Below are 112,993 nucleotides of genomic sequence, written 5' to 3'. Positions count from 1 at the left end.
CGTCAGTCCTCCCGCGAGAAAAGCCGTTGCCGGTCATCAGCAGATCAGGGTGAGCTTGCGTATCGGCCAACGGGACCTGAACTGAGCACCGTGCGCGCCGGTCCGTACACCTGCCGTACCGGTGAGCAGTTCGAGGAGGGGACCGAACGGGTGGCCGCGAACCATGCTGAACGCCGTCAAAGCGGCGGAAAGTGCGACCGTTGGACGTCGTACGACTCAAGACAGTTACACGGTTGTTTCAGCCCCATCGAGCGGGAGGCCGCTCATTTGGTTAACCTGAGGTGTACGGACAGCCATTGGGGTCCTACCCACACCCACGGTCCGTCCCGGGGCAGGCCGGTCACCACGGCCTGCTCCCGCACGAGTTGCCGGCGCCACCGCGTCCGACCTTTCTGACTCATACCCGACCGGACGTCGAGGGCACAGCGGCACACTGGACCGGAACGTCCTGAGGGTTACCCGACACATAAGGAGTGCGCGGTGACACCGGAGAAGACGCATCACGAACAGCGCCCCAAGGAACGCATGGAGCGCGGAGGTCGTCGTACCGAGAAGAAGCTCGGCAGCTTGGACGTGTGGGCCCGTTCCGCCCCCATCCGGCTGGCCGGCTACGAGGACGACCTCGCCGAGCCGCACATCCTGCCGAGTGTGGACTGACCCGTCGGACCCGTCGTGAACGCTGACGGCATGGGCGTGCCAGACTCACGCCCATGCTGATCAGAGCAGCCGCGGCCGGCGACTGGCCGCGCATCTGGCCGTTCTGGCACCGGATCGTCGCCGCCGGGGAGACCTACACCTGGGACCCGGACACCTCCGAGGAGACGGCCCGCGCCCTGTGGATGGCGCCGGCCAAACGCGTGTACGTCGCCGAGGACGACACCGGAGCGGTCGTCGGCTCGGCCTACGTGACGGCCAACTACGGCGGCCCCGCGGCCGGCATCGCCAACGCCGGTTTCATGGTGGATCCCGACCACGCGGGGCAGGGCATCGGCCGCGCTCTCGCCGAGTACATCCTGGCCGCGGCCAAGGCCCAGGGCTACCGGGGCATGGTCTTCAACGCGGTCGTCGAGACCAACCCCGCGGTGGCGCTGTGGACGTCACTCGGTTTCGCCGTCGTGGGCACCATTCCGGACGCCTACGACCACCCCCGGTTCGGGAGGGTGGGGCTGCACGTCATGTACCGGGCGCTGTAGGAACCCTCTGAATCGAACAGGCATCCGCGCATCATGTGTTCGACGTGTCTGGTTAGATGCGTCCGCGCATGTGTCGATCCCGCCCGGTGGGGGGACTCGGCGCACCGTGAACGACAACGCACCTCAGCACCCCGGACAGCAGCATCCCCAGCCGGAGTTCCCCCAGCAGGACCAGCCGCACCCGGGCTGGACCGGCCCGATGGACCCGCCGCCCGACCACGGGGAGGAGTCGTACCGCGGCAGCGGCCTCCTCACGGACCGGAAGGCCGTCATCACCGGCGGCGACTCCGGGATCGGACGCGCCGTCGCACTCGCCTACGCGCGAGAGGGCGCGGACGTCCTGTTCACCCATCTGGAGCAGGAGAGCGGCGAGGCCCGGGAGACGGCGCGCCTGGTCGAGGACGCGGGCCGCAAGGCGGTCCCGGTGCCCTGCGACATCCGTGACGAGGAGCAGTGCGACCGGCTGATCGAACGGGCGCTCTCCGAGTTCGGGCGCATCGACATCCTGGTCAACAACGCCGCGTACCAGATGGCCCAGTCCGACGGCATCCAGGCCATCACCACCGAGCAGTTCGACCGGGTGATGCGGACGAACCTGTACGGGATGTTCTGGCTCTGCAAGAAGGCGCTGCCGCACATCCCGCCCGGCGGATCGATCATCAACACCACGTCCGTCCAGGCGTACAAGCCCAGTCCGCACCTGCTCGACTACGCCACGACCAAGGGCGCCATCGTCACCTTCACGCAGGGCCTCGCGCAGATGGTCGCCTCCGACGGCATCCGGGTGAACGCGGTGGCCCCGGGGCCCGTGTGGACCCCGCTGATCCCGGCCACGCTCCCGGACACCACCAACTTCGGCAAGCAGGCACCGTTGGGCAGGCCCGCCCAGCCGGCCGAGATCGCTCCGGCGTACGTCTTCCTCGCCTCGCAGCACGCGAGCTACATCACCGCCGAGATCGTCAACGCCACGGGCGGCACGCCGCTGCCCTGACCGGCCGCGCTTCGACGGCCCGCCCCGGGGAACTCGGTGCGCCATGAGTGACCACACCGGCACGCAGACGTCGTACTGGATCGAAACGGCACCCGGAGTTCCCCGGCCGGCCCTCACCGAGGACATCACCGTCGACGTGGCCGTCGTCGGGGGCGGGGTGGCGGGCCTGAGCACCGCCTGGGAGGTGGCGCGCGGCGGCCGCAGCGTCGCCGTGCTGGAGGCCGGACGCCTCGCCGAGGGCGTCACCGGGTACACGACCGCCAAGCTCTCCGCGCTGCACTCCCTCGTCTACCAGCGACTGCGCCGAACCCGGGGCGCCGACGGCGCGCGGCTGTACGGCCGTTCCCAGCTGGAGGCGATCGGCCGCGCCGCCGAGCTGGTGGACGAACTCGGCATCGACTGCGACTGGGAGACCGCACCGGCGTTCACCTACGCGACGGACCACGACCGTGTGTCCGAGCTGCGCGCCGAGGCGGAGGCCGCGCGGGAGGCGGGGCTGCCCGCCGAGTTCGTCACCGAAACGGACCTGCCCTTTCCCGTGGCGGGCGCGGTCAGGGTGGCCGACCAGGCGCAGTTCCACCCGCGCAAGTACCTCCTCGCGCTCGCCGAGGCGCTGGAGGGCGGTGGCGGGCAGCTGTACGAGCGCACCCGCGTGGTCGGGCTGCACGAAGGCGAGCCCTGCCGTCTGACGACCGAGGCCGGGCAGACGGTCACCGCACGGGACGTCGTGGTGGCCACCCATTACCCGATCTTCGACCGCGCGCTGCTCTTCGCCCGGCTCTCGCCGCGCCGCGAGGTCGTGCTGACGGCTCCGATCGACGCCGGACGCGCGCCGCGGGGCATGTACATCACCCCCGAGGAGAACACGCGGTCGCTCCGCACCACCCCCTACCAGGACGGCACGCGTCTGCTGATCGTCACCGGCGAGCACTTCACGCCGGGCACCTCCGACACCGGGGAACACCTCACCCGGCTGGCCGACTGGGCCACCGAGCACTTCGGGCCCCTGGAGTTCAGGCACCGCTGGGCCACCCAGGACAACGACTCCTCGGACACCGTGCCGCTCGTCGGGCCCCTGCACCCGGCGAGCCGCCACACCTACGTCGCCACGGGCTTCGGCGGCTGGGGGCTCAGCGGCGGTGTCATGGCGGGGCTCCTGCTGTCCGCGCTGATCGACGGGCGCGAGCCGCCGTGGGCACAGTTGTACGACCCGCGCCGGGTCGGCACGGTCCTGAGGGAGGCGCCCGCCTTCCTCAAGTACCAGGCGAAGGTCGCCCAGCACTTCGTGGGCGACCGTCTGGCGCCGTTCATCGGCGGCGGCTCGGTCGACGACATCGCCCCGGGAGACGGCGCGGTGCTGCGCGTCGGCGGCCATGCGTGCGCCGTGTCCCGGGACGAGGCGGGGCAGCTGCACGCCGTGTCGGCGCGCTGCACCCACCTGGGGTGCCTCGTCGCCTTCAACCGCGCCGAGCAGGCGTGGGAGTGCCCCTGCCACGGTTCCCGCTTCGACGTCGACGGACGCGTCCTGCAGGGCCCGGCCGTACGGCCGCTGGAGAAGCGGGACGTCTGACGGACGCCCACGCGAATCGGGTGGGCGCCGCCTTCGGTTCGGGTGGGCGCCGCCTTCGGTTCGGGTGGACGCCGGCTTCGGGTGGACGCCGGCTTCGGGTGGACGCCGGCTTCACATTCCGGCGTCCGTCCCCGTCCGGGCGCAGGCGATGCAGAGGTCCGTGTGCGGTACCGCCAGCAGACGGTCGCGGCCGATCTCGCCACCGCAGGCCGTGCACCGGCCGAAGCCGGGCGCCCCCACCCGGGACAGGGTGGTGAGGATCCGGTCCAGCAGCATCCGGGCGCGCTCGGTGTCCGTGCGCAGGCTTTCGAGGGCGGTCGTCTTCGCGCTCGCGTCGCCCGCGTCCAGGTCGCTGTCCGCGGACAGGGCGGACATCTGCGCCTCGGCCGCCGCGAGTTCCACGCGCAGCGCGTCCGCTTCGGCGGTCAGCCGCTCGGCGATGTCACGCAGGTCGTCGGTCGACAGTTCCGTCGTCGGCATGGGTACGTCACCTCGGGTTCGGTCCTCGGGGCGGTCACGGCTTGAGCAGGGTCTTGATCATGCCGTCTTCCTTGGCCTGGAACATCGCGTACGCCTTGGGGCCGTCCTCGAGCGGCATCGCGTGCGTCTTGAAGCCGTCCACGCCGAGGGGGTCCTCGTCCGTGAGCAGGGGCAGGATGTCCTCCACCCAGTTCCAGACGTTCGCCTGGCCCATGCGCACCTGGACCTGCTTGTCGAACATGGTCAGCAGGGGCATGGGACTCGCGGCGCCGCCGTACACCCCGGAGATCGACAGGGTGCCGCCGCGGCGTACCAGGTCGATGGCCGTGTGCAGGGCCCCCAGCCGGTCCACTCCGGCGTGCTCCATCAGCGGTTGCGCCACCGCGTCGGGCAGATGACCGGTCAGCCACTGCGCGGCCTTGGCGAACGGCGCGCCGTGCGCCTCCATGCCGACGGCGTCGATCACGGAGTCCGGTCCCCGCCCGTCGGTCAGCTCCCGCACGGCCTCGGTCAGGGCCTTGCCGCTGTGCCGGCGGAGGTCGAAGCAGGTGACTCCGTGCGCCGCGGCGCGCTCCAGCCGCTCGTCCACCAGGTCCACGCCGATGACCAGAGCGGCGCCCCGGTGCCGGGCGATCCGGGTGCACATGTCGCCGATGGGTCCGAGGCCCAGGACGGCCACGCTGCCGCCCTCCGGCACCGCCGCGTACTCCACCGCCTGCCAGGCGGTCGGCAGCACGTCGGACAGGTACACGAACCGGTCGTCCGGCGGCCCCTCGGGCACCTTGATGGGCAGCCTGTCGCCGAACGGCACCCGCATCAGCTCCGCCTGCCCGCCCGGCACCTGTCCGTACAGCTTGGTGTACCCGAACAGGGCGGCGCCGGTGCCGCGCTCGCGGACCTGGGTCGTCTCGCACTGCGAGTGCAGGCCCTGGTCGCACATGAAACAGTCACGGCATGAGACGTTGAACGGGATGACCACCCGGTCGCCCGGCTTGAGTGTGCGAACCTGCGGCCCGACCTCCTCGACGATGCCCATGGGTTCGTGGCCCAGGACGTCGCCCGGGTCGATGTAGGGACCGAAGAGTTCGTACAGGTGGAGGTCGGAACCGCAGATCCCGCTGGACGTGACCCTGACGATGATGTCGTCGGGCTTCTCGATCCGGGGGTCGGGGACGCTCTCCACGCGGACGTCGCGTCGGCCCTGCCAGGTCAGTGCTCGCATGTTGTGCTCCTCCGGTCCTACCGCATGCCGGGACCGCACCGGTCTTCCGAGTACCGGGCTCCCGGTCCGAGTCCCCGGGGCGCCCGGTTCGACACACCGACGTGGGGGCCGGCGGTGGTCACACGCGGGCGGCGAACCGCTCCCAGACGCGGTGCTTCGTCAGCAGCCCGGTGATCTGCTGCAGCGCGCCGGAACCGGTCGGGGCGGTCACCACTCCGGGAGCGTCCGTCGGCACACCGGCCGCCTGGAGCACGGCCTCGGCGCCGGCCCAGCCGCCGATCGCCTTGCCGTGCCGGAAGGCCTCCGCCAGCATCAGCAGCACCCGGGGATCGACGCTGTTGTCGGCTCCGGGCTCCCCGGCCTTCGCGTCGCGCGCGCCGTACGCGTCGGGGGCGGGTGCCGGAGCGCCGGCCACCAGCACGGCGTCGTACTCGACCGACCGGGCGGTGGCGAAGCTGCGCTGGACGGTGATGGGCTCGCCGTCCGGGTCGAGCTTCCCGCCGGTGGGAGCGATGACCAGCGGCACCATGCCCGCGGTGAACACCGCGTCCCGCACCGTGCGCAGACCGTCGAGGTCGGTGCTGCCGTCGGTGACGACACCGATGACGCGCCCGTCCAGCGGCCAGGTCTCGCCCACCTGTGACAGGGCGGGACTGGGGTCGACCGCGACGATCGGCACGGTGGCCTCGGGCGCGGGCAGGCCGAGGCCGGCGGCGACCTGTTCGCACAGCTCGGGGTCGATGTTGGCGAGTACCCGCAGCCCTCGTTCCTTGACGGCCTGTTCGTAGCACTTGCCGAGTTCGAAGGTGTAGGCGGCGACCAGGTGCTCCCGTTCCACGGGGCTCAGGCTCAGCCAGAACATCCTCGGCTGGGTGAAGTGGTCCGCGAAGGACGCGGGCGCCGTGCGGGACTTCGTCGCCTCGGGGATGCGCACCGGAGCCTCGACGTACGCGTGGTCGCCCGCGCCCGCCGAAGCGCCGGTGCCGGCCACGAACGGGCAGCCGCCGTCCAGGGAGTTGGGCCGGTAGGGGGCCACCCCGGTGTGCACGGCGGTCTGGTGCATGCCGTCGCGCAGCATGTCGTTCACCGGGGCGTGCGGGCGGTTCACCGGGATCTGCGCGAAGTTGGGTCCGCCCAGGCGGGTGATCTGGGTGTCCAGGTAGGAGAAGAGGCGGCCGGCCAGCAGCGGGTCGTCGGTGATGTCGATGCCGGGCACGAGATGGCCGGGGTGGAAGGCGACCTGCTCGGTCTCGGCGAAGAAGTTCGACGGGTTGGCGTTCAGCGTGAGCAGACCGACCGGCTGCACCGGTGCCAGTTCCTCGGGGACGATGTTGGTCGGGTCCAGCAGGTCAATGCCCTCGAAGGTTTGTTCGGGAGTGTCCGGGAAGGTCTGGATGCCCAGCTCCCACTGCGGATACGCGCCCGCCTCGATCGCGTCGGCCAGGTCGCGCCGGTGGAAGTCCGGGTCCGTACCGCTGATGAGCTGGGCCTCCTCCCACACCAGGGAGTGCACGCCGAGCTTCGGCTTCCAGTGGAACTTCACCAGTGTGGTGGCGCCCTCGGCGCCGACCAGCCGGAAGGTGTGGACTCCGAAGCCCTCCATCATCCGGAACGAGCGCGGAATGCCCCGGTCGGACATGTTCCACATCGTGTGGAACGTGGCCTCGGTGTGCAGGGTGACGAAGTCCCAGAACGTGTCGTGCGCGCTCTGCGCCTGCGGGATCTCCCGGTCGGGGTGCGGCTTCGCGGCGTGGACGACGTCCGGGAACTTGATCGCGTCCTGGATGAAGAACACCGGGATGTTGTTGCCGACCAGGTCGAAGACGCCTTCGCCGGTGTAGAACTTGGTCGCGAAGCCCCGGGTGTCACGCACGGTGTCGGCCGACCCCCGGGAACCGAGCACCGTGGAGAACCGTACGAACACCGGTGTCTCGACGTCCCGCTGGAGAAAGGCCGCGCTGGTGACGTTCGCGGCGGTGCCGTAGCTCTGGAACACCCCGTGGGCCGCGGCGCCGCGGGCGTGGACGACCCGCTCGGGGATGCGCTCGTGGTCGAAGTGGGTGATCTTCTCGCGCAGATGGTGATCCTGGAGCAGGACGGGCCCGCGCTCACCGGCCTTCAGGGAGTGGTCCGTGTCGTGGAGGCGGTTGCCCTGCGCGGTGGTGAGGTAGGGCCCGCCCTGGGCCCGCGCCGTCGGGTCCGCCTCCGTGGGGCGGCCGGTCGGGCCGACCGCGGCCGGGGTCGTCTGGTCGGGCTTGGGCGGCAGCGGCGGCCTGGGCTCGGTCGGCTCCGCCACCTCGGGCGGCTCCGCGCCGGGCCTGCCGGGGACGCCGCCGTCCGCATGCCCGTCGCCCCGCAGCGCGTCGACCACCTTGTCCTTCATGCCTTTGACCGGGTTCTCGCTCATGTGGTTGCCGCCTTCCGGGCGTGTCGTCCACGCGGCGAAACGGGGCCGCGGAGGGGGACGCCCTCCTGTGCCCATGGAGGAAGCGCCGCGCGCTCGCGTTCGCTTGCCCCGCCTGGGTACCCACGCCCGCTTCGGTGAAGCGTGTACGCGGCAGCCAAATGGCCCGGTTGTTCTTCGGCCCTCAGTCCTCGCCCCGGACGATGTTTCCCTCGGGGTCGCGGCGCGGCCAGGGCCTCTTCCCGTCGTCGACAGCCGGCACACAGGTGCGCAAGCGGTTGTCGCGCAGGCGGCGGGCCTGCGCCCAACCGGTCTCGGGCGGGCGGACGACGGGCTTCTCACTTGGCTGTGCGGTCACGACAGTTCATCTTCCTTCTGCATCCTCGAGCGCCGGGCCTCATCTCACCGGGGCCTCACGGCGCTTGCTGACCGAGTCCCCAGGGACGGCGTGGGGAAACAGGCCGCGGTGACGTGTGCCACCTTTCTGCGGCACGCCCCGTGCGCCGCGGCCGAAACGACCGGGTGAGGCGTCGGGTTCGCCGGGTACCCGGCGGCCGAGCGCGGTGACCGGCACCGCAGCAATGCGCGAAGGGAGACATGATGGCCCAGCACGTACGCGACATCATGACCGCCGCACCCGTGACGGTCGAGCCGCAGACCCCGGTTGCGACCGTGGCCCAGGTGATGCGCGACCAGAACATCGGCGCGGTCCTCGTGACGGAGGGCGACCGGCTGCGTGGGCTGGTCAGCGACCGCGACCTCGTGGTGCGCACGGTCGCGGAGGGAGCGGACCCGCGGGAGACCACGGTGGATCGCGCGTGCAGCGGCGACCTGGTCACCGTGAGCCCCGAGGACGAACTGGACCGCGCGGTACGGCTGATGCGCGAGCACTCCGTGCGCCGTGTCCCGGTCGTCGAGAACGGGGAGCCCGTGGGCATCGTGTCCCTCGGCGACCTGGCCATCGAGCGGGACCCTGAGTCGGCGCTCGGTGACATCAGCGTCGCGAAGTCCAACCAGTAGAACGGGCGTCAACCGGCCGGTTCGGAGCGTGTGGCGCCGCCCCGGTCCAGCGGGGCGGTGCGCCGCCAGGGCCGCAGGGACTCCAACCGGCCCGCCACCGCCAGCAGTTCGCGCTCCGAGCCCGGCCGTCCCACCAGCTGTACCGCGCAGGGCGCGCCGTTCGGGAGGGTGCCGAACGGAACCGACATCGCCGGCCAGCCCGTGAGGTTCCACGGCGGGGTCATGGGGGAGTAGGCGGTGTTCGTCAGCACGTTGCGCAGCCAGCCGCGCTCGTGCCAGGAATCGGCGACCGGGCCGCGACGGGCGAGCGCCGGAGTGAGCAGCACGTCGTGCGCGGCGAAGAACGGTTCGAGGAGCCGGCGCAGTTGCTCGCGGCGGTCACCGGACCGCACGCTCCCGGTGAAGCGCCGCCCCACCGCCGCGTGCACCCGGGTGCGCCGGGCCAGCCGCCGCGGATCGAGGCCCTCCGCGTCCACCGCCGTACCCGCCGTCCAGTGTGCCAGCGACGTCGTGCCCAGCCACCAGGGGTACGGCGGCTCGTCCGGACGCACGTCGTGACCCGCCCTCGACAGCAGTGCGGCCGCCGCGCGGGCCGCGTCCGCGTACGGGCGGCTCACCGTGACGCCGAGCAGAGGGCTGCGCAGGGAGAGCGCGACCCTGCGCGGCTCGGTTCCCGGCCCCTGATCCTCCCCTGTCCCCGCCAGGACGTCGAACATCAGCCGTGCGTCCTCCACCGTCGTGGCCAGCGGCCCGTTCTCGGACATGCCGAACCAGTCGCCGTTGCCGATGCCCGCGGGGATCACGCCGTGACCGGGCTTGATGGTGACGAGGCCGCAGTTCGCGGCCGGGATGCGCAGCGATCCCATCCCGTCGTTGCCGAGCGCGACCGGCACCATCCCGGCGGCCACCGCCGCCGCGCTGCCGCCGGAGGAGCCGCCCGCGGTGCGCGTCGGGTCCCACGGGTTCCGGGCGGTCCCGTGCACCCCTTCCGTGGTGCCGAAGACGCACAGCTCCGGCACGTTGGTCAGACCGACCACCACCGCGCCAGCCGCGCGCAGCCGGGCCACCGTGACATGGTCCCGCTCGGCGGGCGTGTCGGCGGTCGCGGCCGAGCCGTTGCGCGTCGACTCGCCGCGCACCGCCAGATTGTCCTTGACCGCCACGGGAACGCCGGCCAGCGGCAGACCGGCCAGATCCGCGCGCGCCGCGACCTCGTCCGCCTCAGTGAGCGCCGCCTCCGTGCGAACCCGGCGGAAGGCGCCGACGCGGCCGTCCAGCTCCTCGATCCGCGCGAGGTGCTCCGCCACCACCTCCCGCGGGGTGACCCGCTTGTCCCTGACGGCGGCGGCGATCTCGGCGGCGGTCCGGCCGACCCAGCTGGTCACGGGCGCTCCCTGTCGGTGCTCGGCGTGGTTGGCGCATGAGCGTACTGGCGAGTACGAGCAGCACTGTGCCGTGCGGGCGCCGCCACGTCGAGAGCCCGAGGGAGACCTGTCACCAGGGTCACCCTCGGACGACAGGCTCTGGAAGGCTCATGAGATCTTGGTGAGGGGCCATCCGGCCCCGGCCGGATGGCCCCTCACCAAGATCTCATGAGCCTTCTAGCCGTCGTTCCGCCGCACCTCCAGCAGCAACGCCTGGTCCGGGTTGAGGTTGGGCATGGGCAGTCCGGCCACCGTGAGCACCGCACCGGGCAGCGTCAGCCAGTCGTCGAGCGCGGCGGCGAGCCACGCCGGCCCCGAGGTCTGGTGGAAGGAAGGCAGCCCCAGCTCGGTACGGACCCGTACCCGGTAGGTGGCCTCGGCGGCGAGTCCGGGCAGCTGCACCCGCCCGGACTGCCCCTCGGGCGAGGTGGCCACCCGGGCCCAGCAGTACAGCGCGGCCGCACCGTCGTGCGCCACGACCCCGTGCAGCAGGGTCGCGTCGCCGGCGAGGTCGGCGCGGACCGTGCGGCCGCCGTGCAGCAGGGGGCGCAGTTCGCGGTAGAGCGCGGCCCAGGCGGTGAGCCGGGCGAGTTCCTCCGGGGTGCACCGGGTGATGTCCTGCTCGATGCCGGCATGCCCGAACAGGGCCGTGGTCAGCCGGAAGGCGTCGGAGCTGACCCGGGCGGTGGTGTGGCTGGTACCGGAGCCGACGTGGGCGCCGACCAGCTCGGGCGGCAGCAGTTGCGCCGTCCACCGCTGGATCGTCTGACGCTCCACCGGATCGTTGCAGTCCGAGGCCCACACCCGGTCGGTGCGGGCCAGGATGCCGAGGTCGATCCGGCCGCCGCCGCTGGCGCAGCTCTCGATCTCCAGCCCGGGGTGGCGCTCCTTGAGGGCGTCGATCAGCCGGTACAGCGCGAGGACCTGGGCGTGCGCGACCGGGCGGTCGGCGCCGCCGTGCACGGCCTCGTGGAGCTCCCGGTTGTGGTCCCACTTCAGATAGGCGATGCCGTACTTCCCCACCAGGGCGTCCAGCGCGCCCAGCAGGTAGTCCCAGACCTGCGGGTTGGCCAGGTCCAGGACGTGCTGGTGCCGGGAGGAGGGTCCGACACCGCGCGCCGGGCCGAGGACCCAGTCGGGGTGTTCCCTGGCCAGGTCGGAATCCAGGTTGACCATCTCGGGCTCGACCCACAGCCCGAACTCCATGCCGAGCGAGCGCACATGGTCCACCAGCGGGGTCAGCCCCTCGGGCCACACCACCGGGTCCACGGTCCAGTCCCCGAGCCCGGCGTTGTCCGAGCGGCGCCCGCGGAACCAGCCGTCGTCGAGCACGAAACGCTCGACACCGACCTCGGCGGCCTTGTCGGCGAGCCGCAGCAGCCGGTCCAGATCGTGGTCGAAGTACACCGCCTCCCAGCTGTTGAGGATCAGCGGGCGGGGGGTGCGCGGGTGGGCGGGCCGGGCCCGCAATAGGGTGTGGAAACGGTCCGCGAGCCCGTCGAGGCCCTGATCGGACCAGGTGAAGTGGCACACCGGCGTGGTGTACGACTCACCGGGGGCGAGCCGGATCTCCCCGGGCCGCAGCAGCTCTCCCCCGCCGAGCACCGCGGCATGGGTGCCCGCGCCCTCCGGCAGCTGCTCGACCAGATACCGTTGGTCGCCGCTCCAGGCGAGGTGCACGCCCCACACCTCGCCGTGGCGGAAACCGAACCCCGGCACGCCGACCGTCACCAGGTACGGCGAGTCCAGGCCGGGTTTGCCGCGCCGCACCTCCCGGGCGTACGTGCCGAAGCCCAGCGGGCGGCGCTGCGGGGAGCGCTCCCTGCTCCACTTCCCGGTGAAGTCCAGGATCTCCGCGGCCCGGCGGGGCAGCGGCAGCATGGTCGTGACCTGCGCGAGGTCGTACGGTTCCGGGGCGGCGTCCGGCCGGCGGCCGATCCGCGTCTGCACCCCCAGGACGCCGGAAGGCTCCAGGCGGTAGGCCACGGTGACGTCGAGTCCGGCTCCGGGGTCGGTGAGGTCCAGGGACAACTCCCCGCCCTCGGCCTGCGGGCGGTACGACGTGCCGGCCAGGCTGAGCCGCGGCGCGGCGGCCGTACCGCCCAGGTGGCCCTGGTGGGCCGGGGTGCCGGACCAGCCGTCCGCCTCGGTGGGCCAGACGGTGAACCGGCGCGGGATGTCGATGGAGTTGTTCAGTACGGCGGGTTCACCGGTCAGGGCGAGCGCCGCCAGGCCGGCCTCCGTCAGCTCGCCCAAGTCGGCTCCCCAGTGCAGGACTCTGGGCACCGGCTCGGCGAGCTCGACGACGAGTGAGGTGCCGGCCGCGCGCAGGGCCAGGATCCGCGCGGTGATGTCGGGCATGCAGAGTCCTTTCATGGCTCCGGCCCGCCGGACGGACCCTGGTCGTGGGCCGCGTCCGGCGCCCGGACAACCGGTTGCCTTCGGTGGTTCAGCTCTTCGCGAGCAGCGTCTTGCTCTTGTCCCGCATGTCCGTGAACACGGAGTCGTCCTTCTGACCGGCGAAGTACGCCTCGAACAACGGCTCCAGCGCGTCCTGCAGGGCGGCGCCGTTGCCGTAGACCGGGGAGGGGTAGAGGACCTTGTTCTTCAGCATGTCGGTGAAGACGGACAGGTCCACACCCTTGGCGGCCAGCGCCTTGGCCGAGGAGTCCATGGCCGCCGGGATCGACGGGAAGAATGTACCCGTCTGCGAGGCCTTGGACTGACACGACTCGGAGCCCATGTAGGAAACCCACTGCCAGGCCAGGTCCGGGTTCTTGGTGCCGGCCCAGACGTTGTTGCCGTTGGAGTTGCTCAGCACGGCGCGGGTCTTGCCGTCGGGGCCGTAGGGGGTGGGTGCGATGCCGACCTTCAGGTTCGGGATCTTCACGAAGGTCGACGCTTCCCACGAGCCGGCGCTCTCCATGGCGACCTTGCCGGAGGCCAGCAGGTCCACATCGCTGACACTGTTGGCGAAGTCACCGATCTTCGGTGCGTAGCCCTTGTTCGTCAACGAGCGGATCCAGTCCATGGTCTTCACGAACCGCGGGTCGGTGTAGTTGAACACCGTCGGCCAGGTGGGCTTGTCGCCCAGGCGCCAGCCCGTGGTGTCGACCAGCGGGCTCCAGGTGGTCTGGCCGATGAAGTCCTTGGCGGCGACCTGTCCGTAGCCGTAGGTCTTGACGTGCGTCTTGTCGAAGCCCGGCTGGTCGCCGCGGCGTCCCTCGGTGTCGATCGTCATGTGGGCGATCATCTTGCCCAGCGTGCCGCCGTCGTCGGGGTTCCAGGTCAGCGAGTCGACGTCCTTCTTGCCGTACCCGGCCTTGGCCAGCGCGTCCGCGCTGTAGTAAATGCCGGTCGCCGCCCAGTCCAGCGGCAGCGCGTACTGCTTGCCGTCGGTGAACTTCCAGGCGTCCACGCCGACCGAGAAGCGGGACAGGTCGAACTTGTCCTTGGCGATGAAGTCGTCCAACGGCATCAGCTGATGCTGGGAGGCGTACGCCTGGAAGAACTGGACGCTGTTCTGGAAGGCGTCGGGCGCGCTGCCGGCCACGAACCCGGCGGTCAGCTTGGTGAAGTAGTCCGCCACGTTGTACTGGCTGATCTTCACCGTGACACCGGGATGGGCCTTCTCGAAGTCCGTGGCGCACACCTGGTACGCGGCGGCCTGCTTGTCGTCCCAGGTCCACCAGTTCACGGTCCTGGAACCGCCGCCGGCGGACGAGCCGGAGGAGCAGGCCGAGACCACTGCGGCGAGGGTGACCGTGGCGCCCAGCGCGACGGCCTTGCGCAGTCGCAGCACTTTTCTCATCGTTCCTTCTTTCCTTCAGGACGCAGGGGCGGGGGACGGCACCCCTGGCGGACGGGACGACGTCTTCAGGAGCGCGCCGAACGCGCTCAGTGCGGTGGCCAGGTCCTCGGGACCGCCGGCGTCATGGCCGTTGAACTCCCACAGCCGCAGCTGCTTGGGCCCGGCATAGGCGTGGTACGCGGCGATCGCAGTGACCGGCGGGCACACCTCGTCGCGCAGCCCGGCGGAGAACCAGGCCGGGGCCGTGGCCCGGCGGGCGAAGGCGAGCCCGTCGAAGTAGCTGAGCGTCCGGAAGGTCTGCTCCACCAGATCCCGGCGCGCGGCCAGATAGCCGACGATCTCGGCATAGGGCTCCGCGTCGGTGAGCCGGGTGGCCTGCCGGATGTCGCACAGGAAGGGCGCCTGGAAGTGCGCGGCCGCGAGGCCGGGTACGAGCCCGGCGACCGCGAGTGCGATTCCGCCGCCCTGGCTGGGGCCGACGACGGCGACCTTGGCCGGGTCCACCAGATCGGCGCGGCCTCGCAGCGCCTCCACGGCGCGGACGGCATCGGTGAAGACGCGCCGGTAGACGTACGTGGTCCGGTCCTCGACGCCGCGGGTGAGGAAGCCGGGATACGCGGGGCCGCTGCCGACCGGGTCGGGTGTGCCGCCGCCGCCCGCCCAGGCGCCGCCCTGACCACGGGCGTCCACCAGCAGATGGGCGTATCCGGCCGACGCCCACAGCAGGTCGTCGACGGGGGCGCCGCGCCCGCTGCCGTAGCCGTGGAACTGCACGACGGCCGGCAGCGGACCGGTCCGCCGCCGGGGCATGCGGAGCCAGCCGCGGACCGGATGCCCGTCGAAGCCGGGGAAGACGGCGTCGAAGACGTCCACGGTCTCCAGGCCGGTCGCCACCGGGGTCAGGTCCAGCGCGGCCTCCCGCCGGGCACGGGCCTCGGCGAGGGTGTCCTTCCAGAAGACGTCGAAGTCGGCGGGCTCCCGGTAGGCGCTGCGGTAGGAGAACAGCTCGGGCAGATCCTGTTCGGTCAGCACGGCACCGGCTCCCCTCGCGGGCACAGGTCCGCGTCGAGGGTGACCTGCGTCCTGGCCGGGACGCGCACGATGACGCCACGGTCCCGGTGGCGCACCCGGACCGGCTCGGCGTCGTCGCCGGCGAGGCGACGCACCGTGACCGAGGTGAGCGCGCCGCCGCTCCAGGTGAAGTCGGCCGCGAGGCCGCCGCGGCAGCGCAGGTCCCTGGCCTCGCCGTCCGGCCACTCGGCGGGCAGGGCGGGCAGCAGGTGGAGGGTGCCGGTGTGGCTCTGCAGCACCATCTCGGTGAGGGCGGCCATGAAGCCGTAGTTGCCGTCGATCTGGAAGGGCGGATGGGTGGAGAAGAGGTTGGGCAGCAGTCCGCCCCAACGGGATCCGTCGACCGGGGCGTCGGCGCCGGGGTCGCCGTCGAGCGGGCGGCTCGCCTGAAGCAGAAGGCCGCGTGCGGTGGCGGCGTCGCGCAGCCGGGCCCGCAGGGCGATCTTCCACGCCCAGGACCAGCCCATGGCGCCCGGGCCACGGCGGTTCAGGGACCTCAGCGCGGCCTCGGCCGGTCCGGGGGTGGTGTCGGGATCGATGAGACCGAGCGGGTACACGGCGGACAGATGGGAGAGGTGACGGTGGTGCGGGTCGGCCTCGGGCAGGTCCTCGGCCCACTCCTGGAGACGGCCGTCGGCCAAGATCCCCGGCGGGCGCAGCCTGGGCAGCGCGGCGCGGATCTCGCCCGCCAACGGGGTGTCCAGGCCGAGGATGCCGGCCGCTTCCAGGACGCGCTCGAAGGTGGCCCGGGTCAGCGCCATGTCCATCGCCGAGGAGCGGGTCAGTGACCTTGGGGTGCCGTCGGCATCCAGGAAGAGGTTCTCGGGGGAGGTCGAGGGGAGGGTGTCGAGGTGTCCGGTGCCGTCGTCGACCAGCCAGTCGAGCAGGAACTCGGCGCAGCCGCTCAGCAGCGGCCAGGCCCGCTCCCGCAGGAAGTCCAGGTCACGGGTGAACTCGTAGTGGTCCCACAGGTGCTGGGACAGCCAGGCGCCGCCCATCATCCAGATCGCCCACGAGGGGTTGCCGTGACCCATGCCGACCGGCAGCGCCCAGCCCCAGGGGTCGCTGTTGTGGTGCGCCACCCAGCCTCGGGCGCCGTACAGCTGCCGTGCCACCTCGCTGCCCTGGGCGGCGAGCCGGTCGAGCAGGTCGAACAGCGGCTCGTGGCAGGCGGCGAGGCCGGCGGCTTCCGCGCCCCAGTAGTTCATCTGGGTGTTGATGTTGAGGGTGTAGTTGGACGACCAGGCGGGGCGCAGGTCGGCGTTCCAGATGCCCTGGAGGTTGGCCGGGGGACCGGCGTGCGGGCGGGAGGCGGTGGCCAGCAGATACCGGCCGAGCTGGAACAGCACCGTGGCGGTGAGGCGTTCGTCGTCCCCGCTGAGGATGTCGCGCGCCACGTCGTGGGTGCCGCCGCGCCGGTCGCCGATGCGCAGGGCGGTGCCGCCGAGGAGGCCGCGCAGATCGGCTTCGTGGGCCTTGAGCAGGTCCTCGGCGCCCTGGACGGCGGCGCCCGCGGCCGTACGGGCCGCGGTCTGAAGGTGGGTGGCGCGGTCCGCGAAGGGCTGTGCGTGCCAGTGGCGGGCGGCGTTGGTGGAACTGGCGAGGGCGACCAGGACGTGCGAGGCGCCCGCGACGAGCAGGCTGCCGTCCGCCACGGTCACCTCGCCGTCGGTGCTCAGGGCGAGGGCGAGCGCGCCGAAAGGGTCGTAGCCGTCGACGGGTCCGCCGGCGTACCGCAGGGGTTCGGCGACATCGGGTTCGTGGGCGGGTGCGCCGTCCACCGGTATCTCCACGCCCAGGGTGAGCCCGCGGACGGTGGCCGACCGGTGCACCTCCCGCAGCGGGGTGGACAGTTCGACGCGCAGGTCCACGGTGCCGCCCGCCGCGTACACCGTCGCGCAGAGGGTGCCCGTCACGGCGTCGGCCCAGACCCGGCGGTGCACCGCCGTGCCGTCGAGGTCGAAGCGTTCCCCGGCCACCGCGGTGTCGAGGTTGAGGGTCCGGCCCCGGTAGGCGGCTCGCTCGCCACCGGACACGGTCAGCCACAGGTCGGCGTAGGGCAGGTACTCCTGGCTGTACGGCCCCTCGAAGGCCATCAGCAGCGCCTCGGCCCGGTCCTGGTCACCGGAGCGGAGCGCGGCGCGGACCTCCTCGAGCCGCCGCGGTCCGGCGCCGGCCGCGCGGACCGCGGCGAGGGCGGCGGCCGGGCCGCCGGGGGTTCCGGACCACACGGTGGAGTCGTTGAGCTGGATCCGGGCCCGGTGGGAGCCGCCGAAGACCATCGCGCCGAGCCGGCCGTTGCCGACAGGCGCGGCCTCGGTCCACTCGGCCGCGGGCGCGGGCCATCGCAGCACCAGGTCGGAGGAGTGCATGGCTGTGCCGTCCAATCGAGGTGGGGAGCCGGTCACTTCAGGCCGGAGAAGCCGATGGAGTTGACGACGCGCTTGCCGAAGGCGACGAAGAGCAGCAGCATCGGCAGCGCCGCGATGAGCGCGGCGGCCATCAGACCCGCCCAGTCCGGCGCGGCCTGCGGCGAGGACTGCTTGAAGACCCCCAGCGCGAGGGTCAGCGGCTGCACGCTCTGCCCGTTGGTGATCAGCAGCGGCCAGAAGTAGTCGTTCCAGGCGTTGACGAACATCAGCAGCGACACGGTGGCGAGCGGTGCGGACGACATCGGCAGGATGATCCGCAAGAAGATCCGCAGCGGTCCGGCGCCGTCGATGATGGCGGCCTCCTCGACCTCGCTGCTCAGCCCCAGCATGAACTGCCGCAGGAAGAACAGCGTGAACGCCTGGAAGAGGCCGCCGGGCAGGATCAGCCCGGCGAAGGTGTTGGTGAGCCCGAGGTCCTTCACGAGGACGAAGTTGGGCAGCAGCGTGAACACGCCGGGCACCATCAGGGCGCTGATCAGGACGTTGAACACCAGGTTGCGGCCACGCCAGTGCAGCCGGGAGAAGGCGTAGGCGGCGCACGCGGAGAACAGCACGATCAGCGCCGTCTGCACGGACGCGTAGATCAGCGAGTTGCGCAGGTACAGCGCGATGTCGAGGGAGGCGCCGGAGCCCCCCTGGGCCTGCGCCTCGGCGGTGGAGGCGATGCCGAGGGCCCGCTCGAACGCGCCCCAGGTGAAGCCGACCGGCAGCGGCGAGGAGGGGTTGGTGGCCAGCTCGTAGTTGTTCGACAGGGCGGTGCGCAGGATCCAGTAGAACGGGAAGAGGGTGGCCACGACGATGACGCCGAGGTAGATCCAGGCCGCGATCCTGCCGGGTGAGAACCTGCGGGTGCCCTGGCGGGGCCGGCGCGGGACGGCCGTCCGGCCGGGTGCGAGGGTGACAGCCATGTCGGCCTCCTTCAGTTCAGGTCGGACTCGCCCGCGCGGGCGAGCCGCAGCTGGGTGAAGGTGACCGTGATGAGCAGGGCGAACAGGGCCAGCGACAGGGTGGCGGCGTAACCGAAGTCGAACTGCCGGAAGGCCTTGTCGTAGATGTACATCTGCAGCACGTTCGAGGCGTTGGCCGGGCCGCCCCTGGTGGTGACCTGGACGATGTCGAACACCTGGAAGGAGTTGATCACGGTCAGGACGACCACCATGACGAGGATCGGCCGCAGCAGGGGAACCGTCAGCCGGCGGAACATCTGCACTTCGCTCGCGCCGTCGACCCGGCCCGCCTCGTAGATCGTCGACGGGATGGTCTGCAGGCCGGCGAAGATCAGCAGGGCGTAGTAGCCCATCCACTTCCAGACGCTGATCGCGGCGAGTGAGGGGATCGCCCATCCTCCGCTGCCGAAGAAGAGGATCGAGTGGCCGGTCAGGTGCCTGAGCACGATGTTGACGACGCCGAGTTGCGGGTCGAGCATCCACTGCCAGACCAGGGCGGCGATGACGTTGGAGATCAGGAAGGGCAGCAGGATCACGCCGCGCAGGACGGACGACCGGGCCATCCGGTGCAGCACCACCGCCGTCACCAGGGAGATCAGGGTGCCGAAGCACACGGACAGGACGACGAAGTAGACGGTGACGAGCAGGGAGTGCCAGAAGACGTCGTCACCGGACATCTCCCGCAAGTTGGCCAGTCCCACCCAGTGCGGCGGGGTGAGGACGTGGAAGTCGGTGAAACTGAGGTAGATGCCGCGCAGGGTCGGATAGGCGAAGAAGACCGCGAAGCCGGCCACGGCGGGGAGGATCAGCAGCAGGGCGGCCGGCAGGTCCCGGCGGCGGGCCGCCGCCGACCTGGTCGGGGTGTGGCGGCCCGGCTTGCGGACCGTGCGGGGCCTGCCCGGTCGGGCGGCCGTGGTGGTCACCGCGGCGGACGGCGGTGGGACCGGCGTCGTGGGGTTGCCCTGTGATGTGACCACCACGGCACTCTCCTTACGTGTTCAGGCGGGTGGATCTCCGACGGACGGCAGACGGGGGATCAGAGGGTGATCCGGTCCACGTCGGACACGTAGTCCGAGGGGTTGCCGAAACTGATCGTGTTCGTGCCCGCCTTCAGCTGCACCGGCACGGTGATCGACTGCGGACGGCCCCAGTTGTTGTCGTTGGTGCCGGGCAGCGGCACCTGGAAGGACGTCCCGCCGGCGGTGACGACGACCGTGCGGCCGGAGGAGCCGTCGGTGTAGTCGAGCCTCATCAGGTACGTGCCGTCCTTGGGCGCGGTCACGTCGGTGATGGCGACCGATCCGCTGTAGCCGAGGTTGCCGACCTTCTTGCCGCCGGAGCACTCGGAACAGCCCCCGATGCTCGCGTTGCCGCTGAGGGTGTTGCCCGGTGCCTCGGCCTCGTACGAGACCGGCCCGCCGACCGCCGGCGTGGTGACGGCCACGGCCTTGCTCGGCGGGGAGACGCGGCCCATGGCGTCGTGGGCGACCACGGTGAAGGAGTAGCCGGTGGCGGCGCTCAGACCGCTCACGGTGGCGGAGTTTCCGGTGACGGTGGCGGCCTTCGTCCCGTTCGCGTAGACGTCGTAACCCGTCGTTGTGGTACCGGAGTTCACCGCGTCCCAGGCGAGCGAGACGCTGGTCGCGGTGGAGGCGGTGCCGTGCACGGCGAGAGGGACGCCGGGGTGGGTGCCGGTGCTGCTCGGGGTCAGGTGCAGCAGGCGCGAACCGTGCGGCGGCAGGTTGTCGGTGAAGGAACCGCCGACCGAGCCCAGGTTCTTGTGGCTCCACAGGTCGCGGACCGCCGCCTTGCCGCTGATGCCCAGGTCGCTCCAGTTCGCGGTCACGTCCGCATAGCCGCTGCCGAGGTTGAACAGCGCCACGGTGTAACTGCCGTCCGGGTTGCGGGCGTACCAGACCTGCTGGGGCGTGTCCTGGCTGACCGGCTTGGCCGGGTGGCCCGCCTGGTCGACCGCGATGACCTCGTCGTTGGTGAGCAGCTTCAGACCGTAGGAGTCGAGCTTGGTGAGGTCGTCACCGATGTACAGCGGCGCGGACTCGATGGCCCACAGCGTCATGTAGCTCTGCCGCTCGACGTCGTTGATGCCGTCCATGGCACCGACGCCCACGTCGAGGGAGTCGAGGTTGTTCCAGTGGCCGGGACCGGCGTCGGGTATCCACTGCACGACGTCGTTCCAGCGCTGCTTGACCGAGTTGTTCCAGGTCACCAGCGTGTCGCAGTAGCACTCGACGTCCGTGTCGACCCGCCACCCGTTGGAGTTGGCCTTCCAGACGTCGGCCTGGTTGTGGCTGAGCGACCAGGACAGGATGAACTGGATGGGGCGGCCGGTGTTCTGCAGCGCGGTGTGCCACGCCTGGATGTCGGGGACGTTGTTGTGCGCGTCGTCGCCCTGGAAGGAACCGGGGCCGACTCCGTCGATCTTGAGGAAGTCCACGCCCCAGCCCGCCAGTTCGTCGGCGATGGACTGGATGTACTTGGTGGTGCAGGGGCTGGCGAAGTTCAGCTGGTAGGAGACGTTGTCCCAGCCGCTGGTCTTGCGCAGGTCCGGGTAGACGATGTCCTTGGTGGTGCAGCCCGGCGCGTTGAAGATCGGGGTCCTGCCGTCGTTGTAGTAGTCCATGTAGAGGCCGACCGCCAGGTAGAGGCCGAACTTCAGCCCCTTGCGGTGCAGGTAGTCCCCGACGTACTTCATGCCGTGCGGGAACTTCTTCAGGTCGGCGGTCGGGCGGGCGTAGTCGTCCGCGACGTTCTTGCCGTTGTCGACGTTCCAGCCGGCGTCCACGTTGACGTACTCGTAGCCGTGGGACTTCAGCTTCGAGGCCAGGACGTCGGCCTGCTGCAGCACATGGGCCTCGGTGAGCCACTTCTCCCCGCCGTAGCCGGGGAAGTTGGTGGATTCGAGGCTCCACGTGCTGTACCCCATGTACGGCTTGGCGGCCACGGCCGAGGCGGCCGTCGCTTCGGAGGCCTGGGTGCCGGAAGCAGCTGACGGGGTGGTGGCCCACGCGGTGGGCGCGGCGAGGGCCACCGCCAGCGCGGTGGCACAGGTGAGTGTTCTGAGGCGTACGGGTCGAGCTGGACGAGCCATGGATGTACTCCATCTCGGCGCGAGCGCAAGCGGTCTTCCGCCTGAGGGATCGAGGGTGGTGGGAGCTCCCTCGGTGGTGGTCGTCCCGGAGCGCCACCGAAGGAGAACAACTGAGGACCAACGGGGAATGTGTGGCCACGCCCCTCCCCGGCACGGATCCGTCCCGTCCGCTCCGACGAGGAGTGCGGCGAATGTAGCCACGGTTTCCTTCCAGCGTCAACATAGTTGACTCATAGAAACCCGCAGTCTCCGACGAGGAAGTCCAAGGCCGCTGCGCCCTGTCGCTCCTCAGGTCGATGCGAAGGGTGGCCAGGTGAGAGGGGCAAGCCGTTGATTTAGTTTCCTTGGGAAAGGTAAGGTCGCTCCATGAGCCTCGCCGACCAGCCCCCCGCCGCCGCCCTGGTCTTCCAGACGCTGCTCCAGCACGGCCCGCTGAGCCGTGCCGAGGTCGGGCGGCGGACCGGGCTGTCACCGGGAGCCGTCACCAAGGTGGCCACTCCGCTGATCGACGACGGGTGGATCGCCGAGGTGGGCCGGCCCACGGTGGAGCGGGCCAACGGCCGTCCGGCGACGCTGATAGCGGTCCGGGCCGAACGCGCCCGGTTCATCGGGGTCAAGGTCACCGGGGACGAACTCATCGGCGTGCTGGCCGACCTGACCGCTCAGCCGCTGGCGTCCCGGCGGGCCGCTCTCGGCTCGCGGGACGTGGGCAGCGTGGTGGTGGCGATCGCCCGCCTGGTGGATCAGCTGCGGGCGACGGCAGGCACGGCGGGGCCCGACGGGATCCACAGCATCGGGGTCGCCATTTCCGGCGACGTGGACGGCCAGACCGGCACCGTGCAGTACTCACCCTTCCTGAACTGGCGCCGGGTACCGCTGGCTCAGCTGGTCGAGTCGGCCACCGGCACTGCGACGGTCATCGAGAACGACGTCCGTGCCCTGACCGTGGCCGAGCAGTGGTTCGGTGCAGGTGCCGGCCTGTCGTCGTTCGCTGTGGTCACCGTCGGTGCCGGCATCGGGGCCGGTCTCTCCATCGGCGGCCGCGTGGTCTCGGGGGCGCACGGCGTGGCGGGCGAGATCGGCCATCTCCCGGTGGGCGGCACCGACCGCACCTGCACCTGCGGCAACACCGGCTGCGTCGAAGCGGTCGCCTCCACCCACGCGATCACCGAGCAGGCCCGCCAGGCCACCGGTGACCCGGAGTTGACCATGGAGAAGGCGGTCCGGCTCGCCCATGCCGGTGACCCCGCCGTCCGGGCCGTCTTCGCCCGCGCCGGGCATGCCATGGGCCTGGCGCTGGCCTCGGTCGCCAACCTCATCGGCCCGGAGCGGATCATCATCTCCGGTGAGGGCGTGGCGTCGTACGACCTGTTCGCCGATCAGATCCGGCAGACCTTCGCCGACCACGCCTTCGGCGCCGCCGCGGACTGTGATCTCGTGGTCCGGCCGCTGCCCTTCGAGGAGTGGGCCCGGGGCGGTGCCGCGGTCGCGGCCCAGCGCGTCTTCGCTCCCCTCAAGTAGGCGACCCCGGCGCCCGCCGTGCGTCAGTAGGTGTCGGAGTCGGGGACCACATGCATGGTGGCCTCCTCGGCCGATGCGCCGGCGCCGTCCAGCCCGACGTCGGAAGCGACCAGGTCGGAGTCGGTGTTCTCGTGACTGCCCTCGTCGGGCGCGAGCAGCCGTCCGGCACGCTCGTCGCCGACCTCGTCGTCGATGAGCTCGCCGTCCGTGTCCCAGGCGTCCCCGATGCCGTCGCCGTCCAGGACACCGATGTCCGGTACCTCCTCGGCAAGGCGCTCGTCCAGACTCTCCCCCCGTTGCCGCTCCGACGCCGTGACGCCCGTGTGCAGCACGCCCCAGGGCCGCTCCGGGGGAGAGTACCCCTCGTCCAGCGCCTGGTCACCGGCCCGGTAGTCCAGGGTGTCGGAGGCGTCCAGCAGCCCGGCGTCGTCCTGCACCTCGGAACCGTCCGGCTGGTAGACCTCGTCACCCATCGCTGCGTCGGCCACGTGCGCTCCTTCCCTGTGCGTGCTGTCTTTCTCGCAGACCTCGGGCAGCGGCAGTGGTCCAGGACTGCACAATCCTGGCCTGAGCGTGCAGAGTTCACCGCTCGCCGTCCGCAGGCCGTTGCCGGAAGCCGTGCGCGCGCCGAGCATGTGGGCCATGAGCCAAGCCGATGCCCCGAGGACCACCACCACGGCGTCCGGCGACTGGTCGCCATGCACCGGCACCGCTCTGGTCACTCGCACCGGCACCACTCTGGTCACCCGCACCGGCGCCGCTCTGGTCGCCCGCGCCGCCCGCGCCGCCGCCGTTCAGGAGGGCAGCTGGCTGCGCAGCCACTCCTCCACCTCGCCGACGTGCGCGGCGGCCGCCGCCCTCGCCGCCTCCGGGTCGTGCGCGGCCAGGGCGCGGTGGATCGCCGCGTGCTCGCGGCGGGTACGTGCGAAGGCGCCCTCTTCCTCATAGCCGCGCCACACACGGGCGCGGAACGTCCGCGAGGACAGGCCCTCCAGGATCGCCGCCATCGTCTCGTTGCCCGCCGCGACAGCGATCTCCCGGTGGAAGGCGAGGTCGTGCGCGAGGATCTCCTCCGGATCGTCCGTCGCGTTCATTGCCGCCAGGTGCTTCTCCACCTCGGCGAGTTGGTCCTCCGTGATACGGGCGGCCGCCAGCGCCGTCGCCGTCGACTCCAGGACCCGCCGCACCTCCAGCAGCTCCACCAGGCGCTGCCCGCGCGAGAGATCGGCCACCACGCCGAAGGTCTCCAGGAGGTCCCCGGCCTCCAGTTGGGTGACGTAGATGCCCGAGCCGTGCCGGGCCTCCAGCACGCCGAGGACCGTGAGCGCGCGGATCGCCTCCCGCACCGAACTGCGCGAGATGCCGAGCTGTGCCGCGAGGTCGCGTTCCGTCGGCAGGCGCTGGCCGGGCTCGAGCCGGCCCTCGGCGATCATCGCCTTGATCTGCTCGATGGCGCGCTGCGTCACGGTGCCCTTGTACGGGGCTGTCTCGTCCACGCCACTCCTCCAGTCACCGGGTGCGTCGCAGTCTAACCACCAAGGTGGTCGGACCACTATGGCCCGATGACGCGAAAATGTGCCGTCGAGGGGTGTTCTGGCGGGGGAGTGGTCTGATAAGTATGCGGGCAACTGCTCGAACACGCTCAACGAGGAGCTGCCAGATGCCCGGCAGAACACTGAGGAAGCGGAACAGGCCCCGGATCATCGGCGCGGCGGCCCTCGCCGTCGGCGCCTCACTCGTGCTCGCCGCGTGCGGCAGCACCAAGGACACCGGCGCCTCCAGTGCCGGCGGCGACGGCACCGGCAAGGTCGGGGTGATCCTGCCCCTGCTGACCTCGCCGTTCTGGCAGTCGTACAACGACTACGTGCCCAAGATGGCGAAGTCCGAGGGTGTCGACGCCCTCAAGACCGTCAACTCCAACAGCGACCCCTCGCAGCAGATCACCGACATCAACAACGAGCTCAACCAGGGCGTCAAGGGCCTGGTCGTCGCCCCGCTGGACAGCGCCGCCATCGAGGCGGGCCTCGACCAGGCGGAACGCAAGGGCGTCCCCGTGGTGGCCGTCGACGTGGCGCCCGACAAGGGCAAGGTCGCGATGGTGGTGCGCGCCGACAACGTCGCGTACGGCGAGAAGGCGTGCGACTACCTCGGGCAGCACATCACCAGCGGCAAGGTCGTGCAGATCATGGGCGACCTCGCGTCCGTCAACGGCCGCGACCGGTCCGAGGCGTTCCGCTCCTGCGTCAAGAAGAAGTACCCCAAGCTGAAGGTCCTGGAGATCCCCGCCAAGTGGGAGTCGGACACCGCGGCCTCCAAGCTGGACACCCTGCTGAACGCGAACCCCGACATCAAGGGCATCTACATGCAGGCGGGCGGGGTCTACCTGGCGCCCACCCTGCAGACCCTGAAGTCCAAGAACATGCTGAAGACGGCGGGCCAGAACGGCCACATCGTCATCGTGTCCAACGACGGCATCCCGCAGGAGTTCGACGCCATCCGCAAGGGTGAGATCGACGCCACCGTCTCGCAGCCGGCGGACGCCTACGCGAAGTACGGCATGTACTACATCAAGGCCGCGATGGCGGGGAAGACGTTCAAGCCCGGCCCCACCGACCACGACTCCACCATCGTCAAGCTGCCGAACGGCATCCTGGAGGACCAGCTGCCCGCCCCGCTGGTCACCAAGGACAACGTCGACGACCCCAAGCTCTGGGGCAACACGGTCAAATGAGCACACCACTGGTCGAGGCGAGGGGCATCGTCAAGCGGTACGGCCCCACGGTCGCCCTACAGGACGGACAGCTCACCGTGCTCCCCGGCGAGTCCCACGCCCTCGTCGGCCGCAACGGCGCCGGCAAGTCCACACTCGTCAACGTCCTCACCGGACTCCAGGCACCCGACGAGGGCACGATCCGCTTCGACGGCGAGCCCGCACCCCCGCTCGCCGACCGCGACGCCTGGCGCCGCAAGGTCGCCTGCGTGTACCAGAAGCCCACGGTCGTCCCGGAGCTGACGGTCGCCGAGAACCTGCTCATCAACCGGCAGCCCACCGGGCGCGGCGGCCTCATCAGCTGGCGGAAGCTGAAGGCCGAGGCCGCCGAGGTCCTGGCCACCTGGGACGTGCACGTCGACCCGGAGGCCCGCACCGCCGACCTCAAGGTCGAGGACCGCCAGATGGTGGAGATCGCCCGGGCGCTCAGCTTCGGCGCCCGGTTCATCATCCTCGACGAACCGACCGCCCAGCTCGACAACCGGGAGATCGAGCGCCTGTTCACGCGGATGCGCGCGCTCCAGGACTCCGGTGTCACCTTCCTGTTCATCTCCCACCACCTCCAGGAGGTCTACGAGGTCTGCCAGACCGTCACGGTCCTGCGCGACGCCCGCTGGATCACGACCGCCCCGGTCGCCGACCTGCCGCGCGCGGCCCTGGTGGAGGCCATGGCCGGGGAGGCCGTCGCCGAACGCGCGGCGGCGGTGCGGGACGCGGTCGCGGACGACGCGCCGGTCGCCCTCGAAGCCCAGGGGCTCACCGGACAGGCGTACCGGGACATCGACCTCACCGTCCGCCACGGAGAGGTCGTCGGACTCGCCGGCTCCAGCGGCAGCGGCAAGATCGAACTCGCCGAGACCCTGGCCGGACTGCACACCCCGGGCGGTGGCACGGCCCGGCTCGACGGCCGGCCGCTGCCGTTCGGCGACGTCCAGGCCGCGCTCAAGGCGGGCGTCGGCTGCGTACCCCGCGACCGCCACGAACAGGGTCTGGTCCCCGGCATGTCCGTGGGTGACAACGCCACCATGAGCGTCCTGGAGCGCCTCGGCCGCCACGGGTTCGTCGGCACCCGGCGCAAACGCGGCTTCGCCGACGACCTCATCCACCGCCTCGACATCCACGCCGAGGGACCCGACCAGCCCGTCTCCGACCTGTCCGGCGGCAACGCGCAGAAGGTCGTCATGGCCCGCGCCCTGGCCTCCGACCCGCGCCTGCTGGTCCTCATCAACCCCACCGCGGGCGTCGACGTCAAGTCCAAGGAGTCCCTGCTGTCCCGGGTCGACAGCGCCCGCGAGGACGGCACCGCCGTGCTCGTCGTCTCCGACGAACTCGACGACCTGCGCCGCTGCGACCGCGTCCTCGTCCTCTTCCACGGCCGGATCGTCGCCGAGCACCCGGCGGGCTGGCACGACCACGAGCTGATCGCCTCCATCGAAGGAGTGGACCATGGCTGACACCAAGGCCCCGCCGCTCACGCCCCTCCCGGTCCCGGACGCCCGCTCGGCCAAGGCCGTCCTGCTCCGCCGGGCCCGTGAACTCGCCCTGCTCCCGGCCCTGGTGCTGCTGATGGTGCTCGGTGCGTTCGTCAACGACTCCTTCCTCACCGAACGCAACATCATCTCCATCCTCGGCGCCTCCGCGGCCCTCGCGATGGTCGTGCTCGCCGAGTCGCTCGTCCTGATCACCGGCAAGTTCGACCTGTCCCTGGAGTCCGTGGTCGGCATCGCCCCGGCCGTGGGCGCCCTGCTCGTCCTGCCCGCCGCCCAGTCCGGCTGGGGCACCCTGTGGCCCGCCGCCCTCGCCCTGGTCGCGATCCTCGTCGTCGGCGCGGCCATCGGTGCCTTCAACGGCGTCCTGGTGGTCAGGTTCAAGCTCAACGCGTTCATCGTCACCCTCGCGATGCTGATCGTCCTGCGCGGTCTGCTGGTCGGCGCGACCAAGGGCAAGACGCTGTTCGGGATGCCCGACGCCTTCTTCACCCTGGCCACCACGACCTTCCTGCGCGTCCCGATGTCCGTGTGGCTGGCCGCGTTCGCCTTCGCGGTCACCGGGCTCGTCCTGCGCTACCACCGTGTGGGACGCGCCCTCTACGCGATCGGCGGCAACGCGGACGCGGCCCGCGCGGCCGGCATCCGCGTCGAGCGGGTGATGCTCGGTGTCTTCGTGGTCGCGGGCCTCCTCGCCTCCGTCGGCGGGATCATGCAGACCGGTTACGTCGGCGCGATCAGCGCCAACCAGGGCCAGAACATGATCTTCACCGTGTTCGCGGCGGCCGTCATCGGCGGCATCAGCCTGGACGGCGGCAAGGGCACCATGCTCGGCGCCGTCACCGGTGTGCTTCTCCTGGGCGTCGTGCAGAACCTGCTCACCCTGGCCCAGGTGCCGTCGTTCTGGATCCAGGCCATCTACGGCGGAATCATCCTCGTCGCCCTGGTGATCGCCCGGGTGACGACGGGCCGTGCCCAGGACTGACCCGCCTCGTTGTCGTACAGCGCCGTACGACGTACGCCCTCGTGTACGACCTTGTGTCCCGGACCGAAAGGCCTCCCGTGTCCCCAACTGCCGCCCGTATCACCGGGATCGACACCTTCGACATCCGTTTCCCCACCTCGCGCGAGCTCGACGGCTCCGACGCGATGAACCCCGACCCCGACTACTCGGCCGCCTACCTGGTGCTGCACACGGACGCCGGCGACGGCCTGGAGGGTCACGGGTTCACGTTCACCATCGGGCGGGGCAACGAGGTGCAGGTCGCCGCGATCGAGGCGCTGCGCGGACACGTGGTCGGACGGAACGTGGACGAGGTGTGCGCCGATCCCGGCTCGGTGTTCCACGCCCTGATCGGCGACAGCCAGCTCCGCTGGCTGGGCCCCGAGAAGGGCGTGATGCACATGGCGATCGGCGCGGTCGTCAACGCCGTCTGGGACCTGGCCGCCCAGCGCGCCGGCAAGCCGCTGTGGCGGCTGCTCGCCGACGCCGACCCCGAGTGGCTGGTCCGCCAGATCGACTTCCGCTACCTCACCGACGCGCTCACCCCCGAGGAGGCGCTGGAGCTGCTGCGGCGCGGCAAGCAGGGCGCCGAGGAGCGCACCGCCCACCTGCTGGACCGGGGCTACCCCGCCTACACCACCTCCGCAGGCTGGCTCGGATACGCCGACGACAAGCTCACCCGTCTCGCCGCGCAGGCCGTCGCCGACGGCTTCCGGCAGATCAAGCTGAAGGTCGGCGCGGACCTGGCCGACGACGTACGCCGCTGCCGGGTGGCCCGCAACGTCGTCGGCCCGGACGTGCGGATCGCCATCGACGCCAACCAGCGCTGGGACGTGGACGAGGCGATCACCTGGACCAAGGCGCTCGCCGAGTTCGACCCGTACTGGATCGAGGAGCCGACCAGCCCCGACGACATCCTGGGCCACGCGGCGATCCGCAGGGCCGTGGCCCCGGTGAGGGTCGCCACCGGCGAACACGTGCAGAACCGCATCATCTTCAAACAGCTCCTCCAGGCCGGGGCGATCGACGTGCTCCAGATCGACGCGGCCCGCGTCGGCGGCGTCAACGAGAACCTCGCGATCCTGCTGCTGGCCGCCAAGTTCGGCGTGCCGGTGTGCCCGCACGCGGGCGGCGTCGGGCTGTGCGAGCTGGTCCAGCACCTGTCGATGTTCGACTTCGTCGCGCTCTCCGGCACGACCGAGGACCGGGTGATCGAGTACGTGGACCATCTGCACGAGCACTTCCGGGACCCGGTGGTGATCCGGGAGGGCCACTACACCGCACCCGCCGCGCCGGGCTTCTCCGCCGCGATGCGGCCCGAGTCCATCGCGGAGTACACGTTCCCCGGCGGCACCTTCTGGGCCGCCGACCTCGAGGGCAGGAAGGGGCAGGCTGCATGAGCGACTTCGAGGGCCTCAGGGCCCTGGTGACCGGCGGGGCCTCCGGCATCGGGCGGGCGACCGCGGAGCTGCTGGCGGAGCGCGGGGCCCAGGTGGCCGTCCTGGACCTCGACCCCTCGCAGGTCGGCAAGCCGCTGCTCGCCCACCGGGCGGACGTCGGCGACGACGCGTCCGTACGGGCCGCCGTGGCCGCCGCCTTCGCCGGCCTCGGCGGTCTGGACGTGCTGGTCAACAACGCCGGCATCGGCGCCCAGGGCACGGTGGAGGACAACGACGACGAGCAGTGGCGGCGGGTGTTCGACGTCAACGTGCTCGGCATCGTCCGGACGACCCGAGCGGCGCTGCCGCACCTGAGGCAGTCCGCCCACGCGGCGATCGTCAACACCTGTTCCATCGCCGCCACGGCGGGCCTGCCGCAGCGGGCCCTGTACAGCGCCAGCAAGGGCGCCGTGTACTCGCTGACCCTCGCCATGGCCGCCGACCACGTCCGCGAGGGCATCCGCGTCAACTGCGTCAACCCCGGCACGGTCGACACGCCGTGGGTCGGCCGCCTCCTCGACGCGGCCCCCGACCCGGCCGCCGAAAGGGCGGCGCTGGAGGCCCGCCAGCCCACCGGCCGCCTGGTCACGGCCACCGAAGTGGCGGGCGCCATCGCCTACTTGGCGAGCCCCCTGTCCGGCGCGACCACGGGCACGGCGCTCGCCGTGGACGGCGGCATGCAGGGCCTCAGGCTGCGGCCGGTGGGCCGGTGAGCGCGCTCGGCGGGAGCGGCGTCGAGGTCAGCCCGCTGGCCTTCGGCGCCGCCGGGATCGGCAACCTCTACAGCGACGTGAGCGAGGAGCAGGCGTACGACGCGGTCCAGGCCGCCTGGCAGAGCGGGATCCGCTACTTCGACACCGCCCCGCACTACGGCCTCGGCCTGTCCGAACGCCGCCTCGGGGCCGCCCTGCGCGAGCACCCCCGCACCGCGTACACGGTCTCCACCAAGGTGGGCCGCCTGCTCCAGCCCACGGATGAGGGCGGCGACGACCGCGCGAACGGCTTCGCGGTCCCCGCCACCCACCGCCGCGTCTGGGACTTCAGCGCGGACGGCGTACGACGCGCTCTCGAGGCGAGCCTCGAACGGCTCGGCCTGGACCGTGTCGACGTGGTCTACCTGCACGACCCGGACGACCACGCCGAGCAGGCGTTCGGCGAGGGTTACCCGGCGCTGGAGAAGCTGCGCTCCGAGGGCCTGGTGGGGGCGATCGGCGCGGGCATGAACCAGGCCGGGATGCTGACCTGGTTCGTGCGCGAGACGGACGTGGACGTGGTGCTGTGCGCGGGCCGGTACACCCTGCTCGACCAGCGCGCCCTGACCGAGCTGCTGCCCGCGGCGGCCGAACGCGGGGTGTCGGTCGTCGTCGGCGGCGCCTTCAACTCCGGCCTGCTGGCGGACCCGCGGCCGGGCGCCACGTTCAACTACGCCACGGCACCCGAGGAACTGCTCGACCGCGCTCTGCGCCTGAAGACGCTGGCGGAACGCCACGGCACCACGCTGCGGGCCGCGGCCCTGGCGTTCTGCTCCGCGCACCCGGCCGTGGCGAGCGTACTGGTGGGCGCCCGCTCGGCGGCCGAGGTGCGCGACTGCGCCGAGCAGTTCGCGGCGACCGTACCGGCCGGATTCTGGCAGGAGCTGAGAGAAGCCGGCCTCCTGCCGCCGCACGCCCCCGTGCCCACCGAGGAGCCGTGATGAGAGTAGCCCTGCACACCAAGGTCCGTGCCGACCGCGTCGGGGAGTACGAGGCCGCCCACCGGGAGGTGCCGAAGGAACTCACGGACGCGATCCGTGCCGCCGGAGCGGCCTCCTGGACGATCTGGCGATGGGGGTACCCCCTGCTCGAGCGAAGCCGAGAGCTTGGGGGAGGGACCGACCTCTTCCACGTGCTGGAGTGCGAGGACTACGGGCGGCTGCTGGCCGAGCTGGAGAAGCTGCCCGTCAACGTCGCCTGGCAGGCACGGATGGCGGAGCTGCTCGACGTGGTGCACGACTACTCGGCCCAGGGCGCGGACGCGGGCCTGCCGGTGGTCTGGGAGCTGCCGTGACCGTGGACGCGCACCACCACGTGTGGGACCTCTCCGTCCGCGACCAGGACTGGATCAGGGGCCCGGAACTCGAGCCGATCCGCCGCAGCTTCACGATCGCGGACCTGGAACGTCAGGCACGCCCGGTCGGCGTGGACCGCACCGTACTGGTGCAGACGGTCACCGTCGCCGAGGAGACGCCGGAGTTCCTGGCCCTGGCGGAGCGGAACGAGATCGTCGCGGGCGTCGTCGGCTGGACGGACCTGACGAGCCCCGGCGTGGCGGACACGCTGGCCCGCCTGCGGGAGCTGCCCGGGGGCTCGTATCTGCGCGGCATCCGCCACCAGGTCCAGGGCGAACCGGACCCCGAGTGGCTGCTGCGCCCCGACGTACGCCGGGGCCTTGCCGCCGTCGCGGACGCGGGCCTGGTCTACGACCTGCTGGTGCTGCCCCGGCAACTCCCGGCATGCGTCAAGGCGGCGGAGTCGCTCCCCGAACTCACCTTCGTACTCGACCACTTGGGCAAACCCCCGATCGCCTCCGGAAACCTGGAGCCCTGGGCATCCGACATCCGTGCCCTCGCCGCCCTGCCGAACACGGTCTGCAAGCTGTCGGGCATGGTGACGGAGGCGGACTGGAAGACCTGGCGGGTGGAGGACCTGCGCCCCTACACCGACACGGTCCTGGACGCCTTCGGCCCGTCCCGGCTGATGTTCGGCTCGGACTGGCCGGTGTGCACGGTGGCGGCGTCGTACGCGGACGTCTCGGACACGGCGGCGGCGCTGACGCAGGGCCTTGGCGACGACGAGCGCCACCAGATCTTCGAGGGCACCGCCACCCGCGTCTACCACCTCTGAGCCACCGGCGCGGCCAGCCGGGTCGGTGGCATGAACTCGCGGACGTAGGTGCGGTGCCAGCAGGCCCCCGTCTCCCGCAGTTCACGCCACGTCGTGTACCGGTAGCGGAAGAGGCGCGCCCGGATGTACCGCGGCGGTTCGTCCGGCGGGAAGGGGGAGCGGCGCAGGAGCTTCAGGGTGTCGCGGTCGTTCTCCAGCAGACGTTCCACCAGGCCGCCGAACCAGGACCCCGCGTACGCGGGGGACAGTGCCGCGAACCACATCAGCCAGTCGAGCCGCAGGTGGTACGGGGCGAACTGGCGCGGCCAGTGCCGTGGATCGCCCGGTTTGCCCTTGAACTCGTACTCCCGCCACTCGGAGTCCTCCCGCGGCAGGTCGTCCGCCGTGCCCTCCACCACCACCTCGTACCGGATCCGGCTGACGCTGCCGAACGCGCCGTAGGTGTTGACCAGGTGCAGCGGGTCGAAGGAGCGGTTCATGATCTGGCCGCGGGAGATCATGTTGCGTACCGGGTGGTAGCCGAGGGCGAGCAGGCCCGCGCCGATCACCAGGACCAGGACCTCGTACCACAGGGGAGCAGCGGGGACCTTCGGGGCAGTGGTGGGGAACAGGACCGCCGACAGGCCCAGCACGATCGTGATCCAGTTCAGCCAGGAGAAGTTGCCCGAGAGGACCAGCCACAGCTGCGTCACGATCATCAGGGACGCGGCGGCCGTCGCGACCGGCTGCGGGGTGAAGAGCAGGACCGGGACGACCAGTTGGGTGACGTGGTTGGCCGCCACCTCCACCCGGTGCAGCGGCTTCGGCAGATGGTGGAAGAACCAGCTCAGCGGGCCCGGCATCGGCTGCGTCTCGTGGTGGTAGTCCAGGCAGGTCAGCTTCCGCCAGCAGGCGTCCCCACGCATCTTGATCAGCCCGGCGCCGAACTCCAGACGGAACAGGATCCAGCGCAGCAGGAACAGCACCACGATCGGCGGCGCGACCTTGTCGTTGCCCAGGAACACCGCCAGGAAGCCGACCTCCAGCAGCAGCGACTCCCAGCCGAAGGAGTACCAGGTCTGGCCGACGTTGACGATCGACAGGTACAGCAGCCACGGGATCAGCCACAGCGCCATCCCCGCCCACAACGGCACCAGCGAGTCGGCCCCGGCGACCAGCGCCGCCGACACCGCGCACCCCGTCCACGACCAGGCGGCGAAGAAGCGGTCCGAGTAGTGGAAGTGGAAGACGCTGGGCGCCAGTTTGAACGGCACCCGGGCGACGTACCGCGGCACCGGCAGCATGCCGCGCTCCCCGATCAGCGCCCGGAACTGCAGCGCGGCGGTCAGGAAGGCGACGAGGTACACCACCGCCAGAGCCCGCTGGAAGACCAGTCGGCTCAGCCAGTACTCCGGTGCGACGAACCAGTCCACGGCAACCGCTCCTCTCCCTCCAGTGTCACCCGGTACCCCCGGCCGAACCGGTCAGCCCGTGACTCCGTGTACACCTCGGCTCGGCTTGCGTAACCCGGTACGACGGCGGCGGCCGGGCCCACGCGGCCGTACCGGACCGCCGGGCCGGGGCCCTGGACGACCGCGCCGGCAGAAGTCGAAGAATCCGGCAATCCCTGGCATGGTGGCCCCATGGTTGATCGGGGAGGGAGCACCCTGTCACTCCCGGAGGACTGGCCCGCCCACCCGGATCCGATCCTGGCGCTCAACCGCATGGGCAGCTTCGACTGGGACCTGGACACCGGGCTGTTCCACATGGACGCCCGGGCCCACGAGATCTTCGACGTGCGCCCCGAGGACTACGACGGCCGCCCCGAGAGCCTGCGCTCGCGCGTTCCGCCGTCCGAGGGCCGCCGTGTCGACGCCCTGGTCGCCCGGGCCTTCAAGGACGGCAGCGAGAACTACGGCACCTACTTCCGCGTCCGCCGCCGCGACGGCACCCTGCGCTGGACCCACACCCAGGGCTACATCCGGCGCGACGAGACGGGCCGCCCGCGCCGGATCATCGGCATCGTGCGCGACGCCACCCAGGAGCTGCGCGACGGCCTGGCCCCCAGGGAACAGCTGGCCCAGGACGAGGCGCTGCGCCGGCAGACGAGCGTCGTCGAGTCCACCACCGCCGCGCTCGCCCACGCCCGCACCGTCCAGGACGTCATCGACGTCCTCAAGGACAGCCACGGCCTCACCCACCTGGGTGCGCGCAGCCTCGTCATGGGCCTGGTGGAGGCGGGCCGCATCCGGATCGTCGCCGAGGGCCCCGAGGGCAGCTCGGTGCCCGGCACCCGGGTCACCCGCGTCGACGAGGCCTACCCGATGAGCGAGGCAGTAAGGACCCTGCGGCCGCGGTTCATCGAGTCGCCGGAGGAGTTCGCCGAGCGCTACCCCGTCCTGTGGCCGCACCTGACGGACCTGCGCATCACCTCTGCCGCCTACCTGCCGCTCGTCGCCCAGGCCCGCCCCATCGGCGCGATGGGCCTGCTCTACGACGACCGGCACGGCTTCACCCCCGACGAGCGCAACGTCCTGGTCGCGCTCGGCAGCAGCATCGCGCAGAGCCTGCAACGCGCCATGCTCTACGAACAGGAGAAGGACCTCGCCCAGGGCCTCCAGCAGGCGATGCTGCCGCGGTCCATCCCCAGCGTGCCCGGCGCCGACGTCGCCGTCCGCTACCGCTCGGCGTCCCTCGGCCGGGACATCGGCGGCGACTGGTACGACCTGATCCCGCTGCCCGGGGACCGGGCCGGCGCCGTCATCGGTGACGTACAGGGCCACGACACCCACGCGGCCGCCGTCATGGGCCAGCTGCGCATCGTCCTGCGCGCCTACGCCGCCGAGGGCCACCCGCCCGCCACCGTGATGGCCCGCGCCTCCGTCTTCCTCAAGGAACTCGACACCGAACGCTTCGCGACCTGCCTGTACGTCGAGGCCGACCTGGCCACCGGGGTGGTGCAGCTGGTCCGCGCCGGCCATATCGACCCGCTGCTCAGACTGTCCGACGGCACCTGCCGGCGGCTGCCCGTCGAAGGCGGCCTGCCGCTCGGGCTGTCCGCCGAGTTCCACCACCTGGAGTACCCCGTCACCACGGTGGAGCTGGACCCCGGCCAGACCCTGGTGCTGTGCACCGACGGCCTGATCGAAGAGCCGGGCGCCGACCTCGACGAGGGCGTGCGCACCCTTCAGGAGCTGGTCTGCACCGGCCCGGACGATGTGCGCGACCTCGCCGACCGGCTCATCGACGCGGCCGAGGAGCGGGGCGGCGACGACGACGTGGCCCTGCTGCTCCTGCGGCGCCGGGGGCTCACCCAGCGGTTCGGCGACCGCCTCCGGCAGCAGGTCCCGCCCGGTGACCCGGAAGCCCTCACCGCCGCCCGGCACATGATCCGCGCCGCCGTCCGCGCATGGGGCGGCGGCGAGCGCTCCGACGAGATCGAACTGGTCGCCGACGAGCTGATCACCAACGTCCTCGTGCACACCGAAGGCACCGCCGTCGTCACCCTGCGGGTCCTCACGGGCCACGCCCGCCGCTTCCGCGTCGAGGTCGAGGACGCCTCCAGCGCCCTGCCCCGCCGCCGCGACGCGGGCGAGTCGGAGGTCTCCGGCCGGGGCCTGCTGCTCGTCGACCGGCTCGCAGACGTGTGGGGCGTGGAGGCCCGCGGCGGCGGCAAGGTCGTATGGGGCGAGTTCACGGTCCGGGAACGCGGCTGACGGACGCGACGGGTGGCGACGCCGGTGGCGGGTGGCACTCTGGACACATGCCGGAACTGCCCGAGGTCGAAGCGCTGAAGGACTTCCTCGCCGACCGACTCGTCGGCCACGAGGTGGTCCGGGTGCTGCCCGTCGCGATCAGCGTCCTGAAGACGTACGACCCACCGGTCACCGCCCTCGAGGGCCGCGAGGTGACCGCCGTCGGCCGGTACGGCAAGTTCCTGGACCTGGACGCCGGTGGACTGCACCTCGTGACGCACCTGGCCCGGGCCGGCTGGCTCCAGTGGAAGGACCGCCTGCCCGACGGCGCACCCCGCCCCGGCAAGGGCCCGCTCGCGCTGCGGGTCGCGCTGGAGACCGGGGAGGGCTTCGACCTGACGGAGGCGGGCACCCAGAAGCGGCTGGCGGTGTACGTCGTCGGTGATCCGCGCCAGGTGCCGGGCATCGCCCGCCTGGGTCCCGACCCGCTGGCCGACGGCTTCGGCGAGCAGCGCCTTGCCGAGCTCCTCGCGGGGGAGCGGCGCCAGATCAAGGGCGCGCTGCGCGACCAGAGCGTGATCGCCGGCATCGGCAACGCCTACAGCGACGAGATCCTGCACGCCGCCCGGATGTCCCCGTTCAAGCTGGCCTCGTCGCTGTCGCCGGAGGATGTGCACCGCCTGTACGACGCGCTGCGCTCGACGCTGACCGAGGCGGTGGAGCGTTCGCGCGGCCTGGCCGCCGGGCGCCTGAAGGCGGAGAAGAAGACGGGCCTCCGGGTCCACGGCCGCACCGGGGAGCCCTGCCCGGTGTGCGGCGACACGATCCGCGAGGTCTCCTTCAGCGACTCCTCGCTGCAGTACTGCCCGACCTGCCAGACGGGCGGCAAGCCGCTGGCGGACCGCAGACTGTCCCGGCTGCTCAAGTAGAGGGTGGAGGGGGCAGCGGCCGGTCAGCGGGCCTTCAGCATGACCAGGCGCTGTCCGTCCTTGGTGCGCACATCGAAGTGGTCGATCTGGTCCGACCGCATCCCCGTGCCGCCCTGGAGCTTGGTCGGCTCACCGTCCTCCGCGGGATCCATCCAGCTCGCCACCGTCTGCTCCGCACCGTCCTTGCCGACCGCGACGAGCCGGCAGGGATGCGGCCCCGACCGGTCCTTGACCGTCACGTCGATCTGGCTGCCCCACACCTCGTCGTGCGCGGTGATCCGCGCCCACACGCCCGTGTCCGGGTCGGTCGCGGTCATGGCCGTCACGGTGGTGGACGTCGAGCCGTGCCCGGCGACGAGCGCCGTCGTCGGCCCTCCGACCGCGAACACCACGGCCGCCGCGACCGCGTACAGCCATCGCCTGCGCCCGCTGCGGTGCTTGGTCGCCACCTCGTCGAGCAGCCGCTCCAGCAGCCGGGGCCCGGGCGCCGCGAAGGGGTGCACGGACCTCGGGGTCGACCTCCGGTAGAGCATCAACTGACGTGCGGCGGGGCGGAACTCCGTCACGTGCGCCGCGCACGTCGGGCACTCCATGAGGTGGTCCTCGAAGCGGAAGGCTTCCGCCTCGTCCAGCACGCCCAGCGCGTAGGCGCCGACGTCGCGGTGGCGTTCCAGGGACCTCATACCAAATCCTCAGGCCGGTGGGCGGGGTGGGGGGTGGTGCTGCTGTTGCCCACCGGTACGGACCAGGCGGCCGAATCACTCAAGGCCGTTACCGAATCGCGGCCAAGAAAGGCATTCGGAGCCGCCGGGCCGGCGGATTGGTCGTCCCGGGAAACTTCTTCAGAAGAGATGGATGGCGAGATGTCCCAGGGGGAGCCCCAGCTGCCAGGCCGGCGTCCACACCTTGGGGCCGTCGTCCTCGCCGACCACCGGGCCGCCGCCGGGCACCGCGTCCAGATCGGGGGCGAGCAGCTCGGTCTCCTCCAGCCAGCGCCAGGCCGCCGTGGCCAGCTCCAGGTCCGGCGCCGGGCCGCCCGACCGGGCCGCTTCCGCGGACAGTTCCGCCATCCGCTCGCACACCCAGTCCTGCCAGGGCTGGTCGTACGCCGTCAGCGAGAGCCAGGTCTCCAGCTGCGAGACGACCCGGATGCGGGAGAGCTCGCCACCGGTGTCGGACAGGAAGATCGTCAGCGCCAGGGCGTCGCGCCCGGCGCGGAACTCGAAGGACGTCGGCGGCATCAGGTCGCCGGTCCGCAGCAGTTCGTCCGCGATGTACTCGGCGTACAGCCATGCCATGGGGACGGTCAGTTCACCGCCGTCGGTGCCGTCCGTGCTCTCGTGGCCTCTGTGCAGCATCCCTTCCTGCCTTCCTCCGGTGCGTGCGCGTCGCCCGAGACTCGGGCCCCAGTCCGCAACACGGATGAGGCAAGCCCATTGCTCAACCATGGTCCGCAGCAAGGCGCTTTGCGAAGGCTTGACTCAGGCTTCGGTTTCACCGCAGGTCCGCCGCGTATCCCGGAAGGACCCGGCGCAGGGCGCGCAGGGCGTAGTACGCACGGGACTTCACAGTACCGGGCGGAATCCCCAGGGTTCGGGCGGCCTCCGCCACACTCGCCCCGTGAAAGTACACCTGCACCAGGACTTCCCTGTGCTCGGGAGTGAGTGTCTTCACAGCCCGCCGTACGTCGAGCGTCGCGGCGGCCCGTTCGGCGTGGTCGGCGATCACGCGGGCGTTCTCCGGGACGGCGTCCCCGACCTCGGCGGGGCGGGCCTGACGCGCCCGCTTGGCGTCGATGGCGAGCCGCCGGCCGACGGTGAGCAGCCAGGGGCGCACGGAGTCGAAATCGGGCGCGCGCAGCGCTTCGGGGTGTTGCCAGGCGCGTACGAACGTCTCCTGCAGCAGGTCCTCGGCGCGCTGACGGTCACCGTCCGAGAGCCGGAGCAGCAGCGCGAAGAGGGGACGGCCGTGCTCGCGCTGCAGCTCGGCCAGCTCGTGCTCGGCGGTCGTCCCGGTGGTGGGGGTGGTGCTTCCGGCCGTCATGGGCGTATGGCAACGCGGCTTCGCCCGCCGGGACAGGGCCGCGACGGCGCGGTGCGGTGGGCGGTCGCTGTTCGTCGGTGAACGGTGCGGTGAGCGGTCGACCGGAGAGGCGTGCGGGGCCTCCCGGGGCCGGCTCAGGGGGTGTGCGGGGCCTTGGCCAGCTCCGAGCGCCGGTAGGAGTAACCGAAGTAGACGATCTGGCCGATCAGGAACCACACGGCGAACCGCACCCATGTCTCCCACCGCAGGAACGTGATCAGCCAGAGCGAGAAGACCACGCCCATCGCGGGGAGGAACGGCATCCACGGCGTGCGGAAGGTGCGCGGCAGCTCCGGCTGCCGGTAGCGCAGCACGATCACCGCCGTGCACACCACGACGAACGCCAACAGGATGCCGATGTTGGTCAGTTCGGCCACCTGGGCGATCGGCAGGAACCCGGCGATGAGGGCCGAGGCGATCCCGACGATCCATGTCACACGGGTCGGGACGTGACGCGTGGGATGCGTCTTGGCGAACCACGAGGGCAGCAGTCCGTCGCGCGACATGGAGAACCACACCCGGGTGACGCCCAGCATGAACGTGAACATGACGGTGAGGATGCCGATGACGGCCCCGACCGCGATCACGTCCGCGAGCCCGCTGAGGCCGACCGCCTTGAACGCGCTGGAGAAGCCGCTCTCCTTGTCGATGTGCGAGTACTTCTGCATGCCCGTCAGCACCAGGCAGGCCGCTACGTACAGCACCATGGAGATCGCCAGCGAGTAGACGATCGCCTTCGGCATGTGGCGCTGCGCGTCCTTGGACTCCTCCGCGGCGGTCGACATGGCGTCGTAGCCGAAGACCGCGAAGAACACGGTCGCCGCACCGGTGAACGCGCCGCCGATCCCGTAGGGGAAGAACGGGTGGTAGTTGCCGCTGTCGATGTGGAAGACGCCGACACCGATCACCAGCAGCACGACGAGGATCTTCAGCGCCACGACGAACGTCTCGAAACGGGCCGCGTTGCGGATGCCGAGGTTCAGCAGGTAGGCGATCAGCAGACACAGCACCAGCGCGAACAGGTCCACCCGGTGTCCGGCCCCCGTCCCCGGCGCCCCCAGCATCCACGCCGGCAGGTGCGCGCCCATCTCGCCGACGAGGAAGCCGAAGTAGCCGGAGATGCCGATGGCGACCACCGCCACGATCGCCGTGTACTCCAGCAGCAGGTCCCAGCCGATGAACCAGCCGGCGTACTCGCCGAGCACCGCGTAGCCGTACGTGTAGGCCGATCCGGCCTTCGGGATGAGCCCGGCGAATTCGGCGTACGACAGGGCGGCGGTCGCGCTCGCCAGGCCCGCGATCAGGAACGACACCAGGACCGCGGGTCCGGCGGTGCCGTTCGCCACCGTGCCGGCGAGGGTGAAGATGCCGGCGCCGATGATCCCGCCGACGCCGATCGCGGTCAGCTGCCACAGGCCGAGCGAGCGCTCGAGCCGGGTGCCCTCGCCGACCTCCGTCTCGTCGATGTGCTCGATGGGTTTGCGGCGGAGAATTCCCTCGCCCTTACGGAGTCCGGCCATGAGCCTCACCTCTTCGCGGACCTCTTCGCGGACGGCAATGCGCTGGCCGGATCATGATGGCGCAGCCCCGCCGGGGAGGGAAGACGGCGACGTCCCTACGGTACGACTGTTACGGGCCATCGGCCCGCCTTCACCAGGCGGATCGCCACCGAGCCGATGATGCGGTGGCCGGCCTGCTCGGAGGCGCCGACCACGACGGCGTCCGCCTTCAGCTCCTCGGCGGCCTTCACCAGGCCGTTGTACGGGTCGCCACGGAAGGTGTGGAACTCCCAGCGCACGTCGAATATGCCCTTCAGCCGCTCGGCCGCCTCACGGATCTGGGCGACCAGTTCCTCGGCGATCTGGTCGGTCGTCTCCGCCACCGGAACCCCGAGGGCCGCCCCGGCCGCCATCACCGGTTGTACGTACACGACCGCGAGCAGCGCGTGCTGCCGCCGGGCGAGACCGCCGGCGTAGGCCGCGGCCCGCAACGACGAGTCGGAGCCGTCCACCCCGACGAGGATGACCTTGGGCCCGTCCGTGCCCCGCTCGAACTGGTGCGAGTGCTGTTCCGTCACATGGGCGAGGCTATCGGAATCCGCAGGTCCGGGCCGTTGCGGCCGGGGATCACGGGCCGGACGTCCGCTCAGGTCCCTACATCCGGGTACGTGGGTCCCATGGGGTGATTTCCGCCGCCGTGGTCGGTGTTGCGCGGCCACGCGCGCTGTGATCCGCGCGACTGATGAATCATGAAAAAGGATCAGCTGCTCTCGCGGCGCCGCCTGCTGCTCGCCGGAGCCGCCGTCCTGGGCGCGGCCGGGGCGGCGGGAGCGGCCGGGCTGCTCCTCGAGGACGATCCGGTACGGCCGGCGCGCGGCGCCCTCGCCGCTCCGGGCCCGGGGGCCCGCGCCCCGCACAGGCCGTCCACCTTCCGGCTGCGGCCCATGACCGGGTCCGGCCCGGCGCGTCGCACACCGGTGCGGACCGCAGTGCGCCGCGAGCCGATCCTGCGCATGCCGGACCGCGGCAGGAGCATGGTGCTGACCTTCGACGACGGCCCGGACCCCCGCTACACCCCGGGCATCCTGCGGACCCTGCGCGAGTACGACGTGCGCGCGATGTTCTTCGTCTGCGGGGGGATGGCCGCGGACCACAAGGACCTGCTGCGCGAGATGGCCGACGACGGTCACATCGTCGGCAACCACACCTGGACCCACCCGCTGCTCACCCGGCTGACCCGTCCCGGTATCCGCTCCGAGATGGAACGCACCTGCGAGATCGTCCAGGACGCGTACGGAGAGGCGCCGCTGTGGTTCCGCGCGCCGTACGGGGCCTGGAACCGGGCCACCTTCGAACTCGGCGCCGAACTGGGCATGGAGCCGCTGGCCTGGACGGTCGACAGCGGCGACTGGACGACCCCGCCGCCGGACGCGAAGGCCATCGTGGGGCAGGTGGAGGGCGGCGCCGCACCGGGCGTCATCGTCCTCTCGCACGACGCCGGCGGCGACCGCACACAGACCGTGGCGGCGCTGCGCGACTATCTGCCTTTCCTGCTGGACGCCGGCTACCACCTCACCGTGCCCAGGAGGCGGTCGACCTGAGCACGCTGCCGGGCACGCGCGCCGGTCCCCGCTCAGCGCACGGCGACCATCCGGGCGAACACCACCACGTTCCCCGCGTAGTTCCCGTCGACGAACTCTCCCCCGCAGGTGATCACCCGCAGCTCCGGCGCCCCCTTGTTCCCGTAGACGCGGTCACCGGGGAAGTGGGCCTTGTCGAAGACCTCGTTGCCGTAGACCTCGAACACGGCGGTCCTGCCGTCCTGGCGCCGGACCTCGATGTGATGGCCCTTGCCCAGAGCTCCGAGCCCGTAGAAGACGGCCGGTCCCTCATGGTTGTCGACATGGCCCACGATCACGGCCGTGCCCTTCTCGCCGGGTGAGACCGCGCCGGTGAACCAGCCCGCCAGGTTCGGATCCTCGGGCGGCGGGGCGGCCACCCACCCGGATGTGTCCAGGCCCACCGGTATGACGGGGGCGTCGATCTGGAGCGCCGGGACGCGGACGCGCTCGACCGCGGAGTACGGCAACGGATCGGGCGCCTCCGAGACGCTGGAGCCCGAGCCGGGGCCCGAACCCGAGCGGGAGTCGGGGGCCGCCGCCTTCGCGGGCTGGGGCGGGCCCACAGGGGACTCGCCGGAACCGTTCCGCACCAGGGCGAGACCGGTCAGCAGCACCAGCGCGATCACTCCCCACGGGGCGCGCTTGCGCTGGTGCCCGCTCTCTCCTCCTTCGGCCGGCCCGGAAGCAGACATTCGCCATCCCCTCCCGGCGCCGCCCTCTCGCCGCGCCGTTCACGCTGTGACGGTCAGGAGGTGCTGCCGCGGCCACGGCGGCGCGTAAGGTGCCAGGCCGTGCCGACCGAGACCAGGACGAGGGCGGCGCCGAGGCCGGTCTTCTTCAGGTCGAAGCCGCCGATGCTGCCGCCCTCACCGGCGTGCACGCCGTGCTGTGGCCGCTCCGCCTCGCCGCGTCCGTTCCCACGGCCTGAGCCCTCGTCCCGCGACTCCTCGTCGCGGTCGTCGCGCCCGGCGGTCATGACGAGCTGCCGGTGACCGGCCTGGTGGCCGCACTGGAACAGCACGTCGAACGTGGTGCCCGGCAGTGCGTCCCTGCCGACCGTGACCGTGGTCGAGTTGCGGCCGCGGGGGATGGTGACGTCGTCGTCGAAAGCGCCCGAGAAGACCTTGGCGTCTTGGTTGCAGCCCCGCACCGGCAGGTTGACCCGCCCGCCGGGGGCGACCGCGGCCGGTTCCAGGTTGTAGGAGAAACCCGAGTGGCCGGCGCCGGCCTCCCCGCCTCGGGCGACGGCCGTCGTACACGCCGTGAGGGCCAGGGCACTGACGCCCAGCATTGCGGCCGAAGCGAGGCGAATCGCGCGCATGGTGAGCCTCCAGGTCTCCGAGGAGCCGTGCCGCGGACCTGTTCCGCTTGCGTCGGAAATGCACCTCGTTGCCCGAAACGCTAAGAAAGGGGGTGGCTGGGCGCGATCCCAGTAGAGCGAACGGGGTACGGGAATGTGCCGCTCAGGGGAAGCGGGGCGGTGAAGGGGGCGGGCGCGGAGGGCGCCCGCCGCTTGTGGGCTCGATGGGTCAGCTCCCGCGAGGGCTCGGTTGGCCCGCCCCTCGAGGGTCAGTGGGTCCGCCCGAGCCCTGAGGGGTCGAAGGCCGCCCGCCCCTCGAGGGGCCGAGCCCCGTCAGCCGTGCAGCTGCGGGAACAGCGCCAGGAACGGCTCCGAGGAGGCCGAGACACCCCGGCTGTAGGGCGCGTCGAAGTCCCAGATCAGGAAAAGCAGGAAGGCGATCAGCGCCGAGAAGAGCCCCGCCAGCAGGAGTTCGCGGGCCGTTCGCCGGATCTGCAGCGCGAACACCATCCCGATGGTGACCACCGCTCCCGCGATCAGCCCGAACCACACCACCGGCGGCATGGTCGAGCCGGTGGCGTCGGCGCGCGCGTTGCGCGCCGCGTCGGCCGCCGTCACCTGGTCCACGAGCGGCTGGTACGCCTGCGCCTCGTAGTCCGTCTTCGGGTGGTAGTCGGTGACGTCCTGACGGATCCGCTGGAACAGCTCCTGGCCGCGGGCGGTCACCTCGCCGTGATCGGCCATGGCCTTCCACTCGGTGGTGACGACATGGCCGACATACGCGTTGACGTCGGCGCGGACGCGGTCGCGGACATCGGCCGGGTAGACGCGGACGCGCTGCGAGATCTCGTGCAGCGCCTGCGCCTCGGCCTGCACATGGTCCTGGGCGGCGCTGCGGGCCTCCCACACCCCGGCGATGGCCAGGCCCAGCACGATGGCGTACACGACGCCGATCCACATCGTCATGTACTCGATCACGTCCGGGGTCTCGGACGGGTCCTCGTCCACGGCGGCCGTGCGGGCCCGGACCAGGGTCACCACGATCACGACGGCGCACGCGGCCGCCATCGCGAGGGTGAGAACAAGCCATTCCGACAACAGGTGCCTCCGGAGATCAGCGCGGACGCAGCGCGGCGATGGCGAACACCGCGGGCGCGACGATGAGCAGGGTGAACGTGAGCGGCGACGGCCCGCTGTGGGGCGGCCGTGGGTGGGACACGGGGTGGTGGGCCGGATAGCGCACCGGGGTCGGTGCGGGGTGCGGGCTCGGCCGGGGCGGGGGCGTCGGGGACGGCGTCGGCGCGGGGGAGGGGATGTGGACGGGGACCGGGGCGGGTCTCGGGGCCGGCGGCAGGGCGCGCGGCGGCGGGGGCGGCGGCACGGGCTTCGGTGTGGGGTGCGGCAGCGGGGGCGGCGGGGGCTCGGGCGGCGGCTTGGGGGTGGGCGTCGGAGTCGGGGTCGGGGTCGGCGTGGGGCTGGGCGGCGGCGTGGGGCTCGGGCTCGGTGCGGAGCACGGCGGCGTGGGCCAGAGGTCGCCGCCCGCGACCGCCACCGCCTCCGTGCCGCCCGGACCGGTCGAGGCGTACGCGCACGCGTCGGCCGACGCCGCCCCGGCGGGAACGCCCACGAGGAACCACGCCAGCGTCACCAGGGCCAACATCCGGGTGACGAGGGCCCTTCGGGGCCGTTGGGGTCGTTGCACGACCGAGATCATCGGCTTGGCCGCGCCCCCGCACGCCCGGGCCCCCGCGAATTGCCTCGAAGGAGGGAGATCCGCCTTCGTGGCGTTTTGGGCAACCACGCCCGGTCCACGTCGAGTTGGGTACATCCGTGCGAGGGATGCCGGAGGAGGGCCGGGGCGGTGGCCGGAAACGCGTCACAGGTTCCGGAAAGAAATTCCCGGCCCGATTGAACACACCGGGCACTCCCGCCCGTACCCATGGCCACACAGCGGCGCACAGAGAACGCTGCAACATCGAAGCTGACAGCGGGAGTTGAGAATGAAGACAACCTGGCGGAGCGCCTCCCTCGTGGCGACCGCTGCCGCCGTGCTGGCACTCACGACGGCGTGCGGTTCGCAGAGCGGCACCCAGTCGACGGGCAGCCAGAACGTGGGGGCCACCGCTTTCCCGGGCGGTCTGGGCTCCAGCCCCTCCCTCCCCGGAAACGGCTACGGCGCCGACTCCACCGCCGCGCCGAGCGCCTCCGCCTCCGCGGGCGGGCAGTCCGCGGGTCAGCTGGCCGTCGCCGACAACGCGAAGCTCGGCAAGATCGTCACGGACGGCGCCGGCTTCACCCTCTACCGCTTCGACCAGGACACGGCCGAGCCGCCGAAGTCCTCCTGCGACGGCGACTGCGCGAAGACGTGGCCGCCGGTCCCCGCCGAAGGGGCCACCGTCGCCTCCGGTATCGATACGTCCCTGCTGGGCGAGGTCACCCGCTCCGACGGCACCAAGCAGCTCACCATCGCCGGCTGGCCGATGTACCGGTACGCCAAGGACACCAAGGCCGGTGACATCAACGGCCAGGGGGTCAAGGGCGCCTGGTTCGCGACCGCGCCCACCGGCAAGAAGGCCGGCGCCGCCCTGCCCGGCCTGTCGGTGCGCAACGACCCCAAGCTCGGCCCGATCGTCGTCGACAAGAACGGCATGACGGTCTACCGCTTCCTGAAGGACAAGGCCTGGCCCGAGCCGGTGTCGAACTGCACCGGCGCCTGCCTGGAGAAGTGGCCCGCCGTCGCCCCCGTCTCGGCCGACGACACCAAGGGCGTCCAGAAGAAGGGCCTCATGGGCTTCACCCGCCCCGACGGCGCCAAGCAGATGACCGTCAACTGCTGGCCGATCTACACCTTCTCCGGCGACAAGGCCCCCGGAGACACCAACGGTCAGGGTGTGGGCGGCACCTGGTACGCCGTCTCGCCCGACGGAAAGCCGGTCGGCGCGCCGAAGTAGAGATCACACCTCCCCAGGGTCGATCGACCGCCTCACCCAGTCAGCGACGGAACGCGGAAGGGAGTGGACACACAAGCCGGACGAACGGGACACAGGCGCGCACGACCGGTCCGCCCCCTCCGCAACCGCACGGAGGGGGTGGGCCCTTTGGCGCGCGCGGCGGCGCACGTCCCCGGCCCTCCACGGAAACACCACGTGGTGACCGGGAACGGACGGTCAATTTCCGTTTTTACTCGCTCCGTTGGCGGACGATCAGTAGCCTCTGCTCGAACACCGGATCGCCTACACCGTCGTCAACGCCTTGGAGAGCTGCATGGAGCGCCCCGCCTGGGCCCCTCGGAGCATCGACATCTCCGTGCCCAGTGTCGCCCGTATGTACGACTTCTACCTGGGCGGCTCCCACAACTTCGAGGTCGACCGCGAAGCGGCGCGCAGGGCCATGGAGCACATGCCGGGGCTTCCCAAGATCATGCAGGCGAACCGGGCGTTCATGCGCCGCGCCGTGCGCTTCGCCGTCGGGGAGGGCGTCACCCAGTTCCTCGACATCGGCTCCGGCATCCCCACCTTCGGCAACGTCCACGAGGTGGCGCAGCAGGCGCACCCGGGGGCGCGCGTGGTGTACGTCGACCACGACCCTGTGGCGGTCGCGCACAGCCGGGCCGTCCTCCGGGGCAACGAGCACGCGGACGTCGTCGCGGCCGACCTCCGCAAGCCCCAGGAGATCCTGGCGAGCCCTCAGGTGGAGCGACTGATCGACCGGAACCGGCCAGTCGCGCTCCTTCTCGTTGCCATACTGCACTTCGTGGAGGACACGGACGACCCGTACGGTGCGGTGGCCGAGCTGCGCGACTCGCTCGCGCCCGGCAGCCTGCTCGTTCTCACGCACGCCTCGTACGAGGGGATCCCGCTGCCGAAGGAGCGGGCCGACGGCGCGGTCGACGTGTACAACACCATCCGCAATCCGCTGATCATGCGCTCGCGCGACGAGATCGCGCGGTTCTTCGAGGGGTACGACATGGTGGAACCCGGGCTGGTGCCGATGCCGAAGTGGCGGCCCGACACGGCACCCGAGGACGAGGACCCCTTTTCGTTCGCGGGGTTCGCCGGCGTGGGGCGCTCGGCGTGACCGCGGGACCGGGTGGACCGGAGGACAGACTGCGCAGGTTCGCGACGATCTGGAGCCGGGCCGTCTATCCGGTGACCTCGACGTCGCTGACCCGGCCGGAGTTCGAGGAGCGACTGCTGCCGCTGGCCCGGCAGTTGAGCGAGGCGTTGCGGGCCAGGGCGTTCGACGCCGCCACGGCCAAGGGGATCGGCGCGGCGCTCATCGACGCGCACTGCACCGACCCGGAGGCCCTCAGCCGCACCCTCGACTGCGTCGACGCCTACCTCGTGCTCTACTGCGGCGACACGGACGCCTCCGCGCAGGCGCAGGAGGCCCAGCGCACCCGCTGCTCACGGTTGCAGCACGCGATGGCCGCCGGGTTCGCGGTGGCGCTCAAGGAGCGCACGCTGGCCGAACAGGAGGCCATCGCGCAGGCCGCCCTCACGGCCCAGGGCGAGGTGGCCGAGGCCCTGCACGCCACGGAGGCCCGCTTCCGCGCGGTCTTCGAGGGCGCCGCCATAGGCATCGGCATCGCCGACCTCGACGGCAACGTGCTCCAGGTCAACGGCGCCCTGCTGCGCATGTTCGGCGGCTCCGAGCAACTGGTGCGCGGCCGCAACGTCGCCGAGTGGACCCACCCCGACGACGCACCGCAGGTCTGGCGCCTGTACGACGAGCTGGTGCGCGGCGAGCGGGACCACTACCACGTGGAGAAGGCCTTCTACCGGCCTGACGGAACGGTCCTGTGGACCAACCTCACGGTGTCCCTGCTGCGGGACGCGGACGGCAATCCGCAGTACCAGCTCGCGCTCATGGAGGACACCACCGAGCGGCGGCTGCTGAACCTGCGGCTGCGGTACGAAGCCACGCACGACGCGCTCACCGGCCTGCCCAACCGGACCCTGTTCTTCGAGCGGCTGGAGAAGGCCCTGGCGGCGGGGGAGGGCCGGCGGTTCGGCCTGTGCTACCTCGACCTGGACGGCTTCAAGACCATCAACGACAGCCTCGGGCACGCGGCCGGGGACCGGCTGCTCGTCGAGGTCGCCGACCGGCTGCAGGCGTGCGCGACCGGCCCCGGCGAGATGGTCGCGCGCCTCGGCGGCGACGAGTTCGTGGCGCTGACCACCGGGCCCGACACCGAGCGCGGGGTCGACGAGCTCGCCGGGCGCATCATGAACGCGCTGGTCACCCCGATCAGCGTCGACGGGCGTGAGCTGACCGTGCGCGGCAGCATCGGCATCGTCGAGGGTCCGGTCGGGGAGCGCGGCCCGGCGGAGGTGCTGCGCAGCGCGGACATCACCATGTACCGGGCGAAGTCGGCGGGCGGCAACCGCTACGAGCTCGCCGACCCCGAGGCCGACGCCCGCACCATCACCCGGCACGGGCTGACCACGGCGCTGCCCACGGCCCTGAACCGGGGCGAGTTCTTCATCGAGTACCAGCCGCTGGTGCACCTCGGCGACGGCAAGGTGCACGGCGCCGAGGCGCTGGTGCGCTGGCTGCACCCGCAGCACGGAGTGCTCGGCCCCGACCGTTTCATCCCGCTCGCCGAGCGCACCGGGCTGATCGTGCCGCTGGGCCGCTGGGTGCTCCAGGAGGCGGTACGGCAGGCCCGCGCCTGGCAGGAGAAGCAGGACCAGCCCGGCCCGCTGCGCATCAACGTCAACCTCTCGCCCTGCCAGCTCACCCATCCGGGGCTGGTCTCCGACACCGTCGAGATCCTGGAGCGGGCCGGCCTCGAGCCGGACGCGCTCTGCCTGGAGGTCACGGAGTCGGCGCTCATCGGCGCGGACGACGATCTGCTCAAGCCGCTGCGCCGGCTGGCCGAGATGGGGGTGGACATCGCCCTCGACGACTTCGGCACCGGCTACTCGAACCTCGCCAACCTGCGCCGGCTGCCGGTGCGGGTCCTCAAGCTGGACCGTTCCTTCACCCAGAGCATGCAGCAGTACCCGGCGGACCCGGTCGACCTGAAGATCGTGGAGGGGATCGTCTCCCTGGCCCACAGCCTCGACCTCGCGGTCACGGTGGAGGGCGTGGAGACCGGCGCCCAGGCCGAACAGCTGCGGATGATGGGCTGCGACACGGCCCAGGGCTGGTACTACGCCCGCCCCGGCCCCCCGGAGCGCCTGCACGAACTGGCCCTGGTGGACGCGACGGGCTGAGTTCCGCTGCCGTACGGACTGCGCCCTTCGGTCCGCTCGTGCCCTCCCGTGTCTCACGCATGCGCAGACAACCAACACGGCCGTAACGCCGTCTTCGCCTGTGACCGACGGCTGGGGGATGCGATGAACTGGTCCAGGCTGGTGGGGGTTGCCGCGGCCGGTCTTGTGCTGTGCGGGTGCGCCCATTCGGCGAGCACCTCCAAAGCAGTGCAGAGCCCGGGAGTATCCGCGCACGGCGAGCACAGGACGGCGGGCGCGCCTTCCGGCACGCCCGACAAGCCGACGTTGACCATCAACGGCAATCTCGACGCCCGCCCCGGGCAACTGGTCGACATACGACTCCACGACGTCGGACGCGTCCAGGGGCACGATGCGGTGACCGCGCAGTCGCCGGCGTTCAGCGGGCCCGTACCGCTGCGATGGCAGGATGGCTCCTACGGGGGTACGCCGGCCCTGGCGATGACGGACAAGCCCGGTTGGTACCCTCTCTCGGTCGCCGTCGCGGGCCGCACCGTCGCCCGCGAAAGGATCCACGTGGTGGCTTCCCGACGCCCGTCCTTCACGGTGACGTCTGGGTCTGACGTGGCCCGGCCCGGGGAGCCGGTGTGGCTGACCTTCGACGACCTGTACCCCGGTGAGCGGGGCACCGACTTCACCGTACGGTCCGCGGCTCTGTCACGGCCGGTGCCTCTCGTCCACAGCGGGCAGTCCGACTTCTACAATCCCCGGGAGTTCACCGCCAGGCCGGAGCTCAAACCCGCCCTGGCGGACGGCAGGTACACCGTCGAGCTGTACGGTCCGCACGGCCACCGCATTGCCGAGAGGCATCTGACGGTCCGCGCGTCGCGTCCCGGCGACCGCGACTACTTCGGCAAGGCGTACGGCCCCGACCTCTACGACCCGCGCATCGGCTACGCCGACAGCCCTCACGGGCGGGACTTCAAGGTCGCCGCCGCAGGACAGGTCGCGGTAATGTGGCACGACGCGGATCCGGACCCGGGCGAGGAATCGAGGCTGACCGCGACCTCCCCGGCGTTCACCCACGTCCTCCACCTCAGGCCCGACGACAGCAAGTCCGCCGACGGCGACGACCCGCGCTGCATCGGCACCGCCACCCTTCGCGGCGACCTCAAGCCTGGCCGCTACCCCGTGACGGTCGTCGCCCACCACGGCCGCGTGAAGAAGACCGGCTACCTGACGGTGACGCCGCGGTAGGTTGCCGGGTCCTTCACGAGCCGTGCGCAGGGCGGCAATCGGAGCGCTGGTGATGCCTCAGTAGATGCGGGGCGGTGGTGCCGGGCGGGTGGCGAGGTGGTCCTGGAGCTCTCGTTGGCGGAACTGATACGCGATGCCTGCCGTGCGCAGCAGGCCCAGTCGGTGGCACTGCGCGAGGAAGGCGGCCGGCCTCCATGGCAGGACTCCGCGCGTGGAGAGGACGAGAGCGACATAGCGCAGCGTAGCTGCTCCCGGGCCGCCCCCAAGGGCGAAGCCGATGGCGATCAAGAGGCCTTCGGATGCCCCGACCCACAGCCCGACAGCCAGGCCGTGTCCGTGCATTCCCCACCCCAGACCGCTGAACAGTCCCTGCCCGAGGCCGTAACCGAACCCTGCCAGAGCGAAACCCACCGCGTCATCCCGTAACGGCATACCGGGCAGTGTGGGCGCTCGGTTGGTCGCGCCCCCGAAAGCAGTGGCGCAAAAGACAAGGAAGAAGGCGGCGTTGAGGACTCCCAGCGTGATGGCCCAAGGGCCGCCCACTGTGTGCCGGGCAGGGTATCCCCCCGCGATTCCCACGGCGAGGGCCAGAACGTAAGCAGGCCAGAGCGCTCTGTGGCGCAGCCGCCGGAAGTCGACTCTTCGAGGCTGCGGCCAGTACAACCACCCGGCTCTGACGACTGCGGCAGTACTGAGCACGGCGACAACGGCACCGGCGGTGCGGGTGTGGTGTGTCAGGGCACCCATCCAGATGGTCGTGAACCAACCTGGCTGCAACAGTACGAAGACCATGACGGCGTTGACCGCCATCACCTGCACGGGCCTGCCCAGGGGCCAGAGTTCGTGCAGGACGATGTCGGTGCCGGACAGCCGCCGTCCTGCCACCTGAACCGGCTCTCGAGACGCGGAGGCGTTGAGGTAACGGGCAAGAGCGGCCAGGTAGCGCCACGTCTTTGCCGGATCCAGCCGCCTGCCGCGCCGGCGGAAGGCTGAATGACCGGAGGAGCCGTCGTCGGACTCGTAGTCATCGTGCTGAGAGGCGTTCACCGCGGCTTTGACGTATCGGTCCAGCAGGTGGCGGTAGAGGTCTCCGCGGCGGGCCAGGCTCACCAGATCGGCCGGGTCGCGCAGGAAGCCTTCTTGTTCAGCCGGCTCCTCGTAGACCACTGCGGCCAGGGTCAGTCTCCAGGGACTGCCGAGTTTGCTCGCCAGTGCCGACCGTGCCTGCGGCTGCCCCGGAGGTGGGGTGATGTCGTCGAGGACAGGTTGCCAGCGGGTCAGGCTCGCAGGCGAGGCCCCCACCCGCAGGCGCAGGTAGTCGAGTATCTGGTCCGGGGTCACCGGTGCGATCTGCACGCGCACGGACATCTGCAGCGGTTTTCCCGCACGCAGCAGTGCGTCGTAGGTGTCGTGGCGGCACGTCACCACCACGTGAGCCTTCTGCCCGGCCCTTTCGTACCGTTCGAGAGCACCAAGGAGCTGGGCGGCCCGGGTTGTGGCGGCACCCATGTCCATCTCGTCCAGTCCGTCGATGACCGGAAGGACCAAGTTGCCGTCGACCAGACGACGGGCCTCGTGGGAGGTGAGGCGGTAGGTGCTGACCAGATGGGCCCGCAACCAGTCGCGCAGAGGTGTTCCCGGCCACGCTCCGGCAGCAAGCCGGACCGGGACCGGATCCTTCTCGCCCCTGTCTCGCGCCAGATCAAGCATCAGCTTGATGGCCAGCACGGTCTTGCCTGCGCCGGCGTCCGATGTCCCGTTGCCTCTCCCGCGTCTTCCGCCGCGGGTGGCCGCTCCCGTGATGACCAGCCGGCGAGGGCGCAGGGACGAGTAGTAGTCCGCGACAGCCTTCAGTGTCCCCTCGTCCGCCGCACCTTCCACGCCATGGGCGTCAACCAGGCTGAAGGCCAGGTTGATGGGACCGTTCAGCGCCTGTCTGTCACCGCCCAGCAACTGCTTGAACTGCGCTGTCTCGGCCTCCAGCACCGCATGGGCCAGCTTGGCTGCCAACTCGCTGTCGGGATGGGCGGGCCGCCACAGGCCCCACAACCCGAACACCGCGCCCAGCACGCCGGGCAACACGGACAGCACCCCAGCGGTGTCCCCGAAGGACAGGTGCCCGCGCCGCAGGGCGTGGGCAGTCCAGACCAGAGCGGCCAGGGACGCCAGAGCGCTGATGACCCCGACGGCGTGACGTCCACCTCGTCCCCTCGTACGCATGCGCCGCATCATCGCCTGCGGACCATCCCCGTGGCGGCTGTGTTACCAAATCACTGCATACGGTGACGCGCACGCCTCACGAGGGCGATGCACGGCAGAGACCGAAGCCGTCCGGCAACGGCAACGCCGGTTCGGACTCGCGCGACAGAAACCGTATGGGGCGACAACCTCACCGCTCCAGCAGCATCCGCTGCAGCTCCCGGGCCGCACGCGGCGGAGCCACATCGCTGCGGTGGGCCAGGGCGATCGTCCGGTACAGTCCGGGCCGGGCCAACGGGGTCACCCGCAGCCCGCGCCCGGAACGGGTCGCGACCATCCGCGGGACCACGGCCACGCCCAGGCCCGCCCGCACGAAGCCCAGCACCGCGTCCATCTCACCGCCCTCGACCGCGAAGACCGGCTCGAAGCCCTCGGCGCGGCACGCCGCCACGGTGAGCTCCCTCAGGTCGTAGCCGTGCCGGAACATCACCAGGCGCTCGCCCTCCAGATCCGCGATCCGGACCGTGCGGCGACCGCCGCCGGGCCGTGGCGCGTCCGGGGAGGAAACCACCACCAGGTCCTCGCGCAGCAGCTCCACCGTGGTCAGGGCGGGGGAGGGGGTGGGCAGCGGCAGCACGACCAGCGCCAGGTCGAGGGCGCCGCGCGCGAGCTCCCGTACGAGGTCGTGGGAGCCGCCCTCCTCGATCAGCAGCCGGATGCCGGGGTAGCGGTCGTGGAAGGCGCGCAGCACATCCGGCAGCAGGCCGGTGCACAGGCTCGGGGTGGCGCCCAGGCGGATCCGGCCGCTGCGCAGCTGCACCAGCTCCTGCACCTCGTGCCGGGCCGTGTCCGCGTCGGCCAGGATCCGGCGGGCCAGCGGCAGCAGCGCCTCCCCGGCGTCGGTGAGCGTGATGTTGCCGCGCGCCCGCAGGAACAGATCCGCCCCCAGCTCCCGCTCCAGCGCCCTGATCTGCTGCGACAGCGAGGGCTGGGCGACATGGACCAACTCCGCGGCCCGGGTGAAGTGCCGGGTCTCGGCGACGGCCACGAAGTACTGGAGCTGCTGGAACTGCACTCCTCCATCATAGGATGCGCCTATCGAAACAAGCCGGACCATGTCTTGGACCGATGAGGACGTTCGGCCCTAGCGTGCTGTGACATGGCACTGGCAACGCGGACGGACCGACGACCGTCCATGGCACGCACCGTGTGGGACTCCACCGTCGGCAAGAAGACCGTGATGGCGGTCAGCGGCCTGATCATGCTGCTGTACCTGGTCGCCCACATGATCGGGAACCTGAAGATCTACTTCGGGGCGGGCGAGTTCAACCACTACGCCCACTGGCTGCGCACCATCGGCGAGCCGTTCATGCACTACGAGTGGACGCTCTGGCTCATCCGGATCGTCCTGATCGTGGCCGTCGTCGCCCACGCCGTCTCCGCCTACCAGCTCAGCCGCCGCGACATCAAGGCCCGCCCCAGCAAGTACGTGCACGCAAGGCCGCGGGCGAGCTACGCCACCCGCACCATGCGCTGGGGCGGGATCATCCTCGGCCTGTTCATCGTCTGGCACGTCCTGGACCTGACCACCGGCACCGTGCACCCGGGCACCTTCCAGCCCGGGCACCCGTACCAGAACGTCGTCGACGACTTCTCCCACTGGTACAGCAACGTCATCTACATCGTCGCGATGCTGGCGCTCGGCCTGCACATCCGGCACGGCTTCTGGAGCGCCGCCCAGACCCTCGGCGTCGGCAGCCGCACCCGCGACCGCGCCCTGAAGACCGTCGCCAACGTTCTCGCGCTGCTGCTCACGGCCGGATTCATCGCCGTACCCGTGGGCGTCATGACCGGAGTGGTGAGCTGACATGACCGACTACGTGAACTACACATCCGGCGACCCGGTCGTCGACGGCAAGGCCCCCTCCGGCCCCATCCAGGAGCGCTGGGACAAGCGCCGCTTCGAGGCCAAGCTGGTCAACCCCGCCAACCGCCGCAAGCACACCGTCATCGTCGTCGGCACCGGCCTCGCCGGCGGCTCCGCGGGCGCCACCCTCGCCGAACAGGGCTACCACGTCGTCCAGTTCTGCTACCAGGACTCCCCGCGCCGCGCCCACTCGATCGCCGCGCAGGGCGGCATCAACGCGGCCAAGAACTACCGCAACGACGGCGACTCGATCCACCGGCTCTTCTACGACACCGTCAAGGGCGGCGACTTCCGCGCCCGCGAGTCGAACGTCCACCGCCTGGCCCAGATCTCGGTGGAGATCATCGACCAGTGCGTGGCGCAGGGCGTCCCCTTCGCCCGCGAGTACGGCGGCCTCCTCGACACCCGCTCCTTCGGCGGCGTCCAGGTCTCCCGCACCTTCTACGCCCGCGGCCAGACGGGCCAGCAGCTCCTCCTCGGCGCCTACCAGGCGCTGTCGCGGCAGATCGCCGCCGGGAACGTGGAGATGCACCCGCGCACCGAGATGCTCGACCTGATCGTCATCGACGGCCGGGCCCGCGGCATCGTCGCCCGCGACCTGATCACCGGAAAGATCGACACGTACTTCGCGGACGCCGTCGTCCTCGCCTCGGGCGGCTACGGCAACGTCTTCTACCTGTCGACCAACGCCATGAACTCCAACGCGACCGCCATCTGGCGGGCGCACCGGCGCGGCGCCTACTTCGCCAACCCCTGCTTCACCCAGATCCACCCCACCTGCATCCCGCGCACCGGCGACCACCAGTCCAAGCTCACCCTGATGAGCGAGTCGCTGCGCAACGACGGCCGGATCTGGGTGCCCAAGGCCAAGGGCGACAACCGCCCGCCGAACGTGATCCCCGAGGACGAGCGCGACTACTACCTGGAGCGCATCTACCCGTCCTTCGGCAACCTCGTGCCGCGCGACATCGCCTCCCGCGCCGCCAAGAACGTCTGCGACGAGGGCCGCGGCGTCGGCCCCGGCGGCCAGGGCGTCTACCTCGACTTCGCGGACGCCATCAAGCGGATGGGCCGCGAGAAGGTCGAGGAGAAGTACGGCAACCTCTTCGAGATGTACGAGCGGATCACCGCGGAGAACCCCTACGAGGTGCCGATGCGGATCTACCCCGCCGTGCACTACACGATGGGCGGCCTGTGGGTCGACTACGACCTGCAGACGACGGTCCCCGGCCTGTTCGCGATCGGCGAGGCCAACTTCTCCGACCACGGCGCCAACCGCCTCGGCGCCTCCGCGCTGATGCAGGGCCTGGCCGACGGCTACTTCGTCCTCCCGGCGACCATCAACGACTACCTGGCCCGCAACCCGCACCAGGAGCCGGTCACCGCCGAACACCCCGCCGTGCAGGAGGTGCTGGCCGAGACCGAGGACCGGCTGAACCTGCTGCTCTCCGTCGACGGCGACCGTACCCCGGACTCCTTCCACCGCGAGCTCGGCGAGCTGATGTGGGAGTTCTGCGGCATGGCCCGCAGCGACTCCGGTCTGCGCAAGGCCCTGGAACGGATCCCGCAGATCCGTGAGGAGTTCTGGCGGCGGATCAAGGTGCCCGGCACGGGCGAGGAGCTCAACCAGTCGCTGGAGAAGGCCAACCGCATCGTCGACTACCTGGAGCTCGCCGAGCTGATGTGCCTCGACGCGCTGCACCGCACCGAGTCCTGCGGCGGCCACTTCCGCGAGGAGTCCCAGACCCCGGACGGCGAGGCCGCCCGCAGGGACGACGAGTTCTCCTACGCGGCCGCCTGGGAGTTCACGGGTACGGGCGAGGCCCCGACCCTCCACAAGGAAGACCTGGTCTTCGAGTACGTCCACCCCACCCAGCGGAGCTACGCATGAAGCTCACCCTGCGCGTCTGGCGGCAGAAGAACGCCGACGCCGACGGCGCCATGTCCACCTACGAGGTGGACGGCATCTCGCCCGACATGTCCTTCCTGGAGATGCTGGACGTCCTCAACGAACAGCTCATCCTCTCCGGCGAGGACCCCGTCGCCTTCGACCACGACTGCCGCGAGGGCATCTGCGGCGCGTGCAGCCTGGTCATCAACGGCGACGCGCACGGCCCCGAGCGCACCACCACCTGCCAGCTGCACATGCGGTCCTTCAAGGACGGCGACACCATCGACATCGAGCCCTGGCGGGCCGCCGCCTTCCCGGTGGTGAAGGACCTGGTCGTGGACCGCTCGGCCTTCGACCGGATCATCCAGGCCGGCGGCTACATCACCGCCCCGACCGGCTCCGCGCCCGAGGCCCACGCCACCCCCGTGCCCAAGGCGGACGCCGACTACGCCTTCGAGCACGCCGAGTGCATCGGCTGCGGCGCCTGCGTGGCCGCCTGCCCCAACGGCGCGGCGATGCTGTTCACCTCGGCCAAGATCAACCACCTCAGCGTCCTGCCGCAGGGCGCGCCCGAGCGCGAGACCCGCGTCCTCGACATGGTGGCCCAGATGGACGAGGAGGGCTTCGGCGGCTGCACGCTCACCGGCGAGTGCGCCACCGCATGCCCCAAGGGCATCCCGCTGGTCTCCATCACGAACATGAACAAGGAGTGGCTGCGGGCCACCCGCAAGGCGGCCAAGCGGTAGAGCCGCCCACGTGGAGACGTTCGCCGGCAGGGTGCGGACGGGCGGGTCCGGGTGTGGTGCTCAAGACCCGGTCCCGCCAGGCACCGTCCGGGCACCCCTGGCATTCAACAACCTCACACCCGCTCTCCCTTCGTGGGTCACGCGCAGGCCAACCGGCATCGGAAGAACAGGAGCGCGCAGACCGAACCGCTCAGGTCTGCGGCCGCACCGCCGAACCGGCCCGTGACCAGGAGAGAGCCATGACCGGCGTTTCCACCCTCGCCAGCCCCCCACCGCCGCTGGCGCCCACCCGCTACACCGTCTCCCTCGCCCGTGACGAGGCCGACGTCCGGGCCGCGCAGCGGCTGCGCCACGACGTCTTCGCCGGGGAGATGGGCGCCCTCCTGTCCACCCCGCAGCCCGGCCTGGACATCGACCCCTTCGACGCGTACTGCGACCACCTGCTCGTGACGGACACCGTGACCGGCCAGGTCGTGGGCACCTACCGGCTGCTGCCGCCCGAGCGGGCCGCGATCGCCGGGCGCCTGTACTCGGAGAGCGAGTTCGACCTCGGCCCGCTCGCGCCGATCCGCTCCGGGCTCGTCGAGGTGGGCCGCTCCTGCGTCCACCCCGACCACCGCGACGGCACGGTCATCGGGCTGATCTGGGCCGGCATAGCCCGCTACATGGTGGACGGCGGCCACGAGTGGCTGGCCGGCTGCTGCTCCCTGCCGCTCGCCGACGGCGGTGCCCTCGCCGCGGCCACCTGGGAACGCGTGCGCGCCAAGTACCTGGCGCCCGAGGAGTACCGGGTACGGCCGCTGCTGCCCTGGCGCCCCGAGACGCCGGCCCCGGAAGGGCACGCCGAGCTGCCCCCGCTGCTGCGCGGTTACCTCCGCCTGGGTGCCTGGGTCTGCGGGGAGCCCGCGCACGACCCCGACTTCGGCGTCGCCGACCTGTACGTGCTGCTGTCGATGCGCCGGATCAACGCGCGCTATCTGCGGCACTTCCTCTCGCTCGTCCCGGCGTGATGAACACCCCCCGGACCGGAGTGACGAACGTGTCCCGTCTCGGCTCTGCCCTGCGACCGCGCCGCGGCACCCCGGTGCTCGCGAGCACGACGGCGCTGCCGGCCCCGGTGGGGGTGCCCAGGCCGCGGCGCGTCGAGGTGCACCTGCCGGCGCCCGCCCCGGCGAGCCCCTGGATGCCCAGCGCCCCCTGCTCGCCGCAGTCCTGCGTGGACGCCGTGGCGTCGGCGGCCGCCGTACCGCGCGCCGTCCTGCGGTTCGCGGCCGTCCTGACGTTGATGGTCGCCGGGCTCGCGCTCTTCCCGGTCGTCCGCCGGATGCCCGTCGCACCGCGCGAACGGGCCGTCCGGACCTGGTGCCGGACGGTCGTGCGCGCCACGGGCGTCCGGGTGCGGATCACCGGGGCCGCCCCGCCGGACGGCGGCCTGCTGATGGTCGCCAACCACATCTCCTGGCTGGACATCCCGCTGCTCGCCGCCGTGCGGCCCGGCCGGATGCTCGCCAAGTCCGACATCCGGCAGTGGCCGGTGGCGGGCGCGCTGACCGCGCTCAGCGGTGCCCTCTTCATCGACCGCAACCGGCTGCGGGCGCTGCCCGACACGGTCGCCCGCATCGCGGACGGCCTGCGCGGCGGTTCGGCGGTCGTGGTGTTCCCCGAGGGGAGCACCTGGTGCGGCAGGGCGCAGGGCCGCTTCCGGCGCGCCGCCTTCCAGGCGGCACTGGACGCGGGCGCGCCCGTCCAGCCGGTACGGCTCCACTACCGCCACGACGGGGGCCCGGCGAGCACCGCGCCCGCGTTCGTGGGCAGCGACTCCCTGCTGACCTCCGTGTGGCGGGTGCTCACGGCACGCGGTCTCGTCGCCGAGGTCCGGGTCATGCCGGTGCTGGCGCCGGGCGGCGCGCGGGACCGCCGCGCCCTCACCCTGGCCGCCCAGCGAGCCGTCGGACTCCCGGAGCGTGCGCAACCGGACCCGCACGCGCACCTCTGAGGCACCCTCGCCGCTCCGGTGCGCCGTCGATCATTGCTACGGTGCACCGGTGTCCGAATCCTCACGCGATACCGCCGAGGGCGCCGGCTGGGGCGCCGTAGAACGCGGCAGTTACCGGGACTTGATGCCGGGTCATGTCGAGAAGCTTTCCTGGCTGAACCCGAGGACTCTCTGGGCGGCGCGCAACGGCGTGCTGGCCTCCTGGTTCGGCGACCCCACCGGTCGTACCCGGAGCCGCTGGGCACAACAGTGCGAGGCGGCGGGCGCGCCCGCGGACAGGGTGATCCGGCGCGACGACCAGGACCGCTTCTCCTTCATGGTCCTCGGGGACACCGGCGAGGGAGACGACTCCCAATACGCCGTGGTGCCGGGCTTCCTGAAGGTGAGTCAGGACACCAGCTTCGCCGTCATAGCCAGCGACGTGATCTACCCGGTCGGTGCGACCGCCGACTACGGGACCAAGTTCTTCCGCCCGTACCAGGACTACCGGGCACCCATCTACGCCATACCCGGCAACCACGACTGGTACGAGGACCTGTACGGGTTCATGAGCGTCTTCTGCGACGCCCCGCCGCTCGCCCCGGACCCGGCCCCCCGCCCGCCGCTCCGCGCCCGGCTGCGCTCCCGGCTGTGGCACCGCCCGGGCGCACAGGACGGACAACGCCTCGCCGAGGCACGCGCGTTGCGCTCCGCACCCGAACAGCGGGCCGTGCAGCCCGGCCCGTACTGGGCCATCGACGCCGGACCCGTCCGTATCGTCGGCATCGACACCGGCCTGCTCGGCACCATCGACGCCGAACAGGGCCGCTGGCTGCGGGAGGTCTCCCGAGGCCCCCGCCCCAAGATCCTCATCACCGGCTCGCCGCTGTACGTGGACGGCGAGCACCACCCCTGCCCCATCGACGGCGGCGGCACGGTCGACGACATCGTCCGCGATCCGGACCACCACTACGTCGCGGCGATCGGCGGAGACATCCACAACTACCAGCGCTACCCGGTGGACGTGGACGGCCGCACCATCCAGTACGTGGTCTCGGGCGGCGGCGGCGCGTTCATGCACGCCACCCACACCATCCCGCGCGTCTCCATCGCGAACGTCACCGAGAAGGACTTCCGCTGCTACCCGCTGCGCGGCGACTCCCTCGCCTTCTACAGCAGGCTCTACGGGCGCCGGCTGCGGCTGCGCCGCTTCTTCACCCTCACCGAGGCCGAGGCGACCGCCGTCATCGCCGAGCGCCTGGGCATCCCCCCGACCCGCACCCGGGCCACACCCGCCCGGGTCACCTGGCGCACCCGCCTCGTCGCCAGTCTGCTGGGCGCCGGCGGCCGCCCCGACCGGACCTCCCGTTTCCGGCTGCCCGTCCGCAAGATCTACACCCAGCTCTTCTCGCCGAGTTCGGCCACCTACAGCCCGCCGTTCTTCAAGAGCTTCCTGCGCCTGGACGTCACCCCGGAGGCGGTCCGGCTGCGCTGCTTCGCCGCGACCGGCAACCGGCGCGAGGAACTGGACCCGCCCGTCGAGGACGAGGTGACCATTCCGCTTGTGTGAAAGAGAAAGGGGGGAGTTGGTGTTGCGCGTGCGTCCGGACTGTCGCGGCTGCGGGGGGACCAGTGGTCTCGTACCGTGGTCGCCCGAGTGGGGAACCACCGTTCTCACCATCGCGGAGGCGATATGACGCACCCACCCCGCCCACCGTTCCCGCCGTTCACCCACGACACCGCCACGGAGAAGGTGCGGCTCGCGGAAGACGCCTGGAACACCCGCGACCCGGAGAAGGTCGCACTCGCCTACACGGTGGACTCCCGCTGGCGCAATCGGGCGGAGTTCGTCACCGGCCGCGACGAGATCGTCGCCTTCCTCACCCGCAAGTGGCGCCGCGAGCTGGACTACCGGCTCATCAAGGAGCTCTGGGCCGTCGACGGCAACCGCATCGCGGTGCGGTTCGCCTACGAGTGCCACGACGACTCGGGCAACTGGTTCCGCTCCTACGGCAACGAGAACTGGGAGTTCGACGACAACGGCCTGATGCGCCGGCGACACGCCTCCATCAACGACCTCCCCATCCAGGAGCAGGACCGCCTGTTCCACTGGCCGCCGGGACGCAGACCCGACGACCACCCGGGGCTGAGCGACCTGGGGCTGTGACCACTTGGCGGCGCGCGTCCCCTACGCCGCGCCCAGCCCCGCGACCCGGGCCAGCCTCCGGTACGAGTCCACGAGCGCCGCACGGTCGTACGTGCTGGTCGTGACCAGCACCTCTCGCGCCCCCGTCTCCTTGAGCAGGTCCTCCAGCTCGTCGGCGACCTGCTCCTCGGTGCCGGCGAGGTGACCGACGAGCCCCTCCTCGTAGAACGCCCGCTCCCTGGCGCTCATCGTCATCGACTCCACCCGTTGGGCGTCAGGCAGCGGCGGAAAGGTGCCGTGGGTGCGCGCGTGCGCCATCGACCAGGCCTCGGGGATCAGGATGCGGCGGGCGTCTTCGGCGGTGGCGGCGACCGCGACGGTGCCGGAGACGACGACGTACGGCTCGGGCGCCCACGCGGAGGGCCGGAACTCCCGCCGGTAGCGCTCGATGCCGCGCAGCATCCGCTCCCGGTTCCGGAAGTCACCGATGACCATGGGCAGCCCGGAGTGGGCGGCGATCAGCGCACCCTCGCCCATGGCCAGCACGAAGGGCGGCACGGACAGGCCCTCGGCGGGCCGGGCGTGCACGCCGGTGGGCGAGGTGCCGCCGAACCACCCCAGCAGCTCGGCGAGTTGGCCCGCGAAGTCGTCGGCGTCGCCCTTGTCCCGGCCGAGCGCCCTGCGCACCCCGTCCGTGAAGCCGACGGAACGGCCGAGCCCCATGTCGATCCGTCCCGGGAACAGCGACTCGAGTACGCCGAACTGCTCGGCCACCACGAGCGGTCGGTGATTGGGCAGCATCACACCGCCCGTCCCCACCCGGATGGTCCGCGTGGCCGCGGCGACGGCCGCCGCCAGCACGGTCGGCGCCGAACCCGCGACACCTGGCACGCCGTGGTGCTCGGAGACCCAGAACCGGTGATATCCCAGCCGCTCGACCTCCTGCGCCAGCCGCACGGTGTCCCGCAGGGCCTCGGAGCCGTCGTGCCCCTCGCGGGTGCGCGAGCGGTCCAGTACGGAGAAACGGGTGTCCGCGATCACTGAGCTCACAAGGGGTTCAACGCTCGCTCGGCCGCGGGATTCCCGGAACCCTTGGCAACGAGGTATGACGCGATATAACGTCAGATCCGGTCTTCGACTGGAACGGGGTGAGGGAATGCCGGGAGAAGTCGCGCACGCCGACGAGCTTCTGGACTCGGGCGCGCCGCCCGCGCTGCTGCGGGCCTCGCACGCGGACCGCGAGCATGTCGTCGACGTGCTGCGCGTCGCCGCAGGGGACGGCCGACTGACCGCGGAGGAACTCGACGAGCGCCTGGAGGCCGCCTTCTCGGCCCGCACCATGGGAGAGCTGGCCGTCCTCACGGCGGACCTGCCGGCCGTGGCGCAGGACACGGGGCGGCCGCTGCCCGAAGCGAAGGACGTCGTCCGGATCGACCAGCATGGCAGTTCGACCCGGCGTGACGGTCCCTGGGTCGTCCCCCGGCGGATGGAGATCCGCTCGTCCTGGGGCGAGGTGACGCTCGACTTCACCCAGGCCGTCCTCGCCCACGACACCCTGCGCATCGAACTGGACCTGCGCGGTGCCGCCCTGAAGCTGAGGACCGGGCCCGGCGTCATGGTGGACACCGACGCGCTCACGGCGAGCTACGCCAAGATCAGGGCGCGCCGGTCGGGCGGCGGCGCGGCGCCGGTGGCCCTGCGCATCGAACTCGTCGGCCACATCAGGTACAGCCGGGTCACGGTGCGCCCCCGGCGGCGCGCCCTCTGGAGGCCCCGGCCCCGGCCCTCCGTCTGACGGCCGCCCGTCCCCGCTCAGTCGACGTGGACCCGCTCAGTCGACGTGGACCCGCTCAGTCGACGTCGACCCGCTCAGCCGACGTCGACCCGCTCAGCCGACCCGCTCAGCGGACGCGCACCCGCTCAGCCGACGTGGACCCGCGGCCGCCGTTTGCGGTCCCGCTCCGCCTCCCGCAGTACCTCACGGGTGACCGGGGCCACCTCGCCCTGGCCGAAGAGGAAGAAGCGCAGGAAGTTGGCGAACGGGCCGCCCTCGGTCCACTCGAAGTAGATGTGCGGGATGCAGCCGGTCCTGTCGCGGACGTGCAGCAGCAGTGCCGCCAGGGCGTTGGGGATCGAGGACGACTCCAGCGTCAGGACGCGGTAGCGGCCGTGCAGCACCTCTCCGCGCACGACCAGCCCCGCCTCGAACTCCGAGGGGTCGCCGACCGTCACCTCCACGAAGACGAAGTCCTCCTGGGCCGTGACGTCGTTGTCCGCCCGGATCTGCTCGATCTTCTCGCGGTACTCCGCGATGTCGCGCCGGTCCGGCTCATTGGCGATGAAGCGGATTCGGCGGCTGGCGATGTCCCTGACGAAACGTTCCGCCATGTCGTCGAGGGTCACGCTGGTCACCCGGAGCTCGAAGGCACGGGCCAGCCGGGACAGCAGCGAGACGAGGATGATCCCAGCGATGAAGCAGGCGCCGATCTTCACACCGTCCGGCCGCTCGATGACGTTGACGACGGTGACGTACAGCAGGACCGCCGAGACGACCGCGAAGCCGATGGTCCAGCCGCGCTGCGCGGCCTTGCGGGCGGCGATGGTCACCGCGATCGCCGCGGACGACATCAGGACCAGGACGCCGGTGGCGTAGGCGCCGCCCTGGGCGTCGACGTTGGCGTCGAAGATCCAGGTGACCAGGAAGGCGATCAGGGTGAAGACGATGACCATGGGGCGCACGGCGCGGGCCCAGTGCGGGGCCATGCCGTAGCGGGGCAGGTAGCGGGGCATCAGGTTGAGCAGCCCGGCCATGGCGGAGGCGCCGGCGAACCACAGGATCGCGATGGTCGAGATGTCGTAGAGGGTGCCGAAGCCGCCGCCCAGGTACTGGTGGGCGAGGTACGCCAGCGCACGGCCGTTGGCCTGGCCGCCCGGCTCGAACTCCTTCGCCGGGATCAGCACGGTGGTGATGAAGCTGGTGGCGATCAGGAAGACGCTCATGATCAGCGCGGCGGCCGTGAGCAGCTTCTTGGTGTCGCGGATGCGGCCCGCGGGCTTGTCCTCGGTGTCGCCGGGGTCGCCCTGGACGTGCGGCATGACGGCGACGCCGGTCTCGAAGCCGGACAGGCCGAGCGCCAGCTTCGGGAAGACCAGCAGGGAGACGCCGATCATGGCGAGGACGTTGCCGTGCTGGGTGGTCAGGGCGTTGCTCCAGTCGGTCACCACATGCCCGGCGGTGACCACGTGCCACAGGCCGACGGCCACCACGACGGCGTTCAGGCTCAGATAGGTCACCACCAGGGCTACCGCGACACCGATCGCCTCCAGGAAGCCCTTGAGGAAGACTGCGCCCAGCAGTGCCACGAGGAAGAGGGTGATCACCATCTCCTTCCCGTGCAGCAGACCCGTCAGATGCGGGTTCTCCACCAGGTGGGTGGAGGCGTCGGCGGCGGAGAGGGTGATGGTGATCAGGAAGTCGGTGGCGGCGAATCCGAGCAGGGTGAGGACGAAGAGCTTGCCCTGCCAGAAGGAGAGCAGGCGCTCCAGCATGGCGATGGAGCCTTCGCCGTGCGGGCTCTCCTCGGCGACGCGGCGGTAGACGGGCAGGGCGCCGGCCAGGGTGACGGCGACGAGGACGACGGTGGCGACGGGGGAGAGCAGCCCGGCGGCGAGGGCGGCGATGCCGGGCTGGTAGCCGAGGGTGGAGAAGTAGTCGACGCCGGTCAGGCACATCACCCGCCACCAGCGCTGGCCCTTGTGCGGGGGCTCGGGCTGGGCATGCGGGCCCTGCACGGTGCCCTTGCCCATGTCGGACAGCCCCTGCAGCATCCACGCCCGCAATCGACTCGCGGGTGGGTGTTCGGTGGTCACGGCCATGGACGTGCTCTCCTGTTGTGCGGCGTGCGCCTGATGTGCGGCTTGGTGCGGGAATCGGCCCTCACGCGGACGGCCGCACCAGCGTAAGCAGAGAGTGATGCGAGGGCCCACGGATGACGGGTCTCGAGGCGTCAAGCTTCCGTTAAGAACGGCTGGCGGACGGCCGACCGCCCGGAAGGCCCCCCTGGTGTCAGATGTCGGCCAGCCGGGCCTCTTCCAGGTCCAGCGAGTGCTGGAGGCGGCGGCGTGTGGTGTCCCTGATGGCGTGTTCGTCGTAGGGGCGCCGGAGTTCCGCCGCTTCGACGGCGATCAGCTCGCGGCGCAACTGCCGGTGGATCAGGTCGGCGAACTCGACGGGGGCGGCGGTCCCGTCCACGTCGGCGAGGCGTTCGCGGGCGTCGTCGAGGCGGGCGGTCAGCCCCCGGCGCAACCGGTCCAGGACGACGTCCGGGGCGGCCCGCAGCTGCGCCAGTTCGTCCAGGCGCCGCTTGCCCGCGCCGGCCAGACGGCAGCGGGCGGCGGCCTCCTCGCGTTCCGTGTGGTCGGGCTCCAGCGCGATGCCCGAGCGGCGAACGAGCGGAGAGAGGGTGAAGCCCTGGACGACGAGGGTGACGACCACGACCGACGTCGACAGCACGAGCAGCAGGGGCCGCTGGGGCCGCTGGGGCCGCTGCGTCAGCGCGGCGCCGTGCCAGGTGGTGACCGGGATGGACAGGGCCGCGGCCAGCGGGACGACGCCCCGGGTGCCCGCCCAGGTCAGAACCAGCGGCACCCGCCAGTTCCTGCGCTGCATCCCGCTCTTGCGCTGCACCACCGCCGACAGGGGCGCCACCCACAGCAGTCGGACCGCGACGAGCGTGGCGGCGACGGCGAGCGCGGAGCCCACGGCGACACTCACCGCCACCCGGAACAGCACCAGCGAGGTCGCGTCGTTGAACAGGCTCTCCGCCTGCACCAGCACCTGAGCCCTCGGCGGCAGCGCCAGCCGCCGCCCGAGCGCGGTGACCGCCACCGGGTCGGTGCTCGCCAGGACCGCGCCGAGCACGAACGCCATCCGCCACGGCAGTGGTGTCACCAGCGACGCCACCACGGCCACCGGCCGCCGACGCCAGCACCACCAGGACCCGGGGGTCGATCTCTTGTGCAACTCGCGTCGTGCCTCGTCGCGGCCCCTCCATACGGCCGACGCTGGACACTCCCGGAGCCGAAAGGACCGGCCTTGATACGACGCTGACGGTCGCTCGGGCTTTTCGCGCCGTCCTCACCCGCCCACCCATGTCAGGGGGCGACCCCGGCCACCCGGGTTCGAAGCCCCGACCTCACGGCCCGGTTACAGAACCCTCAACCTCTGGTGGCGGCGGAGTGAGGAGACGACGATGGGCGCATGACTCTGGCCCAGCGCGCTCTGGAGCGGCTCGACTCCTGGCCCGACCTCACGGTGGGGCCGGCCAGTTGCGGCACGGGGCGGGCGCTCAGCACCCCGCACAGCGAGATCGTCCACTTCCACGGCGACCGCGAGGCGGATCTGCACCTGACCACCGGGGCCATCCGCCGTTTCTCCGGCGACCTCGCGGAGTCGACCGCCATCCGCATCCTTCCCGGCTCACGCTGGGTGACCGTGCGTCTGGACTGCGACACCGACGTCGACCTGCTGCTGAGTCTGGTGAGCGTGGCGCTGCACGCCCACCAGTCCTCTCAGCCACCGGCACCCCACGCGGCCGCCGCCTGCAACCTCCACCGCGTCATGCTGCTGCCCCGCGACCTCGACCCGAGCGGGTTCAGCTGAGAGCTCCGCACGGCTGCGTCAGCCCTCCGAGGCGCGTCGGCGGGAGGCCTCGATCTCCTCGTACGCCTGCTCCCGCCCCTCCCAGTGCGACCCCTCGACCGACTTGCCGGGCTCCAGGTCCTTGTACACCTCGAAGAAGTGGGTGATCTCCAGCCGGTCGAAGGCGGGAACATCACCGATGTCCTGGACCCCCGCGTAGCGGGGATCGTGCGCCGGGACGCACAGGATCTTGTCGTCGGGGCCCTTCTCGTCCTTCATGACGAACATGCCGACGGCGCGGCACTCGATCGCACAGCCGGGGAACGTGGGCTCGCCGACGATGACGAGGGCGTCGAGCGGGTCGCCGTCCCGGCCGAGCGTGTGGTCGATGTAGCCGTAGTCGGCCGGGTACTGGGTGGAGGTGAACAGCATCCGGTCCAGACGGATGCGGTGCTGGGCGTGGTCCATCTCGTACTTGTTGCGCGATCCCTGCGGGATCTCCACGATCACGTCGAATTCCACGACGGCCTCCTTGCCTGGTCGGTCGGCAGGCCGGGGCGCGGGCCGCCTTTCCAGTGTGCCCCGGCCACCCGCACGGCGGCATCCGAGGGCCGACCGTGTGAGAGCGCCGGACGCCGGGTACCCGCCAGCGCCGGAAGGAGTACCCGCCGACGTGCCGGAGCTGTCCCGCGGCGGTGACACGCGACGGTGAGGAGGAGCGGGAGTGCCGCGGATCGAAGAGGGCGAGGCACGGCGACGGTTCACCGACGCCCGGGTGGCGCGGCTGGCGACGGTGGACCCCGAGGGGCGCCCCCACCTCGTACCGGTCGTGTTCGCCGTGCGCGACGACGGCGGGATCGTCATGGCCGTCGACCGCAAACCCAAGAGCTCCCGGAAGCTGAAGCGGCTGCACAACATCGCCGTCCACCCGGCCGTGAGCCTGCTGGTGGACGCGTACGACGAGGACTGGGAGCGGCTGTGGTGGGTACGGGCGGACGGAGGCGCCCGGGCCGTGCCGCCGGAGGTGTCCGAGGACGACGACCGTGGGGAGTACGACGCCGCGCTCGCCCTGCTGGGGCGGAAGTACCCCCAGTACCGGGACAGCCCGCCGGACGGACCGGTGGTCGTGGTCACCGTCCACCGCTGGAGCGGCTGGCGCGCCGCTCCCGAGTCCCGGGCGGCCGGCCGGGAGCCGCACTCCGACACGACGAACCAGGAGGTTTCCCATGACCAGGCAGGTACGTGACGTGATGTCCCGTGGCACGGTCGCCGTCGAGCCGATGACCTCGGTGGCGCGGGCGGCCCGCCTGATGCGCGACGAGAACGTCGGCGATGTGCTGGTGACGTACGACAGCGACCTGTTCGGGGTGCTCACCGACCGCGACATCGTGGTCCGCATGATCGCCGAGAACGGCGACCCGGACACCACGACCGCGGGCTCGGTGTGCAGCCGTCCCCCCGTGGTGACGCTCGCGCCCGACGACACGACCGACCACGCGGTCGCCCTGATGCGCCGCCACGCCGTGCGCAGGCTGCCTGTGGTCGAGAAGGGCGGCTGCCCGGTCGGCATCGTCAGCCTGGGCGACCTCGCCGCGGCCGAGGACCCGCGTTCGGCTCTGGCGGACGTCAGCAACGCCCGGCCCGACCGGTGAGGGCCTCTCGTCAGCGCCGGGTGTCGGGTCCCCCCGGGTCGTCGACCACGGTGGTCCGGCGGGCCCTGCGCGCGCCCCGTGTCCGGTGCGTCGCCGCGCTCGCCGCCGTGGCCAGGCCCAGCGCGAAGATCAGTGCCAGGGCGAGGCCGGCGCAGAAGATGGCGAGGGTGTTCATGGTGGCGATGTTCTGCCCGAGCATCGACACGGTGTAGTGCGGGCCGCCGCCCAGATTGTCGGCGATCACCAGCCCGGTGAAGGCGGCGGTGGCGGCGAGGAGGAGCATTCCGAGGAAGCGCATCCGAGTCATCTCCCCAAAGAGTCGTGACACCCTGCGGGTACCCGCCCCGGCACGGGCCCAGACAGCGGCGAAACCGCCCCCGAGGCACCGCGGCGACGGCACAATGGCCGCCGGCGGCGCGCCACCGCCGAGGCCGAGGGGAGACGGACGTGAGCGAGCACCAGCGCCAGTCGGGCGGGCCGACCCGGGTGGACACCCAGGTGGCCCACAACGCCCGGGTGTGGAACTACTGGATCGGCGGCCGCGACAACTACGAGATCGACCGGAAGGTCGGCGACCAGGTCGCGTCGATGTTCCCGGTGATCCGCGAAGTGGCCCGCGCGGACCGTGCCTTCCTCGGGCGGGCGGTCCGGTTCCTGGCCGACGAGTGCGGGGTGCGGCAGTTCCTGGACGTCGGCACCGGGCTGCCGACGCTGGACAACACCCACGACATCGCCCAGCGCATCGCGCCCGAGTCCCGGATCGTGTACGTCGACAACGATCCCGTCGTGCTGGTCCACGCCCGTGCGCTGCTGACCAGCACCCCCGAGGGAGCCACCGACTACGTCGACGCCGACGTGCACGACCCGGACTCCGTCGTCCGCCGCGCCGCGGCCACCCTCGACCTCACCCGCCCCGTCGCCGTCATGATGCTCGGCATCCTCAACTTCGTCCTCGACACCGACCGGGCACGGGAGATCACCCGCACCCTCATGTCCGCGGTGCCGTCCGGCAGTTGCCTCGTCCTGACCCACCCCACCACGGACGCCGACCTCGGCGGCCAGGGCAACGTCGAGGCGATGCGGTTCTGGAACGACAACGCGACCCCGCCCATCACCGCCCGCACCCGCGCGCAGGTCGCGTCCTTCTTCGACGGCCTGGACATCCTCGCCCCCGGACTCGTCTCGTGCGCCCACTGGCGGCCCGACGCGGCCGCCGACTCGGCGGTCACGGTCCCGCAGTTCGGCGCGGTCGCCGTCAAGCCCTGAACTGCCCCGCTCACAGCGGGGTGTGACTGGTCGTCATGAGGTACGCCCCGTAGGTCACGGAGAGCAGGGTGAGCGCGATGCCGAGCAGGCATGCCTGTTTCGGCCGCACCCGCCAGGTCCGTACGAGCCCCCGCGCGAGCGGGATCAGCAGCGGGAACGCGGGCAGCAGGAAACGCGGCTTCGACGCGTAGGGACCGGAGCCGCCGACCGTGATCAGGAGCAGTATCCCGGCGTAGACGATCAGCGCCAGCGGCGCCCGGTCGACGCACAGCAGGCAGAACAGCAGGATGGCCGCCGCGACGATCACCAGCGCCAGAGGGTAGACGACCCGGCCGCCGTGCACCAGCAGCCCCTTGAGGAAGTGCAGCGAGCCCGCGCCGAAGTCGAAGCGGGAGTCCCAGGCGCGCTGCACGGTGAAGTAGCCGCCGAACAGATCACCCATATGGGCGCCCACCCACAGCACGAAACTCACCCAGCCGAGGGGCGCGATGGCGGCGCCGAACCACAGCCCGAGCGGGACCCGGCCGCGCCGCCTGACGATCTCGTGCACGGCGACGACGACCACCGCGGCGGCCACGGAGAACCCCGTGGGCCGGGACAGGCCCGCCAGGGCCGCCAGCACACCGGCCCACAGCCAGCGGCCCGTCAGCACCGCGTAGAGCGCCCAGACGGCCAGCGCGGTCAGCAGGGACTCGGTGTAGGCGAGGTTGAGGACGACGGAGTGCGGCATCGCGGCCCACACTCCGACGAGGACGGTGGCGACCGCGCGTCCGTACAGGCGGTGGCCGATCACGTAGATGCCGTACGCGGCCACCCCGGCGGCGCTCCAGGCGACCAGCAGGGCGGCGGCGCCCGGACTGATCGGCAGGACGGTGTACACGGCGCGGATGAGTCCCGGGTACAGGGGGAAGAACGCCCAGTCCCGCTGGACGGCACCGTTGTGGAGGACGTGGACGTACGTGCCGTAGCCGTGCTGCGCGATGTGCAGGTACCAGCGGGAGTCCCAGGAGTGGGCCAGACCCTTGAGCATCGGGTGGCCGGCGAGGTGGTTCGCCACGGCGATCGCGACGATACCGGCCATGCGGATGGAGGCGAACAGCGCGAGGGCCGACGTGGCGCCGGGCAGAAGTCGGTTGTCGAAGGGAAGGCGGATGCGACGGGCACCGCCCCCGGTGCGCGTGGGGGCGGGGGCGGGCGAGAGTGCGCTCACCCTCTGACCCTGCGATACCGGCGCACGGTCCGCAACGTGAGGTTTGGCCATGGTTGGGTCATATACCACTGCTGTACGAGAATCTGGCGTGACGGAGTGCTGAAGCAGGTGAGTCGTGCACGTCTGAAAGGACGAAGTTCCGTGGTGGGGAGGTTGCCTGGCCGACGGATGTTCTCACTCTTCCGCGTGACGAGTGGCACCGGCGCGGTTCCTGCCACTTGACTGGGGGAGTGAACGCCCCTGTCCTTGACGGAAGGAGGGCCCGCATGGATTTCCGCCCCCAGCGGATACCCCTGCCGCCCAGCAGATCCCCGGCGCCGGACAGCCGCGCGGCGGTCTTCTGGCGCAACCGCGCGCTGGGCCTGTTCGACCGGCTCCCGCTGCCCACGGCCTACTGCACGACCGACGGCACCATCCTGCGGGTCAACGCGGCCATGGCGGGGGAGTGGGGCACACTCGCCGGTCCCCTGCGCGGGCGCAGCATCCTCGATCTGTTCCACCCGGAGACCAGGGACGAGTTGCGCGCCGTCACCGAGGCGATCCGGCTGCACCGCAGGTCCCGTTACACCGTCGCGGTCGGCTGGACCTCCGCGGCCGGCGTCGAGCGCCGCGGCGAGATGACCGTCGACATGGTCGGCGAGGCCTCCGACGACGCCCCGGACCTGCTGCTGATGCTTCCCGTCCGCGAGGACGTCCCCGCCCCGGCGCAAGACCGCGGCGGCCCGCCCGTCAAGGCGGACGAGATCGAGGCCCGGATCCTCGCGCTGGCGGCGGCCGGTTCCACGACCGGTCAGATCGCCTCCGCCGTGGGACTGACCGTGGACGGCGTCAACTACCACTTCAAGCAGCTCTCCCGCCGCTGGGGTGTGACCGGCAAGGCGGCCCTGGTGGCGCGCGCCTACGTCGAGGGCGTCCTCGCGCCCGGCGTGTGGCCGCCGGCCCCCGCACGGCCGGACGGCTGACGGCAGCCACGAGGCGCTCTCCCTAGAGTGGGGGCGTGACCAACGACAGCAGGCCCGTCGCCGTCTTCGACGTGGACAACACCCTCGCCGACACGGCGCACCGGCAGAGCTTCCTCCGGACGAGACCGCGTGACTGGGACGCCTTCTTCGCGGCCGCGCCGCAGGACCCGCCGCTGGCCGAGGGGATCGCGCTCGCGCTGAGGACCGCCGAGGAGTGCGAGCTGGTCTATCTGACCGGGCGGCCCGCGCGCTGCCGGCGCGACACCCTCGACTGGCTCACCGCTCACGGGCTGCCCGAGGGACGCCTGTACATGCGGTCGAACGGCGACCGCAGGCCCGCCCGCGTCACCAAGCTGGAACTGCTGCGCGAGCTGGCCCGCGGCCGGGAGGTCCGTGTTCTCGTCGACGACGACGAACTGGTCTGCCAGGACGCCGAACGAGCGGGTTTCACCGTCGTCCGTGCCCGCTGGGCGTCCCCGTCCGCCGTCCTGAAGGACGCCCAGGAACGGGAGGGGCGGACCTGACAGGCCCGCCCCGGGCGGACGCGTGAGGCCCGCCCTCGGCGGACTGTGACGCCCGCCCCTCGCCCTCCGCTACTCGCCGTCCTCGAGCCGGAAGCCCACCTTCAGGCCGACCTGGTAGTGCTCGATCCGCCCGTTCTCGATCCGGCCCCTGACCTGCGTGACCTCGAACCAGTCCAGGTTGCGCAGCGTCTGCGAGGCGCGTTCGATCCCGTTGCGGATGGCCTGGTCGATGCCCTCGGGCGAGCTGCCGACGATCTCGGTGACCCGGTAGATGTGATCGGTCATGCGGGTGCTCCTCTCCTTGGCGGGTGTCCGCGGGTGTGTCGCGCGCCGGCTCAGCCGGCCGGGCGCGCCGAGCTCAGAGACAGGGCGAACCTCCCTTCCCGGTCCGTCCACCAGTGCGTCAGGTCCAGTCCCGCGGCGGCCAGTTCCCGGCTCACACCGTCCTTGCGGAACTTCGCCGACACCTCGGTGCGCAGCTCCTCGCCCTCCGCGAAGTCGACCGCCAGGGCCAGCGCGGGGACCTTCACGGTCTGCGCGGTGCGCGCCCGCAGCCGCATCTCGATCCACTCGTTCTCCGCGTCCCACAGCGCCACATGGTCGAAGGCGTCCGGGTCGAAGTCGGCGCCCAGCTCCCGGTTGACGACGGCCAGCACGTTCTTGTTGAACGCGGCCGTCACCCCGGCCGCGTCGTCGTACGCCGCCACCAGCACCGAGGGGTCCTTCACCAGGTCGGTACCGAGCAGCAGGGTGTCCCCGGGCGCCAACAGGGCCCTGACGGCCTTGAGGAACGCCGCCCGTTCGGCGGGCACCAGGTTGCCGATCGTGCCGCCGAGGAAGGCGACGAGCCGCGGCCCGGGTGTCTTCGGCAGTGTGATGGACGCCGTGAAGTCGGCGATGAGCGCGTGGACGTGCAGACCGGGCCGCTCGGCGGCCAGGGCCTGTCCCGCCTGGGTGAGCGCGCTCTCGCTGACGTCGACGGGGACGTAGGTGTGCAGCCCGCCCATCGCGTCCAGCAGGTGCCGTGTCTTCTCGGACGAGCCGGAGCCCAGCTCGACCAGTGTGCGCGCGCCGGCCGCGGCCGCGATCTCCCCGGAGCGGGCGATGAGGATCTCCCGTTCGGCGCGTGTGGGGTAGTACTCCGGCAACTCGGTGATCTTTTCGAACAGGTCGCTGCCGTGGGCGTCGTAGAACCACTTCGGGGGCAGCGTCTTGGGGCTGCTGGTGAGGCCGGTCAGGACGTCCGTGCGCAGCGCGGCGTCCGTGGCGTCCTCGGGCAGGGTGCGGGTGAGATGGAACGGGCTCACGTGCGGGGCTCCTCGGGCGATGGGGGTGCCCCCACTCGAGCGGAGCCGAGAGTGGGGGAGGATGCCATGTCGTCGCGCGGGTCCTTGAGCGGGGTCAGCAGGACGTCGGTGGTGTCGGCCGTGAGCAGCGTGCGGTCGGGCACCTCCTGCCAGCGCGAGTCGTCGTCGTGGGGCTCCGAGGCGACGACGATGCTGCTGCCCGGCTCGGCGAGGTACCACAGGGTGTCGCCCCACGCGGTCGCCGCGATCGTCGAGCCGTTGGTGAGCAGCAGGTTGAGCCGGGAGTCGGGGGCCGCCGCGGCGATATCGAGCACGGTGTCGGCCAGCGCCTGGCCCCCGTCGTCGCCGGCGCGCAACCGGTTCAGCACGAGCGCCCAGACGAGGGCCGAGTCGGTGCGGGCCTCCAGCGACAGCAGTTCGGCCGGCGGCAGGGACCGGGCGAGGGCGGCGACGGAGCGGGGCCATCCGGGCACCGCCCCGTTGTGGCTGAACAGCCACCGGCCCGCAGCGAACGGCGCCGCCGCGGCCTCTCCCGCGGCGCACCCTTCGGTCGCGTCCCGCACGGCCGCCAGCAGTGCACCGGAGCGCACGACCCGCGCCAGGTCGGCGAAGGACGGGTCGCTCCAGATGGGCTCCATCCGGCGGTACCGCGCGGGCACCGGATCACCCTCGGCGTACCAGCCGACGCCGAAGCCGTCGGCGTTGACCGTCCCGTACCGCTGCCGCCGCGGCTCCCACGACTGCCGGTACAGGCTGTGCGCCGGCTCCTTGAGGAGCCTGCCGAGCGGCTCCTCGGGGCCCAGGTAGGCGAGATGACGACACATCACACGTCCCGGGCGGTGCGGAAGCCGGAGAAGATCTGGCGCCGGATCGGATAGTCCCAGTTCCGGAAGGTGCCCCGGCAGGCCACCGGGTCCACGGCGAACGAACCGCCGCGCAGCACCTTGTACTCCGGCCCGAAGAACACCTCCGAGTACTCCTTGTACGGGAACGCCGTGAATCCCGGGTAGGGCAGGAAGTCGCTCGACGTCCACTCCCACACGTCACCGATCAACTGCCGTACGCCGAGCGGGGAGGCGCCCGCCGGATAACTGCCGACCGGCGCGGGACGCAGGTGCCGCTGCCCGAGGTTGGCGTGCTCGGGGGTCGGGTCGGCCTCGCCCCACGGGTAGCGCCGGGACCGTCCTGTGGCAGGGTCGTGGCGGGCGGCCTTCTCCCACTCGGTCTCGGTGGGCAGCCGGCGCCCCGCCCAGCGCGCGTACGCGTCCGCCTCGTACCAGCACACGTGCAGCACCGGCTCGTCGGGCGGTACGACCTCCGTGACGCCGAAGCGCCGCCGCAGCCACTGCCCGCCCTCGCGACGCCAGAACAGCGGGGCCTCGATGCCGTGCTTCCGGATGTGGGCCCAGCCCTCAGCGCTCCACCAGCGCTCGTCGCCGTAGCCGCCGTCCTCGATGAAGGCCGTGTAGGCGCCGTTCGTCACCGGGACGGCGTCGATGTAGAACGGTGGCACCTGACGCTGGTGCGCGGGCCGTTCGTTGTCCAGTGCCCACGGCTCGGTGGACGTGCCCATGATGAACGGGCCGCCTGGCACGAAGACCTCGCCCGGGCCGTCGTACGGCGCCACCGGCTCCGGATCCGGGGCGGTGAGCGCCTGCGGGCCCTTGCGGAGCTGGTGGGTGATCAGCATCGTCTCGTCGTGCTGCTGCTCGTGCTGGGCGATCATGCCGAAGGCGAAGCCCGCCTCGGTCAGGGGCCGGCCCGTGAGCGGCGTGCGCTCCAGCACGTCCAGGGCCCGCCCGCGCACCTCGGCGGCATAGCGCCGGGCCTCGTCGGGCGGCAGCAGCGGCAGCGAGGGCCGTTCGGCGCGCGGGTGTTCGAAGGCGTCGTACAGCCCGTCGATCTCGGGCCGCATCGCCTCACGGCCGGCGACCGCGCGCAGCAGCCACAGCTCTTCCTGGTTGCCTATGTGCGCCAGGTCCCACACCAGCGGTGACATCAGCGGGGAGTGCTGTGCCGTCAGGTCGGACTCGTCGACGCAGGTGGTCAGGAGCGCGGTGCGGTCGCGGGCCGTGGTGAGGGCGTCCAGCGCGCGCTCCCGGAGTATCTCGGGGTCGATCGGGGAGCGTTCGTCGGTCATGTGCGCATGTCCTTCCCGTGGAACCGGGTGTCGTCCCCGCCGGAGGGGGCGTCCTTCCCGTGGAAGCGGAGCAGCAGGTCGTCGGCGGGGCAGCGGCCCCGGGCCACATAGCGGTCGGTGAACTCGGCGACGGCACCCAGCACGTCGGCGGTGGCACCGAGCCTCGGCAGCGCCTCGGCGGCGGCCGTGAAGCAGGCGACGGCGGTCTCGTGCAGCTCGGGGTCGGCCAGACCGTCGCGGGCCGCCGCGATCCACAGCGGATTGCACGGCGGCGGCAGGGGGCCCGCCCGCTCGGCGAGGGGTTTGACCGACCGGTACGCGGTCTCGGCGGCCTCGGGGTCGTCGAAGAGCGCGGCCGTCACGGCGAGCGGCACGATCCAGCCGTCGTCACCCGGCTGCGCGTCGATCATGCGCAGTTCCAGATGGCCGCGCGGTCTGACCGGAGGGAACAGGGTCGTCAGGTGGTAGTCCAGGTCCCCGCGGTCCGGCGGATCGGCGGACCGGGTCCAGGACCGGAAACTCAGGCCCTGCGGCACCCGCCAGGGACCGCTGTCGTCGCGGACGCACATCACCGGCGCGTCCAGCACATGCCGGGCCCAGGCGGCGCGCGGGTCGCCGACGAGCGGCGGCGCGCTGGAGCGGCCCGGGTCCATGGCCGTCCACAGGAACTGCCGCGTCGAGCGCCAGCCCGTGGGCCGGCCCCCGGCGAGCGGGGAGTGCGCGAACGCGGCGACCAGGACCGCGCCCAGCTGGTGCGCCAGCCACCAGCGCCGCCCGAAGCCCAGGGGGCCCGGCTCCTCGTGCCCGGCGTCCAGGCACACCTGCACCGAGGCGGAGGAGCACATCATGGACCGCCCCTCGGGCCCCGCACGGTCCAGGCAGCGCTCCATGGCGTCGTAGCGCGGCTCGCGGAGGTAGCGGCGGGGAGGGCGCCACGGGTCGTGGCCGTGGCCGCTGAGGGCGAGGCCGGCCTCGCGCAGCACGGCGCGCACCGCGTCGAGGTCGGCGGAGACGGACCCGACGCACTCCATGAGGGAGGCGGCCGGAGCGGAGCTGAGCTCCAGCTGACCGCCGGGTTCGACCGTGAGGGCCGAACGCAGGGGCAGGGTCCGCAGTGCGGCATAGGCCGCGTCGAGACGTTCCGGTGCTACGGGGAGCCACGGCGTGCGCGGCTCGTGGACGAGCCATTCCACTTCGACACCGAGCGAGCGGGGCGGTCCGGTCTTGAAGCAGATACCGCGGACCAGCGCCTCCACGTCGGCTTCGGTGACGGCGGAGCGGTGCTCCGGACAGTCACTCACCGAATCGGACATGTCAGGATCCTCCTGAGGTTCCACCATGTCGCCGATCCGGGCCCCGGGAGGCCGGACCGGCATCGCTCGTCCCACCCAAGACGCTCCCCTGGATTCGCACAAGGGTGCACAGTGGGGCTTTCCGGACTGCTTTCCTCTTGTTGTGCGAGTGGCGAGACGTTGTTTCCGGGACCGCGAAACTCTGTTGCGGCGTGAGACCAGCATCGCTCACCATGCGTTCATGAGCACGACGGGGGAGATGTGCGCCATGCCGGGGGAGCGGGCGCGCGGCGGGGGCCCCGGCCCCCCCCGGGGGGGGGCCCGGGCCCCCCCCCCCCCCGGGGCGCCCCCCCCCCCCCCGCCGCCGGGGGGGGCGGGCCCCCGCGCGGGGGGGGGGGGGGGGGGGGGGGGGCGGGGGCGCGGGGGGGGGGGGGGGGGGCCCCCGCGCCTGCGCGGGATCGCGCGGCAGACGGAGGAGATCGTGGCGGCGGGGGCCTACCGCGCGCCCGGCGGACGTACGGTGGCCATCGCTGCGGCGGTCGAGGCCGCCCGCACACGGACGCGGATGTACGGCCCGGACGCGGTGGACATACCGCCGGCCGGCCAGGTCACCGGGGTCTTGGAGGTCACCGGCGAGAGCAGCCTGGAAGCGGCCCGGCGCCTTGTCGGCCGGTCGGGTGATCCGGTGGCCGTCCTGAGCTTCGCCTCCGCCCGGAATCCGGGCGGTGGCTTCCTGAACGGCGCGCAGGCCCAGGAAGAGGCCCTGTGCCGCGCCTCCGCGCTGTACGCGTGCGTCCGCGAGGTCAGGGAGTTCTACGACCACCACCGTGCGCACCGCGACCCGTTCTACACGGACCGTGTCATCCATTCACCGGCGGTGCCCGTCTTCCGCGACGACCACGGGCGCCTGCTGGACGTTCCGTACGCGGTCGGCTTCCTGACCGCAGCCGCGCCGAACGCGGGAGTGGTCCTGCACAGGGCGCCGGAGCGCGCGGCCGAACTGCCGCGCGCCCTCGCGACCCGCGCCGAGCGGGTGCTGGAGACGGCGGCGGCCTGCGGCTACCGGCGCCTGGTGCTGGGCGCCTGGGGCTGCGGGGTGTTCCGGAACGACCCGGCGCAGGTGGCCGGGGCGTTCCAGGGGCTGCTGGCCGGGGGGCGGTTCGCGGGACACTTCGAGGAGGTCGTCTTCGCCGTGCTGGACCGCACGCCGGGGACGACGACGAGGGCGGCGTTCGAGCGTGCCTTCGGCACCCGGGTGGGCGCAGCCTGACCCCTCTGGGGCTCGGGGCTCAGTTCCAGCCGTAGCGTTCCCGGAGCCGGTGCACCACGAGGTTGAACCGCATCCGGTCCAGCGCGCACGCCTCGCGCCGCATGCCGGCCTCGTGCACCCGAAGGACGCGGTCCACGTCCACCCAGGACTCGCGCCCGGACCGGTCCCAGGGCCCGCTCCCGATCGGCACCCACTCACGGTCGCCGTCGTGCCGCTTGCTGGAGAGCTGCACGGCCAGCAGCGTGCCCGCCGCCTCACGGGCGACCACGAGCACCGGGCGGTCCTTGCCGCGCCCGTCGTTCTCCTCGAACGGCACCCACGTCCAGACGATCTCGCCGGGGTCGGGGTCGCCGTCGTGCGCGGGGGAGTACTCGGTCCGCACCCGGCCCACCTGACGCGGGTCGGCCTCCGTGGTGGCGGAGGGGCCGTGGCGGCCGGGGACGTCTTCTTCGGTAAAGGCAGTCACGCGGCTCACGGTAGAGCGTCACGGCGCACGCGCGCCGAGCGGGTCCGCTGTGACGCCGCGTCAACTCGCCCTGGCGCCTGCTACGGCTGGGGCGGGTTGTCCTGCTCGGGCCGGGACCGCATCTGTTCCCTGAGCGCGTCCGGACCCTTGTCGACCTGACCGGGCTGCGCGCCGTGAGGCTGCTCGCCTGCGGGCTGCCCCGCCTTGTCGTGGCCCTCGCCGACGCGTTCGCCATGGCCCTTCAGCATCTGCCTCAGCTTGTCCATCACGGACATGACACCCTCCTTCGCGGGTCTGCCCCCTCCTTCAAGGATCAGGGCCGTTCGCCAGGGGTGCATCCGCTGGGGGATCTGCCGCGTACCCTCCAGGCATGGTTGACCACTGCTCGGTCGACGCCGGAGGCGTCCGGCTGGCCTGCCGGATCTCGGGACCGCCCGATGCCCCGCCACTCGTCCTGTTGCACGCCCTCGGCGAAGACGGCTCCAGCTGGGACGCGGTGGCGCCCCACTTCGCCCGCAGCCGACGCGTGCACGCCCTCGATCTGCGCGGCCACGGCCGAAGCGACTGGCCCGGTGTGTACTCGCTCGAGCTGATGCGAGCCGATGTGCTCGGCTTCCTGGACGCGCTGGGCCTCGGCACGGTGGAGCTGATCGGGCACTCCCTGGGCGGCGTGGTGGCCTACCTGCTCGCCCAGGACCGTCCGGGGCGGGTGAGCCGGCTCGTCCTGGAGGACGTACCGGTGCCGCGCCCCCGACACCCGACCGCCCCGGCCCGGCCGGAGGGCGACCTGACCTTCGACTGGGAGGTGGTGACGGCGGTCAGGCCGCAGCTCGACACGCCGGATCCCCGCTGGCTGGAGCGGCTCGGCCGGATCACCGCCGAGACCCTCGTGCTCGCCGGAGGCCCCGGCAGCCACATCCCCCAGGACGGCATCGCGGAACTGGCGCGCCGGGTCCCGCGCGGGCGGGTGGTGACCATCCCGGTCGGGCACCTCATCCATGAGGCCGCCCCGGACGCCTTCACGGACGCCGTCTCCGCCTTCCTGCTGTGAGCCGTCCCCGGGGTCAGCGCTTGTACGGGTCGCCGTCGGGCAGTCAGGCGTCGGGGACGTGGATGCCGAGGTCGCCGGCCCCCTCGGCCAGGACGTCGGCGACGGCCCGTACCGCCGCGCGCTCCCGTCAGATCCGGGGGCAGCCGGTTGACGTAGCCCACCGGGTACTCCGTGGGCCAGATCCTCGGCCCCCTGGCCGTCGCCCCGCTGCTCCACCACGGCTACCGCCAGGCCCTGCTCCTGGCCGCCGTCGTGGTCCTCGCCGCCGCCCTCGCCGTGGGCGTCCTGCGCATCGGCTTCCCGCACCACCGGGCGGTCGTACGGGGCAGCGCCCCGGGAGACAGGCCCGCCGCGGCGGACGCCGTAGCGGCTTCGACGGACCGCCACTGACGCAGCCGCGCTACTGTCGGGCTGTCGGGACGGCCGCTCAACGACGTACCGCACCGAAGCCACTGACGGGGAGCCGCACATGACCACTGCAAGGGACCTGCTGATCGTCGCCCTGGACGCGGCACCCGGCCGTTCCGCCGAACCGGGCGACCTCTCGCTCGCGCTCGCGGGAGCGGAGTTGCTCGACCTCCGGGACGCCCGGGCCCTCACGCTGGACGGAGACCTCCTCGTACCGGGCGACCCGCCGGTGACCGACGACCGCCTGGTGCGGGAGGCCGCGGCGTCACTCGTCCGGCAGACGCCCTATGAAACGGTCGAGGACTGGCTCTGGCGCCGGGGGCGTGATCTGTCCTCGGCGTATCTGGCCGCCTTCGAGGACGAGGGACTGCTCAAGCGCCAGCACCGCCGCCTGCTGCCGTCCTGGACCGGTGAGGCGGTGCTGGCCGACTCCGCCGCCCGGCAGCGGGCGGCGGGCCGATGGGCCGAGGACGAGCCCGTGCTCGCCGCTCTCGCCACGGCCATCGGGATCCGTGAGACACCCGCCGGAGAGCTGCCGGACGAGACCGACGAGGCGGTGACGACGGTGCTCGCCGCCGTCGACGACGCGGTGACGGAACTGACGGCCGTACGACAGCGACGAGCCATCGAAAAGGCGGCCTTCGACAACATCTGGAGGGGGAACTGACGCGGACGCGGGGCGCCCGCCGAACCGTCACAGGGCCCCGTCGTCGAGCGGCTGGGACAGGGCCGCCTTGACCTGCCTCGTCCGCTCGTCGGCGAGGACCTCGACCCGGTTGTCGGCCAGAGCCCGCATGGTCTGCTCGGCGACGTCCCCGGCGCCGATCTTCGGCGCGTCCGCCCAGGCGGCCAGTTCCGTGTCCACGAAGCCCGCGTGCACTCCGACCACCAGGGTGCCCTGGTCCCGCAGCCCCTCGCGCAGCGCGCTGGTCAGCGACCACTGCGCCGCCTTGGAGGCCGCATAGCCGGGCCAGCCGGGCCGGCCGACCCAGGACGCCACCGACAGCATGTTCACCAGGGCGCCGCCCCCGTTCCGCGCCAGGACGGGCGCGAAGGCACGGGCGACGGCCCAGGTGCCGAAGAAGTTCACCTCCATCGCCTCACGGGCGCCGTCGAGGGAGCCCTCGAAGAGCTTGGTGCCCCAGCCGCCCACACCGGCGTTGTTGATCACAATGCTGACGTCACCCGCCGCGGTGGCGGCCGCGGCGACCTCTTCATGACGGGTGACATCCAGACGCAGCGGCGTGACGTCCGGGTCCGTCACGCTCTCCGGGTCGCGCGCCGCCGCGTAGACCTTGACGGCACCGTGGTCGAGCAACGCGCGGGCGAACGCCCTGCCGATGCCGCGGTTCGCGCCCGTGACCAGGGCCACCGATCCGGCGATGTCCATAGCTCCTCCTCATGCCGTGGGACGGGACTCGTCCGTCAGCCGACGCGCACCACCGCCCCGGGGCCCATCCTTCCCCGGGGAGGGTGTCAACTCGCGGTCAGCGCCGGGTCGTTCGGGTGTTCGCCAAGGGGTGTCGTCTCGACCGTCATCCAGGGTGACTGCGGGAACGCCTCCAGGACGGCCCCCAGCTCGGTCGTGTCCTCGGCCCGCCACAGGCCCAGTGCCCGCCCCTGGCCCGGTAGCCGCCACAGTCGTACGAGACTCCCCTGGGCGGCCAGTTCGCGCGCACGGACCGCCTCCGCTTCCACAGCCGAGTCGATCGTCTGAGCGGGCGTGCCTTCGGCCGCCGAGCGAGTGAAGCGGACCAGGAATTCCCGGGCACCCGCACGTCCGGGCGCCGCCGGGGACGGGTCGTCGGGGTGCGCTGACAGCGGTGTGGCCTCGTCCGTGCGCCACACGCGCAGCGGCATCGAGGCCAGCACTTCCTCCAGCCGGGAGTCGTCCTCGGCCGCGAACAGCCCCAGCGTGCGCCACTCGCCGGGCCGCAGCGGCGGCCGCCACAGGCGGAGCAGGCGCCCCTGTGCGGCCGGCTCACGCGAGTGCGCGGCCTCACGGGCGCGGATGTCCGCGACGGCCTCCTCCGGTGTGCCCTCGGGGACGTGGTTGGTCATCGTGACGAGGTATTCCATTGGCGCGACTCCCGTTGCGGCTCGCTGTGCCCTCCGCATCACCATCACGCGCGGCGCGGTGGCGCGCACCCTTGCCGACCGCGCTCCGGATCCGGGTCCGCACGCAGGCGTCACCCGTCAAGGTGGTGACGTAAGTCTCATCCCGGTCACCAGCGGGGGCCCCGGCCACGGGCCGTCGCGCCGCGCCGCAGAACGCGCTTCGGGCGTACGGGATCCGAGTCCCGTACGCCCGAAGCCTCAGCGCCTCAGCGCCTCATTCCCGAGGGACTCATCCCCCGTCCTTCTCCACCGTGACCTTCTCCGGTCGCGGCGGTACGAACCCGTTCAGCCCGGCCGTCCCCGCCGCGGGCGCCGTGTTCTGGTTCATCGAGGACAGCAACTGGCGGGCGAGCCCCAGGCCGGTGCCGCCCATCGTCAGGGCCTTGGCGAACATGTCGGCCATGCCGTCCGCCCCGTTGAGCAGCACCATGTTGTCGACATTGCCGAACGCCGACGCGCCCGCCTGGACGATCTCAGGCCACTTCTCGGCGAGTTGCTGCGCGACCACGGCCTCCTGGTTGTCCGCGAGGGCCGCGGCGCGCGCCTTGATGGCCTCCGCCTCCGCAAGGCCCTGGGCGCGGGTCGCCTCCGCCTCGGCCAGGCCCTTCGCCTGAGCCGCGGCCGCCTCGGCCTCACCGGTCGCGCGGGTCGCCTCGGCCGCCGCCGCACCGCGCGTCTTGGTCGCCTCGGCCTCCGCAGCCGCGGCCGCCTTGACCCGTGTCGCCTCGGCCGCCGCCGCCAGCTCGGTCTCCTTCGCCTTGGCCTGCGCCGCCGAGATCCGCGCGTCACGCTCGGCCTCGGCCAGCGTGCGCTTCTCGTACGCCTTCGCGTCCGCGGGCTTGCGGACGTCCGCCTGGAGCTGCTGCTCGCGCCGGTGCGCCTCCAGCTCCGCGACCCGCGTCTCCTGCACCACGACCTCCTGGCGGGCCGCGGCATCCGCGAGCGGACCGGCCTGGCGCGCCTTGGCGGCCGCCTTGTCCCGCTCGGCCTGGTACCCGGCCTGCAGGATCTCGCTGTCCCGCGTCGCCTCCGCCATCCGCGCGAACGACTGCTGCTCCGCCTCGGTGGCGAGACGGTTCGACTCCGCCTGCGCGATGCGCGCGTCCCGCTGCACCGCCGCGGCGTGCGGCGCGGCCAGGTTCCGGATGTACCCCGTCGGGTCCTCGATCTCGTGGATCTGCAGCGAGTCCACGATCAGACCGAGCTTCTCCATCTCCGTACCGCAGGCGGCCCGGGTCTGCCCGGTGAGCTTCTCCCGGTCGCGGATCATGTCCTCGACCGTCAACCCGCCGACGATGGACCGCAGATGACCGGCGAACACGTTGTGCACGCGCTCCGACATCAGCTTCTGCTGGTCCAGGAAGCGGCGGGCCGCGTTGGCGATCGACACGAAGTCGTCGCCCACCTTGAAGATGACCACGCCCCGCACCTTCAGCGGAATGCCCTGATGGGTCACGCAGTCCACGTGCAGTTCGGTCTCGTTGAGGTCGAGCGACAGCTTGCGCACCGCCTGCACGCCCGGCAGGACCAGCGTGCCGCGCCCCGTGACGATGCGGAAGCCCATCCCTTCCTCGAGACCCTCCGTCCGATGCTTGGAACCGGAGATGATCAGTGCTTCGTTGGGCTCCGCGACACGCCACATGAGCTTGAAGATCCCAACGATGACAAGCAGCGCGAGGACGACAGCCCCCGCGACGACGCCGATGACCATCGGCATACGCCCCCTTTGCCTGGTGCCGGGTCGGCACCGAACGAAGGCGAGTCTGCGCCTGCCCAAGCCCGGGGTGAAGACACTGACGAAACCTTGTCGCAATCTTGACACCCACGCCTCTCACCTGCGGTGAGAGGGGCTCAACTGGCGTACATGGCCTCGACGTAGACGGTTCGGGGCGGCAGATACTCCACCACCATCACCACCGCGCCCCGCTCGATGCGGCCGGTTCCGTCCGCGGGATACGCGAGGAAGTGCTCGGCCCCGCCGCGCACGCGGACGATCACCTCGCCGACCAGTCCGGGCCCGACGGTACCGGTGACACGTCCCATCAAGCCGACCATCGGCGCATCGTCCATGGTCACAGGGTACGGTCCGCACGCTCCTGCGTCGCCGGCGCGTCCAGGGCGCCCGCGTACCGCGGCCACCGCCCGTCCCAGCGCTGGTCCGCCTCCAACTGGGCCGCCAGCGACACCAGAAGAGGCTCGCTGTTCGCCGGGCCCAGCAACTGCGCGCCCACGGGCAGACCGTCAGCGACGAAACCGGCGGGCACACTGATCCCCGGCCAGCCCAGCACGTTCCACGGCCATGCGTACGGACACGCCGCGATCATCGCCCGGTCCGTGTTCCAGCCGTTCATGTTCGCCAGCGTTCCGATGCGCGGCGGGGGAGCGGCCGTCGTCGGCGCGAGGAGGACGTCGTACGTCGTGAAGAGCGCCCCCACGCGCCGGTGCAGCGTCGCCTCCGCCCGCCGCGCCACGCGCAGCGGAGCCCCGCCGAGCAGCCGGCCCAGGCGTGCGGCGTCACGGGTGCGCCGGTCGAGCAGGTCCGGGTACGGCACGTTGCGCACCCACTCGGCCAGCCCTGCGGTCGCCCGCGGTACGAACGCCAGCCCGATCTGCCCGTACCGCGGCTCCGCCTCCTCGACCACGTGCCCGAGCGCGGCGCACCGCTCCGCGAGCGCGAGCACCCGCTCCCGTACGCGGGGATCGAGCCGCGCCGGCAACGCCGTGAACGGCGGCTTCAGCGAGAGCGCGATCCGCAGCCGGCCCGGGTCGCGTGCCACCGCGGCCGAGACGTCCAGTGCGGGCGGCCGGTGTCGTTCGCCGTCGTGGTTCCCGCTCGCCGCGTCCAGGAGCAGCGCCGCGTCGGCGACCGTACGGGCGAGCGTGCCGTTGACCGTGATGCCGTAGAAGGACTCTGGGCTCGGCCAGGTCGAGATCCGGCCGCGCTGCGGCTTGATGCCGACCAGGTGCGTCCAGGCGGCCGGGATGCGGACCGACCCGGCGCCGTCCGAGCCCAGCGCGGCCGGCACCAGGCCCGCGGCGACCGCCGCCGCGGAGCCGCCGGACGAGCCGCCCGGTGTGTGGCGGAGGTTCCACGGGTTGCGGGTGGCGCCGAAGGCGGGCCCCTCGGTGAACGGCCACTGCCCCAGCTCGCAGGTGTTGGTCTTGCCGACGATCACCGCGCCGGCCGCCCGCAGCCGCCGTACCGCCTCGCCGTCCTCGGCCGCCGGCGGGAACTCGCCCGGGCAGCCGAACGCGGTGGGCTCACCCGCCACGTCCATGTCGTCCTTGACCGCCACCGGCACCCCGAGCAGCGGCCGCCGCACCCCGGCCGCCAGCAGCCTGTCGGCCGCCTCCGCCTCGGCGAGCGCGGCCTCGGCGCGCACCACGCGGAACGCGTTCACCGTGGGTTGCGCCGCCTGGATCCGGGCCAGCGTGCGTTCCACGAGTGCCCGGGAGGTCATCTCGCCGGCGGCGAGCGCGCGGGCGCACTCCGCCGGTCCCGGAATGCGGTCGGACGTCATGGGGACACCTCCGCGGAACCGTCTTCTACCGAACGGTAACCTGTGCGGGCGCCGTGCGACAGTGATTACGCAACTTCCCTTGTGGGAGGGGTGGTTACGGTCACCAGCGCACCCCGGGAACGCGCGGTGTGAGCGTTCTGCGAAGATGCGGTACGTCATGGTGCAGATACCGGAACAGCCCGTCCCTTCGTCGCCCGCACCACCCGCCGTGCCGACGAGTGCCGATGTGGCACGCCTGGCCGGTGTCTCGCGCGCGACCGTCTCCTACGTCCTCAACAACACCAGCGCCGTACGCATCAGCGAACCCACCCGGCGCCGCGTCCACGAGGCCGCCAAGGAACTGGGGTACGTCCCGCACGCGGCCGCCCGCAGCCTGCGCGCCGGACACAGCCGCATGGTGCTCATGCCCTCCCCGAACGTGCCGGCGGGCCCGCTGTACAGCCGGTTCCTGAGCGAACTGCAGTGGGCGCTCAGCCGGCTCGACTACACGGTCGTGCAGTACGGCGGCATCGGCCTCGACCGGGACGAGGCGGCCCGCGCCTGGGCGGAACTGCGGCCGGTCGCGGTCATCGTGCCCGGCGGCGGCCTCGGCGCCGAGGGCGTGCACGTCCTCAAGCGCTCCGGCGCCCGCGCCGTCGTCACCCTCGGCTCCGAACGCGTCCAGGGCGCGCACGCGCTGCTCCTGGACCAGCACGGGGTGGGGCACAGCGCCGGGGTCCATCTGCTGGCCCGCGGCCGCCGCCGCGTCGGTGTGGTCATGCCCGAGGAGCCCGGTCTGGAGTTCTTCTCCAGGCCCCGGCTGGAAGGCGTGCGGCGCGCCCTGGAGGGCACCGACGCGACCGTCACCGAGCTGCAGCTCGCCTACGAGGAGGACGCCGCAGCCCGGCTGGCCGGGCGCTGGCGCTCCCTGGGCCTGGACTCCGTCTTCGCGTACAACGACGAGTACGCCATGCTCCTGATGCGCGCACTGCAGGACGAGGGCGTGGACGTCCCGGAGGAGACGGCCGTGGTCGGCGCCGACGACCTGATGCTCGGCCGGCTGCTGCGGCCGCGGCTGAGCACGGTCCACATCGAACTGCCGTCCGGACGCGACCTCGCCGAGCTGGTCGACCGCGCGGTGCGCGATCCTGGAGGTGTGCCGGAGGTGCACGAGGTGTTCGGGGCACGGATCGTGCACCGCGAATCGAGCTGAGCACGCGGGACGGGGGCCTTTACGCGCACCGTACGCCCCCGCCCGGTGCCGGATCGGAGAGCCCTCATGCTGCTCGACACGCAGACCTGGCAGCCGCAGCCGCTGACGGGCGCCGAGTACACCGTCACCGAGCCCGCCACCGGCGAGTCGCTCGGCACCGTCACGCTCGCCTCCGAACAGGACGTCGAGACCGCCGCCCGGGCCGCCGTCACCGCCCAGGGCGCCTGGGCGAGGACCCCCTACAGTGTGCACGCCGCCGTGCTCCGCAGGGCCGGCGACCTGCTCGCCGAGCACACCGCCGAGCTGCGCGACTGGCTCGTCCGCGAGTCCGGTTCCGTCCCGGACAAGGCCGGCTTCGAGCTGCACGTCGCCGCACAGGAGTGCTACGAGGCGGCGGCTCTCGCGTCCCACCCGATGGGGCAGGTCCTGCCCTCGGAGGCGCCCCGGCTGTCGTACACGCGCCGTGTCCCCGTCGGCGTGGTGGGCGTGATCGCCCCGTTCAACGCCCCGCTGATCCTCGCGGTCCGCTCCGTCGCACCGGCCCTCGCCCTCGGCAACGCCGTCGTGCTCAAACCCGACCCGCGCACCGCCGTCTGCGGCGGCCTCGCCGTGGCCGCCGTGTTCGCCGAGGCGGGACTGCCCGAGGGCCTGCTGCACGTCCTGCCCGGCGAACCCGACGTGGGCCAGGAACTGGTCGCCGACCCGCGCGTCCCGGTCATCTCCTTCACCGGGTCGACCGCCGCCGGCCGCGCGATCGCCGAGGCCGGCGGGCACCACCTGAAACGCATCCACCTGGAGCTCGGCGGCAACTCCGCGCTGATCGTCCTCGAGGACGCCGACCTCGACGCAGTCGTCTCCACCGCGGCCTGGGGGTCCTTCTTCCACCAGGGCCAGATCTGCATGACGACCGGCCGTCACCTCGTCCACGCGTCCCTGTACGAGGAGTACGTCGAGCGGCTCGCCGCCAAGGCCGACACGCTCACCGTCGGCGACCCGTACCGCGAGAAGGTGCACCTCGGCCCCGTCATCGACGCGAGCCAACTCGCCCGGATCCACGGGCTGGTGGCGGCCAGCATCGCCCGAGGCGCGAAACTCGTGGCGGGCGGCACGCACCGCGGCCTGTTCTACCGGCCGACGGTGCTGGCCGGAGCCGACGACACGACACCGGCGTACACGGAGGAGGTCTTCGGGCCGGTCGCACCCGTACGCCCCTTCAGATCAGCGGAAGAGGCCGTCGGCCTCGCCTCCGCGGGGCCGTACGGCCTCTCCCTGGGCATCGTCACGCGGGACGCCGCGCGCGGCCTCGACCTGGCCGAGCGGATCCCGACGGGCATGGCCCACATCAACGACCAGACGGTGGGCGACGAGGCTGTCGCGCCCTTCGGCGGCCTCGCCGCCTCCGGCACCGGCGCGCGCTTCGGCGGCGAGGCCAATCTGGACGCCTTCACCCACCTGCGCTGGACCACGGTGCGCGGGGACGTGGCGACGTACCCCTTCTGAACCGCTCTGCCGGCAGCCGTCACTCGCCGTTCTGCTCGACCGTGGCCTGCTGCTCGGCCACCGCCTTGCGGACCTCGTCCATGTCCAGCCTGCGGGCCTGTCCGATCACGTCGTCCAGAGCGGCCTGCGGCAGCGCGCCCGGCTGCGCGAACACGGCGACCCGGTCCCGGACGATCATCAGCGTCGGGATCGACTGGATGCCGAACGCCGCCGCGAGCTCGGGCTGCGCCTCGGTGTCCACCTTGGCGAACACCAGGTCAGGGTTCTCCTCGGCGGCCTTCTCGTACACCGGCGCGAACTGACGGCACGGCCCGCACCAGGACGCCCAGAAGTCGATCAGCACGAAGTCGTTGTCCTGGACCGTCTGGTCGAAATTCTCCTTGGTGAGCTCCACGGTGTTGCTCATGGCGTATCCCTCTTCCTGATGTCGGGGCCGAGCCGCTGTCGTCAACCGTCACACTTGGTCACGTATTCCGCGCCCTACCCGTGTGGCCACCGGGCACACCACCCACCAGACTGTCCCCATGACGGAAACGGAATCCATCGCGTACGACGTCGTGGTGCTCGGAGCCGGGCCCGTGGGGGAGAACGTCGCCGACCGCACTCGTGCGGCCGGCCTGTCCACCGCGGTCGTGGAGAGCGAGCTGGTCGGCGGCGAGTGCTCCTACTGGGCGTGCGTCCCCAGCAAGGCACTGCTCCGCCCGGTGATCGCCCGCGCCGACGCCCGCCGCGTCCCCGGCCTCGCCCGGCTCGCGCAGGGCCCCCTCGACGCCGCCGCGGTCCTCGCCCACCGCAACTACGAGGTCGGGGACTGGAAGGACGACGGGCAGGTCTCCTGGCTGGACGGCATCGGAGCCGACCTCTACCGGGGCCACGGACGGCTGGACGGGCCGCGCAGGGTCACGGTGACCGGCCCGGACGGCGAGCGGCACGTGCTGACCGCACGGCACGCGGTGGCCGTGTGCACCGGCAGCGACGCCCAGCTGCCCGACCTGCCCGGGATCGCCGAGGTGAACCCGTGGACCAGCCGTGAGGCGACCAGCGCCCAGTCCGTCCCCGGCCGGCTGATCGTCGTGGGCGGCGGTGTGGTGGCCTCCGAGATGGCCACCGCCTGGCAGGCCCTCGGCTCCCAGGTCACCGTCCTGTGCCGCGGCAAGGGCCTGCTGCCGCGCATGGAGCCGTTCGCCGGGGAACTGGTCGCGGAGGCGCTCACCGACGCGGGCGCGGACGTGCGCTTCGGCACCTCGGTGGAATCGGTACGGCGCGAGGGCGACACCGTCGTGGTCGTCACGGACGCCGGCGACCGCCTCGAGGCCGACGAGATCCTCTTCGCCACCGGCCGGACCCCGCGCACCGGCGACATCGGCCTCGACACGGTCGGCCTGGAGCCCGGCTCCTGGCTGCCGGTCGACGACACCCTGCGGGTGGCGGGCAGCGAGTGGCTGTACGCGGTCGGCGACGTCAACCACCGCGCCCTCCTCACCCACCAGGGCAAGTACCAGGCCCGCATCGCGGGTGCGGCGATCGCGGCCCGCGCGGCGCACGTCCCGCTGCTGGAGACGGACCGCTGGGGCGCCCACTCCGCGACCGCCGACCACGCGGCCGTCCCGCAGGTGGTCTTCACCGACCCGGAAGCGGCGGCCGTTGGCCTGTCGCTGGCCGAGGCGGAGCAGGCGGGCCGCCGGGTGCGCGCCGTGGACGTGGAGTTCTCCTCGGTGGCGGGCGCGAACCTGTTCGCCGACGGCTACCACGGCCGCGCCCGCATGGTCGTCGACCTGGACAGCGAGACCCTGCTGGGCGTCACGTTCGTCGGCCCCGGCGTCGGCGAACTCATCCACTCCGCGAGCATCGCCGTCGCCGGCGAAGTGCCCATCGACCGTCTGTGGCACGCGGTGCCGTCGTTCCCGACGATCAGCGAGGTGTGGCTGCGGCTGCTGGAGGCGTACCGGGGCTGACACCGGTAGCCTCAGCCGGGCAGCGTGAACCCCAGTTCTCGCGCTGCCCGTTCCGGCGTCGGCTGGGCCCAACGCGCCGCCACCGCCTCGTTGGTCGACAGCGAGCGCAGCTCGGCGCGGTCCAGGTAGAGCGTGCCGTCCAGGTGGTCCGTCTCGTGCTGGACGATGCGCGCCGGCCAGCCCGTGCACTCCTCGTCCACGGCGGCCCCGTGCTCGTCCAGCGCCCGCAGCCGCACCCGGGCGTGCCGGGCCACCACGGCCTGCCATCCGGGCACGCTCAGACAGCCCTCGAAGAACGCGGCGCGCTCGGTGCCGACCGCCTCATACGACGGGTTGACCAGCACCCGGAACGGCTGCGGCACCCGCCCGCGCGCCACCCGGACCTCCTGCGGGACCGGCGCCGGGTCCTCGATGACCGCGATCCGCAACGCCACCCCGACCTGCGGCGCGGCGAGACCCACGCCCGGCGCCGCGTGCATCGTCACGCGCAGGGCCTCGACGAAGCGGGCCAGCAGCGCGGGCCCCAACTGCCCGTCGAACGGCTCGGCGCCGGAGCGCAGCACCGGATGACCGGCGGCGACGATCGGCAACGGGCCACCGGCGGCGAGCAGTTCCTCGACCTGCTCGGCCAGCGGCTTGTGGTCACGCGGAGATCCCATCGCGCCAGCATGCCACGGCCCTGTCGGCACCCCCGCGTGACGCACGCCACGTGCGCCTGCCGGAACGCGGCCCTTTCCTGCCCCGACCTCTGGACCGCCACCGCTGAGAAGCGAGCCCCCGGAGAGGCCCGCCGATGCCCACCGCTTCCTCTCGGCGACGGGCCTGACCTGGTCCAGGCCGCCCGGTCGTTCTCGGCGTAGTGGATCAGGAGAGACTCCACTGCTGGCTCGTCGCACCGGTGCCCGTCTCCTGGTCCACCGCCGTCCCCTTGGTGGTGACACCGCCCGCGACGCCGATGTTCAGGTCGCTGCCCACACCGGCCAGCATGTACGTGCTGCCGGTGTAGCTGCCCACCAGGTCGAGGAACCACTGCTGGTTCGTGCCGCCGTTGCAGGTCCACTGCTGCAGTTGCACGCCGGTGTCGGTCGACTGGTTCGGCACGTCCAGGCACAGGCCGCTGTTCACGCTCTTCAGCGTGTAGACGTTGTCCCCGACCCGGGTGAAGGTCCACTGCTGGTTGGTGCCGCCGGTGGACGTCCACTGGATGACCTTGGCACCGTTCGATGTGGAGGCGCCCGAAACGTCCAGCAGCAGAGCGCTGTTGACGTCGGTGAGTGTGTGGACCCCTGTCGTGGGAATGCCGCTGTCGGCGGTCCAGGTGCCGGCGCCGGCGTCGAGGGACCACGTGGGGTACTGACCGAGGTTCACCGTGCGTCCCCTGATGGTCAGCGGCAGCCAGATCAGCTGCGACGAGCCGAGGTCGGAGGTGTTCCAGCGGTCGCCGGCGTAGATGTAGGTCGTCCCGGAGGTGCCCTGGACCGTGATGACGTTCGCCGTCTGGCTGCCGTAGGTATGGGTGCCGGGAGCGGCGAAGTTCCGGAACGCCGACCAGGGGCCGCCCAGTGACGTGGCGGTGGCGTAGATGTTGTCGTTCAGGCTCCACCCGGTGAGGTGCGAGCCGAACACGTAGTAGACGCCGTTGACCTTCACCATGGCGGGCGCCTCGACGCTGTTGCTGCCACTGCCGCCCAGCACCGCCACCGCGCTGTCCACGGAGAGGTAGTCGGCGGACAGCTTGTCGATGCGCAGGCCGTTGTTGCGGTCCTCGCTCAGCAGATACGCGGTGCCGTCGGTGTCCTGGAACAGGCCGATGTCACGGCTGAGGTTGCCCAGCGGACGGAAGCTTCCCCGGTAGGTGTACGGACCGCACGGGGTACTGCTGGTCGCCACACCGACCTTGGCCTCGGAGTAGTTGGTGCTGTCGATGTGCATGTACATCACGTACGTGCTCGTCGAGGCGTTGTAGATGACCTTGGGGCGCTCCACGACGCGGCTCGGCCCCAGGTCGCCGCTGCTCTGTCTGGCCAGGGCGATGCCCTGGTAGGTCCAGGTGCCCAGGTCGGTCGAGGTGTAGCAGGGTATGTCCTGGAACGACGTGTCCGACGAGGTCTCGCCGGTCTTGTCCTCGCCGAATCCGTACCAGGTGCCGCCCACCTTGATGATGCCGAGGCCGTGCAGCTGAAGCGCGTTCCCGTTCTGGTCGGTGCGTGCGGCGCCGGTGGTGAACGACACGGTGGCCGCGTGCGCCTCGGTCGCCGGAAGCAGCAGTGCCGCCACGGCTCCGAGAAACGTCAGAAAGGCGGCGGCTCTGCGGCGCCGGCGTTCGGCGGGTCTACGGGGTGTTCCCTCGGACATGCTTCGTCCCTCTCTTCAGGTGCCCGGCGGGGACCCATGAGAGTCGGACCTGTTCAGCTGCGTCAATATACGCGTTCGATTTTGTTGATTCTTGACCGAGTGAGTAGTGCTCGACTGCGTCTCGACGAGGTGGATGTGTCCCCGCTGTCCGAGATTTCGGGCTATCACCGTGCTCGTCTGAAGGGTTGACCTGGCAGGCGGCCACGCACTGGAAACGTTGCGGCAGTCGGACTCTGTCGCCTCCTGATTGGATTTGTTCGCTCCCTCCTTGCAGGGTGGTCAGCCCGGACCGCCGGCGCGGCTCAGAAAGCCGTGTGCGCGAACCAGCGGTCGAGTACCGCGACCTCTCCCGAGACGTCGAAGGCGGAGTCCTGGTACGACCGCCGCCCGTAGAGCAGGAGCAGGAGGTCCCCCGCCTGCCCCCGGACCTCCGCCGTCAACGCCCCCGTCGGCGCCGCATCGCCCGCTGCCGGTGCCAGCAGGCGGAAACCGTCCGGATCCAGTCGTACCCGCCACTCCTCGCCGGTACCGCCGGCCAAGTCCGCGCACCGGAAGGCGATGACCTCGCCGTTGCCGTGCAGCTTGGTCACCCCCGGCGCGAAGAGACCCGCGTAGGGCAGGTTGACGAGGAACTCGTCCACCCCGTCCGCCGCCAGTGCGGGGTCGATCTCCGACTCCCCGCCGACGGCCCGCTCCGCGTCCACCCGGTGCACCAGCGTTTCGCACAGCATCCGGCGGGCCCAGAACCGCGCATGCTGGTCCTCACCCCAGGCCCACATCCCCGCCTGAGGGTCCGTGGCCCGCAGCACCTCGGCCACCGCGGGTACGCCCGCCGCCACCCAGTCGGCATACTCCTGCGCACGTTCCGGCAGCCCCAGTTCCACGTCGCGGCTGCGCGGGGGCTCCTGCACCAGCCGGGTCAGCAGTGTGCTGAACCAGCGCTGCAACGACCCGACGTGCCGGGTGAGTTCGGCCAGGGTCCAGTCGGGGCAGGAGGGCACGGCGGTCCCGGGGTCCGCACCTTTGACCACCTCGGCGAAGCGCAGCGTCTCCCGCTCGATCGCCTGCCGGTAGATGCCGTACGGCAGAGGGTGCCCTGCCCGGCTCGTCGTCCCCATGTGCTGCCGCCCTTTCCCGTCCGCGGTCGGATTCCGCCGTGATCAGTCTGACGGTTGAAGTCCACTCGAAGGCAAATCCGCGCGGTGCCGGGGCGAGCGACTGACGGGTCCGGATGAGGGTACCGGTCACGCCGTCAGAAGTCGGCGGCCGGACGTCAGGAGGCCATCGCCCGCCGATTGAGCCGTGTGGAGGGTGATGAGGTGCGTCTGCGTCCCAGTCGTCCCTGCGATCCGGGCTACACGCGCAGGCGCCGCGGTCGGGGGTTCCAGTATCTCGACGCCTCCGGGAACGTTCTGACGGATGCGTCGGAAATCGAGCGGATCAAGGGGCTGGTCATTCCTCCGGCCTGGAAGGACGTATGGATCTGCCGTCACCCCCACGGCCACCTCCAGGCCGTCGGCACCGATGCGGCAGGACGCCGCCAGTACCTCTACCACCCCCGGTTCCGGGCGCAGCAGGAGGAGAACAAACACGAGCACGTCCTGGAGGTCGCCGACGCGCTGCCGCGCCTGCGGGAAGCCGTGGAAGCCCACCTCGGCCTCCGCGGACTGACCCGGGACCGCGTCCTCGCCACCGGCGCGCGCCTGCTCGACCTCGGCTTCTTCCGCATAGGAAGCGAGCGCTACGCGGACATGAACAACTCCTACGGCCTGACCACGCTGCTGCGCCGGCACGCCAGGGCCTCGCGGGGACACATCGTCTTCGACTACCCGGCCAAACACGGCAAGGAGCTGGTACAGGCGGTGGGGGACGACGCCATACTCCGTGCGCTCACCTCCCTGTTGCGGCGGCGAGGGGGAGGCGACCGGCTGTTGGCCTACTGGCAGCCGCCCAGCTGGCGCGAGGTCTCGGGCGACGACCTCAACGCCTACCTGAGGGAGGTCAGCGGCGTGGCCGTCACCGCGAAGGACTTCCGCACCTGGCACGCCACCGTCCTGGCCTCCGTCGCCCTGGGCGTCTCACAGCCCGCGGCCCGCAGCGAGACCGGGCGGCGCCGGGCCATCGCCCGTGCCGTCAGGGAGGTCGCCGACTACCTGGGCAACACGCCGGCGGTCTGCCGCGCCTCCTACATCAACCCCCGCGTGATCGAACTCTTCGAGGAAGGCGTCACCGTCGCCCCGTGCCTGGACCGGCTGGGGGACGGGGCCGCCTTCGGTGTCCCGGCGACGCAAGGCGCGATCGAGAAGGCCGTCAGTCGCATGATCAGAACGGGACGCCCTCCCGCCGGCAGTGGGGCGGGCCTGATCTAGAGCGATACGCCCCGGTGGCCCGGTCACGCCCCGGCGGCCTGCTCACGTCCCGGGCCCGGTCACGCCCCGGCCCGGTTCGCTTCTCGCCGTCCGGTCATGTGTTTTGCCAGGTGGCGCCCGGGTACTGCGGCCCGTGGGTGCCGAAGGGCGGGGAGCAGTGCGTCCGTCTGCTCCGGCGCACCACCGAACGGGAGGAGTCCCGATGAACCCGCTGTACGTGGCCCGGGCCCAGGGCTTGTTCAATCTCGTCGGCGGCGGCTGGCCCCTGCTTCACCTGCGCAGCTTCGAGTGGGTCTTCGGCCGCAAGACCGAGCACTGGCTGCAACGGACGACGGCGGGTCTCCTCGCCACCAGCGGCTGGGCGCTGCTGCGCACCCCTGCCGTGCCCGGCGGCCCGGCCCAGGCACGCCGTACGGGCGTGGGCACGGCGGTGACGCTGCTGGCCGTCGACCTGGTCTACGTGCCCCGGGGCCGGATCCGCCCGACCTATCTGCTGGACGCGGCGATGCAGGCCGGGTGGCTGACGGCCTGGTGGCGGTGCGGCCGCCTGAGCGGTCACCGCGGTAAGGAACGGTGACGCGTGCCGGGCAGGACTGCACCACGCATCGGCCGGGGGCATGCCGGGCGCGTACGGCTGCGGTTCGACGGGTGGATCGCGGGGATCGGCACGTCGTCGGGGACGCGGGTGGTGGTCGGCCACTGGGCGCGGTCGCCGTTCGGCCCGTTCACCGACGTGATGCTCGAGCGGAAGGACGGACACCGCGTCCTTCTGGCCCCGTCCGCGCGGACGGCGCGTTTCGTCGCCGGCACCTACGTCTTCGACGAGGTTCGGGTCGTACCGGTCGCAGTGGAGGCCGGCCGCGGGGAATGCGCGGTCGTGGCCCCACCGCTCGACCTCCGTTTCGTCACCGGCCGCAGAGGGCCCATGGGCCTGCTGCTCACAGCCGTCCCCGGACCGCTCGCCGCCCGTCCTGCCTGGGCCGTACTGGTGGCCCCGGCCGCCAGGGCGTTGCTGGGGGTGCGGACCCACGGCAGCGCGGGCGCCGGCCGGTACGAGTGGTACGGGGCGAAGGACCTGCGTCCTGTCACCGAGGCTTGGGGCGTCTACGAAGGGGAGGACCTCGGTTCCCTGGCACCGGTCGAACCCGCCGTGCGGTTCGGGTTCGGCTCGACGCCCCGCAGGCCGTGCCTGATGAGGGTCACCACCACGGTGGCCGTGGAGCAGAGCCGGCGGGCGGTTCCCGTACGGTGATCCGGCCGGGAGCCGCCCCACCGGGTCAGGTGTCGGTGGCGTCGCCGCCCGTCCCGCGCTCGTCGGTCCCGGCGTCCGGCTCCCGCCGGGCCCGTTCGTCCTTCTCGACACCTTCGAGGGGCTTGCCCGCGGTGGTGCCGCGCTCGGTCCGGTAGCCCTCCTCGGCGCTCGCCGTACCGGGCACCGTCCGCTCCTGCGCCTGGCTCTCCGCGCCCGAGTGGGCGCCCGGCTCGCCGGCGTCACGGCCCCGCGCGTACCCGCTACCGCGGCGGTCCTTGCGATCACTCATGTCCGTGCCTCCGGTCGGTCTCGGAACCCCCTCGAGTTCCCTCGGGGCACAGGCGGAAACGGCGTCGCGGCCCCTGCCGGGCCCGGACGTCCGCACCGCCTTGGGCAACCGTTCACGGCTGCTCAGCCCCGCCGTCGCGTCGAAGGGCTGGGATCTGGGCCTCACATCCCGGACGTATCGAAGGAGGTCCCATGCCCGGCATACGACGCACCTCCGCCCGAGTCCGCACTCTGCACGCCACGCCGGCCGTGGTGGCCGCCGTCGCACCGTTCGGCGTCGGCTCCGCGGCACGGGCCGACGCTCCCGCTCGAGCCGCCGGGGAATGGACGACACAGGCGGTCGCCCCGGCGTGGAGGTCCGCACCGGAACCCTGCGGAACGCCGCTGCGGCGCCGTCGTGGACCGTGGCCGCCCCTCGGACGCCACCGGTGAGCGGGCGGTCGGGTACACGGTCCAGGTGCTGCCGGCCGGGCACCACTGACACCCGGCGGGCGACACGGCGCCCCGTCAGATCCCTTCGGACGTACGGGTGAGTGAGGACCGCGAGCACCGCGCGGTCGCGGTGCTCGCGGTCCCCAGCCCGGTCACGACAGATGTGGGGGATATCTCGTCACGATGACACATCACCACGTCAGCGCACCGGAATGACTGATTCCGAGCGGCTTCGGCCGGCCCGCCGCACAGCGGAACGTCCTGGTCTCAGCGGTGACGTACTAAAGTTGACCGCTTGTTTGGAGCTGGACCGGAAGATCCCCGGGCATCCCTGAGGGCCCACCAGCGCCCGGAACGCTCCGGGAACGACACGTGAGGACCCGATGGCAGCCCTCCGGCAAGGCCCCGCAGTCGCCCCGACCGACGACGAGATGCACGCCCGGTTCGGCGACCGCGCCCGCTTCTCCGCCGCCCCCGCCGCCGCGCCGCGGACGCTCATGGACATCCTCGACGCCTCCGTACGCGCGTACCCCGGCGAACCGGCCCTCGACGACGGCCGCCGTTGCCTGACCTACCGCTCCCTCGCCGTCGAGGTCGACAACCTCCGGCGTCGTCTCGCGGACGCGGGGGTCGGCCTGGGCGACCGGGTCGGCGTGCGTGTCCCGTCCGGCACCAACGACCTGTACGTGGCGATCCTCGCCGTGCTCGCCGCCGGTGCCGCCTACGTTCCCGTGGACGCGGAGGACCCGGACGAGCGGGCCGAGTTGGTGTTCGGCGAGGCGCAGGTGCGCGCGGTCGTGGGCGCCGGGCACCAGATCACCGTCAACGGCACGTCCGACGTCCCCGCCGCCCGCCCCGGCGTCGAGCAGGACGCGTGGATCATCTTCACCTCTGGCTCGACCGGGAAACCCAAGGGCGTCGCCGTCAGTCACCGCAGTGCCGCCGCGTTCGTGGACGCCGAGGCCGAACTCTTCCTGACGAAGGAACCGATCGGGCCCGGCGACCGGGTCATGGCGGGCCTGTCCGTGGCCTTCGACGCCTCCTGCGAGGAGATGTGGCTGGCCTGGCGCTACGGGGCCTGCCTGGTGCCCGTACCGCGCGCGCAGGTGCGCAGCGGCGCGGACCTCGGCCCCTGGCTGGTCGAGCAGGAGATCACCGTCGTCTCCACGGTGCCGACGCTGGCCGCGCTCTGGGAGCCGGAGGCCCTGAACGACGTCCGCCTGCTGATCTTCGGCGGCGAGGCCTGCCCGCCCGAACTGGCACAGCGGCTGGTCACCGAGGGGCGCGAGGTCTGGAACACCTACGGGCCGACCGAGGCGACCGTGGTGGCCTGTGCCTCGCTGCTCACCGGCGAGGAGCCGATCCGGATCGGACTGCCCCTGAACGGCTGGGAACTGGCCGTCGTGGACGACGCCGGACAGCCGGTGGCGATGGGGGAGAGCGGCCAGTTGGTGATCGGCGGTGTCGGCCTCGCCCGGTACCTCGACGCGGAGAAGGACGCCGAGAAGTACGCGCCTGTCGTCTCCCTCGGCTGGGAACGCGCCTACCGCAGCGGCGACCTGGTCCGGGCCGAGCCGGAGGGCCTGATCTTCCTCGGGCGCGCCGACGAGCAGATCAAGCTCGGCGGGCGGCGGATCGAACTCGGCGAGGTGGACGCGGCGTTGCAGGCCCTGCCCGGGGTGGCCGGCGCCGCCGCGGCCGTACGGACGGCGCGCAGCGGCAACCAGCTCCTCGTCGGCTACGTCGTCACCCAGGAGGGGTGGGACCACACGGCGGCCGTCGAGAGGCTGCGGGCCGAACTGCCCGCCGCGCTCGTCCCGTTGCTCGCACCGGTCGACGACCTGCCGACCCGCACCTCCGGCAAGGTCGACCGGGGCGCGCTGCCCTGGCCGCTGGAGGACCTGGAAGGCCCCGCCAACCAGCTGTACGGCACGGAGGCCTGGCTCGCCGAGCAGTGGACCGAGGTCCTCGGCATCCCGGTGACCGACGCATCCGACGACTTCTTCGCGATCGGCGGGGGCAGCCTGGCCGCCGCCCAGCTCACCACCCGGCTGCGCACCCGCTACCCCAGCGCGGCCGTCCTCGACATCTACCAGCAGCCCAGGCTGCGCGAACTGGCCCGCCACCTGGAGGAGTCGGTACAGGACGACGCGGCGCGGCGCGTGATCGCTCTTGTGCCGGCGCGGGCCGGGGCACTTCAACTCCTCCTGCTGATCCCCCTGTTCACCGTGCTGGGGCTGCGCTGGACCGTGGCGCTGGCCGCCCTCGGCAACGTCCTGCACTGGTTCGGCCCGTATCCGTGGGCGCCGACGACCTCGTGGTGGGCCGTGGCGGCCGGGGCGCTGCTGTTCTTCAGCCCGCCGGGGCGGCTCGCGATCGCCGCGGGCGGGGCCCGGCTGCTGCTGCGGGGTGTCGAGCCCGGCCGGTACCCCCGCGGCGGCGGAGTGCACCTGCGGCTGTGGGCCGCCGAACGGCTCGCCGAGTTCAGCGGGGCCACCTCGCTGACGGGCTCGTGGCTGGAGCGGTACGCCCGGGCCCTGGGAGCCAAGGTCGGCGCGGATGTGGACCTGCACTCGCTGCCGCCGGTGACCGGCATGCTCAAGCTGGGCCGGGGCGCGGCCGTCGAGTCCGAGGTGGATCTGGCGGGCCACTGGCTGGACGGCGACGTGCTGGAGATCGGCCCGGTCAAGGTGGGAGCGCACGCCGTGGTCGGCACGCGCAGCATGCTCTTTCCGGGTGCGCGCGTCGGCAAGCGCGCCGAGGTCGCGCCCGGGTCGGCCGTCGCCGGGCAGATCCCGACCGGCCAGCGCTGGGCGGGCGCGCCCGCCGTGAAGCTCGGACGGGCCAAGCACAACTGGCCCAAGGAGCGGCCGCACCGCGGTACGGGGTGGCGGGCGGTGTACGGCGTCACCGGCTTCGCGTTGACGGCCCTGCCGGTGCCGGCGGGGCTGGCCGCGCTCCTGGTGGCGCATGTCTTCGTCGACCCGGCCGCCGGTCTCGGCGCGGCCCTGCGGGGCGCCGCCGTGGCACTGGTGCCGGCGACGCTCGCCTTCGGTCTGACGTACGCGCTGTCGCTCCTGGCCGCCGTACGGCTGACGAGTCTCGGGCTGCGCGAGGGCACACATCCCACCCACAGCCGGGCCGGCTGGCAGGCCTGGACGGTCACCCAGCTCATGGACCGCTCGCGCGAGATGCTCTTCCCGCTGTACGCCGGGCTGGTCACTCCGGTGTGGCTGCGGCTGCTCGGGATGCGGATCGGGCGGGGCGCCGAGGTGTCGACCGTCCTGGCGCTGCCGAGCCTGACCACGGTCGGTGACGGGGCGTTCCTCGCCGACGACACGCTGACCGCGCCGTACGAGCTGGGCGGCGGCTGGGTGAGGATCGGGCGCGCGGAGATCGGGCGGCGGGCGTTCCTCGGGAACTCCGGGATGACCGCGCCGGGCCGCAGCGTGCCGGACGGCGGGCTGGTCGGCGTGCTGTCGGCGACGCCGAAGAAGGCCAAGAAGGGCAGCTCCTACCTGGGCCTGCCGCCGGTGAAGCTGCCGCGCGCGGTGTCCGACGGCCACCGGAGCCGCACCTACGAACCGCCGGCCCGGCTGCTGTGGGCGCGCGGGCTGGTGGAGCTGTGCCGGATCGTGCCCGTGTTCTGCTCGGCGGGTCTCGCCGTGCTGACGGCCGCGGCGCTCAGCGCGCTGGACGGCTGGGCCTGGCTGCTGGGCGGGGCGGTGCTGCTGTGCGCCGGGCTGGTGGCCGGTGCCGTGTCCGTCGTGGCGAAGTGGCTGCTCGTGGGCCGCCACCGGGCCGGGGAGCACCCGCTGTGGAGCTCCTTCGTCTGGCGCAACGAACTGGCGGACACCTTCGTCGAGGTCGTGACCGTGCCATGGCTCGCCGGATCGGTGCCGGGCACGCCGTTGATGACGCTGTGGCTGCGCGGGCTCGGCGCCCGGATCGGCCGGGGCGTGTGGGTGGAGAGCTACTGGCTGCCCGAGACGGACCTGGTCACGCTGGGGGACGGGGCCACGGTCAACCGAGGCTGCGTCCTGCAGACCCACCTCTTCCACGACCGGATCTTGCGGACGGATACTGTGGTCCTCCGTGAGGGCGCCACGCTGGGTCCTGGCGGAATCGTCCTGCCCGGCAGCACGGTCGGGGCCCGTACCACGCTGGGTCCCGCCTCCCTGGTGATGGCGGCGGAGTCCGTGCCCGACGACACCCGCTGGCTGGGCAACCCGATCGAGGCATGGCGCCCCCGGAAGCGAGCGACGTGACCCGTATCGGGCCGGGGGACGGGGCACCGGCACGACGTACGAGCACAGCGCAGGGAGCAGACGCACCAGTGAGCCCTCAGCAGAAGGCGGAAGCAGACCCGTACTTCCCCGACAACGGCGACCCCCGCTACCGGGTCCACCGCTACGAGCTCACGCTGGACTACCGCCCCGGCCCCAACCGGCTCGCCGGGGCGGCACGTCTGAACGCCATAGCGGGCCCGGCCCCGCTCACCGAGTTCCAGCTGAACCTGGCCGACTTCCGCGTCGGCCGGGTCAAGGTCGACGGCCGGGCGGCGCACTACACGCACCGCGGCGGCCGGCTGCGCGTCCGCCCGTCCAAACCCGTCCGGGGGGGTGCCGCGTTCACCGTCGAGGTGCACTGGTCCGGCAATCCGAAGCCCGTCAACACCCCCTGGGGCGGCGTCGGCTGGGAGGAGCTCCAGGACGGGGCGCTGGTGGCGAGCCAGCCGGTCGGGGCACCCTCCTGGTATCCGTGCAACGACCGCCCGGCGGACAAGGCCTCCTACCAGATCTCGGTCACCACGCCGTCGGCGTACTCCGTGGTCACCGGCGGGCGCCTGCTGACCCGTACGACCAAGGCGTCGACGACGACCTGGGTGTACGACCAGCCCGCGCCGACCTCCAGCTATCTCGTCGGGCTGTCGATCGGCAGGTACCAGACCGTGCTGCTCGGCGATCCGGGCGAGGACGGTGTGCCGCAGCACGCGCACATCCCCGTGCCCCTGCTCGCGCGGTTCTCCCGGGACTTCGCGCGCCAGCCGGCCATGATGGCCCTGTTCCAGGAGCTGTTCGGTCCCTACCCGTTCGGCGAGTACGCCGTGGTGGTGACCGAGGAGGATCTCGACGTCCCCGTCGAGGCACAGGGGTTGTCGCTGTTCGGCGCCAACCACGTGGACGGCGCCCGCGGTTCCGAGCGGCTGGTGGCGCACGAGCTGGCGCACCAGTGGTTCGGCAACAGCGTGACCGTCGCCGACTGGCGGCACATCTGGCTCAACGAGGGGTTCGCGAAGTACGCGGAATGGCTCTGGTCGGAGCGGTCCGGGGGACTCGCGGCCGATCGACTGGCCGCGACGGCGCACCGGAAGCTGTCCTCGCTTCCGCAGGACCTGCGACTCGCCGACCCGGGCCGCAAGCGCATGTTCGACGACCGCCTCTACGAGCGCGGCGGCCTGGTGCTGCACGCGGTGCGCTGCGCGCTGGGCGACGAGGCGTTCTTCCGGATGCTGCGCGGCTGGGCGGGCGTGCACCGGGGCGGGACCGTGACGACCGGCGCCTTCACCGCCCACGCCGCACGGTTCGCGTCCCGGCCCCTGGACGACCTGTTCCAGGCGTGGGTGGAGGAGGCGGCGCTGCCGCCGCTGCCGGTCCCCGAACACCCGCTGCCGATGCGTCCGTTCTACCCGCCCAGCAACGCCGGCTCCGTCTGAGGCAGGGCGGCCGCCGGTCCTTCAGCCGTCGAGGCGGAGCGAGGGTCCTTCAGCCGTCGAGGCGGACGCGGGTCCTTCAGCCGTCGAGACGGACGCCGGTCCGTCAGCGGCCGAGGCGGACGACGTCCGGAACGGCGGAACCGTTGACACCGCGTTCAACTCCTTGCCGCTCGACCGGTGTTCGGAGCCTTTCCTGCTTCATCTCTTGACGCTCCTGGTACAGACCTTTAGATTCACTGACCGCTCACCGTTCCATGAATGCGCTCGACTTTCAGTCTTGTGAACGCAGGGTGGTGCTACGGGGAGGCGGCTCGGTGGCGCGCGAACGCGGCTTCGTGCTCTGCCCCCGTGCCCACCGCCTCCGAAAGGCCGTACTCCGCACGGCCGGACGCCCCCCACCACCAGCCGCGTAGTCGGCACAGGAGGACCCGTGTTCAGCCTCTTGCGCACCAGTCGAACGCACCCCCGCAGAACCGCTCCCGGCGTCCGCGCCTGGGCGGCGGCCGCCCTGGTCGCGGCATCGGCCGCGTCCCTGCTCACCGCCACACCCGCTCAGGGGATCACCGCCACGTCCTCCCGGGCGGCGGCACCGTCCCGAGCCGCTGCCGCGCAGTCCGCGGTCCTGCCGACCGGCTGGGCGACCATCGTGAACGCCGGCAGCGGCAAGTGCCTGGACGCCCGGGGCGCCGGAACCGCCAACGGCACCGCGGTCCAGCAGTACAACTGCAACAACACCGGCGCCCAGCAGTGGAGTTTCGCTGCCACCAGCGACGGTTACGTGCGAACGTCCGCTTCCGGGACATGGTGACCGTCTCCCTCGGCGGCACCGGAACCATCCGCCACATCGTCAACGACCGTGGCGGGCCGTCCAACTCCAGCACCAACGTGGCCGATCTGGTCGCCTATCCGTGAGCCTGTCCTGACCGTACGGCAGCGGTGCCTCCCGTCGTGAGAGTGCGGCGGGAGGCACCGCTGCCGTCTCCGGGCGTACCGGGCGGCTTGCAGGCGGCCGATGCGACGACGCGGCCGGTCGCCGATCACCGTCCCGCGCGTCCCGGACGGCGCCCCCGCGGTTGCGGGGCACCGCTCGACGCCGTGGACTTGAGTGCGTGGGGCGCCCGCAGCCCTGCCGACCCGGTGTGGAGGAGACATGATCGTCGCTGCGGGGGCGCTGGCACCCGGGGGCGGCGCGCCGTGCTGAGCGTGCTGCTCGCCGTCCTGGCGGCGATCGCGAACGCCCTCGCCTCCGTGCTGCAGCGCAAGGCGGCGCGGGACCGCCCGGCGAGCGAGAGCCTGAGCTGGCGGCTCGTACGGCACCTGTTGCACCGGCCGGTGTGGTTCGCCGGCGTCCTCTCGGTCATCGCCGGATTCCTGCTGCAGGCCGCGGCGCTGGGCAACGGCCAGATCTCGCTGGTGCAGCCGGTGCTGGTCCTGGAACTGCCCGCCACCCTGCTGCTGGCATCGCTGGTGTTCAGGAGCCGACTGGGCGTCCGGGAATGGGGCGCCTCGGTGATGATGGCCGCCGGCCTCGCGGGGCTGCTGTTCGCCCTGTCCCCCTCGCAGGGCTCGGCCGCACACGCCACCGCTCTGAGGTGGGCGTTCGCCTCGGGAGTGAACGTGCTCCTGGTCGCCGCCATGGTGGTGTGGGCCCGTCTCGCCGATCCCGGGGCCCGCAAGGCGGCCCTCCTGGGAGTGGCGACCGGGTGCGGTTTCGGGTTCACCGCCGCGCTGATCAAGGGCATGACGGACACGTTCACCCACGGCATCGGCGCGCTGTTCACCAGCTGGCAGCTCTACGCCATGATCGTGGCGGGCACCGGCGCGATGTTCCTGCTGCAGTCCGCGATGCACGCCGGACGGCTGCTCGCCAGCCAGCCCGGGCTGACGATGTCCGACCCGGTCGTCGCGATCCTGTGGGGCGTCTTCGTCTTCGGCGAAGCGGTCCGGGGCGGCGTGTACACCATCTTGTCGGTCGCGGGGGCAGTCGTCGTGGCCGTTGCCGTGACGCTGCTCACCCGCTCCCCGCTGCTCGCCGGTCAGACGGGTATCGGAGAAGGAGGGCAGCCCCGCGGCGAGGCCGGCACGAAGACGGGATAGCGTCCCCGGGCTCTCATCCGAGGCCGGCGAAGGGATCGCTCGGCTGCCAGGCGGCGGGCAGGACGACGTCGACGCCGTCACGGCGCGCGAGGGGCAGCAGTCGGCTCATGGTCGTGTCGAGGTCGTCGAACAGGTAGGGCAGCGGGCGCAACGGGCGCCCCAGACCGGTGAAGAAGTCGTCCCAGTGGACGAGGACGACGCGCCGGGCTCCGGTGGTGGTGACGACCTCGTCCCAGTACGCCTGGAGGAACGCGGCGGGCTGCTTGCCCAGGTTGCCGATGCCCAGATAGACGACGTCGGCCCGGTGACCGCGCAGGGCGCCGGGCCGGTGGTTGGCGCTGGCGTGCAGCAGCAGACGGCCGCGGGGGTGCGCGACCAGCACGGAGTAGACGGTGCCGGTCTTCCAGGCCCGGGCGCGGGCCGGCGGGACCAGGGGCCGGTCGATGCTGCCCGGGTAGTGGTCGCCGGGGCTGTGCAGGGAGGTCAGGAAGGTCAGGTCGAAGCCGCCGTAGGTGAGGGTGTCGCCGTCCTCGACGACCCGCAGCGATCGTGCGGGGACCCCCTGACCGCGCCCGACGTTCGCGGTGGACCGCGACCCGACCAGCTCGGCACCGGTTTCCAGCGCCCACAGCGGGGCGTCGAGGGCGTGGTCGTAGTGGGAATGCGCGCACACCACGGCGGCGAGGCCGTCCACGCCCAGTCGCTCGACGGCCGCGCGGACCAGCCTGCGGTCGGGCGCGATGCGGCCCAAGGCCACGCGCAGCAGGCGGGGCCGGGTGACGAACCCGTCCATGAGGAGACGGGTCTCACCGTCCGACAGCAGGACGGAGCTGGCGCCGAGGAAGTGGGCGGTCAGTCCGTCGTGCGGGAGCGCGGCACGCTGCAGATACGGCAGGTAGGGCCGCAGGCTGGGGCGGCTGATCGGTGTCCTCACCCGGCCATCCTCGGGCGTGTACGGCCCCGGTGCCAGCCCCGGTGCCCCTGCGGTCGGGCAGGCGCGCCCGGGGCGGGATCCGCTCTACATGGCAGGGTCGCCGAACTGTTCCAGGAGGACGTCGACCGGCGTGGGGTCCGTCGCGGCGGACGTGACGTCGTGGACGTCGTGGAGGGTCTGCTCCGCCCAGATCACCTTGCCCCGGGCCGTGTAGCGCGTCCCCCACCGCTGGGCGAACTGCGCCACCAGGAACAGCCCCCGCCCGCCCTCGTCCGTGGTCGCCGCCCGCCGCAGCCGCGGCGAGGTGCTGCTGCCGTCCGCCACCTCGCAGATCAGGCAGCGCCCGTACAGCAGCCGCACGGTCACCGGTGGCGACCCGTGCCGGATCGCGTTCGTGACCAACTCGCTGATGATCAGCTCCGTGGTGAACCCGATGTCCTCCAGCCCCCACTCCCGCAATTTGTCCCTGCACCGTGTCCGGACCGAGGGCACGACCGCCGGCTCCGGCGGCACGCCCCACTCGGCCACGCACGAGCGCGGGAACAGCCGGGTCCGCGCCACCAGCAGGGCGATGTCGTCGGCGGGTCGCGCCGGCCCCACCGCATCGATCACCGCCTGGCACGCCTCCTCCGGACTGCGCCTTCCGGCCGCGCCCAGCGCCCGGCGCAGCCGATCCAGGCCGACGTCGATGTCACGGGCGCGTTCCTCCACCAGACCGTCGGTGTAGAGCACCAGTTGGGAACCCTCGCTCAAACGCAGCTCGGCGGTCTCGAAGGGGTAACCGCCCAGGCCGAGCGGTGCCGACGCCGGTACGCCCGGACAGGTGACGGTTCCGTCCGGACGCACCACCACCGGTTCGGGGTGCCCGGCGCGGGCCATCGTGCACGCCCCCGTCACCGGGTCGTAGATCGCGTACAGACACGTCGCTCCCGTCACCGCCTCGCCCTCGTGGCCGTCGGCGGCCTCGGCGGCGTCCTCCTCGTTGTCCATGCGGGCGACCAGGTCGTCCAGGTTCCCGAGCACCTCGTCCACGGGGAGGTCCAGCGTGGAGAAGTTGTGCACCGCGGTGCGCAGTCGCCCCATCGTCGCCGCCGCGTGCAGTCCGTGACCGACGACGTCGCCCATCGCCAGCGCCACACGTGCGCCCGGCAGCGGGATGACGTCGAACCAGTCCCCGCCCACCCCCGTCGCAGCAGGCAGATACCGCCAGGCCACCTCGAGCGCGTCCTGCTCCGGTTGCCCCCGCGGCAGCAGACTGCGCTGCAACGTCACCGCCATCTCGTGCTCCCGCGTGAACCGCCGGGCGTTGTCGATGGCCACCGCCGCCCGCGCGGCCAGCTCCTCCGCGAAGTACAGATCGTCCGGCTCGAACGCGGGGGAGTCCGTCGTCCGGTAGAAGTTCGCCACACCGAGCGGCACGTTCCGAGCCTGCAACGGCATGGTCACCAGCGAATGCAGCCCGAGTTCCAGCGCCTTGCGTGCACGTTCCGGATCCTGCTCCCGCCAGCCGTGCGCCCTGCGCAGGTCCGGCTCCACCATCCCCCGACCCTCCTGGAGCGCGTGCATCTGCGGGGTTCCCGGCGAGAACGTGATCATCTCGCCCACCGGATACACCGGCATCACCTGCCGGTCCCCGCTGATCGCCGTACGCCGCAGATGCCGCCATCCCTCCGCGGTCGGCTCCCAGCCGCGCAGCACGGCGTCCAGCAGATCGACGGTGACGAGGTCCGCGAACTGCGGCACCGTCACGTCCGCCAGCTCCTGCGCCGTACGCCCCACATCGAGCGTCGTCCCGATCCGCAACCCCGCCTCGTAGAGGAGCTTCAGCCGCTCCCGCGCCACCTCGGCCCGTCCCGAGACCGCCGCCAGCTCCGTGGTGTCCCGCAGCGTCACCACGCTGCCCCCCGGACCACCGTGCGGGAAAGTGGGCCGCTTGTTCACCGCCAGCAGCCGGTCCTCCGCGACGTGCACCTCGTCGGTCACCGCGTCCGGCGAGATCAGCAGCCGCGTGATCTTCTCCGGCAGCCCCAGCTCCCGCACCGGGCGCCCCTGCGCGTCGGCCGGCAGGGCCAGCAGCCGCCGCGCCTCGTCGTTGGCCAGCAGCAGCCGCCCGTCGGGGGTGGTGATGAGCACCCCTTCCCGCACCGCGTGCAGCACCGCCTCGTGGTGCTCGTACAGCCGCGCCAGCTCCACCGGGGCCAGGCCGTGCGTCTGCCGCAGCAGCCGTCGGGACGCCAGCGTGGTCCCGGTCGCGGCCAGTGCCAGCGCCGCCGCGCCGGTACCGACGATGATCGGCAGCTGCGGCATCCACAGGCGCGACACGTTCTTGACCGTGATCCCCGCCGAAACCAGGCCGACGACCGTGCCATGGGAGTCGAACACCGGGACCACCGCCTGCACGGCCGTGCCCTTGCCGGCGGGAACGGGCGGCCCACCGGCCTGCTCGATGACGGTACGGCCTTCCAGCGCCGGCTTGATGTCGCCGACGAACTTCTTCCCGATCTCCTTCGGGTAGGGGTACGTATAACGAATTCCCTTCGTGTCCGTGACGACCACGAAATCCACGCCCGCCTTCTTGCGCGCCGCTTCGGCCCGCGGCTGCAGGACCGCCGACGGGTCCCGGCTGCGCAGCGCCTCGGCCGTTCCGGGCGCGTTCGCGAACGACTGGGCCGCGACGACCGACACGCGGCGCCCCTGCTGCAGCGCGTCCCGCGCCGCCTGGAGCATCACGCTCGCCACCGCGGCCACGACCAGCAGCACCACGATCACGATCTGAAGGAGGAACACCTGCCCGGCCGCGCTGTGAGGGTTCAGCACGGAACCGCGACGCTCACGCGCGCGTCCGGTGGGCGGGGGCCGCGCCTGGGTCCGATCTCGTCCGAAACGTACCCTCATGTTCCCTTCATAGCACCGCTGTGCGCACCAGGACCGGCCGATCCGAAGCCGTCAGCGTTCCCTCTCCCACACCTCGGGGCCACCGCCGTGCCACTCGATCAAGGGCGAGTCGGCCACGTCCACCTCGTCCACGCCCTCCAGCCCGGCGTGCTGCAGGAAGACCGTCAAGTCATGCAGCGAATAGGCGGTGCCGAGGATCTCGCCGTCCGCGCGCACGCGCCGGCCGCCGCTCTCGCTCGGCGGGTACACGATCACTCGACGCTCGGCCATGGCTCCAGCCTCGCCCCCGGGGGCCGGGCCCGCATGCCGGGCTACTCCGCGCACAGCCCCGCGCCCTGCCACCCCGGCGTGTCGGGCGGGCGGCCGGGGGCACTGGGAGACGATGGGTTTTCCTCGGACAGCCAGGCCGGGGCCGGAGAGGCAGGGGCCGCATGGAGCAGGGGGTCACACCGCAGGGAGCCGTTGAGGGGACCGGGGCGGTCGCGTCCGGCGCCGGACACGCGCCCCGGCCGAGCGGTGCCGTCGACACGCGACGGCGCATTCCCCGCACGGACACCCTGCTGAGCGATCCCCGCCTGGTGGAGGCGGTGGGCCGGCTGGGGCCCCGCGTGGTGAAGGCGGCCGTGCGGCAGGCGCAGGAACAGGCACGCGACGGCTGCATCCCGCCGGAGCGGGTGCGGGACGCGGCCCTCGCCCTGCTCCCGGGGACCGCCGGCGGTCTGCGCCCGGTGATCAACGCCACCGGCGTGGTGCTGCACACCAACCTCGGCCGGGCGTCCCTGTCGGCCGCGGCCCGGCAGGCGGTGCTGGAGGCCGCCGGGCCCACGGACGTCGAACTGGACCTGCACACCGGCGTCCGGGCCCGCCGCGGGCGCACGGCTGTGAAGGCGCTGTGCGACCGGGTGCCCTCCGCCGCCGCGGCGCACGTCGTCAACAACGGAGCCGCCGCGCTGGTCCTGGTCGCGACCGCGCTCGCCGCCGGCAAGGAGATCGTCATCAGCCGGGGGGAGATGGTGGAGATCGGTGACGGCTTCCGGCTCCCGGACCTTCTGGTCTCCACCGGGGCCCGGCTCCGCGAGGTCGGCACCACCAACCGCACGACCGCCGCGGACTACGCCGCCGCGATCGGACCTCAGACGGGGTTCGTGCTGAAGGTGCACCCCTCCAACTTCCGCGTCACCGGTTTCACCCGCGCCGCAGATGTCGGCGAACTGGCGCCGCTGGGCGTCCCCGTGGTCTCCGACATCGGCTCCGGGCTGCTCGCCCCCCACCCGCTGCTGCCCGAGGAACCCGACGCCGAGACGCAGTTGCGGTCCGGCGCCTCACTTGTCACCGCGAGCGGCGACAAACTGCTCGGCGGCCCGCAGTGCGGACTGCTCCTCGGCGACGGGGAGTTGGTCCGCACCGTCTCCCGGCACCCCCTGGCCCGCGCCCTGCGCGTGGACAAGCTGACCCTGGCCGCCCTGGAGGCCACGCTCACCGGCCCGCGGACCCCGACCGCCGCCGCCCTGGCCGCCGACCCCGAACAGCTGATGGCCCGCGCCGAGGAGCTCGCCAAGGCGCTGAGCGCCGACGGCATCGACGTACGCGCCGTCGACAGCGCGGCGACCGTGGGAGGCGGCGGCGCGCCCGGGGTGACGCTGCCCAGCGCCGCCCTGTCCCTGCCCGAGTCCTGCGCCGCCGCGCTGCGCACAGGCGCCGTCCCCGTCGTCGGGCGCCTGGAGGCGGGGCGCTGTCTGCTCGACCTGCGGGCCGTGCCCCCGGAGGACGACGAGCGGCTGGCCGGGGCCGTGCGGTCGGCGGCGGGGAGGTAGTCGCCATGCGGGTGCTGGCCACGGCCGGGCACGTCGACCACGGCAAGTCCGCTCTGGTGCGGGCTCTGACCGGGATGGAACCCGACCGCTTGGAGGAGGAGCGGCGCAGGGGGCTCACCCTCGACCTCGGTTTCGTGTGGACCCGGCTGGAGGCGGACGGGGAGCACCTGGCCTTCGTGGACGTGCCGGGACACGAGCGGTTCGTCGCCACCATGCTGGCCGGGGCAGGACCCGTGCCCGCCGTGCTGTTCGTCGTGGCCGCCGACCAGGGCTGGCAACCCCAGTCCGAGGAACACCTGGCGATCCTCGACGCGCTCGGGGTACGGCACGCCGTGCTCGCGGTGACCCGCAGTGACCTGGCGGACCCCGAGCCCGTGCGCGCCGACGCCCTGGAGCGCCTGGCCGCCACCTCCCTCGGCACGGTGCCGTCCGTGGCGGTCAGCGCGGTGACCGGCGCCGGACTGGACGAACTGCGCGCGGAGCTGGCCCGTTCGGCACGATCGCTGCCGGTGCCGCCCGCGGACGCCGACGTGCGGCTCTGGCTGGATCGCGCCTTCACCGTACGCGGCCACGGCACCGTGGTGACCGGCACGCTCGCCGCGGGCACCCTGCGTACCGGTGACCGGCTGGTGACGGGCGACGGCTCGACCCTGCTGAAGGTGCGCGGGCTGCAGTGCCTGCACGAGGAACGGTCCGCCGTCAGCGGTGTGGCACGGGTGGCGGTCAACGTGCACGGCTCCGTGGACGGTGCCCTGCGACGGGGGCAGGTGCTGCTGACACCGGACCGCTGGCTGCTCACCGACCTCGTGGACGTGCGCGTCACCGGTGAACCGGTCGCCGACCTGCCCCGCACGGTCACCCTCCACATCGGTACGGCCGCCGTCCCGGCGACGGTCCGCCCACTGGGGGAGGACACCGCGCGGCTGACCCTGAACCGGGCCCTGCCTCTGCGTGTCGGGGACCGGGCCGTGCTCCGGGAGCCGGGCGGGCAGCGCATGCCGTGCGGGGTGACCGTGCTCGACGTACGCCCGCCGCGACTGGCCCGGCGGGGCGCGGGGCGTTCCAGGGCGGCGGAACTGGCGGCCATGACCGGCCGCCCGGACGGTGCCGCGGAGCTGCGGCGCCGGCGAATCGTCCGCCGCTCGGAGCTGCTGGCGATGGGGG

At 72.1% G+C, this 112,993-nt stretch carries 99 protein-coding genes and 4 pseudogenes (1 of these 103 running past the window's edge); 51 read left to right on the top strand and 52 right to left on the bottom strand.

Features of this window, described 5'->3' with window-relative positions; translation table 11 throughout:
* Positions 1-480: 480 nt before the first annotated feature.
* The 4 genes from ACIRC0_RS20475 to ACIRC0_RS20460 all read left to right on the top strand — a co-directional run bounded on the left by ACIRC0_RS20475 (position 481) and on the right by ACIRC0_RS20460 (position 3,754).
* Positions 481-657 carry a hypothetical protein gene (locus ACIRC0_RS20475; protein WP_366025667.1) on the top strand — a complete coding sequence of 59 codons (177 nt, stop codon included), beginning with the start codon at positions 481-483 and terminating at the stop codon, positions 655-657.
* Between the two features lie 53 nt (positions 658-710).
* Positions 711-1,193 (top strand): GNAT family N-acetyltransferase, encoded by a 483-nt coding sequence (locus tag ACIRC0_RS20470; protein WP_403617550.1) that lies wholly within the window; start codon positions 711-713, stop codon positions 1,191-1,193.
* 106 nt (positions 1,194-1,299) lie between these two features.
* Positions 1,300-2,184 (top strand): SDR family oxidoreductase, encoded by an 885-nt coding sequence (locus ACIRC0_RS20465; RefSeq protein ID WP_403617549.1) that lies wholly within the window; start codon positions 1,300-1,302, stop codon positions 2,182-2,184.
* A gap of 43 nt (positions 2,185-2,227) precedes the next feature.
* Positions 2,228-3,754, top strand: a complete 1,527-nt coding sequence (locus ACIRC0_RS20460; RefSeq protein WP_403617548.1) for an FAD-dependent oxidoreductase — start codon at positions 2,228-2,230, stop codon at positions 3,752-3,754.
* 111 nt (positions 3,755-3,865) lie between these two features.
* On the opposite strand, the gene ACIRC0_RS20455 is transcribed toward ACIRC0_RS20460, so the two are convergent.
* From ACIRC0_RS20455 to ACIRC0_RS20440, 4 genes are all read right to left on the bottom strand, one after another.
* The gene (locus tag ACIRC0_RS20455) at positions 3,866-4,234 is read right to left on the bottom strand and encodes a TraR/DksA family transcriptional regulator (protein ID WP_403617547.1); all 369 of its coding nucleotides are present in this window, start codon (positions 4,232-4,234) and stop codon (positions 3,866-3,868) included.
* A gap of 34 nt (positions 4,235-4,268) precedes the next feature.
* Positions 4,269-5,456 carry an alcohol dehydrogenase catalytic domain-containing protein gene (locus ACIRC0_RS20450; RefSeq protein WP_403617546.1) on the bottom strand — a complete coding sequence of 396 codons (1,188 nt, stop codon included), beginning with the start codon at positions 5,454-5,456 and terminating at the stop codon, positions 4,269-4,271.
* Positions 5,457-5,574: 118 nt separating this feature from the next.
* Entirely contained in the window at positions 5,575-7,863 is a 2,289-nt protein-coding gene (locus ACIRC0_RS20445) for a catalase (protein WP_403617545.1), read from the bottom strand.
* 181 nt (positions 7,864-8,044) lie between these two features.
* Positions 8,045-8,218 carry a hypothetical protein gene (locus tag ACIRC0_RS20440; protein ID WP_181139301.1) on the bottom strand — a complete coding sequence of 58 codons (174 nt, stop codon included), beginning with the start codon at positions 8,216-8,218 and terminating at the stop codon, positions 8,045-8,047.
* Between the two features lie 242 nt (positions 8,219-8,460).
* Here ACIRC0_RS20440 and ACIRC0_RS20435 point away from each other — a divergent pair, with 242 nt between their 5' ends.
* Positions 8,461-8,880: a CBS domain-containing protein gene (locus ACIRC0_RS20435; protein ID WP_366030175.1), complete on the top strand. Its 420-nt coding sequence runs from the start codon at positions 8,461-8,463 to the stop codon at positions 8,878-8,880.
* An 8-nt stretch (positions 8,881-8,888) separates the two neighbouring features.
* Here the strand turns inward: ACIRC0_RS20435 and ACIRC0_RS20430 are convergent, their stop codons facing one another.
* The 8 genes from ACIRC0_RS20430 to ACIRC0_RS20395 form a co-directional block, all read right to left on the bottom strand.
* Positions 8,889-10,265: an amidase gene (locus ACIRC0_RS20430; protein ID WP_403617544.1), complete on the bottom strand. Its 1,377-nt coding sequence runs from the start codon at positions 10,263-10,265 to the stop codon at positions 8,889-8,891.
* Positions 10,266-10,481: 216 nt separating this feature from the next.
* A complete protein-coding gene (locus tag ACIRC0_RS20425) occupies positions 10,482-12,665 on the bottom strand; it encodes an alpha-galactosidase (RefSeq protein WP_403617543.1) in 2,184 nt (727 codons plus the stop codon).
* 88 nt (positions 12,666-12,753) lie between these two features.
* The gene (locus ACIRC0_RS20420; protein WP_403617542.1) at positions 12,754-14,115 is read right to left on the bottom strand and encodes an ABC transporter substrate-binding protein; all 1,362 of its coding nucleotides are present in this window, start codon (positions 14,113-14,115) and stop codon (positions 12,754-12,756) included.
* Positions 14,116-14,130: 15 nt separating this feature from the next.
* The gene (locus ACIRC0_RS20415) at positions 14,131-15,147 is read right to left on the bottom strand and encodes an acetylxylan esterase (protein WP_403617541.1); all 1,017 of its coding nucleotides are present in this window, start codon (positions 15,145-15,147) and stop codon (positions 14,131-14,133) included.
* Positions 15,141-17,558: a glycosyl hydrolase family 95 catalytic domain-containing protein gene (locus tag ACIRC0_RS20410; RefSeq protein ID WP_403617540.1), complete on the bottom strand. Its 2,418-nt coding sequence runs from the start codon at positions 17,556-17,558 to the stop codon at positions 15,141-15,143. Before ACIRC0_RS20410 ends, ACIRC0_RS20415 begins: the two co-directional genes overlap by 7 nt.
* 32 nt (positions 17,559-17,590) lie before the next feature.
* Complete coding sequence (locus tag ACIRC0_RS20405) at positions 17,591-18,526, bottom strand: carbohydrate ABC transporter permease (RefSeq protein WP_403617539.1); 936 nt, start codon at positions 18,524-18,526, stop codon at positions 17,591-17,593.
* Between the two features lie 11 nt (positions 18,527-18,537).
* The gene (locus ACIRC0_RS20400) at positions 18,538-19,545 is read right to left on the bottom strand and encodes a carbohydrate ABC transporter permease (RefSeq protein ID WP_403617538.1); all 1,008 of its coding nucleotides are present in this window, start codon (positions 19,543-19,545) and stop codon (positions 18,538-18,540) included.
* A gap of 56 nt (positions 19,546-19,601) precedes the next feature.
* Positions 19,602-21,674, bottom strand: coding sequence for a fibronectin type III domain-containing protein (locus ACIRC0_RS20395; RefSeq protein ID WP_403617537.1), 2,073 nt, complete (start codon positions 21,672-21,674; stop codon positions 19,602-19,604).
* 366 nt (positions 21,675-22,040) lie between these two features.
* On the opposite strand from ACIRC0_RS20395, the gene ACIRC0_RS20390 reads away from it, so the two are divergent.
* Complete coding sequence (locus ACIRC0_RS20390) at positions 22,041-23,195, top strand: ROK family protein (RefSeq protein ID WP_403617536.1); 1,155 nt, start codon at positions 22,041-22,043, stop codon at positions 23,193-23,195.
* Positions 23,196-23,218: 23 nt separating this feature from the next.
* Here ACIRC0_RS20390 and ACIRC0_RS20385 read toward each other — a convergent pair whose 3' ends face one another.
* A complete protein-coding gene (locus ACIRC0_RS20385) occupies positions 23,219-23,668 on the bottom strand; it encodes a DUF5709 domain-containing protein (RefSeq protein ID WP_403617924.1) in 450 nt (149 codons plus the stop codon).
* Positions 23,669-23,989: 321 nt separating this feature from the next.
* Positions 23,990-24,691 carry a FadR/GntR family transcriptional regulator gene (locus ACIRC0_RS20380; RefSeq protein WP_403617535.1) on the bottom strand — a complete coding sequence of 234 codons (702 nt, stop codon included), beginning with the start codon at positions 24,689-24,691 and terminating at the stop codon, positions 23,990-23,992.
* Between the two features lie 164 nt (positions 24,692-24,855).
* On the opposite strand from ACIRC0_RS20380, the gene ACIRC0_RS20375 reads away from it, so the two are divergent.
* The 8 genes from ACIRC0_RS20375 (at position 24,856) to ACIRC0_RS20340 (ending at position 32,776) form a co-directional block, all read left to right on the top strand.
* Complete coding sequence (locus tag ACIRC0_RS20375; protein ID WP_403617534.1) at positions 24,856-25,926, top strand: sugar ABC transporter substrate-binding protein; 1,071 nt, start codon at positions 24,856-24,858, stop codon at positions 25,924-25,926.
* On the top strand, positions 25,923-27,419 hold the full coding sequence (locus ACIRC0_RS20370; RefSeq protein WP_403617533.1) for a sugar ABC transporter ATP-binding protein: 1,497 nt from the start codon (positions 25,923-25,925) through the stop codon (positions 27,417-27,419). The genes ACIRC0_RS20375 and ACIRC0_RS20370 overlap by 4 nt, the downstream gene beginning before the upstream one ends.
* On the top strand, positions 27,412-28,437 hold the full coding sequence (locus ACIRC0_RS20365; protein WP_403617532.1) for an ABC transporter permease: 1,026 nt from the start codon (positions 27,412-27,414) through the stop codon (positions 28,435-28,437). The genes ACIRC0_RS20370 and ACIRC0_RS20365 overlap by 8 nt, the downstream gene beginning before the upstream one ends.
* A 77-nt stretch (positions 28,438-28,514) precedes the next feature.
* Positions 28,515-29,855, top strand: a complete 1,341-nt coding sequence (locus ACIRC0_RS20360) for an L-fuconate dehydratase (protein ID WP_403617531.1) — start codon at positions 28,515-28,517, stop codon at positions 29,853-29,855.
* Entirely contained in the window at positions 29,852-30,607 is a 756-nt protein-coding gene (locus tag ACIRC0_RS20355; protein WP_403617530.1) for an SDR family NAD(P)-dependent oxidoreductase, read from the top strand. The genes ACIRC0_RS20360 and ACIRC0_RS20355 overlap by 4 nt, the downstream gene beginning before the upstream one ends.
* The gene (locus ACIRC0_RS20350) at positions 30,604-31,587 is read left to right on the top strand and encodes an aldo/keto reductase (protein ID WP_403617529.1); all 984 of its coding nucleotides are present in this window, start codon (positions 30,604-30,606) and stop codon (positions 31,585-31,587) included. Before ACIRC0_RS20355 ends, ACIRC0_RS20350 begins: the two co-directional genes overlap by 4 nt.
* The gene (locus ACIRC0_RS20345; protein ID WP_403617528.1) at positions 31,587-31,940 is read left to right on the top strand and encodes an L-rhamnose mutarotase; all 354 of its coding nucleotides are present in this window, start codon (positions 31,587-31,589) and stop codon (positions 31,938-31,940) included. The genes ACIRC0_RS20350 and ACIRC0_RS20345 overlap by 1 nt, the downstream gene beginning before the upstream one ends.
* Positions 31,937-32,776 carry an amidohydrolase family protein gene (locus ACIRC0_RS20340; protein WP_403617527.1) on the top strand — a complete coding sequence of 280 codons (840 nt, stop codon included), beginning with the start codon at positions 31,937-31,939 and terminating at the stop codon, positions 32,774-32,776. Before ACIRC0_RS20345 ends, ACIRC0_RS20340 begins: the two co-directional genes overlap by 4 nt.
* Here the strand turns inward: ACIRC0_RS20340 and ACIRC0_RS20335 are convergent.
* Positions 32,764-34,188, bottom strand: coding sequence for a lipase maturation factor family protein (locus tag ACIRC0_RS20335; protein WP_403617526.1), 1,425 nt, complete (start codon positions 34,186-34,188; stop codon positions 32,764-32,766). The two genes, ACIRC0_RS20340 and ACIRC0_RS20335, sit on opposite strands and share 13 nt — an antisense overlap.
* Positions 34,189-34,398: 210 nt before the next feature.
* Between ACIRC0_RS20335 and ACIRC0_RS20330 the strand changes: the two genes are divergently transcribed.
* Both ACIRC0_RS20330 and ACIRC0_RS20325 read left to right on the top strand, forming a co-directional pair.
* Positions 34,399-36,471, top strand: coding sequence for a SpoIIE family protein phosphatase (locus tag ACIRC0_RS20330; protein ID WP_403617525.1), 2,073 nt, complete (start codon positions 34,399-34,401; stop codon positions 36,469-36,471).
* Between the two features lie 47 nt (positions 36,472-36,518).
* Complete coding sequence (locus ACIRC0_RS20325; RefSeq protein ID WP_403617524.1) at positions 36,519-37,379, top strand: Fpg/Nei family DNA glycosylase; 861 nt, start codon at positions 36,519-36,521, stop codon at positions 37,377-37,379.
* Positions 37,380-37,402: 23 nt separating this feature from the next.
* On the opposite strand, the gene ACIRC0_RS20320 is transcribed toward ACIRC0_RS20325, so the two are convergent.
* The 5 genes from ACIRC0_RS20320 to ACIRC0_RS20300 all read right to left on the bottom strand — a co-directional run bounded on the left by ACIRC0_RS20320 (position 37,403) and on the right by ACIRC0_RS20300 (position 41,538).
* The gene (locus ACIRC0_RS20320; protein WP_403617523.1) at positions 37,403-38,062 is read right to left on the bottom strand and encodes a zf-HC2 domain-containing protein; all 660 of its coding nucleotides are present in this window, start codon (positions 38,060-38,062) and stop codon (positions 37,403-37,405) included.
* A 159-nt stretch (positions 38,063-38,221) separates the two neighbouring features.
* A complete protein-coding gene (locus ACIRC0_RS20315) occupies positions 38,222-38,737 on the bottom strand; it encodes a hypothetical protein (RefSeq protein WP_200421868.1) in 516 nt (171 codons plus the stop codon).
* Between the two features lie 136 nt (positions 38,738-38,873).
* Entirely contained in the window at positions 38,874-39,422 is a 549-nt protein-coding gene (locus tag ACIRC0_RS20310) for a sigma-70 family RNA polymerase sigma factor (protein WP_263228520.1), read from the bottom strand.
* Positions 39,423-39,556: 134 nt separating this feature from the next.
* A complete protein-coding gene (locus ACIRC0_RS20305; RefSeq protein ID WP_403617522.1) occupies positions 39,557-40,981 on the bottom strand; it encodes an amino acid permease in 1,425 nt (474 codons plus the stop codon).
* A 95-nt stretch (positions 40,982-41,076) separates the two neighbouring features.
* A complete protein-coding gene (locus ACIRC0_RS20300) occupies positions 41,077-41,538 on the bottom strand; it encodes a universal stress protein (RefSeq protein WP_366029809.1) in 462 nt (153 codons plus the stop codon).
* A gap of 171 nt (positions 41,539-41,709) precedes the next feature.
* On the opposite strand from ACIRC0_RS20300, the gene ACIRC0_RS20295 reads away from it, so the two are divergent.
* Complete coding sequence (locus ACIRC0_RS20295) at positions 41,710-42,561, top strand: polysaccharide deacetylase family protein (protein ID WP_403617521.1); 852 nt, start codon at positions 41,710-41,712, stop codon at positions 42,559-42,561.
* Positions 42,562-42,593: 32 nt separating this feature from the next.
* Here ACIRC0_RS20295 and ACIRC0_RS20290 read toward each other — a convergent pair whose 3' ends face one another.
* The 4 genes from ACIRC0_RS20290 to ACIRC0_RS20275 all read right to left on the bottom strand — a co-directional run bounded on the left by ACIRC0_RS20290 (position 42,594) and on the right by ACIRC0_RS20275 (position 45,584).
* Positions 42,594-43,274, bottom strand: coding sequence for a class F sortase (locus ACIRC0_RS20290; RefSeq protein ID WP_403617520.1), 681 nt, complete (start codon positions 43,272-43,274; stop codon positions 42,594-42,596).
* Between the two features lie 53 nt (positions 43,275-43,327).
* Positions 43,328-43,903, bottom strand: coding sequence for a hypothetical protein (locus ACIRC0_RS20285; RefSeq protein ID WP_403617519.1), 576 nt, complete (start codon positions 43,901-43,903; stop codon positions 43,328-43,330).
* A 312-nt stretch (positions 43,904-44,215) separates the two neighbouring features.
* The gene (locus tag ACIRC0_RS20280; RefSeq protein ID WP_366029805.1) at positions 44,216-44,980 is read right to left on the bottom strand and encodes a DUF4239 domain-containing protein; all 765 of its coding nucleotides are present in this window, start codon (positions 44,978-44,980) and stop codon (positions 44,216-44,218) included.
* 16 nt (positions 44,981-44,996) lie between these two features.
* Positions 44,997-45,584: a hypothetical protein gene (locus tag ACIRC0_RS20275; protein WP_403617518.1), complete on the bottom strand. Its 588-nt coding sequence runs from the start codon at positions 45,582-45,584 to the stop codon at positions 44,997-44,999.
* A gap of 298 nt (positions 45,585-45,882) precedes the next feature.
* On the opposite strand from ACIRC0_RS20275, the gene ACIRC0_RS20270 reads away from it, so the two are divergent.
* The 4 genes from ACIRC0_RS20270 (at position 45,883) to ACIRC0_RS20255 (ending at position 51,318) form a co-directional block, all read left to right on the top strand.
* Positions 45,883-46,833, top strand: a complete 951-nt coding sequence (locus ACIRC0_RS20270; RefSeq protein ID WP_403617517.1) for an SCO0930 family lipoprotein — start codon at positions 45,883-45,885, stop codon at positions 46,831-46,833.
* Between the two features lie 313 nt (positions 46,834-47,146).
* On the top strand, positions 47,147-47,959 hold the full coding sequence (locus ACIRC0_RS20265) for an SAM-dependent methyltransferase (protein WP_403617516.1): 813 nt from the start codon (positions 47,147-47,149) through the stop codon (positions 47,957-47,959).
* A complete protein-coding gene (locus ACIRC0_RS20260; RefSeq protein WP_403617515.1) occupies positions 47,956-50,103 on the top strand; it encodes a putative bifunctional diguanylate cyclase/phosphodiesterase in 2,148 nt (715 codons plus the stop codon). The genes ACIRC0_RS20265 and ACIRC0_RS20260 overlap by 4 nt, the downstream gene beginning before the upstream one ends.
* 123 nt (positions 50,104-50,226) lie before the next feature.
* Positions 50,227-51,318: a hypothetical protein gene (locus ACIRC0_RS20255; protein WP_403617514.1), complete on the top strand. Its 1,092-nt coding sequence runs from the start codon at positions 50,227-50,229 to the stop codon at positions 51,316-51,318.
* Between the two features lie 57 nt (positions 51,319-51,375).
* Here ACIRC0_RS20255 and ACIRC0_RS20250 read toward each other — a convergent pair whose 3' ends face one another.
* Both ACIRC0_RS20250 and ACIRC0_RS20245 read right to left on the bottom strand, forming a co-directional pair.
* Positions 51,376-53,409, bottom strand: a complete 2,034-nt coding sequence (locus ACIRC0_RS20250; protein WP_403617513.1) for an NACHT domain-containing protein — start codon at positions 53,407-53,409, stop codon at positions 51,376-51,378.
* Positions 53,410-53,707: 298 nt separating this feature from the next.
* On the bottom strand, positions 53,708-54,592 hold the full coding sequence (locus ACIRC0_RS20245) for a LysR family transcriptional regulator (RefSeq protein WP_403617512.1): 885 nt from the start codon (positions 54,590-54,592) through the stop codon (positions 53,708-53,710).
* Between the two features lie 120 nt (positions 54,593-54,712).
* Between ACIRC0_RS20245 and ACIRC0_RS20240 the strand changes: the two genes are divergently transcribed.
* The 7 genes from ACIRC0_RS20240 (at position 54,713) to ACIRC0_RS20210 (ending at position 62,223) form a co-directional block, all read left to right on the top strand.
* Complete coding sequence (locus ACIRC0_RS20240; RefSeq protein ID WP_403617922.1) at positions 54,713-55,384, top strand: succinate dehydrogenase; 672 nt, start codon at positions 54,713-54,715, stop codon at positions 55,382-55,384.
* A gap of 1 nt (position 55,385) precedes the next feature.
* Positions 55,386-57,335: a fumarate reductase/succinate dehydrogenase flavoprotein subunit gene (locus ACIRC0_RS20235; RefSeq protein ID WP_403617511.1), complete on the top strand. Its 1,950-nt coding sequence runs from the start codon at positions 55,386-55,388 to the stop codon at positions 57,333-57,335.
* Positions 57,332-58,081, top strand: a complete 750-nt coding sequence (locus ACIRC0_RS20230) for a succinate dehydrogenase/fumarate reductase iron-sulfur subunit (protein WP_403617510.1) — start codon at positions 57,332-57,334, stop codon at positions 58,079-58,081. Before ACIRC0_RS20235 ends, ACIRC0_RS20230 begins: the two co-directional genes overlap by 4 nt.
* Before the next feature lie 239 nt (positions 58,082-58,320).
* Complete coding sequence (locus ACIRC0_RS20225; protein ID WP_403617509.1) at positions 58,321-59,091, top strand: GNAT family N-acetyltransferase; 771 nt, start codon at positions 58,321-58,323, stop codon at positions 59,089-59,091.
* Between the two features lie 173 nt (positions 59,092-59,264).
* Positions 59,265-60,077, top strand: coding sequence for a lysophospholipid acyltransferase family protein (locus ACIRC0_RS20220; protein WP_403617920.1), 813 nt, complete (start codon positions 59,265-59,267; stop codon positions 60,075-60,077).
* Between the two features lie 49 nt (positions 60,078-60,126).
* Positions 60,127-61,626 (top strand): metallophosphoesterase family protein, encoded by a 1,500-nt coding sequence (locus tag ACIRC0_RS20215; protein WP_403617508.1) that lies wholly within the window; start codon positions 60,127-60,129, stop codon positions 61,624-61,626.
* A 123-nt stretch (positions 61,627-61,749) separates the two neighbouring features.
* Entirely contained in the window at positions 61,750-62,223 is a 474-nt protein-coding gene (locus tag ACIRC0_RS20210; RefSeq protein ID WP_403617507.1) for a DUF1348 family protein, read from the top strand.
* 21 nt (positions 62,224-62,244) lie between these two features.
* Here the strand turns inward: ACIRC0_RS20210 and ACIRC0_RS20205 are convergent, their stop codons facing one another.
* A complete protein-coding gene (locus ACIRC0_RS20205; protein WP_403617506.1) occupies positions 62,245-63,252 on the bottom strand; it encodes an LLM class flavin-dependent oxidoreductase in 1,008 nt (335 codons plus the stop codon).
* 106 nt (positions 63,253-63,358) lie between these two features.
* Between ACIRC0_RS20205 and ACIRC0_RS20200 the strand changes: the two genes are divergently transcribed.
* Positions 63,359-63,997 (top strand): DUF1707 domain-containing protein, encoded by a 639-nt coding sequence (locus ACIRC0_RS20200; RefSeq protein WP_403617505.1) that lies wholly within the window; start codon positions 63,359-63,361, stop codon positions 63,995-63,997.
* 125 nt (positions 63,998-64,122) lie between these two features.
* On the opposite strand, the gene ACIRC0_RS20195 is transcribed toward ACIRC0_RS20200, so the two are convergent.
* On the bottom strand, positions 64,123-66,078 hold the full coding sequence (locus ACIRC0_RS20195; protein WP_403617504.1) for an amino acid transporter: 1,956 nt from the start codon (positions 66,076-66,078) through the stop codon (positions 64,123-64,125).
* Positions 66,079-66,268: 190 nt separating this feature from the next.
* Positions 66,269-67,196, bottom strand: a pseudogene (locus ACIRC0_RS20190) (cation:proton antiporter); the annotation flags it as partial.
* A 266-nt stretch (positions 67,197-67,462) separates the two neighbouring features.
* Between ACIRC0_RS20190 and ACIRC0_RS20185 the strand changes: the two are divergent.
* Complete coding sequence (locus ACIRC0_RS20185) at positions 67,463-67,864, top strand: luciferase family protein (protein ID WP_403617503.1); 402 nt, start codon at positions 67,463-67,465, stop codon at positions 67,862-67,864.
* Between the two features lie 18 nt (positions 67,865-67,882).
* Here ACIRC0_RS20185 and ACIRC0_RS20180 read toward each other — a convergent pair whose 3' ends face one another.
* Positions 67,883-68,365 carry an inorganic diphosphatase gene (locus tag ACIRC0_RS20180; protein ID WP_403617502.1) on the bottom strand — a complete coding sequence of 161 codons (483 nt, stop codon included), beginning with the start codon at positions 68,363-68,365 and terminating at the stop codon, positions 67,883-67,885.
* A gap of 202 nt (positions 68,366-68,567) precedes the next feature.
* On the opposite strand from ACIRC0_RS20180, the gene ACIRC0_RS20175 reads away from it, so the two are divergent.
* Together ACIRC0_RS20175 and ACIRC0_RS20170 are read left to right on the top strand one after the other, a co-directional pair.
* Entirely contained in the window at positions 68,568-69,089 is a 522-nt protein-coding gene (locus tag ACIRC0_RS20175; RefSeq protein WP_403617501.1) for a TIGR03668 family PPOX class F420-dependent oxidoreductase, read from the top strand.
* Positions 69,070-69,495, top strand: coding sequence for a CBS domain-containing protein (locus ACIRC0_RS20170; RefSeq protein WP_403617500.1), 426 nt, complete (start codon positions 69,070-69,072; stop codon positions 69,493-69,495). Before ACIRC0_RS20175 ends, ACIRC0_RS20170 begins: the two co-directional genes overlap by 20 nt.
* Before the next feature lie 10 nt (positions 69,496-69,505).
* Here ACIRC0_RS20170 and ACIRC0_RS20165 read toward each other — a convergent pair whose 3' ends face one another.
* On the bottom strand, positions 69,506-69,793 hold the full coding sequence (locus tag ACIRC0_RS20165) for a hypothetical protein (RefSeq protein ID WP_403617499.1): 288 nt from the start codon (positions 69,791-69,793) through the stop codon (positions 69,506-69,508).
* 149 nt (positions 69,794-69,942) lie between these two features.
* On the opposite strand from ACIRC0_RS20165, the gene ACIRC0_RS20160 reads away from it, so the two are divergent.
* Positions 69,943-70,761, top strand: a complete 819-nt coding sequence (locus ACIRC0_RS20160; RefSeq protein WP_403617498.1) for an SAM-dependent methyltransferase — start codon at positions 69,943-69,945, stop codon at positions 70,759-70,761.
* A 10-nt stretch (positions 70,762-70,771) separates the two neighbouring features.
* Here ACIRC0_RS20160 and ACIRC0_RS20155 read toward each other — a convergent pair whose 3' ends face one another.
* Positions 70,772-71,971 carry a hypothetical protein gene (locus tag ACIRC0_RS20155; protein WP_403617497.1) on the bottom strand — a complete coding sequence of 400 codons (1,200 nt, stop codon included), beginning with the start codon at positions 71,969-71,971 and terminating at the stop codon, positions 70,772-70,774.
* A gap of 266 nt (positions 71,972-72,237) precedes the next feature.
* On the opposite strand from ACIRC0_RS20155, the gene ACIRC0_RS20150 reads away from it, so the two are divergent.
* Both ACIRC0_RS20150 and ACIRC0_RS20145 read left to right on the top strand, forming a co-directional pair.
* Positions 72,238-72,933 (top strand): helix-turn-helix transcriptional regulator, encoded by a 696-nt coding sequence (locus tag ACIRC0_RS20150; protein WP_403617496.1) that lies wholly within the window; start codon positions 72,238-72,240, stop codon positions 72,931-72,933.
* Positions 72,934-72,968: 35 nt separating this feature from the next.
* On the top strand, positions 72,969-73,457 hold the full coding sequence (locus ACIRC0_RS20145) for a hypothetical protein (RefSeq protein ID WP_403617495.1): 489 nt from the start codon (positions 72,969-72,971) through the stop codon (positions 73,455-73,457).
* A gap of 69 nt (positions 73,458-73,526) precedes the next feature.
* On the opposite strand, the gene ACIRC0_RS20140 is transcribed toward ACIRC0_RS20145, so the two are convergent.
* From ACIRC0_RS20140 to egtA, 5 genes are read right to left on the bottom strand one after another with little or no spacing between them, the layout of a single operon-like run.
* Positions 73,527-73,742: a dodecin gene (locus tag ACIRC0_RS20140; RefSeq protein WP_103839492.1), complete on the bottom strand. Its 216-nt coding sequence runs from the start codon at positions 73,740-73,742 to the stop codon at positions 73,527-73,529.
* 50 nt (positions 73,743-73,792) lie between these two features.
* On the bottom strand, positions 73,793-74,764 hold the full coding sequence (gene egtD / locus ACIRC0_RS20135) for an L-histidine N(alpha)-methyltransferase (protein ID WP_403617494.1): 972 nt from the start codon (positions 74,762-74,764) through the stop codon (positions 73,793-73,795).
* Positions 74,761-75,588, bottom strand: a complete 828-nt coding sequence (gene egtC / locus ACIRC0_RS20130) for an ergothioneine biosynthesis protein EgtC (RefSeq protein WP_403617493.1) — start codon at positions 75,586-75,588, stop codon at positions 74,761-74,763. Before egtC ends, egtD begins: the two co-directional genes overlap by 4 nt.
* Positions 75,588-76,904, bottom strand: a complete 1,317-nt coding sequence (egtB, locus tag ACIRC0_RS20125) for an ergothioneine biosynthesis protein EgtB (RefSeq protein ID WP_403617492.1) — start codon at positions 76,902-76,904, stop codon at positions 75,588-75,590. The genes egtC and egtB overlap by 1 nt, the downstream gene beginning before the upstream one ends.
* Entirely contained in the window at positions 76,901-78,217 is a 1,317-nt protein-coding gene (gene egtA, locus ACIRC0_RS20120; RefSeq protein WP_403617491.1) for an ergothioneine biosynthesis glutamate--cysteine ligase EgtA, read from the bottom strand. The genes egtB and egtA overlap by 4 nt, the downstream gene beginning before the upstream one ends.
* A gap of 427 nt (positions 78,218-78,644) precedes the next feature.
* Between egtA and ACIRC0_RS20115 the strand changes: the two genes are divergently transcribed.
* Entirely contained in the window at positions 78,645-79,466 is an 822-nt protein-coding gene (locus ACIRC0_RS20115; protein ID WP_403617918.1) for a TIGR02452 family protein, read from the top strand.
* 19 nt (positions 79,467-79,485) lie between these two features.
* Here ACIRC0_RS20115 and ACIRC0_RS20110 read toward each other — a convergent pair whose 3' ends face one another.
* Entirely contained in the window at positions 79,486-79,932 is a 447-nt protein-coding gene (locus ACIRC0_RS20110) for a type II toxin-antitoxin system PemK/MazF family toxin (protein WP_403617490.1), read from the bottom strand.
* 80 nt (positions 79,933-80,012) lie between these two features.
* Positions 80,013-80,207, bottom strand: a complete 195-nt coding sequence (locus tag ACIRC0_RS20105; protein WP_403617489.1) for an antitoxin — start codon at positions 80,205-80,207, stop codon at positions 80,013-80,015.
* A 95-nt stretch (positions 80,208-80,302) separates the two neighbouring features.
* Between ACIRC0_RS20105 and ACIRC0_RS20100 the strand changes: the two genes are divergently transcribed.
* The 3 genes and pseudogenes from ACIRC0_RS20100 (at position 80,303) to ACIRC0_RS20090 (ending at position 82,058) form a co-directional block, all read left to right on the top strand.
* On the top strand, positions 80,303-80,983 hold the full coding sequence (locus tag ACIRC0_RS20100; RefSeq protein WP_403617488.1) for an alpha/beta fold hydrolase: 681 nt from the start codon (positions 80,303-80,305) through the stop codon (positions 80,981-80,983).
* 162 nt (positions 80,984-81,145) lie between these two features.
* A pseudogene (locus ACIRC0_RS20095) lies at positions 81,146-81,373 on the top strand (MFS transporter); the annotation flags it as partial.
* A 79-nt stretch (positions 81,374-81,452) separates the two neighbouring features.
* Positions 81,453-82,058, top strand: a complete 606-nt coding sequence (locus tag ACIRC0_RS20090) for a GPP34 family phosphoprotein (RefSeq protein ID WP_403617487.1) — start codon at positions 81,453-81,455, stop codon at positions 82,056-82,058.
* Between the two features lie 27 nt (positions 82,059-82,085).
* Here the strand turns inward: ACIRC0_RS20090 and ACIRC0_RS20085 are convergent, their stop codons facing one another.
* The 5 genes from ACIRC0_RS20085 to ACIRC0_RS20065 all read right to left on the bottom strand — a co-directional run bounded on the left by ACIRC0_RS20085 (position 82,086) and on the right by ACIRC0_RS20065 (position 87,030).
* Positions 82,086-82,781, bottom strand: coding sequence for an SDR family oxidoreductase (locus ACIRC0_RS20085; RefSeq protein WP_403617486.1), 696 nt, complete (start codon positions 82,779-82,781; stop codon positions 82,086-82,088).
* An 86-nt stretch (positions 82,782-82,867) separates the two neighbouring features.
* Positions 82,868-83,470: a muconolactone Delta-isomerase family protein gene (locus ACIRC0_RS20080; RefSeq protein WP_403617485.1), complete on the bottom strand. Its 603-nt coding sequence runs from the start codon at positions 83,468-83,470 to the stop codon at positions 82,868-82,870.
* A gap of 268 nt (positions 83,471-83,738) precedes the next feature.
* The gene (locus ACIRC0_RS20075) at positions 83,739-85,226 is read right to left on the bottom strand and encodes a flotillin family protein (protein WP_403617484.1); all 1,488 of its coding nucleotides are present in this window, start codon (positions 85,224-85,226) and stop codon (positions 83,739-83,741) included.
* Between the two features lie 134 nt (positions 85,227-85,360).
* Positions 85,361-85,579 (bottom strand): hypothetical protein, encoded by a 219-nt coding sequence (locus ACIRC0_RS20070; RefSeq protein ID WP_403617483.1) that lies wholly within the window; start codon positions 85,577-85,579, stop codon positions 85,361-85,363.
* A 2-nt stretch (positions 85,580-85,581) separates the two neighbouring features.
* Entirely contained in the window at positions 85,582-87,030 is a 1,449-nt protein-coding gene (locus ACIRC0_RS20065) for an amidase (protein ID WP_403617482.1), read from the bottom strand.
* 157 nt (positions 87,031-87,187) lie between these two features.
* Between ACIRC0_RS20065 and ACIRC0_RS20060 the strand changes: the two genes are divergently transcribed.
* Both ACIRC0_RS20060 and ACIRC0_RS20055 read left to right on the top strand, forming a co-directional pair.
* Complete coding sequence (locus ACIRC0_RS20060) at positions 87,188-88,222, top strand: LacI family DNA-binding transcriptional regulator (protein WP_403617481.1); 1,035 nt, start codon at positions 87,188-87,190, stop codon at positions 88,220-88,222.
* 66 nt (positions 88,223-88,288) lie between these two features.
* Positions 88,289-89,722, top strand: a complete 1,434-nt coding sequence (locus ACIRC0_RS20055) for a benzaldehyde dehydrogenase (protein ID WP_403617480.1) — start codon at positions 88,289-88,291, stop codon at positions 89,720-89,722.
* A 19-nt stretch (positions 89,723-89,741) separates the two neighbouring features.
* Here the strand turns inward: ACIRC0_RS20055 and trxA are convergent, their stop codons facing one another.
* The gene (trxA, locus tag ACIRC0_RS20050) at positions 89,742-90,173 is read right to left on the bottom strand and encodes a thioredoxin (RefSeq protein ID WP_403617479.1); all 432 of its coding nucleotides are present in this window, start codon (positions 90,171-90,173) and stop codon (positions 89,742-89,744) included.
* 73 nt (positions 90,174-90,246) lie between these two features.
* Between trxA and ACIRC0_RS20045 the strand changes: the two genes are divergently transcribed.
* Entirely contained in the window at positions 90,247-91,677 is a 1,431-nt protein-coding gene (locus ACIRC0_RS20045) for a dihydrolipoyl dehydrogenase family protein (RefSeq protein WP_403617478.1), read from the top strand.
* A gap of 11 nt (positions 91,678-91,688) precedes the next feature.
* Here the strand turns inward: ACIRC0_RS20045 and ACIRC0_RS20040 are convergent, their stop codons facing one another.
* The 3 genes from ACIRC0_RS20040 to ACIRC0_RS20030 all read right to left on the bottom strand — a co-directional run bounded on the left by ACIRC0_RS20040 (position 91,689) and on the right by ACIRC0_RS20030 (position 95,150).
* Positions 91,689-92,336 (bottom strand): peptide deformylase, encoded by a 648-nt coding sequence (locus ACIRC0_RS20040; protein WP_403617477.1) that lies wholly within the window; start codon positions 92,334-92,336, stop codon positions 91,689-91,691.
* A gap of 205 nt (positions 92,337-92,541) precedes the next feature.
* Positions 92,542-94,032, bottom strand: a complete 1,491-nt coding sequence (locus tag ACIRC0_RS20035) for an RICIN domain-containing protein (RefSeq protein WP_403617476.1) — start codon at positions 94,030-94,032, stop codon at positions 92,542-92,544.
* A gap of 302 nt (positions 94,033-94,334) precedes the next feature.
* Complete coding sequence (locus ACIRC0_RS20030) at positions 94,335-95,150, bottom strand: maleylpyruvate isomerase family mycothiol-dependent enzyme (protein WP_403617475.1); 816 nt, start codon at positions 95,148-95,150, stop codon at positions 94,335-94,337.
* A gap of 201 nt (positions 95,151-95,351) precedes the next feature.
* On the opposite strand from ACIRC0_RS20030, the gene ACIRC0_RS20025 reads away from it, so the two are divergent.
* From ACIRC0_RS20025 to ACIRC0_RS20015, 3 genes are all read left to right on the top strand, one after another.
* Positions 95,352-96,401 (top strand): DNA topoisomerase IB, encoded by a 1,050-nt coding sequence (locus tag ACIRC0_RS20025; protein WP_403617474.1) that lies wholly within the window; start codon positions 95,352-95,354, stop codon positions 96,399-96,401.
* Between the two features lie 202 nt (positions 96,402-96,603).
* Positions 96,604-96,978 carry a hypothetical protein gene (locus tag ACIRC0_RS20020; protein WP_403617473.1) on the top strand — a complete coding sequence of 125 codons (375 nt, stop codon included), beginning with the start codon at positions 96,604-96,606 and terminating at the stop codon, positions 96,976-96,978.
* 3 nt (positions 96,979-96,981) lie between these two features.
* Complete coding sequence (locus tag ACIRC0_RS20015) at positions 96,982-97,653, top strand: hypothetical protein (protein ID WP_403617472.1); 672 nt, start codon at positions 96,982-96,984, stop codon at positions 97,651-97,653.
* 25 nt (positions 97,654-97,678) lie between these two features.
* On the opposite strand, the gene ACIRC0_RS20010 is transcribed toward ACIRC0_RS20015, so the two are convergent.
* On the bottom strand, positions 97,679-97,942 hold the full coding sequence (locus ACIRC0_RS20010) for a hypothetical protein (protein WP_403617471.1): 264 nt from the start codon (positions 97,940-97,942) through the stop codon (positions 97,679-97,681).
* 814 nt (positions 97,943-98,756) lie between these two features.
* On the opposite strand from ACIRC0_RS20010, the gene ACIRC0_RS20005 reads away from it, so the two are divergent.
* The 4 genes and pseudogenes from ACIRC0_RS20005 (at position 98,757) to ACIRC0_RS19990 (ending at position 106,186) form a co-directional block, all read left to right on the top strand.
* Positions 98,757-102,641 carry a Pls/PosA family non-ribosomal peptide synthetase gene (locus ACIRC0_RS20005; protein ID WP_403617470.1) on the top strand — a complete coding sequence of 1,295 codons (3,885 nt, stop codon included), beginning with the start codon at positions 98,757-98,759 and terminating at the stop codon, positions 102,639-102,641.
* Positions 102,642-102,709: 68 nt separating this feature from the next.
* On the top strand, positions 102,710-104,089 hold the full coding sequence (locus ACIRC0_RS20000) for a M1 family metallopeptidase (RefSeq protein WP_403617469.1): 1,380 nt from the start codon (positions 102,710-102,712) through the stop codon (positions 104,087-104,089).
* A gap of 559 nt (positions 104,090-104,648) precedes the next feature.
* Positions 104,649-104,873, top strand: a pseudogene (locus ACIRC0_RS19995) (RICIN domain-containing protein); the annotation flags it as partial.
* 410 nt (positions 104,874-105,283) lie between these two features.
* Positions 105,284-106,186 (top strand): DMT family transporter, encoded by a 903-nt coding sequence (locus ACIRC0_RS19990; RefSeq protein WP_403617468.1) that lies wholly within the window; start codon positions 105,284-105,286, stop codon positions 106,184-106,186.
* A gap of 13 nt (positions 106,187-106,199) precedes the next feature.
* Here ACIRC0_RS19990 and ACIRC0_RS19985 read toward each other — a convergent pair whose 3' ends face one another.
* From ACIRC0_RS19985 to ACIRC0_RS19975, 3 genes are all read right to left on the bottom strand, one after another.
* Positions 106,200-107,120: an MBL fold metallo-hydrolase gene (locus ACIRC0_RS19985; RefSeq protein ID WP_403617467.1), complete on the bottom strand. Its 921-nt coding sequence runs from the start codon at positions 107,118-107,120 to the stop codon at positions 106,200-106,202.
* Between the two features lie 84 nt (positions 107,121-107,204).
* Positions 107,205-110,015 carry a SpoIIE family protein phosphatase gene (locus ACIRC0_RS19980; protein WP_403617466.1) on the bottom strand — a complete coding sequence of 937 codons (2,811 nt, stop codon included), beginning with the start codon at positions 110,013-110,015 and terminating at the stop codon, positions 107,205-107,207.
* Between the two features lie 51 nt (positions 110,016-110,066).
* Positions 110,067-110,285: a hypothetical protein gene (locus tag ACIRC0_RS19975; RefSeq protein ID WP_403617465.1), complete on the bottom strand. Its 219-nt coding sequence runs from the start codon at positions 110,283-110,285 to the stop codon at positions 110,067-110,069.
* A gap of 161 nt (positions 110,286-110,446) precedes the next feature.
* On the opposite strand from ACIRC0_RS19975, the gene selA reads away from it, so the two are divergent.
* A complete protein-coding gene (selA, locus tag ACIRC0_RS19970; RefSeq protein ID WP_403617464.1) occupies positions 110,447-111,829 on the top strand; it encodes an L-seryl-tRNA(Sec) selenium transferase in 1,383 nt (460 codons plus the stop codon).
* Between the two features lie 5 nt (positions 111,830-111,834).
* Positions 111,835-112,993: pseudogene (locus tag ACIRC0_RS19965) on the top strand (SelB C-terminal domain-containing protein) (its annotated part continues 590 nt past the right edge of the window); the annotation flags it as partial.

Origin of the sequence: Streptomyces sp. NPDC093984, assembly GCF_044764595.1 — a bacterium.
GTDB lineage: Bacteria > Actinomycetota > Actinomycetes > Streptomycetales > Streptomycetaceae > Streptomyces > Streptomyces cynarae.
Note: the sequence above shows the minus strand (reverse complement) of the source record. Positions and strands in the feature narration are given on the sequence as shown.

What these genes read in the sequence shown, in the direction of transcription:
- ACIRC0_RS20070 (WP_403617483.1), bottom strand. Translation starts at nt 85,579, where the DNA reads ATGGACGATGCGCCGATGGTCGGCTTGATGGGACGTGTCACCGGTACC.
- egtC (WP_403617493.1), bottom strand. Translation starts at nt 75,588, where the DNA reads ATGTGTCGTCATCTCGCCTACCTGGGCCCCGAGGAGCCGCTCGGCAGG.
- ACIRC0_RS20435 (WP_366030175.1), top strand. Translation starts at nt 8,461, where the DNA reads ATGGCCCAGCACGTACGCGACATCATGACCGCCGCACCCGTGACGGTC.
- ACIRC0_RS20425 (WP_403617543.1), bottom strand. Translation starts at nt 12,665, where the DNA reads ATGCCCGACATCACCGCGCGGATCCTGGCCCTGCGCGCGGCCGGCACC.
- ACIRC0_RS20305 (WP_403617522.1), bottom strand. Translation starts at nt 40,981, where the DNA reads ATGGCCGGACTCCGTAAGGGCGAGGGAATTCTCCGCCGCAAACCCATC.
- ACIRC0_RS20210 (WP_403617507.1), top strand. Translation starts at nt 61,750, where the DNA reads ATGACGCACCCACCCCGCCCACCGTTCCCGCCGTTCACCCACGACACC.
- ACIRC0_RS20395 (WP_403617537.1), bottom strand. Translation starts at nt 21,674, where the DNA reads ATGGCTCGTCCAGCTCGACCCGTACGCCTCAGAACACTCACCTGTGCC.
- egtB (WP_403617492.1), bottom strand. Translation starts at nt 76,904, where the DNA reads ATGACCGACGAACGCTCCCCGATCGACCCCGAGATACTCCGGGAGCGC.
- ACIRC0_RS20220 (WP_403617920.1), top strand. Translation starts at nt 59,265, where the DNA reads ATGCCCAGCGCCCCCTGCTCGCCGCAGTCCTGCGTGGACGCCGTGGCG.
- ACIRC0_RS20225 (WP_403617509.1), top strand. Translation starts at nt 58,321, where the DNA reads ATGACCGGCGTTTCCACCCTCGCCAGCCCCCCACCGCCGCTGGCGCCC.
- ACIRC0_RS20010 (WP_403617471.1), bottom strand. Translation starts at nt 97,942, where the DNA reads ATGAGTGATCGCAAGGACCGCCGCGGTAGCGGGTACGCGCGGGGCCGT.
- ACIRC0_RS20270 (WP_403617517.1), top strand. Translation starts at nt 45,883, where the DNA reads ATGAAGACAACCTGGCGGAGCGCCTCCCTCGTGGCGACCGCTGCCGCC.
- ACIRC0_RS20320 (WP_403617523.1), bottom strand. Translation starts at nt 38,062, where the DNA reads ATGAGGTCCCTGGAACGCCACCGCGACGTCGGCGCCTACGCGCTGGGC.
- ACIRC0_RS20420 (WP_403617542.1), bottom strand. Translation starts at nt 14,115, where the DNA reads ATGAGAAAAGTGCTGCGACTGCGCAAGGCCGTCGCGCTGGGCGCCACG.
- ACIRC0_RS20040 (WP_403617477.1), bottom strand. Translation starts at nt 92,336, where the DNA reads ATGGGATCTCCGCGTGACCACAAGCCGCTGGCCGAGCAGGTCGAGGAA.
- ACIRC0_RS20080 (WP_403617485.1), bottom strand. Translation starts at nt 83,470, where the DNA reads ATGGAATACCTCGTCACGATGACCAACCACGTCCCCGAGGGCACACCG.
- ACIRC0_RS20005 (WP_403617470.1), top strand. Translation starts at nt 98,757, where the DNA reads ATGGCAGCCCTCCGGCAAGGCCCCGCAGTCGCCCCGACCGACGACGAG.
- ACIRC0_RS20235 (WP_403617511.1), top strand. Translation starts at nt 55,386, where the DNA reads ATGACCGACTACGTGAACTACACATCCGGCGACCCGGTCGTCGACGGC.
- ACIRC0_RS20470 (WP_403617550.1), top strand. Translation starts at nt 711, where the DNA reads ATGCTGATCAGAGCAGCCGCGGCCGGCGACTGGCCGCGCATCTGGCCG.
- ACIRC0_RS20105 (WP_403617489.1), bottom strand. Translation starts at nt 80,207, where the DNA reads ATGTCCGTGATGGACAAGCTGAGGCAGATGCTGAAGGGCCATGGCGAA.
- ACIRC0_RS20085 (WP_403617486.1), bottom strand. Translation starts at nt 82,781, where the DNA reads ATGGACATCGCCGGATCGGTGGCCCTGGTCACGGGCGCGAACCGCGGC.
- ACIRC0_RS20315 (WP_200421868.1), bottom strand. Translation starts at nt 38,737, where the DNA reads ATGCTGCACAGAGGCCACGAGAGCACGGACGGCACCGACGGCGGTGAA.
- ACIRC0_RS20170 (WP_403617500.1), top strand. Translation starts at nt 69,070, where the DNA reads ATGACCAGGCAGGTACGTGACGTGATGTCCCGTGGCACGGTCGCCGTC.
- ACIRC0_RS20230 (WP_403617510.1), top strand. Translation starts at nt 57,332, where the DNA reads ATGAAGCTCACCCTGCGCGTCTGGCGGCAGAAGAACGCCGACGCCGAC.
- ACIRC0_RS20045 (WP_403617478.1), top strand. Translation starts at nt 90,247, where the DNA reads ATGACGGAAACGGAATCCATCGCGTACGACGTCGTGGTGCTCGGAGCC.
- ACIRC0_RS19975 (WP_403617465.1), bottom strand. Translation starts at nt 110,285, where the DNA reads ATGGCCGAGCGTCGAGTGATCGTGTACCCGCCGAGCGAGAGCGGCGGC.
- egtA (WP_403617491.1), bottom strand. Translation starts at nt 78,217, where the DNA reads ATGTCCGATTCGGTGAGTGACTGTCCGGAGCACCGCTCCGCCGTCACC.
- ACIRC0_RS20020 (WP_403617473.1), top strand. Translation starts at nt 96,604, where the DNA reads ATGAACCCGCTGTACGTGGCCCGGGCCCAGGGCTTGTTCAATCTCGTC.
- ACIRC0_RS20090 (WP_403617487.1), top strand. Translation starts at nt 81,453, where the DNA reads ATGACCACTGCAAGGGACCTGCTGATCGTCGCCCTGGACGCGGCACCC.
- ACIRC0_RS20355 (WP_403617530.1), top strand. Translation starts at nt 29,852, where the DNA reads ATGAGCGACTTCGAGGGCCTCAGGGCCCTGGTGACCGGCGGGGCCTCC.
- ACIRC0_RS20035 (WP_403617476.1), bottom strand. Translation starts at nt 94,032, where the DNA reads ATGTCCGAGGGAACACCCCGTAGACCCGCCGAACGCCGGCGCCGCAGA.
- ACIRC0_RS20385 (WP_403617924.1), bottom strand. Translation starts at nt 23,668, where the DNA reads ATGGGTGACGAGGTCTACCAGCCGGACGGTTCCGAGGTGCAGGACGAC.
- ACIRC0_RS20075 (WP_403617484.1), bottom strand. Translation starts at nt 85,226, where the DNA reads ATGCCGATGGTCATCGGCGTCGTCGCGGGGGCTGTCGTCCTCGCGCTG.
- ACIRC0_RS20060 (WP_403617481.1), top strand. Translation starts at nt 87,188, where the DNA reads ATGGTGCAGATACCGGAACAGCCCGTCCCTTCGTCGCCCGCACCACCC.
- ACIRC0_RS20290 (WP_403617520.1), bottom strand. Translation starts at nt 43,274, where the DNA reads ATGTCTGCTTCCGGGCCGGCCGAAGGAGGAGAGAGCGGGCACCAGCGC.
- ACIRC0_RS20295 (WP_403617521.1), top strand. Translation starts at nt 41,710, where the DNA reads ATGAAAAAGGATCAGCTGCTCTCGCGGCGCCGCCTGCTGCTCGCCGGA.
- ACIRC0_RS19980 (WP_403617466.1), bottom strand. Translation starts at nt 110,015, where the DNA reads ATGAGGGTACGTTTCGGACGAGATCGGACCCAGGCGCGGCCCCCGCCC.
- ACIRC0_RS20265 (WP_403617516.1), top strand. Translation starts at nt 47,147, where the DNA reads ATGGAGCGCCCCGCCTGGGCCCCTCGGAGCATCGACATCTCCGTGCCC.
- ACIRC0_RS20370 (WP_403617533.1), top strand. Translation starts at nt 25,923, where the DNA reads ATGAGCACACCACTGGTCGAGGCGAGGGGCATCGTCAAGCGGTACGGC.
- ACIRC0_RS20450 (WP_403617546.1), bottom strand. Translation starts at nt 5,456, where the DNA reads ATGCGAGCACTGACCTGGCAGGGCCGACGCGACGTCCGCGTGGAGAGC.
- ACIRC0_RS20165 (WP_403617499.1), bottom strand. Translation starts at nt 69,793, where the DNA reads ATGCGCTTCCTCGGAATGCTCCTCCTCGCCGCCACCGCCGCCTTCACC.
- ACIRC0_RS20185 (WP_403617503.1), top strand. Translation starts at nt 67,463, where the DNA reads ATGACTCTGGCCCAGCGCGCTCTGGAGCGGCTCGACTCCTGGCCCGAC.
- ACIRC0_RS20200 (WP_403617505.1), top strand. Translation starts at nt 63,359, where the DNA reads ATGCCGGGAGAAGTCGCGCACGCCGACGAGCTTCTGGACTCGGGCGCG.
- ACIRC0_RS20330 (WP_403617525.1), top strand. Translation starts at nt 34,399, where the DNA reads ATGGTTGATCGGGGAGGGAGCACCCTGTCACTCCCGGAGGACTGGCCC.
- ACIRC0_RS20055 (WP_403617480.1), top strand. Translation starts at nt 88,289, where the DNA reads ATGCTGCTCGACACGCAGACCTGGCAGCCGCAGCCGCTGACGGGCGCC.
- ACIRC0_RS20345 (WP_403617528.1), top strand. Translation starts at nt 31,587, where the DNA reads ATGAGAGTAGCCCTGCACACCAAGGTCCGTGCCGACCGCGTCGGGGAG.
- ACIRC0_RS20405 (WP_403617539.1), bottom strand. Translation starts at nt 18,526, where the DNA reads ATGGCTGTCACCCTCGCACCCGGCCGGACGGCCGTCCCGCGCCGGCCC.
- selA (WP_403617464.1), top strand. Translation starts at nt 110,447, where the DNA reads ATGGAGCAGGGGGTCACACCGCAGGGAGCCGTTGAGGGGACCGGGGCG.
- ACIRC0_RS20460 (WP_403617548.1), top strand. Translation starts at nt 2,228, where the DNA reads ATGAGTGACCACACCGGCACGCAGACGTCGTACTGGATCGAAACGGCA.
- ACIRC0_RS20375 (WP_403617534.1), top strand. Translation starts at nt 24,856, where the DNA reads ATGCCCGGCAGAACACTGAGGAAGCGGAACAGGCCCCGGATCATCGGC.
- ACIRC0_RS20285 (WP_403617519.1), bottom strand. Translation starts at nt 43,903, where the DNA reads ATGCGCGCGATTCGCCTCGCTTCGGCCGCAATGCTGGGCGTCAGTGCC.
- ACIRC0_RS20255 (WP_403617514.1), top strand. Translation starts at nt 50,227, where the DNA reads ATGAACTGGTCCAGGCTGGTGGGGGTTGCCGCGGCCGGTCTTGTGCTG.
- ACIRC0_RS20030 (WP_403617475.1), bottom strand. Translation starts at nt 95,150, where the DNA reads ATGGGGACGACGAGCCGGGCAGGGCACCCTCTGCCGTACGGCATCTAC.
- ACIRC0_RS20140 (WP_103839492.1), bottom strand. Translation starts at nt 73,742, where the DNA reads ATGACCGATCACATCTACCGGGTCACCGAGATCGTCGGCAGCTCGCCC.
- ACIRC0_RS20195 (WP_403617504.1), bottom strand. Translation starts at nt 66,078, where the DNA reads ATGGCCGTGACCACCGAACACCCACCCGCGAGTCGATTGCGGGCGTGG.
- ACIRC0_RS20150 (WP_403617496.1), top strand. Translation starts at nt 72,238, where the DNA reads ATGGATTTCCGCCCCCAGCGGATACCCCTGCCGCCCAGCAGATCCCCG.
- ACIRC0_RS20325 (WP_403617524.1), top strand. Translation starts at nt 36,519, where the DNA reads ATGCCGGAACTGCCCGAGGTCGAAGCGCTGAAGGACTTCCTCGCCGAC.
- ACIRC0_RS20365 (WP_403617532.1), top strand. Translation starts at nt 27,412, where the DNA reads ATGGCTGACACCAAGGCCCCGCCGCTCACGCCCCTCCCGGTCCCGGAC.
- ACIRC0_RS20065 (WP_403617482.1), bottom strand. Translation starts at nt 87,030, where the DNA reads ATGACGTCCGACCGCATTCCGGGACCGGCGGAGTGCGCCCGCGCGCTC.
- ACIRC0_RS20100 (WP_403617488.1), top strand. Translation starts at nt 80,303, where the DNA reads ATGGTTGACCACTGCTCGGTCGACGCCGGAGGCGTCCGGCTGGCCTGC.
- ACIRC0_RS20390 (WP_403617536.1), top strand. Translation starts at nt 22,041, where the DNA reads ATGAGCCTCGCCGACCAGCCCCCCGCCGCCGCCCTGGTCTTCCAGACG.
- ACIRC0_RS20240 (WP_403617922.1), top strand. Translation starts at nt 54,713, where the DNA reads ATGGCACGCACCGTGTGGGACTCCACCGTCGGCAAGAAGACCGTGATG.
- ACIRC0_RS20310 (WP_263228520.1), bottom strand. Translation starts at nt 39,422, where the DNA reads ATGACGGCCGGAAGCACCACCCCCACCACCGGGACGACCGCCGAGCAC.
- ACIRC0_RS20445 (WP_403617545.1), bottom strand. Translation starts at nt 7,863, where the DNA reads ATGAGCGAGAACCCGGTCAAAGGCATGAAGGACAAGGTGGTCGACGCG.
- ACIRC0_RS20455 (WP_403617547.1), bottom strand. Translation starts at nt 4,234, where the DNA reads ATGCCGACGACGGAACTGTCGACCGACGACCTGCGTGACATCGCCGAG.
- ACIRC0_RS20410 (WP_403617540.1), bottom strand. Translation starts at nt 17,558, where the DNA reads ATGCACTCCTCCGACCTGGTGCTGCGATGGCCCGCGCCCGCGGCCGAG.